The sequence below is a fragment of the Nocardia sp. NPDC058114 genome (assembly GCF_042884695.1).
GTDB lineage: Bacteria > Actinomycetota > Actinomycetes > Mycobacteriales > Mycobacteriaceae > Nocardia.
Genome location: NZ_JBHVTK010000007.1, coordinates 287,965 through 403,307, shown reverse-complemented (window position 1 = coordinate 403,307; position 115,343 = coordinate 287,965). Strand labels below are relative to the sequence as shown.

The 115,343-nt window shown below is 66.8% G+C and carries 95 protein-coding genes (2 of these 95 only partly in view); 31 read left to right on the top strand and 64 right to left on the bottom strand.

Features of this window, described 5'->3' with window-relative positions; translation table 11 throughout:
* From gatB to ACFVVI_RS26110, 7 genes are all read right to left on the bottom strand, one after another.
* Positions 1-1,233, bottom strand: the 5' portion of a protein-coding gene (gatB, locus tag ACFVVI_RS26140) for an Asp-tRNA(Asn)/Glu-tRNA(Gln) amidotransferase subunit GatB (RefSeq protein ID WP_378991617.1). 273 nt of this gene lie to the left of the window's left edge; the window shows 1,233 of its 1,506 coding nt (coding positions 1-1,233); its start codon is at positions 1,231-1,233; the stop codon falls past the left edge of the window.
* A gap of 45 nt (positions 1,234-1,278) precedes the next feature.
* A complete protein-coding gene (locus tag ACFVVI_RS26135) occupies positions 1,279-2,658 on the bottom strand; it encodes an alpha/beta hydrolase family protein (RefSeq protein WP_387447274.1) in 1,380 nt (459 codons plus the stop codon).
* A 52-nt stretch (positions 2,659-2,710) separates the two neighbouring features.
* Positions 2,711-3,745, bottom strand: a complete 1,035-nt coding sequence (locus tag ACFVVI_RS26130) for an ATP-dependent 6-phosphofructokinase (protein WP_378633402.1) — start codon at positions 3,743-3,745, stop codon at positions 2,711-2,713.
* A 28-nt stretch (positions 3,746-3,773) separates the two neighbouring features.
* Positions 3,774-4,658, bottom strand: coding sequence for a hypothetical protein (locus ACFVVI_RS26125; protein ID WP_387447272.1), 885 nt, complete (start codon positions 4,656-4,658; stop codon positions 3,774-3,776).
* 109 nt (positions 4,659-4,767) lie between these two features.
* Positions 4,768-5,577 (bottom strand): formate dehydrogenase accessory sulfurtransferase FdhD, encoded by an 810-nt coding sequence (fdhD, locus tag ACFVVI_RS26120; RefSeq protein ID WP_387447271.1) that lies wholly within the window; start codon positions 5,575-5,577, stop codon positions 4,768-4,770.
* Between the two features lie 180 nt (positions 5,578-5,757).
* Positions 5,758-6,669: a LysR family transcriptional regulator gene (locus ACFVVI_RS26115; RefSeq protein WP_378991611.1), complete on the bottom strand. Its 912-nt coding sequence runs from the start codon at positions 6,667-6,669 to the stop codon at positions 5,758-5,760.
* 12 nt (positions 6,670-6,681) lie between these two features.
* Entirely contained in the window at positions 6,682-7,923 is a 1,242-nt protein-coding gene (locus tag ACFVVI_RS26110) for an FUSC family protein (RefSeq protein ID WP_387447270.1), read from the bottom strand.
* A 296-nt stretch (positions 7,924-8,219) separates the two neighbouring features.
* Between ACFVVI_RS26110 and ACFVVI_RS26105 the strand changes: the two genes are divergently transcribed.
* Both ACFVVI_RS26105 and ACFVVI_RS26100 read left to right on the top strand, forming a co-directional pair.
* Positions 8,220-10,541 (top strand): FdhF/YdeP family oxidoreductase, encoded by a 2,322-nt coding sequence (locus ACFVVI_RS26105; RefSeq protein WP_387447268.1) that lies wholly within the window; start codon positions 8,220-8,222, stop codon positions 10,539-10,541.
* A 91-nt stretch (positions 10,542-10,632) separates the two neighbouring features.
* A complete protein-coding gene (locus ACFVVI_RS26100; protein WP_387447266.1) occupies positions 10,633-11,133 on the top strand; it encodes an NADPH-dependent FMN reductase in 501 nt (166 codons plus the stop codon).
* 53 nt (positions 11,134-11,186) lie between these two features.
* On the opposite strand, the gene ACFVVI_RS26095 is transcribed toward ACFVVI_RS26100, so the two are convergent.
* The 3 genes from ACFVVI_RS26095 to ACFVVI_RS26085 form a co-directional block, all read right to left on the bottom strand.
* Positions 11,187-14,120, bottom strand: a complete 2,934-nt coding sequence (locus ACFVVI_RS26095) for a protein kinase (protein ID WP_387447264.1) — start codon at positions 14,118-14,120, stop codon at positions 11,187-11,189.
* Between the two features lie 100 nt (positions 14,121-14,220).
* On the bottom strand, positions 14,221-14,910 hold the full coding sequence (locus ACFVVI_RS26090; protein ID WP_358063879.1) for a response regulator transcription factor: 690 nt from the start codon (positions 14,908-14,910) through the stop codon (positions 14,221-14,223).
* Entirely contained in the window at positions 14,907-16,220 is a 1,314-nt protein-coding gene (locus tag ACFVVI_RS26085; RefSeq protein ID WP_387447262.1) for a sensor histidine kinase, read from the bottom strand. Before ACFVVI_RS26085 ends, ACFVVI_RS26090 begins: the two co-directional genes overlap by 4 nt.
* Positions 16,221-16,376: 156 nt before the next feature.
* On the opposite strand from ACFVVI_RS26085, the gene ACFVVI_RS26080 reads away from it, so the two are divergent.
* Genes ACFVVI_RS26080 through ACFVVI_RS26070 form a run of 3 tightly spaced genes read left to right on the top strand, consistent with a single transcriptional unit; the run spans position 16,377 to position 19,939 of the window.
* Complete coding sequence (locus ACFVVI_RS26080; protein ID WP_387447261.1) at positions 16,377-16,700, top strand: hypothetical protein; 324 nt, start codon at positions 16,377-16,379, stop codon at positions 16,698-16,700.
* A gap of 27 nt (positions 16,701-16,727) precedes the next feature.
* A complete protein-coding gene (locus ACFVVI_RS26075) occupies positions 16,728-17,450 on the top strand; it encodes an ABC transporter ATP-binding protein (RefSeq protein ID WP_378633366.1) in 723 nt (240 codons plus the stop codon).
* Positions 17,447-19,939 carry an FtsX-like permease family protein gene (locus ACFVVI_RS26070; RefSeq protein ID WP_379317059.1) on the top strand — a complete coding sequence of 831 codons (2,493 nt, stop codon included), beginning with the start codon at positions 17,447-17,449 and terminating at the stop codon, positions 19,937-19,939. The genes ACFVVI_RS26075 and ACFVVI_RS26070 overlap by 4 nt, the downstream gene beginning before the upstream one ends.
* Positions 19,940-20,048: 109 nt before the next feature.
* On the opposite strand, the gene ACFVVI_RS26065 is transcribed toward ACFVVI_RS26070, so the two are convergent.
* Positions 20,049-22,760, bottom strand: coding sequence for a protein kinase (locus ACFVVI_RS26065; RefSeq protein ID WP_387447259.1), 2,712 nt, complete (start codon positions 22,758-22,760; stop codon positions 20,049-20,051).
* A 154-nt stretch (positions 22,761-22,914) separates the two neighbouring features.
* Here ACFVVI_RS26065 and ACFVVI_RS26060 point away from each other — a divergent pair, with 154 nt between their 5' ends.
* Positions 22,915-23,811 carry a hypothetical protein gene (locus ACFVVI_RS26060; protein ID WP_378991597.1) on the top strand — a complete coding sequence of 299 codons (897 nt, stop codon included), beginning with the start codon at positions 22,915-22,917 and terminating at the stop codon, positions 23,809-23,811.
* A 10-nt stretch (positions 23,812-23,821) separates the two neighbouring features.
* On the opposite strand, the gene ACFVVI_RS26055 is transcribed toward ACFVVI_RS26060, so the two are convergent.
* Together ACFVVI_RS26055 and ACFVVI_RS26050 are read right to left on the bottom strand one after the other, a co-directional pair.
* Entirely contained in the window at positions 23,822-24,487 is a 666-nt protein-coding gene (locus tag ACFVVI_RS26055) for a response regulator transcription factor (protein ID WP_358105204.1), read from the bottom strand.
* 9 nt (positions 24,488-24,496) lie between these two features.
* Positions 24,497-25,660 (bottom strand): sensor histidine kinase, encoded by a 1,164-nt coding sequence (locus ACFVVI_RS26050; protein ID WP_379317130.1) that lies wholly within the window; start codon positions 25,658-25,660, stop codon positions 24,497-24,499.
* Positions 25,661-25,827: 167 nt separating this feature from the next.
* Between ACFVVI_RS26050 and ACFVVI_RS26045 the strand changes: the two genes are divergently transcribed.
* Together ACFVVI_RS26045 and ACFVVI_RS26040 are read left to right on the top strand one after the other, a co-directional pair.
* Positions 25,828-26,589 carry a hypothetical protein gene (locus ACFVVI_RS26045; RefSeq protein ID WP_379317129.1) on the top strand — a complete coding sequence of 254 codons (762 nt, stop codon included), beginning with the start codon at positions 25,828-25,830 and terminating at the stop codon, positions 26,587-26,589.
* 40 nt (positions 26,590-26,629) lie between these two features.
* Positions 26,630-27,061, top strand: a complete 432-nt coding sequence (locus ACFVVI_RS26040; RefSeq protein ID WP_378991594.1) for an SRPBCC family protein — start codon at positions 26,630-26,632, stop codon at positions 27,059-27,061.
* Between the two features lie 84 nt (positions 27,062-27,145).
* Here the strand turns inward: ACFVVI_RS26040 and gatA are convergent, their stop codons facing one another.
* Together gatA and gatC are read right to left on the bottom strand one after the other, a co-directional pair.
* Positions 27,146-28,633, bottom strand: a complete 1,488-nt coding sequence (gene gatA, locus ACFVVI_RS26035; RefSeq protein ID WP_378991592.1) for an Asp-tRNA(Asn)/Glu-tRNA(Gln) amidotransferase subunit GatA — start codon at positions 28,631-28,633, stop codon at positions 27,146-27,148.
* Positions 28,630-28,926: an Asp-tRNA(Asn)/Glu-tRNA(Gln) amidotransferase subunit GatC gene (gene gatC / locus ACFVVI_RS26030; RefSeq protein WP_101466314.1), complete on the bottom strand. Its 297-nt coding sequence runs from the start codon at positions 28,924-28,926 to the stop codon at positions 28,630-28,632. Before gatC ends, gatA begins: the two co-directional genes overlap by 4 nt.
* 299 nt (positions 28,927-29,225) lie before the next feature.
* Between gatC and ACFVVI_RS26025 the strand changes: the two genes are divergently transcribed.
* A complete protein-coding gene (locus ACFVVI_RS26025) occupies positions 29,226-29,876 on the top strand; it encodes an amino acid-binding protein (protein WP_358105186.1) in 651 nt (216 codons plus the stop codon).
* A 5-nt stretch (positions 29,877-29,881) separates the two neighbouring features.
* Here ACFVVI_RS26025 and ACFVVI_RS26020 read toward each other — a convergent pair whose 3' ends face one another.
* The 3 genes from ACFVVI_RS26020 to ACFVVI_RS26010 form a co-directional block, all read right to left on the bottom strand.
* Positions 29,882-30,397 carry a GNAT family N-acetyltransferase gene (locus ACFVVI_RS26020; RefSeq protein ID WP_378991590.1) on the bottom strand — a complete coding sequence of 172 codons (516 nt, stop codon included), beginning with the start codon at positions 30,395-30,397 and terminating at the stop codon, positions 29,882-29,884.
* A 70-nt stretch (positions 30,398-30,467) separates the two neighbouring features.
* A complete protein-coding gene (locus ACFVVI_RS26015; RefSeq protein WP_378991589.1) occupies positions 30,468-30,812 on the bottom strand; it encodes a hypothetical protein in 345 nt (114 codons plus the stop codon).
* 20 nt (positions 30,813-30,832) lie between these two features.
* Positions 30,833-32,011: an ATP/GTP-binding protein gene (locus ACFVVI_RS26010; protein WP_378991587.1), complete on the bottom strand. Its 1,179-nt coding sequence runs from the start codon at positions 32,009-32,011 to the stop codon at positions 30,833-30,835.
* Between the two features lie 202 nt (positions 32,012-32,213).
* On the opposite strand from ACFVVI_RS26010, the gene ACFVVI_RS26005 reads away from it, so the two are divergent.
* The gene (locus ACFVVI_RS26005; RefSeq protein WP_358105177.1) at positions 32,214-32,567 is read left to right on the top strand and encodes a hypothetical protein; all 354 of its coding nucleotides are present in this window, start codon (positions 32,214-32,216) and stop codon (positions 32,565-32,567) included.
* Between the two features lie 15 nt (positions 32,568-32,582).
* Here the strand turns inward: ACFVVI_RS26005 and ligA are convergent, their stop codons facing one another.
* From ligA to ACFVVI_RS25985, 4 genes are all read right to left on the bottom strand, one after another.
* Positions 32,583-34,721, bottom strand: a complete 2,139-nt coding sequence (ligA, locus tag ACFVVI_RS26000) for an NAD-dependent DNA ligase LigA (RefSeq protein ID WP_387447258.1) — start codon at positions 34,719-34,721, stop codon at positions 32,583-32,585.
* A gap of 89 nt (positions 34,722-34,810) precedes the next feature.
* A complete protein-coding gene (locus tag ACFVVI_RS25995) occupies positions 34,811-35,869 on the bottom strand; it encodes a methionine synthase (protein ID WP_387447285.1) in 1,059 nt (352 codons plus the stop codon).
* Positions 35,870-36,070: 201 nt separating this feature from the next.
* Positions 36,071-37,189, bottom strand: a complete 1,119-nt coding sequence (gene mnmA / locus ACFVVI_RS25990) for a tRNA 2-thiouridine(34) synthase MnmA (RefSeq protein ID WP_378991583.1) — start codon at positions 37,187-37,189, stop codon at positions 36,071-36,073.
* Complete coding sequence (locus ACFVVI_RS25985) at positions 37,189-38,409, bottom strand: cysteine desulfurase family protein (protein ID WP_378991581.1); 1,221 nt, start codon at positions 38,407-38,409, stop codon at positions 37,189-37,191. The genes mnmA and ACFVVI_RS25985 overlap by 1 nt, the downstream gene beginning before the upstream one ends.
* A 961-nt stretch (positions 38,410-39,370) precedes the next feature.
* Between ACFVVI_RS25985 and ACFVVI_RS25980 the strand changes: the two genes are divergently transcribed.
* Positions 39,371-40,768 carry an ATP-grasp domain-containing protein gene (locus ACFVVI_RS25980; protein WP_387447257.1) on the top strand — a complete coding sequence of 466 codons (1,398 nt, stop codon included), beginning with the start codon at positions 39,371-39,373 and terminating at the stop codon, positions 40,766-40,768.
* 34 nt (positions 40,769-40,802) lie between these two features.
* A complete protein-coding gene (locus tag ACFVVI_RS25975) occupies positions 40,803-41,348 on the top strand; it encodes a GNAT family N-acetyltransferase (protein WP_387447255.1) in 546 nt (181 codons plus the stop codon).
* Positions 41,349-41,390: 42 nt separating this feature from the next.
* On the opposite strand, the gene ACFVVI_RS25970 is transcribed toward ACFVVI_RS25975, so the two are convergent.
* Together ACFVVI_RS25970 and ACFVVI_RS25965 are read right to left on the bottom strand one after the other, a co-directional pair.
* On the bottom strand, positions 41,391-42,686 hold the full coding sequence (locus tag ACFVVI_RS25970; RefSeq protein WP_387447253.1) for a hypothetical protein: 1,296 nt from the start codon (positions 42,684-42,686) through the stop codon (positions 41,391-41,393).
* On the bottom strand, positions 42,662-43,525 hold the full coding sequence (locus tag ACFVVI_RS25965; protein ID WP_387447251.1) for a hypothetical protein: 864 nt from the start codon (positions 43,523-43,525) through the stop codon (positions 42,662-42,664). The genes ACFVVI_RS25970 and ACFVVI_RS25965 overlap by 25 nt, the downstream gene beginning before the upstream one ends.
* Before the next feature lie 174 nt (positions 43,526-43,699).
* Here ACFVVI_RS25965 and cutA point away from each other — a divergent pair, with 174 nt between their 5' ends.
* Entirely contained in the window at positions 43,700-44,071 is a 372-nt protein-coding gene (gene cutA / locus ACFVVI_RS25960) for a divalent cation tolerance protein CutA (RefSeq protein WP_387447249.1), read from the top strand.
* 211 nt (positions 44,072-44,282) lie between these two features.
* On the opposite strand, the gene ACFVVI_RS25955 is transcribed toward cutA, so the two are convergent.
* A complete protein-coding gene (locus ACFVVI_RS25955) occupies positions 44,283-44,717 on the bottom strand; it encodes an ester cyclase (RefSeq protein ID WP_378991573.1) in 435 nt (144 codons plus the stop codon).
* Between the two features lie 390 nt (positions 44,718-45,107).
* Between ACFVVI_RS25955 and ACFVVI_RS25950 the strand changes: the two genes are divergently transcribed.
* The 4 genes from ACFVVI_RS25950 (at position 45,108) to ACFVVI_RS25935 (ending at position 52,097) form a co-directional block, all read left to right on the top strand.
* Complete coding sequence (locus ACFVVI_RS25950; protein WP_378633322.1) at positions 45,108-45,593, top strand: Lrp/AsnC family transcriptional regulator; 486 nt, start codon at positions 45,108-45,110, stop codon at positions 45,591-45,593.
* A 197-nt stretch (positions 45,594-45,790) separates the two neighbouring features.
* Complete coding sequence (locus ACFVVI_RS25945; protein WP_387447247.1) at positions 45,791-49,264, top strand: indolepyruvate ferredoxin oxidoreductase family protein; 3,474 nt, start codon at positions 45,791-45,793, stop codon at positions 49,262-49,264.
* Positions 49,265-49,524: 260 nt separating this feature from the next.
* The gene (locus ACFVVI_RS25940; RefSeq protein ID WP_378991570.1) at positions 49,525-50,607 is read left to right on the top strand and encodes a Glu/Leu/Phe/Val dehydrogenase dimerization domain-containing protein; all 1,083 of its coding nucleotides are present in this window, start codon (positions 49,525-49,527) and stop codon (positions 50,605-50,607) included.
* Positions 50,604-52,097, top strand: a complete 1,494-nt coding sequence (locus tag ACFVVI_RS25935) for an APC family permease (RefSeq protein ID WP_378991568.1) — start codon at positions 50,604-50,606, stop codon at positions 52,095-52,097. Before ACFVVI_RS25940 ends, ACFVVI_RS25935 begins: the two co-directional genes overlap by 4 nt.
* A 58-nt stretch (positions 52,098-52,155) precedes the next feature.
* Here the strand turns inward: ACFVVI_RS25935 and ACFVVI_RS25930 are convergent, their stop codons facing one another.
* Together ACFVVI_RS25930 and ACFVVI_RS25925 are read right to left on the bottom strand one after the other, a co-directional pair.
* Positions 52,156-52,896: an IclR family transcriptional regulator gene (locus ACFVVI_RS25930; RefSeq protein WP_378991566.1), complete on the bottom strand. Its 741-nt coding sequence runs from the start codon at positions 52,894-52,896 to the stop codon at positions 52,156-52,158.
* Positions 52,893-54,386: an APC family permease gene (locus ACFVVI_RS25925; protein WP_387447246.1), complete on the bottom strand. Its 1,494-nt coding sequence runs from the start codon at positions 54,384-54,386 to the stop codon at positions 52,893-52,895. Before ACFVVI_RS25925 ends, ACFVVI_RS25930 begins: the two co-directional genes overlap by 4 nt.
* Positions 54,387-54,626: 240 nt before the next feature.
* Here ACFVVI_RS25925 and ACFVVI_RS25920 point away from each other — a divergent pair, with 240 nt between their 5' ends.
* The 4 genes from ACFVVI_RS25920 (at position 54,627) to ACFVVI_RS25905 (ending at position 58,838) form a co-directional block, all read left to right on the top strand.
* Entirely contained in the window at positions 54,627-56,192 is a 1,566-nt protein-coding gene (locus tag ACFVVI_RS25920; RefSeq protein ID WP_387447283.1) for a flavin monoamine oxidase family protein, read from the top strand.
* Between the two features lie 29 nt (positions 56,193-56,221).
* The gene (locus ACFVVI_RS25915; protein WP_378991564.1) at positions 56,222-56,866 is read left to right on the top strand and encodes a Rid family hydrolase; all 645 of its coding nucleotides are present in this window, start codon (positions 56,222-56,224) and stop codon (positions 56,864-56,866) included.
* Between the two features lie 144 nt (positions 56,867-57,010).
* Positions 57,011-57,862, top strand: a complete 852-nt coding sequence (locus tag ACFVVI_RS25910) for a 3-hydroxybutyryl-CoA dehydrogenase (RefSeq protein ID WP_378991562.1) — start codon at positions 57,011-57,013, stop codon at positions 57,860-57,862.
* Between the two features lie 163 nt (positions 57,863-58,025).
* Positions 58,026-58,838, top strand: coding sequence for a BTAD domain-containing putative transcriptional regulator (locus ACFVVI_RS25905; RefSeq protein WP_387447244.1), 813 nt, complete (start codon positions 58,026-58,028; stop codon positions 58,836-58,838).
* A 164-nt stretch (positions 58,839-59,002) separates the two neighbouring features.
* Here the strand turns inward: ACFVVI_RS25905 and ACFVVI_RS25900 are convergent, their stop codons facing one another.
* From ACFVVI_RS25900 to ACFVVI_RS25825, 16 genes are all read right to left on the bottom strand, one after another.
* The gene (locus tag ACFVVI_RS25900) at positions 59,003-59,242 is read right to left on the bottom strand and encodes an acyl carrier protein (RefSeq protein ID WP_387447243.1); all 240 of its coding nucleotides are present in this window, start codon (positions 59,240-59,242) and stop codon (positions 59,003-59,005) included.
* Between the two features lie 31 nt (positions 59,243-59,273).
* Positions 59,274-60,488: a ketosynthase chain-length factor gene (locus ACFVVI_RS25895; protein ID WP_387447242.1), complete on the bottom strand. Its 1,215-nt coding sequence runs from the start codon at positions 60,486-60,488 to the stop codon at positions 59,274-59,276.
* A complete protein-coding gene (locus tag ACFVVI_RS25890) occupies positions 60,485-61,786 on the bottom strand; it encodes a beta-ketoacyl-[acyl-carrier-protein] synthase family protein (RefSeq protein WP_387447240.1) in 1,302 nt (433 codons plus the stop codon). The genes ACFVVI_RS25895 and ACFVVI_RS25890 overlap by 4 nt, the downstream gene beginning before the upstream one ends.
* Positions 61,783-62,736: a UbiA family prenyltransferase gene (locus ACFVVI_RS25885; RefSeq protein ID WP_387447238.1), complete on the bottom strand. Its 954-nt coding sequence runs from the start codon at positions 62,734-62,736 to the stop codon at positions 61,783-61,785. Before ACFVVI_RS25885 ends, ACFVVI_RS25890 begins: the two co-directional genes overlap by 4 nt.
* Positions 62,737-62,782: 46 nt before the next feature.
* Positions 62,783-63,373 (bottom strand): hypothetical protein, encoded by a 591-nt coding sequence (locus ACFVVI_RS25880; RefSeq protein ID WP_387447236.1) that lies wholly within the window; start codon positions 63,371-63,373, stop codon positions 62,783-62,785.
* On the bottom strand, positions 63,370-65,151 hold the full coding sequence (locus tag ACFVVI_RS25875; RefSeq protein ID WP_387447235.1) for a PEP/pyruvate-binding domain-containing protein: 1,782 nt from the start codon (positions 65,149-65,151) through the stop codon (positions 63,370-63,372). The genes ACFVVI_RS25880 and ACFVVI_RS25875 overlap by 4 nt, the downstream gene beginning before the upstream one ends.
* Positions 65,148-66,863: an AMP-binding protein gene (locus ACFVVI_RS25870; protein WP_387447234.1), complete on the bottom strand. Its 1,716-nt coding sequence runs from the start codon at positions 66,861-66,863 to the stop codon at positions 65,148-65,150. Before ACFVVI_RS25870 ends, ACFVVI_RS25875 begins: the two co-directional genes overlap by 4 nt.
* A 48-nt stretch (positions 66,864-66,911) precedes the next feature.
* Positions 66,912-67,193, bottom strand: coding sequence for an acyl carrier protein (locus tag ACFVVI_RS25865; protein WP_387447233.1), 282 nt, complete (start codon positions 67,191-67,193; stop codon positions 66,912-66,914).
* A complete protein-coding gene (locus ACFVVI_RS25860) occupies positions 67,183-68,661 on the bottom strand; it encodes a PEP-utilizing enzyme (protein ID WP_387447232.1) in 1,479 nt (492 codons plus the stop codon). Before ACFVVI_RS25860 ends, ACFVVI_RS25865 begins: the two co-directional genes overlap by 11 nt.
* Complete coding sequence (locus tag ACFVVI_RS25855; protein WP_387447231.1) at positions 68,658-69,650, bottom strand: NAD-dependent epimerase/dehydratase family protein; 993 nt, start codon at positions 69,648-69,650, stop codon at positions 68,658-68,660. The genes ACFVVI_RS25860 and ACFVVI_RS25855 overlap by 4 nt, the downstream gene beginning before the upstream one ends.
* Entirely contained in the window at positions 69,647-70,804 is a 1,158-nt protein-coding gene (locus ACFVVI_RS25850; RefSeq protein WP_387447230.1) for an SDR family oxidoreductase, read from the bottom strand. The genes ACFVVI_RS25855 and ACFVVI_RS25850 overlap by 4 nt, the downstream gene beginning before the upstream one ends.
* Before the next feature lie 11 nt (positions 70,805-70,815).
* Positions 70,816-72,174, bottom strand: a complete 1,359-nt coding sequence (locus ACFVVI_RS25845) for an acyl-CoA dehydrogenase family protein (protein WP_387447229.1) — start codon at positions 72,172-72,174, stop codon at positions 70,816-70,818.
* Between the two features lie 705 nt (positions 72,175-72,879).
* Positions 72,880-73,338, bottom strand: coding sequence for an SRPBCC family protein (locus tag ACFVVI_RS25840; protein ID WP_387447228.1), 459 nt, complete (start codon positions 73,336-73,338; stop codon positions 72,880-72,882).
* Positions 73,339-73,345: 7 nt separating this feature from the next.
* The gene (locus tag ACFVVI_RS25835) at positions 73,346-73,882 is read right to left on the bottom strand and encodes a hypothetical protein (protein ID WP_387447227.1); all 537 of its coding nucleotides are present in this window, start codon (positions 73,880-73,882) and stop codon (positions 73,346-73,348) included.
* Positions 73,879-75,147, bottom strand: a complete 1,269-nt coding sequence (locus ACFVVI_RS25830; RefSeq protein ID WP_387447226.1) for a cation:proton antiporter — start codon at positions 75,145-75,147, stop codon at positions 73,879-73,881. Before ACFVVI_RS25830 ends, ACFVVI_RS25835 begins: the two co-directional genes overlap by 4 nt.
* Positions 75,144-76,460 (bottom strand): NAD(P)/FAD-dependent oxidoreductase, encoded by a 1,317-nt coding sequence (locus ACFVVI_RS25825; protein ID WP_387447225.1) that lies wholly within the window; start codon positions 76,458-76,460, stop codon positions 75,144-75,146. The genes ACFVVI_RS25830 and ACFVVI_RS25825 overlap by 4 nt, the downstream gene beginning before the upstream one ends.
* 127 nt (positions 76,461-76,587) lie before the next feature.
* On the opposite strand from ACFVVI_RS25825, the gene ACFVVI_RS25820 reads away from it, so the two are divergent.
* The gene (locus tag ACFVVI_RS25820) at positions 76,588-77,484 is read left to right on the top strand and encodes an MBL fold metallo-hydrolase (RefSeq protein WP_387447223.1); all 897 of its coding nucleotides are present in this window, start codon (positions 76,588-76,590) and stop codon (positions 77,482-77,484) included.
* A gap of 94 nt (positions 77,485-77,578) precedes the next feature.
* Here the strand turns inward: ACFVVI_RS25820 and ACFVVI_RS25815 are convergent, their stop codons facing one another.
* From ACFVVI_RS25815 to ACFVVI_RS25800, 4 genes are all read right to left on the bottom strand, one after another.
* Entirely contained in the window at positions 77,579-83,671 is a 6,093-nt protein-coding gene (locus ACFVVI_RS25815; RefSeq protein WP_387447222.1) for an amino acid adenylation domain-containing protein, read from the bottom strand.
* A 438-nt stretch (positions 83,672-84,109) separates the two neighbouring features.
* A complete protein-coding gene (locus ACFVVI_RS25810; RefSeq protein ID WP_379315289.1) occupies positions 84,110-85,021 on the bottom strand; it encodes a lysophospholipid acyltransferase family protein in 912 nt (303 codons plus the stop codon).
* Positions 85,022-85,067: 46 nt separating this feature from the next.
* Positions 85,068-85,886 carry a GNAT family N-acetyltransferase gene (locus tag ACFVVI_RS25805; RefSeq protein ID WP_378991558.1) on the bottom strand — a complete coding sequence of 273 codons (819 nt, stop codon included), beginning with the start codon at positions 85,884-85,886 and terminating at the stop codon, positions 85,068-85,070.
* A 249-nt stretch (positions 85,887-86,135) separates the two neighbouring features.
* Positions 86,136-87,488: an NAD(P)/FAD-dependent oxidoreductase gene (locus tag ACFVVI_RS25800; protein ID WP_387447220.1), complete on the bottom strand. Its 1,353-nt coding sequence runs from the start codon at positions 87,486-87,488 to the stop codon at positions 86,136-86,138.
* 145 nt (positions 87,489-87,633) lie between these two features.
* On the opposite strand from ACFVVI_RS25800, the gene ACFVVI_RS25795 reads away from it, so the two are divergent.
* A complete protein-coding gene (locus ACFVVI_RS25795; RefSeq protein ID WP_378633279.1) occupies positions 87,634-88,488 on the top strand; it encodes a LysR family transcriptional regulator in 855 nt (284 codons plus the stop codon).
* 20 nt (positions 88,489-88,508) lie between these two features.
* On the opposite strand, the gene ACFVVI_RS25790 is transcribed toward ACFVVI_RS25795, so the two are convergent.
* The 4 genes from ACFVVI_RS25790 to ACFVVI_RS25775 all read right to left on the bottom strand — a co-directional run bounded on the left by ACFVVI_RS25790 (position 88,509) and on the right by ACFVVI_RS25775 (position 93,104).
* The gene (locus ACFVVI_RS25790) at positions 88,509-89,489 is read right to left on the bottom strand and encodes an aminoglycoside phosphotransferase family protein (RefSeq protein WP_387447219.1); all 981 of its coding nucleotides are present in this window, start codon (positions 89,487-89,489) and stop codon (positions 88,509-88,511) included.
* A 35-nt stretch (positions 89,490-89,524) separates the two neighbouring features.
* Positions 89,525-91,105, bottom strand: a complete 1,581-nt coding sequence (locus ACFVVI_RS25785) for a protein kinase (protein ID WP_387447218.1) — start codon at positions 91,103-91,105, stop codon at positions 89,525-89,527.
* 219 nt (positions 91,106-91,324) lie between these two features.
* Positions 91,325-92,281, bottom strand: a complete 957-nt coding sequence (locus tag ACFVVI_RS25780; RefSeq protein ID WP_378633270.1) for an electron transfer flavoprotein subunit alpha/FixB family protein — start codon at positions 92,279-92,281, stop codon at positions 91,325-91,327.
* Between the two features lie 37 nt (positions 92,282-92,318).
* A complete protein-coding gene (locus ACFVVI_RS25775; RefSeq protein ID WP_067449214.1) occupies positions 92,319-93,104 on the bottom strand; it encodes an electron transfer flavoprotein subunit beta/FixA family protein in 786 nt (261 codons plus the stop codon).
* Positions 93,105-93,291: 187 nt separating this feature from the next.
* Here ACFVVI_RS25775 and ACFVVI_RS25770 point away from each other — a divergent pair, with 187 nt between their 5' ends.
* The 5 genes from ACFVVI_RS25770 (at position 93,292) to ACFVVI_RS25750 (ending at position 99,472) form a co-directional block, all read left to right on the top strand.
* Positions 93,292-94,080 carry a class I SAM-dependent methyltransferase gene (locus ACFVVI_RS25770; protein ID WP_378991552.1) on the top strand — a complete coding sequence of 263 codons (789 nt, stop codon included), beginning with the start codon at positions 93,292-93,294 and terminating at the stop codon, positions 94,078-94,080.
* Positions 94,077-95,621: a 1,4-alpha-glucan branching protein domain-containing protein gene (locus ACFVVI_RS25765; RefSeq protein WP_378991551.1), complete on the top strand. Its 1,545-nt coding sequence runs from the start codon at positions 94,077-94,079 to the stop codon at positions 95,619-95,621. Before ACFVVI_RS25770 ends, ACFVVI_RS25765 begins: the two co-directional genes overlap by 4 nt.
* Positions 95,618-96,871: a glycosyltransferase family 4 protein gene (locus tag ACFVVI_RS25760; protein WP_387447217.1), complete on the top strand. Its 1,254-nt coding sequence runs from the start codon at positions 95,618-95,620 to the stop codon at positions 96,869-96,871. The genes ACFVVI_RS25765 and ACFVVI_RS25760 overlap by 4 nt, the downstream gene beginning before the upstream one ends.
* A 178-nt stretch (positions 96,872-97,049) precedes the next feature.
* Positions 97,050-98,990 carry a TerD family protein gene (locus ACFVVI_RS25755; RefSeq protein WP_387447216.1) on the top strand — a complete coding sequence of 647 codons (1,941 nt, stop codon included), beginning with the start codon at positions 97,050-97,052 and terminating at the stop codon, positions 98,988-98,990.
* A gap of 119 nt (positions 98,991-99,109) precedes the next feature.
* The gene (locus tag ACFVVI_RS25750; RefSeq protein ID WP_387447215.1) at positions 99,110-99,472 is read left to right on the top strand and encodes an STAS/SEC14 domain-containing protein; all 363 of its coding nucleotides are present in this window, start codon (positions 99,110-99,112) and stop codon (positions 99,470-99,472) included.
* A gap of 38 nt (positions 99,473-99,510) precedes the next feature.
* Here the strand turns inward: ACFVVI_RS25750 and ACFVVI_RS25745 are convergent, their stop codons facing one another.
* Complete coding sequence (locus tag ACFVVI_RS25745; protein WP_387447214.1) at positions 99,511-100,809, bottom strand: putative glycoside hydrolase; 1,299 nt, start codon at positions 100,807-100,809, stop codon at positions 99,511-99,513.
* A 232-nt stretch (positions 100,810-101,041) separates the two neighbouring features.
* Between ACFVVI_RS25745 and ACFVVI_RS25740 the strand changes: the two genes are divergently transcribed.
* On the top strand, positions 101,042-101,974 hold the full coding sequence (locus ACFVVI_RS25740; RefSeq protein ID WP_387447213.1) for a polysaccharide deacetylase family protein: 933 nt from the start codon (positions 101,042-101,044) through the stop codon (positions 101,972-101,974).
* A gap of 51 nt (positions 101,975-102,025) precedes the next feature.
* On the opposite strand, the gene ACFVVI_RS25735 is transcribed toward ACFVVI_RS25740, so the two are convergent.
* Together ACFVVI_RS25735 and ACFVVI_RS25730 are read right to left on the bottom strand one after the other, a co-directional pair.
* A complete protein-coding gene (locus ACFVVI_RS25735) occupies positions 102,026-103,318 on the bottom strand; it encodes a PQQ-binding-like beta-propeller repeat protein (RefSeq protein WP_387447212.1) in 1,293 nt (430 codons plus the stop codon).
* Between the two features lie 60 nt (positions 103,319-103,378).
* On the bottom strand, positions 103,379-104,749 hold the full coding sequence (locus tag ACFVVI_RS25730; RefSeq protein WP_387447211.1) for an RNA-guided endonuclease InsQ/TnpB family protein: 1,371 nt from the start codon (positions 104,747-104,749) through the stop codon (positions 103,379-103,381).
* A 16-nt stretch (positions 104,750-104,765) separates the two neighbouring features.
* On the opposite strand from ACFVVI_RS25730, the gene ACFVVI_RS25725 reads away from it, so the two are divergent.
* Both ACFVVI_RS25725 and ACFVVI_RS25720 read left to right on the top strand, forming a co-directional pair.
* On the top strand, positions 104,766-105,512 hold the full coding sequence (locus ACFVVI_RS25725) for an acyltransferase (RefSeq protein WP_378633250.1): 747 nt from the start codon (positions 104,766-104,768) through the stop codon (positions 105,510-105,512).
* 73 nt (positions 105,513-105,585) lie between these two features.
* Complete coding sequence (locus ACFVVI_RS25720; protein WP_378991542.1) at positions 105,586-106,125, top strand: DUF1697 domain-containing protein; 540 nt, start codon at positions 105,586-105,588, stop codon at positions 106,123-106,125.
* A gap of 35 nt (positions 106,126-106,160) precedes the next feature.
* Here ACFVVI_RS25720 and ACFVVI_RS25715 read toward each other — a convergent pair whose 3' ends face one another.
* The 10 genes from ACFVVI_RS25715 to ctaD form a co-directional block, all read right to left on the bottom strand.
* Positions 106,161-107,402 (bottom strand): class I SAM-dependent methyltransferase, encoded by a 1,242-nt coding sequence (locus tag ACFVVI_RS25715; protein ID WP_387447210.1) that lies wholly within the window; start codon positions 107,400-107,402, stop codon positions 106,161-106,163.
* On the bottom strand, positions 107,403-108,380 hold the full coding sequence (locus ACFVVI_RS25710) for a class I SAM-dependent methyltransferase (RefSeq protein ID WP_101466273.1): 978 nt from the start codon (positions 108,378-108,380) through the stop codon (positions 107,403-107,405).
* 216 nt (positions 108,381-108,596) lie between these two features.
* The gene (locus ACFVVI_RS25705) at positions 108,597-109,373 is read right to left on the bottom strand and encodes an enoyl-CoA hydratase-related protein (RefSeq protein ID WP_378991539.1); all 777 of its coding nucleotides are present in this window, start codon (positions 109,371-109,373) and stop codon (positions 108,597-108,599) included.
* A gap of 9 nt (positions 109,374-109,382) precedes the next feature.
* Positions 109,383-110,189 carry an NUDIX hydrolase gene (locus tag ACFVVI_RS25700; RefSeq protein ID WP_378991538.1) on the bottom strand — a complete coding sequence of 269 codons (807 nt, stop codon included), beginning with the start codon at positions 110,187-110,189 and terminating at the stop codon, positions 109,383-109,385.
* Positions 110,190-110,400: 211 nt separating this feature from the next.
* The gene (locus tag ACFVVI_RS25695; protein ID WP_379312003.1) at positions 110,401-111,237 is read right to left on the bottom strand and encodes an ABC transporter ATP-binding protein; all 837 of its coding nucleotides are present in this window, start codon (positions 111,235-111,237) and stop codon (positions 110,401-110,403) included.
* Between the two features lie 18 nt (positions 111,238-111,255).
* Positions 111,256-111,414: a hypothetical protein gene (locus ACFVVI_RS25690; protein WP_378991535.1), complete on the bottom strand. Its 159-nt coding sequence runs from the start codon at positions 111,412-111,414 to the stop codon at positions 111,256-111,258.
* Between the two features lie 140 nt (positions 111,415-111,554).
* Complete coding sequence (locus ACFVVI_RS25685) at positions 111,555-112,337, bottom strand: peptidyl-tRNA hydrolase (RefSeq protein WP_378991533.1); 783 nt, start codon at positions 112,335-112,337, stop codon at positions 111,555-111,557.
* Between the two features lie 110 nt (positions 112,338-112,447).
* Positions 112,448-112,873, bottom strand: a complete 426-nt coding sequence (locus ACFVVI_RS25680) for a hypothetical protein (RefSeq protein WP_387447208.1) — start codon at positions 112,871-112,873, stop codon at positions 112,448-112,450.
* A 79-nt stretch (positions 112,874-112,952) separates the two neighbouring features.
* Positions 112,953-114,182: a phosphoserine phosphatase SerB gene (serB, locus tag ACFVVI_RS25675; RefSeq protein ID WP_378991635.1), complete on the bottom strand. Its 1,230-nt coding sequence runs from the start codon at positions 114,180-114,182 to the stop codon at positions 112,953-112,955.
* Between the two features lie 81 nt (positions 114,183-114,263).
* Positions 114,264-115,343 carry the 3' portion of a cytochrome c oxidase subunit I gene (ctaD, locus tag ACFVVI_RS25670; protein WP_378991529.1) on the bottom strand. The gene runs 663 nt beyond the window's last position, so the window shows 1,080 of its 1,743 coding nt (coding positions 664-1,743); its start codon lies beyond the right edge, outside the window; the stop codon is at positions 114,264-114,266.

Genomic DNA, 115,343 nt, shown 5'->3' with positions numbered 1-115,343 from the left:
GTTGTTGACGGTCTTGGTCTCCACCAGCGCGATCACCGCGGCGACCTGGGCGGGAGTGATGGGCAGGTCGGCGAGGGCGATGTCGCGTTCCTTGGCCTTCTCCGTCAGGTAGGCGACCCACCAGGAGCGCGCCTCGTTGGCGGGGGCGCCCGCGTCGACGGTGGCGATGATGAGGTCGAGGGCGCCCGCGTTGACGAGGTCGCGCATGACCTCGTCGGACAGGCCCCAGTCGGCCTGGATCCGGGCGCGCACCAGCCACGGGTATTCGGGGATGGTGGCGCGCAGCTCCTCGACCCACTCGGCGGCCGGGGCGACAGGCTCGAGGTCGGGCTCGGGGAAGTAGCGGTAGTCCTCGGCGGTTTCCTTGCGGCGACCAGCGGCGGTGGAGCCGTCGGCTTCCTGGAAGTGGCGGGTCTCCTGGATGATCTCGCCGCCGGCGGTGAGCACCGCGGCCTGACGACGCATCTCGTAGCGCACCGCGACCTCGACGCTCTTGAGCGAGTTCACGTTCTTGGTCTCGGTGCGGGTGCCGAATTCCTTGGCGCCGACCGGCATCAGCGACACGTTGGCGTCGCAGCGCAGCGAACCCTGCTCCATCTTCACGTCGGACACGTTCAGCGAGCGCAGCACCTCGCGCAGCGCGGTGACGTAGGCGCGGGCCACCTCGGGCGCGCGCTCACCGGCACCGGTGATGGTCTTGGTGACGATCTCGATCAGCGGCACGCCCGCGCGGTTGAAGTCGAGCAGCGAGTGGCTGGCGCCGTGGATGCGTCCGGTCGCGCCGCCGACGTGCAGGGACTTGCCGGTGTCTTCCTCCATGTGCGCGCGCTCGATCTCGACGCGGAAGATGGACCCGTCGTCGAGGGTCACGTCGAGGTAGCCCTCGGTGGCGATCGGTTCGTCGTACTGGCTGATCTGGTAGTTCTTCGGCTGATCGGGGTAGAAGTAGTTCTTGCGCGCGAACCGGCCCCACGGGGTGATCGAACAGTTCAGCGCGAGGCCGATCCGGATGGCCGATTCGATGGCCTTCTCGTTCACCACGGGCAGCGAGCCGGGCAGGCCGAGGCACACCGGGCACACCTGGGTATTGGGTTCGGCGCCGAACTCGGTGGGGCAACCGCAGAACATCTTGGTCGCCGTGGACAACTCGACGTGGACCTCCATGCCGAGCACCGGCTCGTACCGGGAGATGACATCGGCGTAATCCATCAACTCGACCGTGGGTGCACTCATGACGCCCAGTCTAGGTAAGCCCGCTGACGCACTCGGCCGGTGGTCCTAGCGGGGCGGGACGCGCTGGGTGAGCCACCCGGTGACGTAGGTGAGCACCGCCGGGTCGATGGTCGTCTCGATGGTCGCGTACTCGCTCGGCTTGCCGGTCGCGGTGGGCTGCATCAGGTGGTTGAGGCCGGGAAAGGTGTGCACGGTCGCGTCGGGAGCGGCGGCGAGGTTCTCGCGCATCGGGCCTTCGTTCTGGGTGGCGATGACCTGCTGGTCCTTGTCGCCGAAGAACGCCAGCACCGGCACGCGCAGCGCCTGCAGCGTCGGTTTCGGGTCGTGGGTGATGAACGAGGTCATGTACGGGGTGTTGAACCCGTCGACCACCTCCTGGGGCGCGCGTTCGGCCACCGGCAGGGAGTCGTTGTGCCGCTGGGTGAAAGCCCGCGCGCCCTCGATATCGCCCGCGCGCAACAGCCTCGACCATTCACTGACGTAGGCGACCTGCTGGTCGATCTGGCCCTGCGGCGCCCCCGTCGAGGCCATGATCACTTTGTTCTGCTCGATCAGCACGTCGGCGCCGGGGACCGACGGGCCTGCCATCAGGACCGCGAAGGCGACATCGCTGCCGGGCAGCGCGGCGACCATCGGGGCGAGGTAGCCGCCTTCGCTGTGCCCGAACAGACCCACTCGGGCGGGATCGATCTCGGGGCGGGTACGCAGGAACGCGAGGCCCGCGGCCGCGTCGGCGGCGAGGTCGGGGTAGGTGGCGTCGTCGAGAGTGCCGCTGGTGCCGCCGACACCACGGTCGTCGGTGCGCAGCACGGCATAGCCTGCGCGAGTGAAGGTGTCGGCGAGCAGCTGGAACGGGCGGTGGCCCATCAGCTCTTCGTTGCGGTCCTGCGGGCCACTGCCCGTGATCAGCAGCATCGCCGGAAACGGGCCACTACCTTCGGGTTCGGTGAGCGTGCCCGCGATGGCGATGTCGCCGTTGCGATAGGTGACGTCCTCGCTGCGGTACGGGTACGGCGGTTTCGGGTCCTGCGGGCGGGGCAGGTTCTCGATCTTGCCGCGCTGCAGCGTGACCGGAGCCTTCTCCCCGGACTGCACCCAGTCACCGGTGAGCCGGTCGCCGTCGAGCTTGCCGCGGAAGCCGGGGTCACCCGGCGCGTCGGGGATGGTGAACTCCACCCGGTCCGGTTCGGTGCGTACATCTTTCAACGGCGCGTCGCGCACACCCTGCGCCGGGATGTCGATGGTGGCCGATCCGTCCTCGGCGAAGCTCACCCCGATCGCGATCGGCTGCCCCGGTACCTCGATGTCACCGTGCCAGCTGCCCCGCACAGTGGGGGCGGCCGCGTCGTCCGAGGCCCCCGAACACCCCGCCACCAGCGCGGCGACGACGACAAGAACCGAAACGATCACTCGACCGGTGCGCATGAACCCACGGTACCGACGCGCACCGATAATGTCGGAGGAACCGGCGCCGATATCAGCCGAAGAACGCCGATGCCTCGCTGAGCCGTTCCGGCGGAACGCGTTTGAGCTGCTTGGTCGCCTCCGACAGCGGAACCAGCCCGATATTGGTGCCGTGCAGTGCCACCATCTGACCGAAATGCCCCGCGTGCACCGCCTCGGCCGCGTGTACCCCGAACCGCGTCGCGAGAATGCGGTCGTAGGGTGTGGGGCTGCCACCGCGCTGGATATGGCCGAGCACCGTGGTGCGCACCTCTTTGCCGATGCGGCGCTCGATCTCCGACCCCAGCTGCTGGGCGACGCCGGTGAACCGCTCGTGGCCGAACTCGTCGATCCCGCCCTCGCGCAACGCGAATCCGGATTCCGGCGCGGGATGCGCGCCCTCGGCGACCACGCAGATGAAGCTCTTGTCACCGCGCTGGAAGCGGGCCTTGATCATCGCGCACACCTGCGACACGTCGAACGGCTCCTCCGGCACCAGGGTCAAGTGGGCGCCCGCGGCGATCCCGGAGTTCAGCGCGATCCAGCCGGCGTGGCGGCCCATCACCTCGACCAGCATCACCCGCTGATGGGATTCGGCGGTGGTGTGCAGACGGTCGATGGCCTCGGTGGCGATCGACAGCGCGGTGTCGTGGCCGAAGGTGACGTCGGTGCAGTCGATGTCGTTGTCGATGGTCTTGGGCACGCCGACCACCGGCACGCCCTCGTCGGCGAGCCAGCTCGCGGCGGTGAGGGTGCCTTCGCCGCCGATGGGGATCAACGCTTCGATGCCGTTGTCGTCGAGGGTCTGCTGGATCCTGGGCAGGCCTGCGCGCAGCACCTCGGGGTTGGTGCGTGCGGTGCCGAGCATCGTGCCGCCCTTGGTGAGCAGGCGGTCGGTGCGATCGTCGTTGTGAATGCGGATCTTTCGATCCTCGAGTAGGCCGCGCCACCCGTCCTCGAAACCGACGATGGCATCGCCGTAGCGTCCGTTCGCGGTGCGGACCACAGCCCGGATCACCGCGTTCAGACCTGGACAATCTCCGCCTCCGGTCAAGACTCCGATGCGCATGGCGTTCATCTTGCCGCACCGGCCTCGATCAGGGGCAGTGACCTCCGGCCAGCTCGCTCAGGTGCCCCGAGATGAGCGTCGCCATCTTGTCGAGCATGGCCATACCGTCGTTGAAGCTGCCCGAATCCGGTTGTGCGGCGAAGGCGATCGCGATCCGGCCGGTGGGCGAGTCGATCAGACCGAACTGACGGACCAGGTACTTCCCCGCCGGGTCGGGCCCCCACCCGCCCTTGAACTCGGCACTGCCGAACGCGCCCAGACCCCAGTGGTGGCTGGCGATGATCTGCTGCATCAGCCCGACCACCCGCTCGCTCTGCGGGATGCACGGCAGCTGCGAGGCGAAGCGCACCTGGTCGGCCAGTGTCCATTCGGCCTGACCGTAGACCGACGCGTCGGCACGGGTGCGCGTGGTCGGCACGGTGGTGCGGGTGTCGCTGCCTTCGCGCAGCACGCCCTCCACCGCCTTGGCCGCGTCGGCACCGCTGCCGAGCGAGGCCCACAGGGTGTCGGCGGCGCCGTTGTCCGACGCGGTGATCGCCGCGGAGGCATACGACGAGTAGGAAGCGCTGTTACGTAGGGCCGCGATGGCCAGCGGCACCTTGATCGTCGACCAGGCCGGACCGGAGGACCAGTTGCCGAAGGTGACCATCTTCTTGCCGCCCACCGGCATGATCGCCAGCCCCGCGCTCCCGCGGAAACCCTGCTGGAGCTCGCTGAAATCGGCGGCCAGGCTGCCGGGTACCGCGATCGAGATCGTGCCGTTGTCGGCGCCGGGATCGGCGACGGGAACCGTGGTGGTCACGCTCGGCCGGGCGGCCTTCGGCTCGGTACCGCAACCCGCGGTCGCGAGCACGACCACGCCCAGCAACGCGGACAGCACCACCCGGACGTGATGGCGTCGTTCATTATTCATTATGTGAAGCATTTTCGTTTGTAAACTCCCCCGGGGCGTTCGGTGCTGGCGACCCGTACCGTTACCGTACTGCGACATATGCCGATCGCCCACTTCGAGCACCGAACCCTCAGGTCAGACGGTGTTCGCCCGTATAGATATTCATCGTTTCGGCACGCAGGAAGCCGACGAGTGTGAGGTCGGACTCGGCGGCCAGGTCGACGGCGAGCACGCTCGGCGCCGACACCGCGGCCAGGATCGGGATCCCGGCCATCACCGCCTTCTGCGCCAGTTCGAACGACGCGCGACTGCTCACCACCAGCACCAGATCGTGCGCGGGCACCCGGTTCTCGCGCACGGCCCAGCCGATCACCTTGTCGACGGCGTTGTGCCTGCCGATGTCCTCACGCAGGGCCAGCAGCGTGCCGTCGGTGGTGAACAGACCCGCCGCGTGCAAGCCCCCGGTGGCCTCGAACAACTTCTGCCCGGCGCGTAGCTGTTTCGGCAGGTCGGTCAGGGTGTCGGTGCTGATCGACACGGATTCGCGCGGGATCGGGAAGCGGGTGCGGGTACGCACTTCGTCGAGCGCGGTCTTACCGCAGAGGCCGCAGGCGCCGGTGGTGAGGAAATTGCGGGTGTGGATCGGTACCGGATTGCGCAGGCGCAGATCGAGGACGTTGTAGGTGTTGCGGCCGTCGCTGTCGGTACCCGCGCAGTAGCGCGCGGTGACGATGTCGTCGGCCGAGCCGATGATGTCCTCACCGAACAGGAAGCCGTGGACGAGGTCGATGTCATTGCCGGGGGTGCGCATGGTGACGGTGAGCGATCGGCCGTCGACCCGGATCTCGAGCGGCTCCTCGACGGCGAGCGTGTCGGGTCGCTGAATCCGCCCGGCCGGGGACAGGCGGGTCGTCTTGCGCCGTGCGGTCACTCTGCTCATCCCATGACTCTGCTCACTGTGCGGGTTCTGATCAAACACGGGTTGCCGATCAGGTGATCGGCGCGATGGATCAACGCTCAACCGGTGGCGAGTCCGGCGACGAGATTGATCGTCGTCGTAACCGGGTGGTCATGGTCGTGCACAGTACCCACCGGGTTGCCCGGTCATAGCTGAATGGGATCAGCTCGCTGTCGGGCGCGGCGCGACGGCGAAGTCGGTGGCCCGCGCAGTGCCGATGAGGGCGGTGGTGAGCACCGATCCGGGTTCGACCGCCGCGGTGACGAGCACGATCTGCGCGGTGACCACCGGGTCGGTGAGTTCGAACACCCGGATGTCGGCGGTGGGTCCCAGCGCCGCGACCCACGGCTGCGGCACGATGCACGCCCACCGCCCGGTGCGGGCGTGCTCGAGCAGTGTCGCCACCGAGTCGCTCTCGAGTTGGGGCGCCGCGGTGAGGCCCAGTGTCGCGAGCGCGTCGTCGATCAGCTGACGACCGCGCATCCCCGGTGGCAGCAGGCACATCGGCAGTTCCAGCGCGTCTGCCCAGGAGATCTCGGTGCGGCCCGCGACGAGCGCGCTCCCCGCGACGAGAACGTGGCGTTCGGCGTAGAGCGGGGTGAGGGTGAGGCCCGAAGTGTCGATACCCTGCGCGTAGACGATGCCCGCGTCGAGCTCGAATCGGCGAATCCGTTCGACGATGTCGGGCGAGCGCAGACTCGTCTCGACCCGCACCCGCATCAGCGGATGTTCGGTACAGAAAGGGTCGGTGAGCAGCGCGACGGTGCTCGACGCCGCGGGCACCGCCCCGATCCGCAGTGCACCGGTGAGACCGGTCTGCAATGCGCGGACCTCGTGTTCGAGCGCCTCGCGGTCGGCGATGATCCGCCTGGCCCACAGCACCAGCCGCTCGCCCTCGGGGGTGAGACCCTCGAACGTGCGCGCGCGGCGGACCAGCGGCACGCCGAGTTCGTGTTCGAGTTTGCGGATCGCCTCCGACAGCGCGGGCTGCGACACGTAACAGGCCTTCGCCGCCCGGGCGAAATGCCGTTCCCGGGCGAGCGCGACGAAGTATTCGAGCTGACGGAACAGCATTCGGAGAGCGGGTCAGTCGTCCTGGTCGTCGGCTGCTTTGTTGCGCGCCTTCGCGATCTCGAGCGCCTTCTCGGCGGTGGCCTGGTCCGGGTAGGGGCCCATCCGGTCGCCGTACCAGCAGGCCTTGCCCTGTTCGGCCTTGTGGTGCTTGAGGCAGTAGTACCACTCGTTGTCGTCAGCCATGCCGACAGTATGCAACGTTTCGCATACCGGCGTCTCGAAGGTCGGTAACGCGGGGGTAGCGGGTTCGCGAATAAGCAGGGCGACAGCGATTCCCACCGCGACGCCGATCACCGTGTCGACTCCGCGTTCGGTGAGCAACGTGAGCGGATCGGACGGATCGGCCAGTTCGGTCATCGACATGATCAGCGGCGTGAAGAAGCCCATCGCCACCGCGTAGTGGCGGGCCATGAACAATTCGGTCGGGTAGAGCAGCGCGATGATCGCCAGGCCGAGCATCGCCGGGCTCGGACCCGGGATCAGCAGCGGCGCGGTGACCGCGAGTCCGATGAACGTGCCGACCACCCGGTGCATGCCGCGGGTGATCCGGTCACGGGAGCTGGCGGCGGCCAGCGGCACCGCGGCGCCCGCCATCGCCCAATTGGCATGGCCGACGCCGAGCAGCAGCCCGATCCCGCCGGCGATCGAGATCGCCAGCGCGTAGCGTCCCGCCTGCACGTACGACACCCCTCCGGTGCGATGCGGCGGGATCGGTATCCGCGTCGCACACATGCCGGCCCGGCGGACTCGCCGCGTCGACTCGAGATAGCCGACGATCACGCACAGCATCGCGGTGCCCGCGCACAGCACCAGCGCCAGGAGCGGATCGCGCTGCGCCCCGGCCACCATGGCGATGGCGCCGAACGCGAAGATCCCGAAGAACGGCCCCTCCGGCCGCAAGCCGAGGCGGTCGGTGATCGGCGAGGCGACCGCGGCGAACACCGCGACCGCCGACACCAGCACCGCGGGAGGGGCGTGCAGGCGCGCGAGCAGGATGCCGGCGCCGACGGCGCCGACCAGCATCACCGCCGCTTCGCTCTGGTGGATCAAGCGCCGGCGCGGCGATTCCGCGTAGCCGTACATCCCGGTGAAGGAACCGAAGACCGCGTAGATGAGCAGGTCGGTGCGGCCCACCGCGATCAGCACGAGGCCGGGGATCGCGAGACCGACGAAAACGCGGGCGGCGGGCAGATGATCGATCTCGGTGACGAACCGTTGGTAAATCTGGCGCGCCCGTGTTCGCGTGGTGCGCAAGGGTTCCTCCGAAGTCGGTCGCGGGACATGCCCGTAGGGCCGATGATCAAGCCTGCACGATCCGCGCGCACGCCGTCAACCTGCGGTGATCCCGGTCGCACCGGCGAAAACGGCGCTATGGCGGGGGTGATAGGCGCGACCGATCGACCGGTCGGAAATCGGACTTGGACGCCGCCGAGCGACACGACGAAAGTTACCTACGCCCTTCCGTGATCTCGACGGTAGAGAATCCAACCGAGGCACTGGACAGGGCACATCTTTCTCGACCCGCATTCACCGCGAAGGGAAGATCTGACATGGCTGACGGTCCGCACACCATCTGGGATCCCGATCGGGGCCCGAGCGAAGCAGCAGACCGGGCGGCCGTGCCGAAGGCCAAGCCCTACCACCATCCGGCGGCGGGCTGGGGCGCGGCGATCGCGGTCGGAAAGTTCATGGTCGGCAAGGAACACGAGCCGTTCATCGGCACCAAGGCCATCCTGAAGATGAACCATCAGGAACGCGGCTTCGACTGTCCGGGCTGCGCGTGGCCCGACGCCACCGACGGTTTGGTCCTCGACGTGTGCGAGAACGGCATCAAGCACGTGACCTGGGAGATGACGCACAAGCGGTGCACTCCCGAATTCTTCGCCCAGCACACCGTCACCGAGCTGGCCACCTGGAGTTCCTTCGACCTCGAGGACCAGGGCAGGCTCACCGAGCCGATGGTCTACGACCCCGAGACCGACCACTATGTGCCGATCAGCTGGGCCGACGCGTTCGAAATGGTGGGCAAGGCGCTGCGCGAGCTGCCCGACCCGAACGAGGCCGCGTTCTACACCTCGGGCCGACTCGCCAACGAGGCGACGTTCCTCTACCAGTTGATGGTGCGCGAGTACGGCACCAACAATCTGCCCGACTGCTCCAATATGTGCCACGAAGCCAGCGGCCGAGCTCTACAGGCCTCGCTCGGCACCGGCAAGGGCACCTGCGACCTCGAGGACTGGGACAAGGCCGACGCGCTGTTCGTGATGGGCCTCAATGTCGCCTCGAACGCGCCGCGCATGCTGACCTCGCTCGCCGAGGCCTACAAGCGCGGCGCCCAGGTGGTGCACGTCAATCCGCTGATCGAAGCGGGCTCGCGCAACACGATCATCCCGCACGACTTCCTCGCGATGGCCACCTTCCACCCGACCAAGACCGGCACGCTCAACCTGCAGGTGCGCATCGGCGGCGACTTCGCGCTGATCCGCGGCATGGCCAAGGCCGTCCTCGAAGAGTCCGCGACCGACGAGAAGGCTCTCGACCACGAGTTCATCGAGCGCTACACCGTCGGCTTCGACGAGTACGTGCGCGAAGTCGAGGCGACCACCTGGGCCGATATCCAGACCGAGTCGGGCCTGAGCGAGGCCGAGGTCCGCAAGGCCGCCCGCATCTACTGCGACTCCGACCGCAGCATCATCAGCTGGTGTCTCGGCGTCACCCAGCACGAGCACGGCGTGGAGACGATCCGCGAGATCGTCAACCTGCTGCTCCTGCGGGGCAACCTGGGTCGCGAAGGCGCGGGACCGTCGCCGGTGCGCGGGCACAGCAATGTGCAGGGCAACCGTACGTGCGGCATCGACAACAATCCGCCCGCCGCATTCCTCGACCGGCTGGCCAAGGTCTGTGAGATCGACGTGCCGCGCGCCAACGGCTACGACGTCGTCTCCGCCATCGAGGCGCTGCAGAAGGGCAAGCTGAAGTTCTTCATGAGCATGGGCGGCAACCTCGTCCAGGCCGCGCCCGACAGCGAATACACCTTCGAGGCGTTCCAGAAGGCCGACTTCACCGTCATGGTCTCCACCAAGCTCAACCGCAGCCACGTCGTGCACGGCAAACGCGCGCTGATTCTGCCCTGCCTCGCGCGCACCGAATACGACGAGCAGCGCAGCGGCCCGCAGGTGGTCTCGATGGAGAACGGCATGGCCGTGGTGCACCTGTCCAAGGGCATGAAGAAGCCCGCGTCGCCACATCTGCTGTCGGAGCCCGCGATTCTGGCGGGTATCGCCAAAGCCGCACTGCCCGAGACGAAGACGCCGTGGGAGTACTACGTCGAGGATTACGACCGCATCCGCGACACCATGTCGAAGGTCCTGGACGGTTTCGAGGACTACAACCGGCGGGTGCGACTGGGACTCGGATTCCGGATCCGGCAACCCGCGCGGGAGCTGATCTTCCTCACCCCGTCCAGCAAGGCGGAGTTCTCCGCCGCGACGCTGCCCGACACGACCAACCCGGCCGGGGTGCTCACCCTGGCGACGCAGCGCTCCCATGACCAGTGGAACACCACCATCTACACCAGCAACGATCGCTATCGCGGGGTGAAGAACCTGCGCACGCTGGTCTTCATGAACTCTCGCGATATGCGCGACCGCGGCCTGAAAGAGTTCGACGAGGTCGACATCACCAGTACCGCCCGTGACGGGTCGACGCGGTCGCTCTCCAAGTACAAGGTCGTCACCTACGACATTCCGCCGGGCTGCGCCGCCGGGTACATGCCGGAAATGAATGTGCTGTGCGCGATCGGCGACTACAGCACCGAGAGCGATCAGCCGATGATGAAGAGCGTGAAAGTGACTGTCACACCGTCGAGTTGAACTCTGTCGAGGAGATGGCAATGAACCAGCACCCGCGAAAGACACTGGCGTCGATCGGCGATATCGAGCACGCGAAGTAGGGGGACAACCGATGTCATATCTGCTCGCACTCATCGCCGAACCCGGCGAGACGTCCACGGCGCAACAGTTGGCGACCGAGGCCCAGCAGGTCGCGATCCGCAACAACATCGACGTGGTGAGCCTGGCCGAGCTCGACACCCTGCCCGCCTACAGTGCCGCGATCGACACCGAGGACGGGCGGCCACTGATCGCCGACCAGCTGCGCCGCTCCACGCTGGAAGCCGACGGTGTGCTGCTGTTCGCGGCCGAGGGCGAGACCGTGGCGCCGCTGGCGGCGAGTGTGATCGCGTGGCTGGCCAATCCGGACTCGGCGCCGGCCGTCGGGGGCAAGCCGGTCGCGGTGATCACGGTGGGGCCCGGTGAGGTGATCAATCAGGACTTGGCCGATCGATTGCGCAAGGCGGGCGCCGAGGTGGTGGCCGACGGTGTGTCGATCACCGGGTCGTGGAGCGACCCGGACACCGTGGCCCGGCTCGGTGACACAGTGATCGCGGTTGCTTCGGCTAGCTGAGGCTCCTCCGCGACCGCGGCCCCCGAGATATCGGGGGCCGCGGTCGTTTCGGGTCAGTAGACGTAGACCACGGCGTTCTCACCGCCGGTGCAGGTGACGAGTTTGCCCTCGGGTGCGCACGTCATCGTGTAGGTGCGGCCGGTCACCGGGCTGGTCGCCACCACTGAGCGGGCTCCCGTACCGCCGCCGGCGTAGGCCTCCCGGACCGCTTCGGCGAAACCGCAGCTGGTGACCGCGCTGCCGACGGCGACCTTGCTGTAAGAGCCTGTGGCGGTGCCGGTTTCACAGGGCTGCGCACCCGCGGGCAAGGTGGCCGGTCCCGCCGAGGTGGTGGGAGCGGCCGTGGTCGCGCGCGGGGTCGTGCCCGCGGGTTGGCCGGAACCGCCCGGCGCCTGCGAAATCGGTGCGGCCGTGGAGGTCTCGGCGGGGTCGGCGGCCGACATCATGCGCCAACCGACCGCGCCACCGACCGCGAGTACCAGGACGGCGAAGACACCGGCCAGCACCGGCAGCAGAACCGATCGCCTACGCTCCGAATCCTGGTGCGCCCAGGCCGGATCGGGACCGTACGCGGGGTCGGGTCCATAGGCCGGGTCAGGCCCGTAGCCGGGGTCGTATGCCGGATCGCGATAGGCGTGATCGCCGTAGGCACTGGGCGGTTCGTCGTAGTCGGAGTACGCGTTCTCCTGACCCACGTACTGCCGGGTCGCGGCCGCCCTGGCCGGATCCTCGAACTCCGGCGGGGCCTGATGGGCAGCGAAAGGTGCGGCGCCGCCACGGTATTGATGTGTCGGCTGCGAGCGCTGCGGATCGAGTTCGTCAGCCCCGTAATGCTGGGTCGGCGCCGACCGTTGCATGTCGGCGGGGTCGTACTGCTCGGTCGCCGGTGCGTACTGCGCGGGCGGACCACCGAACCGGTCGTCGGCGTCCTCGTCGAAACGCTCCGGGGGACCACCGAATCGGTCTCGCGGATCGTCGAGATCGCCGCCGAACTTCTGCGTCGGCGGCGCGAAGGCGGCGGGGTTGTACTGCTCGGTCGGCGGGCCGAACGCATCGCCTCGGGCATGGCCGGGAGCGCCGTCGAATCCGTCGTCCGGCGGGCCGCCGAAAGGTCCTGCAGGACTGGCGAACCGGTCGTCGGGAGCGTTCTGTTCCGCACCGAACCGCTGGGTCGGAGCCGCGAAGGGGGCAGCCGAGTTCGGGCGGGGGGCGTCGAATTCCGGTGTGGGAGAGGGGAACCGGGGATTGGGGTTCGATGCCGGCGGGAGGTACTGCTCCGTGGGCGGGCTGTAGGCCGCCGGGAGGGGATGCTCGCCGGAGTAGCGCTGGGTAGGGGCGCCTCGGTGGGGATCCTGCTGCGGCGGGAGACGGTGCGGTCCGGTTGGCGCCGGGTAAGGGGTGGCCGACGCGGGACGCGGTGGCTGCAGGAGGGGAGCAGACGTTTCGCCCGGCTGCGCACCGTCGTAGAGGTGCGCGTCCGGGAAGGGACGCATCCGCGGGAGGCCCTGGTCTGGGGTGTAAGCCGGGGGCGGCTCGGGGGCCTCCGGCTCATCGGCCGACGGCAGGGGCGCGAAGTAGGTGTCGGCGGGCCGGATTTCGGCGGGGCCGGTCGGCTGGATCACCGCGGGTATCGAGATCTCGCCGGTGCCCTCGGCGGGAACACGACGGAAACCGGTGGTGTCCGAGGCCCCGGGGCGCGCCTCGGGCGGGCGGATGATCAAGGTGGGCTGGGCGCCGGTCGCGGTCGACTGACTGCGCGAGGTCTCCACACCGCCGGTCGCGGTCACCGCGCCGATCACGCGGAACTCCCCGGTCGGCGTCGGCACCTGCTCGACGTCGGCAGGCTCCTCCGAGACGGGGGCGTCCTTGCGGGCACCACTCGCGGCACCGATGGGCACCGCACGCGCTGGACCGGCCGCGGACCCCGCGTGGCCACCACGCTCGGCACCGGCCGGTCCGCCGGGAGCACCGGTCGGCGCCCCGGCGGCACCGCGTCCCACACCGGCGGCGAATCCGGCGGCGGCGGCGAAACCGCGCCCGGGAGCCGAGCCCGGGCCACCTTGCGGGGCACCCGCCGGCGCGCCTGCGGAACTACGGAGCGTGGGACCGGACGAAGAACCTGGAGTCACATCGTGGCCACCGGGGACGCGGCGGGCCCCGTCGTACGACGCGAAAGCACCCGATGGCGCGGGCGCACCGGCTTCCCGCACGGCCGAAGCCAGCGCTCGGCGAGCGGCGACAGCCAACGCACCGGCCGACGCGTAGCGATCGGCCGGGTCCTTGGCCATGCCGGTCCCGATGACATCGTCGAGTGCGCCGGGTATCCCGTGCAACAGCTCGCTCGGCCGCGGCGGGGCCTCGGACAAGTGCGCGCGGACCAGCACGCTCATGCTCGCCGCAGGGAAGGGCGAAGCACCGGTGAGGCATTCGTGCAGGACGCAGGCCAGTGAGTAGACGTCGGCGCGGTGGGAGATCGGGCCGACATCGAAGCGCTCCGGCGCCATGTAGATGTAGGAGCCGACCGCCATCCCGGCCTGGGTCACCGCGCTGTCGCCCTCGGTGTGCGCGATGCCGAAGTCGGCGAGGTAGGCGAAATCGGCGGGCGTGACCAGGATGTTGGCGGGCTTCACATCGCGATGCACCAGCCCGCCCGCGTGCGCGGCGTCGAGCGCGGCGGCGATCTGCTCGACGACGGCGACCGCGCGTTCCGGGCTCATCGGCCCGCCTCCGCGCAACACGGTCCGTAGATCGGAGCCGGGAACCAGGCGCATATCGATGAAGAGGACCCCGTCGATCACGCCCCAGTCATGGATCGGGATCACGTGCGGTTCGGCCAGCTTGGCCGCGGCCTGGGATTCGCGCCGGAATCGGACCTGATAGGCCGGGTCTTGCGCGAGCTCCTCGGCCAGCAACTTCAGAGCGACCACTCGGTCCTTGCCGGTGTCGTAGGCCTCGTAGACCTCGCCCATCCCGCCTTTGCCCAGCATCGACCGCAACTCGTACGGGCCGAATCTGCTCCCCGTCCGTGACCCAGGTGCCTGCACCAGCGTCCGCCTCCCACTTCTGGCAGGCCCGTGGACCTGCTTCTCAGTAGGAAGATTCTCCCGGTGTCACTACGCCGTGGTCAAACGCGAACACGATCGCGGCAGCGCGATCGCGCAGGTCGAGCTTGCCGAATATGTGTCCGACGTGGCTTTTCACGGTTACTTCCGAGATACCGAGTTCAGCGGCGATCTCGCTGTTGACCCGGCCCGAGCCGATCAGTTCGAGCACTTCGTACTCGCGGGCGGTGAGTTCGCCGAGCCGGCGATCGGTTCGGGTACCGACCGGTTTCACTGTTCTGTACGCCGTGAGCACCCGTCCCGTCACCGAGGGATCGAGCCACGCGCCACCGCCGGCCACGGTGCGGACCGCGCGGATCAGATCCTCCGCGGGCGAATCCTTGAGCAGAAAGCCCGCGGCGCCCGCGCGCAGCGCGCCGGAGAGAAGCTGGTCGTCGTCGAAGGTGGTGAGCACCAGCACCGGTGGGGCGTCGGGGCGGGCGCGCAGCAACCGGGTCGCATCTATGCCGCCGACCCGCTTCATCCGCAGATCCATCAGCACCACATCGGGTCGTTGCGCGGCGACGGCGGCCGCGACCTCGTCGCCGTCGGCGCACTCGTTGATGGTGAAACCGTCGCGACGCCGCAGGATGCGACGCAATCCGCCGCGTACGAGTTCCTGGTCGTCGACCACGAGCACTGTCACCAGCTGCTCGATCGGCGAAGCGGTCGTCACGTGTCCTCCTGAGGTCTGTGCCAGAGCTTGCCCGGCAGCACGGCCGCGAGGGCGGCGCACGAGCCTGCTCGTAGTGGGAAGCCGACCCGCACCGTCCAGCCGTCGTCGCCGGTGCCCACGATGATCTTCCCACCGAGCAGTTCGGTGCGTTTGCGCATGCCGCGCAGTCCCATCCCGGTATCGCGGCGCAGCGCGGGCCCGAACGGCAGCGGATTCGACACGACCAGCGTCGCCGCCTCGGCCGAGACGTCGAAGCGCACCGTGGCGGGGGCGCCCGGCGCGTGCTTGATGACGTTGGCCAGCGATTCCTGACCGATCCGGTAGAGCGCGTGGCCGATGGCACCGGAGACGGTGGTCAGGTCGCCGGTGCGCGCGTAGTCGACGGTGAGCCCGGCGCGGCGGAAGTCGCCGACGAGTTCGTCGATATCGGCGGCGCCCGGCTCGGGAGCCAGTTGCGCCGGGCCCGCGTCGAGCATGCCGACGGTGCGCCGGATGTCGGCCATCGCCTGGCGGCCGAGGCGTTCGGCCTCGACGAGCGCTTCCACCGCCTCGGTGACGTCGTCGTCGGTCTGGAGCGCGCGGCGGGCGGCGGTCAGATGCAGCAGGGTGATCGAGAGCGAATGGGCGATCACATCATGGACTTCGCGGGCGATCCGGCGTCGTTCCTCGTCGGCGGCCTGACCGGAGCGGATCGCTTGATTCTCGCGCTCTTGATACAGGAAACGCCGCTGATACTGCAGCATCACCCCGACGAACATGCCGAGCAGGATGCCGATCACATACATCGGTAGTCCTTGCAGTGGCTGCTCACCCCAGTGCACGTGCCCGGCCACGTCGAACGCGACCAGTTCGAGGATCGCGAGCAGGGTGAATCCGATGGTCCACCCGCGCGAGGCGACCGCGGCCACCTCACCGGCGACGATCACCAGCACGAACGGCGCGAAGTCGGCGTTGACCGGCTGCAACAGGAACAGGGCGCAGGAAGCCAGCGCGCTGCCCTTCAGCAGCACGGGGTGCGGATTCACCCGGAAGATCGCGAACAGCGGAATCGGCAGGAACGCGGTGGCCATCGCCAGCAGCGGCAGCACACTCGGGAAGTACGCGTGCCGCTGGATCACCGCCGCACCGGTGACCACCAGCAGCGCGAGGTCGGCGGCCAGGATCACCACGGGCGGATAGTCGTAGGGCAACGATTCGATGCGTTCGCGGACGGTGGTGAGCAATCGTGGCACCGCGGCCCTGGCCGCGAACCGCTGCCGCAGGCTCACTCGGCCCGGCGCCTTCGCGGGGATGGCGTGGCTCACATCCATGATGTAAGGCTAGTCGCCACCTACGGGGCGGGCATCGTCCCGCGAACGGTACCGATCTCCTACCTGGGTAGGAGAAGAAGTCGGGTCCCCGGGACGACGATTCGGCCGTTCGCCGCCCGTAACGTTCGATTCACCCGCTCACGGAAGGTGAAGCCCATGACCTGGACCGATCTACACCACCGCACCGAGATCGTGCACACCGTGCTCGCCAGGGCAGCGGTCGACCCGAACGACCCGGCCCTGTTCGCCGGCCTCGCCGGGCTCGACACGCTCTTCGGCGGAGTCGACGGCCTGCTACAGGCGCTGGCCAACCGCTGGGACAATCATCTGCGCGTCAAACTCGAACTGGCCGAGATCGACGGCCGCACCCCGATGGAGGCCTATCTCGAGCTGGCCGCCGAACAACCGGCCCTGCGTGGGCTTCTCGACGCACGCCCGGCGATCGGGCAGACTACCCGCGACCGCGCACTCGCACGCTGAAACCCGAAACTCCCTGGGGGACAAGATATGCCCGACATCGAATCGCCACAGCAGCCGATGCTGGAGTTGACCCGGGTGGTCAAGCAGTATCGCGTCGGTGATCAGGAAGTCCGCGCGCTCGACGAGGTGAGCATGCGCATCGAAGCAGGCCAGTTCACCTCGATCATCGGGCCGTCGGGTTCCGGCAAGAGCACCCTGCTGCACCTGCTCGGGGCGCTCGATCGTCCCGATGAGGGCTCGATTCGTTTCCGCGGCACCGAGATCGGCGATCTCGACGAAGACCAGCAGGCCGCGTTCCGGCTCGAGCAGGTCGGCTTCATCTTCCAGTTCTTCAACCTGCTCCCCACCCTCTCGGCCTGGGAGAACGTCGCCGTGCCGAAGCTGTTGGACGGCACCGGCTTACGCAAGGCCAAGCCGCGCGCGCTGGAACTGCTCGATCTCGTCGGCCTCGGCGATCGCGCGCAGCACCGGCCCGCGGAGCTCTCCGGTGGGCAGATGCAGCGCGTGGCGGTGGCCAGAGCGCTGATCATGGATCCGCCGCTGATCCTGGCCGACGAACCGACCGGCAACCTCGACTCCAAGACCGGCGCCGCGATCCTCGCGCTGCTGGGCGACATCACCGCGCAGGGCAACTCGGTGGTGATGGTGACACACGACATGAGCTCCGTCGACTACTGCGACCGGGTGATCACCTTGCGCGACGGTCAGATCGGCGCGGACGAGCGCGTCGCTTCGCGAGTCGACGCATGATCGCCGCCGCCATCGATCGATTGCGGCTGTTCAACTTCGGTGAACTGCTCCGCCATCCCGGTCGCACCCTGATGTCGGGAGCCGTGATGGGAGTCTCGGCCGCGCTGATCGTCGCGGTGCTGAGCATCTCCGGGTCGGTCACCGGGTCGGTCGACAAGCTCACCAAGGGTCTGGCGGGCACCGCCGAACTCGAGATCACCGGTATCACCGACGCGGGCTTCGAACAGTCACTGCTACCCCGGATCGCCGCGACACCCGGGGTGGCGACGGCGGTGCCGATGCTGCGCGGCACGCTCGGCGCCGGCCCTGACCGGGCACTGCTGATCGGCGCGGATCAGAATATCGGCGCGCTCGGCAGCGATCTGGCCGGGCCGATGTCGCAGTACACCACCAAGCTGCTCAGCACCGAGCGCGGCGTGCTGGTCGGCGCGGCCATGGGTCTGCGCGAGGGCGACCCCGTACCGATCGGGGCAGGGACGGCGAAGGTGGCTGCCGTCCTCGACTCCGAGGCGACCGACCGGCTCAACAGCGGACATGTGGTGGCGGGTCCGCTGCCGCTGATCCAATTCCTCACCGACCGGGTGGGCAAGCTCGATTCGGTGCAGATCGTGGTGCGGCCCGGCACCGATGTGGCCGCGCTGCGCACCGCCCTCACCGATGCGGTGGACGGCCGGGCCGTGGTGGCCGAGCCGAGTCTGCGCACCGCGCAGGCCGGTGGCGCGATCCAGATCATGCGGTATTCCACGCTGATGTCGTCGGCGGCGGCGCTGATCGTGTCGGCCTTCTTGATCTACAACGCGATGAGTATGGCGGTGGCGCAACGCAGGCCGACGCTGTCGTTGTTGCGGGCGATCGGCGGCAAGCGGGCCCCGATGGTGCGTGATCTGCTCGTCGAGGCCGCGATGCTCGGGCTGATCGGCGGGGCGATCGGCGCGGGAATCGGTGCGCTGATGGGGCGGTTCGCGATCGACAGGCTGCCCGCCGCGATCGTGCAATCGGTCGAGGCGCGCACCGAGTTCCAGGTGCCGAACTACGCGATCCCCGTCGCGATCGCCGCGTGTGTGGTGGCGACGGTGCTGGCGGCGTCGATCGCGGCCAGACAGGTGTACAAGGTCGCACCGGTCGAGGCGTTGGCGCCGGTGGAGGCCAGCGATGCCGCGGCGACCAACTCGGTGTTGCGCTGGGTCGCCCTGGCCGCGGGTGTGCTGCTCGGTGCGGCGGCCGTGGCCATCGCGTTCGTCGACCTCGGGCGACTGTCGCTGGCCGCGATCACCACGTCGTTCACCGCGACGGTGTTCCTGTGTTTCGCCGCCACCGGTCCGATCGTGCGCGGATCCGCGGCGATCGCCCGCTGGTTCGGCGCGCCGGGCGCGCTCGGGGCGACGACGCTGGAACGCGCGCCGCGCCGCGTCTGGGCCACCGCGATGACGGTGATGATCGGCGTCGCGGCGGTGGTCGCGCTCGGTGGGGCGTCGGGCAACATGGTGAAGTCGGCGACCGATTCGTTCCAAAGTCTCGGCGACACCGATCTTTACGTGAGTCCGAGCCCCGTCGAGCAGTTCCCGACCGGGCCGGTCCTGCCCGACGGCCTGGCCGCACGGGTCGCGAACGTCCCCGGCGTGGAACGGGTGAGCCCCGCCCAGATGGCCTTCGCGACCATCGGCAGTGGTCGGGTGATGTTGCAGGGCTATCCGCCGAGTACCTCCGATACTCGTCTCGGCGCGGTCGATCGGGCGGTGATCGACCGGATGGAGCGGCGCGAAGGTGTGGTCATCACCCGTGACGTGGCACGGTCGCTCTCGCTTGCCGTCGGCGACGAGATCACCATGCCCACCCCCTCCGGTGAGCGCAAAACAGCTGTGCTGCAAGTGATTCCGTACTTCACCGCCGTCTCCGGCGTGGTGATGATGAACCTCGACCAGATGCGGGAGTGGTATCAGCGACCCGGCGAGACGATCCTGTCGATCCAGTATTCGCCCGGCGCCGACCCCGACACGGTGCAAGCCGCGGTCCGCGCGATGGTTCCCCGCGAAATCCATGTCGACACCGGCGCCGACATGGTCGACGCGATCTCCTCGAGCGTCCAGCAGGGTGCGGCGATGAGCAACATGATCCTGTGGATCGTCGTCCTGGTGGCGACGGTGGCGTTGCTGAACACCCTGATGCTGTCGGTCCTGGAGCGACGCAGGGAGCTGGGGGTGCTGCGCGCCATGGGCACCAACCGCAAGTTCCTCCTGCGCTCGGTGCTCGCCGAAGCCGCGGGCATCGGATTCATCGGCGCGGCCATCGGTCTGCTCGTCGGCGTCGCGGTGCAGTATCTGGCCACGGTGGCGATCGGGCATGCGATGACCATCGACATCGTCTACCGGCCGAGCCCGCTGATCGCGGTCTACGGTGCGGTCGCGCTCGGCCTGGCACTGCTGGGCTCGATCCCGCCCGCCCTGCGCGCGGCGCGGATGCCGATCGTGGCCGCGCTGGCGGTGGACTGACCTGGGTCGCCGCGGTGCCCGGCATCTCAGCCCGGCGCCGCGGCGACGCCTTCCCTCGCACCGTCACCTCGGTATCGCGGGCCCACCCCGGGGTCGGCCCCGTCATCGATCAGAGCGGAACTTCGTCCCACCACGCGATGACCTCGTCCTGCGCCGAGGGGCGGGTGGCCCCGCCGGTGCCGCTGCTGCCCCGGCGACTCACCACGACAAGGTAATTCGCGCGGGCGGAGTCGCCGGGGAAGCTCAACACCTGGTGCGCGGTCTGGACGCGGATGTTCGCCGGATCCGGAACCACCCACCGCTGCAGTGAGAACGGCACTTCGTCCTTGCTCCCCGCGTAGCGAACGGTCGCGGGCACCGCCTCCAGCACCGACCGCGCCTGGCTCGCGTTCGCGTACTCGAGCACCAGGTAGCTCAGCGCACCCACTTGATTGTCGGACCGCTCGCACTGCCACCCGGTCGTGATCGGAGTCCACTGCAACGCAGCCTCTTTCCACGCCAACTCGCTGACATTGCGCACCCCCACACACCGCGCCCCCCGATACCCCACACCATCACTCATCTGCCCCTGCGGAACCAAGGTCGGGAAAACCCGCCGACTCTCCGCGAACGAATCCGCCACCTCGGCCACCGAATTCGACGGCCCGCTCGCGCCGTCTTCCACGTCGAGACCGTCGTCGTCTCCGGGCAACACCACCACGACCAACGCGACAACCAACGCGACCAGCACCAGAACCAGTGCCACCAACACAACCCACCCGAACCGCTGCATCCCCGACACCCGTCGAGGCACCGGCCAATACCCCCGATGCGGCACCATCCAGGGCCCCCGCGGCCCGGACCGCACCACCCCGTGCTGCTGACCCGCACCACCCGGCACGACCGGACCACCCGACTGCCCCGCCGCCGCCGACTGCCCCGCGTCTACCTGAGGCCCCGCGCCGCCCGGCTGCCCCGCACCACCCGGCTGACCTGGGCTGCCCGGCCGACCCGCGCCGCCCGGCTGACCCGCGCCGCCCGGCTGACCCGCACCACCCGGCTGACCTGGGCTGCCCGGCTGACCCGCACCGCTCGGCTGTCCGGCAATGCTCGGCTGAGGTGCATTGCTCGGCTGACCGGCATTGCCCGGCTGACCCGGATTGCTCGGCTGACCGGCAATGCTCGACTGTCCGGCAATGCTCGGCTGAGGCGCATTGCTCGGCTGACCGGCATTACCCGGCTGACCCGGATTGCTCGGCTGACCCGCATCGCTCTGTGCTGCGCTACCAGGCTGTCCCGGCTGGCTGGACTGCCCTGCGGCTCCCTCCGGCGCCACAGGCCCGGCTGGGGCCGCGTTCGAGGCCCCAGCGATCGAGGTCACCTCGGTCAAGGCCGCCGCGTTCGCCGCGTCCAGCTCGCCCGCGTCGCGCATCGACACGACATCGGTTGCCGCAGTGGCCGATACCTCGCCGGACTCCGCACCGCCGGTCGCTGCGGCGCTGTCCGATCGAGGCGCCGTGGATGACGGCTTGTCGAGAGACACTGGGCTGGAAGATATTCCGGCATCGACCGCGGGCACCGCCACAGCTTCGGCGACCCCCGGCGCGGGGCGCTGCACGCCCGCGGATGGCGGCACGGCGGCCGAGGCCGCGACCGCAGGCGCAGCGGCAGCCAGGGCCGCCGCACCAGGCGCAGCGGACCCGGATCGGCGCGCATTCGGCTGTCCGGCAGCGGGACTCGCGGCCGGACGCTGGGCCACCGGAGGTACTTCGCCGGGCGGCACCGCACCGCTGGGCGCAGCCGGGCGCGGAGCGACCGGCGGGACAGCTCCGAAAGGCCGTGAAGGTGGTTGCCAATGAGGTTGTGGTGCAGGCTGTCCGGGTGCGCCTTGATACCCGGGCGGCGCCATGCCGGGCGGCGCGAAAGGCGCGGCGGGCCCTTGCTGCGGGGCGGGCGGGTAGTAACCCGGCACCGGGTTCGCGGGCGGGCGCGGCAGGACCGGTGGGGTCGTGGAGGTCAGCGCCTGGCGGGCCGCCTTGGCGAACGCGGCGCAGGAATCGAACCGTGCCGCAGGATGTTTTGCCATCGCGGCGGCGAGGACGGCGTCCATGATCGGCGGCAGACCCGCGCGACGCAGCGCCAGGGGCGGCGGCGGGGCGTAGAGGGTGCCGCGGATGATCTCGTTCGGGTCGGCGGAGTCGAAGGGCGCCAGTCCGGTGAACAACCAGTACAGCGAACACGCCAACGAGTACTGGTCGGAGCGATGGTCGAGCTCGGCGCCGGTCATCTGCTCCGGTGACGCGTAAGCCAGTGTCGCGGTGAACATTCCCTGCTGGGTGAGGTGGGTGGAGTCGGCGCGCAGCCGGGCGATGCCGAAGTCGGTGAGGAAGACCCGCTCGCCCTGGCCGCCGGTGGAGCGGGCCAGCAAGATGTTGGCGGGCTTCACATCTCGGTGCAGCACTCCCCTGCCGTGCGCGTAGTCCAGCGCGTCGGCGACCCCTTCGATGATCTGCACGGCCCGCTCGGGTGGCAGCGCCATCGGGTCGACCGTCGCGGCGTCGATCCCGTCGACGTACTGCATGCTGATCCAGAGTTGTTCGCCCTCGGTCCCCCGGTCGAAGACGGTGACGATGCCGGGATGGTCGAGCCCGGCGGCGAGATCGGCCTCCCGTTCGAACCGCGCGCGAACGCGCTCGTCGGCGAACAGATCCCGGTTGAGCAGCTTGAGCGCGGTGAGCCGGTCCAGGCGCGGATGCCGGGCCAGATACACCGTGCCCATGCCGCCCTGGCCCAGCATCGCCTCGATGGTGAACCCCGCGAACACCTCACCGATGTCGTGCACTACGACCCCCTTCCGACCGTGTGACCACGTTCATTCGAATTCTCGCCGAAAATCGGTGAAACTTGCTAACAGTCGTCCGGGTGTGACCGGACGCGTTCGACGAGAAGTTTGCACCGCCGGAGCACGCGCAATGGGTGGTGGGGAGGATTCGGTGGTGAAGTCGACCGGAACGACGGCTGCCTGTCGCAGGCTGCTGCTCTGTGGGGTGCTGGCAACTGCCGCACTGTCCACCTCGTGTGCCACGCCGGGCACCCCGACGGCGGTGAGCGCGCCCACGGTCACCGTCAACAGCGAAGACGCGTGGCATCCCGGTCTGTCGATCGGGCTGCCCGATTCGCTGGCCGCGGAGTTCACCCTCTTGCAGTCGAAGCTGCCGGGCCAGGTCGGCATGGCCTTGATGCCGGTCGGCGGCGGCCGGATGACGATCTACGGCGACTGGACCACCGGCATCGCCTGGTCCACGATCAAGATCCCGCTCGCGGTCGCCGCGTTGCGCCACGACTCCGACCAGTCGATCTTCGAGATGGTGGAGGCCGCGATCACGGTGTCGGACAACGACGCCGCCGAAGGCCTGTGGGAATCCCTCGGTGACGCACCGGAAGCCGCCGACGCGGTGCAGCAGATCCTCGACGAGGCGGGCGACGCGGCCACCGGCAAGTCGGGCACCCGCACCGAACTCGACGGCACCTCCTTCGGCGGTACCGAATGGTCGCTGGCCAACCAGGTGCGGTTCGCGTCGCGGCTGCCGTGTCTGCCGCAGGCCGAGGTCGTCACCTCGCTGATGGGTGAGATCACCGAGGATCAGGGGTGGGGCCTCGGCCTGCTCGACGACACCGAGTTCAAGGGCGGCTGGGGTCCCGACGACGTCACCGGGGTCTACACCGTGCGCCAGTTCGGACTGGTACCCGTGGGCAGCGGTCAGCTCGCGGTAGCCCTTGCGGCACAAGCCGATTCGGGCTCGTTCGACGACACCACCGCACTGCTCGACCGGATGGCGCTGCTGCTGGCCCGGCACCTGCCGAACCTGCGCGGCGGCGTCTGCCCGCGCTGAGCGCACCGGCTCAGCCGGGAACGACCAGGCCGGATTCATACGCCAGGACCACCGCCTGGGCGCGATCGCGCAGCCCGAGCTTCGAGAAGACCTTGGAGACATGGGTTTTCACGGTCTGCTCGGCCACGAACAGTGCCGCGGCGATCTCGGTGTTCGACAACCCCTTGGCCACCAGTTCCAGCACCTCGCGTTCACGGGGGGTCAGGGTGCCGAGCGCGGGCGCCGGGGCTGCCCGCACGGTATTGCGCCTGCGGGTGACGTCGGCGATGAGCCTGCGGGTGATCGTCGGCGCGAGCAGCGCCTCACCGTCGGCGACCACCCGCACCGCACGCACCAATTCCTCGGCGGGCGCGTCCTTGAGCAGGAACCCGCTCGCCCCGATGCTCAGTGCCTCGTAGACGTAGTCGTCGATGTCGAAGGTGGTGAGCATGAGCACCCGCACCGGCGGATCGAGATTCGCGGTGAGGATCGCGCGGGCGGCGTCGAGACCGTTCATCTCCGGCATCCGCACATCCATCAGCACCACGTCGGGACGCAGTCGCTTGGCCTCGGCCACCGCCACCTTGCCGTCGGGTGCGTCGCCGACGACGCTGATATCGGTCTGCGCACCCAGCAGGGCGCCGAAACCCTGGCGCACCATCGCCTGGTCGTCGGCGATCAAAACGGTAATAGCCACCCAGTCACCCTAGTGGGTGGGCAATCTCACCGAGACCTCGAATCCGCCGCTGAGCGTGGGCGCCGCGTGCAGCTCACCGCCGACCGCGACCACGCGGGTGCGCATGCCGTCGATGCCGTGACCACCGCCCGCACCGGGCTGGGGCACCGTGGCGGTCGCCGCGTTGTGCACGGTCACGCTCACCTCCCCGGGGTCGACCGCCACCGCGACGTGCACCGCGGCACCCGGTGCGTGCCGGGCGCAGTTGGCCATCGACTCCTGCACGACCCGATAGACGACCAGCCCGGTCGTCTCCGGCACCGATTCCAGATCCCCGGTCACCGTCCAGTCGACGGGCAGACCCGCACGCAGAGCCGACGCGCACAGGGCGGGCACGTCCGAGGCGCGCGGTTGCGGCGCGTGTTCGGGCAGCTGGCCGTCACTGCGCAACACCCCGAGCAGGCCCCGGATCTCGTTGAGCGCGGTGCGGGCGGTGGCGCCGATCGACTCGAACTCGGCGCGCGAGGCCGGGTCGAGGTCGTCGATCCGGTACGGCGCGGTCTGCGCCTGCACCACGACCATCGACATGTGGTGGGCGACCACATCGTGCAGGTCACGGGCGATGCGGGCCTTCTCCTCGAGGATCGCCCGGCGCGCGCGCTCGAGCTCGGTCACCTCTTCCTGCCGCTCGAGCTTGCGCCGCGAGGCCAGCAGGATCCGCACGAGATAGCCGAACAGGGCCAGCGCGCCGAACCCCATCGCCCAGCCCCACAGCGGACCGGTGTCCGAGCCGGGCATCGTCGTGGCGAACAGCATCGAGGTGGCCGCCCAGGCGACGACCACGATCGGCACCGCGGCCCGCAGCGCCACCGCGAACAACAGCACGAACAGCACGATGATGTGCACGACCTGGAAGGGCAGATCGTTGTCGGCACCCGGCTGCATGCCGATCGAGAACAGCAGCGCGGCGCCGGCGGAGATCGCCCACCCCATCGCCGGGTTGACCCGCACGAACAGGATGGGGAAGGCCGCCAGGGCCGACAGCAGGGGCGCGGTGACCGGCGAGACCTCGTGGGTGACGAACAACGTCGGCCACGCGATGCTGTACAAAATCAGCGCGACCAGCACCGTTGCGAAGTCGAACCAGGTGCGCGCGGGTATTCCTCGCGCGGCGGGGCGCAGTGGTGCGGTCATGACAGTGAGCCTACGAACCGTCCGGTCAGCGGACCTCATACCCACGAACCGAATACGACCCCCTACCCTGGTGTGACCCCGGCGCCGGGCCTGCCACTCGCGCGCCCCGATAAACAAGTCCGTAGCGGGATGCCCGCCGCGTGACCCGCTCCTTACCGTCGGAGGCCATGAACACCCCGCTTCGCCCGGTACCCGCCGCTGCTCGGGCCCGTACCGCAGATTCCGCCGCCTCCGCGCCGTCCCCCGATTCCGCGCAGCACCGCCGTCGTAGCGGTGTCGCGCTGTGCACGGCCGGGCTGGCCATGGCCGCCGCCGTGGTCATGTCGGCACCGGGCGCCATGGGCGGCACCACCCCGGCCGGCAGCGAGAACGTCGCGGCCGCCGCCGCGGTCCGCGCGCTCATCGACGACAGCCCGGACGCCACCTCGCTCATCCCCCGCGATTTCGGCTACAAGTTCGGTTACGACCCCGTCCAGCTGGACGGCTTACTGGTGAACCCGAACGGCGGCTGCTCCTCACCGGTGACGCTGCCCGCCGAGTTCGAGTCGGCGTGTAAGGCGCACGACCTGGGCTATGACGTACTGCGCTACGCCGAGCGGGTCGACGAACCCCTCGGCGGGTGGGCGCGCCGCTCGGTGGACGCAGCGCTGAACCGGCGCATCCACGCCTCGTGTCAGCTGCGCGACGACGAGTTCTCCCGGGCTCGCTGCGGCGTGATGGCCGATATCGCGTTCACCGCCGTGGACGTGAACTCGCGGCGTCAGGAGTACGGCGCACCGGTGGTCGAGAACGTCTTCGCCCAGACCGACCCGGCCGACCGGCCCAACCTCTGGCCGCTCGCGCGCACCGTCCTCGGGTTGTTCGCGGTGACAGCGGCCTCGGCCGTGATCATCGACGCGCTGCGCAAGTTCCGCCGGCGCTTCGTCTGATGCGGTTGCCGAAAACTAGAACATGTCCTAGTTTTCACACATGTCTCTAGTCATCGACGAAACGATCGAGATCGACGCCCCCGCCGCGAAGGTGTGGGAGGTGCTCACAGATTTCGAGCGCTACGGCGAGTGGAACACCTTCTGCTACGAGGCGTCGAGCACGCTGGAACCGGGCTCGCCCATCGACATGCGGGTCCAGCTGGGCAGCAACCGTCGTCCGCAGCGGGAATGGATCCGTACCCACACCCCGGGCGTCGAGTTCAGCTACACCATGAAGCCGGTGCCGCTGGGCGCACTGCACAGCCTGCGCTCACACACCGTCGTCCCCCTCGGTCCCGACCGGTGCCGCTACGAGTCCCGGTTCACCCTCGCCGGTTGGTTCAGCCCCGTGGTGACAGTGGCGCTCGGCAAGCATCTGCGGGCCGGCTTCACCGCGATGACGGCGGGCGTCGGCCGCCGCGCGGTGGCGTAAACACCCACCACCGGCGGGCACACCGCCACAAGCGGGGCGTACCAGGTTCTTTCGAACCGGCACGCCCCGCTCGGGGAGAATTTCTCAGACCGCGCTCGGGGTCGGCAGCGCGCCGCGTGCCACCTCGTAGGCCGCGCCCACCCGGTACAGGCGGTCGTCGGCCAGCGCGGGCGCCATGATCTGCAGACCCACCGGCAGGTTGTCGTCGGCCGACAGACCCGACGGCACCGACATGCCGGGATGACCCGCCAGGTTGGTCGGCAGAGTGCACAGGTCCGACAGGTACATGGCCAGCGGGTCGTCGACCTTCTCGCCCAGCTTCCACGGGGTGAACGGGCTGGTCGGCGAGACGAGCACGTCGACCTGCTCGTAGGCGGCGTCGAAGTCGCGCGCGATCATCGTGCGAACCTTCAGCGCCTGGCCGTAGTAGGCGTCGTAGTAGCCCGCCGACAGCGCGTAGGTGCCGATCATGATGCGGCGCTTGACCTCCGGACCGAAACCGGCCTCGCGGGTCAGCGACATCACCTGGTCGGCGCTGTGGCTGCCGTCGTCACCGACGCGCAGGCCGTAGCGCATGGCGTCGAAGCGCGCCAGGTTCGACGACACCTCCGACGGCATCACCAGGTAGTACGAGGACAGCGCGTACTCGAAGCTGGGGCACGACACCTCGACCACCTCGGCGCCCAGTTCCTTCAGCACCGCGACGGCGGCGTCGAAGGAGGCGATGACGCCGGATTGGTAACTGTCGGAGTGCAATTCACGCACCACACCGACGCGCACGCCCGTCAGGTCACCGTTGGCGCCCTGCTTGGCGGCGGCCACCACCGGCGCCACCGGAACATTGCGCGAGGTGGAGTCGCGCGGGTCGTGCCCGGCGATCACCTCGTGCAGCAGCGCGGTGTCGAGCACGGTGCGACCACACGGACCACCCTGATCCAGCGACGACGCGCACGCGATCAGGCCGTAGCGCGAGACGGTGCCGTAGGTGGGCTTCACCCCGACCGTCGCGGTGACCGCGGCGGGCTGACGAATCGAGCCACCGGTGTCGGTACCGATCGCCAGCGGCGCCTGGAACGAAGCCAGCGCCGCCGCCGAACCGCCACCGGAACCACCGGGGATGCGGGTGGTGTCCCACGGATTGCGGGTGGGACCGTAGGCGGAGTTCTCGGTGGAGGAGCCCATCGCGAACTCGTCCATGTTGGTCTTGCCGAGAATCGGGATGCCCGCGGCCCGCAGCCGTGCGGTGACCGTCGCGTCGTACGGCGACATCCAGCCCTCGAGGATCTTCGAGGCACAGGTGGTCGGCATGTCGGTGGTGGTGAAAACGTCCTTGAGCGCCAACGGAACTCCCGCCAGCGACGAGGCGGGCGTTTCGCCCGCGGCGAGCGCGGCGTCGACCACGGCGGCCGCGGCGAGGGCTTCGTCGCCCGCCACGTGCAGGAAGGCGTTGAGCTCACCGTCGACCTTGCCGATGCGATCCAGGTGCGCCTGGGTGACCTCGGTGGAGGTCACCTCGCCGCCGTGGATCTTGCTCGCCAGCTCGGCAGCCGACAGCTGCGTCAACTCGCTCATTCGCCCTCTCCCAGGATCTGCGGGACCAGGAAACGCTGTTCTTCCACGGCGGGCGCCTGGTCCAGCGCCTGCTCGGGGGTGAGGCCGGGCGTGACCACATCGGGCCTGGTCACATTGGTCGTCGGATTCGGCGACGCGGTGGCGGGGACGTCGGCGGCGACCTCGGTGATGGTCTGCACGTGGCTGAGGATCGAATCCAGCTGACCGGCGAACTGGTCCAGTTCGGCGTCGGTCAACGCCAGCCGGGACAGCCGGGCGAGGTGAGCGACCTCGTCACGGGAGATTGCGGGCACCGCGGGACCCCTTTCGGCTTCGGTGGGCAGTATCGGTACAGCCTAATTCACACGGTCGCGAAGCAATCCACAGCCTGCGCATGGCCGGAGCGCAGGCGGAGGTACGCCTGATCGGCGCGTCATATCGGTTTCGACGCGCCCGCCCCCGCGGCTCGGACGCACCCGCCGCACACGAAAGTTCGCGCATGTCGCGCCGATGGGGTCATACTTCGGGTCGAGAACCCGCGTTCAGGGGTGTAAGTATTGCTTCACCGGGTATTCGTCTCGAACAACCCCGGCCGTTATGGAAAGGAACGCACGTGTCATACCTGCTCCGCGTGCAACTTCCGGATCGACCGGGAAGCCTCGGCTCCCTCGCACTCGCCCTCGGCGGGGTCGGCGCGGACATTCTCTCGCTCGATGTCGTGGAACGCGGCGCCGGGTTCGCGATCGACGATCTCGTCGTCGAAGTGCCTACCGGCGCACTGCCCGACACCCTCATCACCGCCGCGGAGTCGGTGCGCGATGTGAGCGTCGACTCCATTCGCCCGTACTCCGGCGTGCTCGACACCCACCGCGAGCTCGAGCTGATCGACCAGGTCGCCAGTGCTCGCGACGACCGGCTCCAGGTACTCGTCGACGGCTGCCCGCGGGTGCTGCGCGTCGGCTGGTCCACGATCATCGGCCTCGGCCCGGCGGGCGCCTACCGCATCGTCGGTAGCCCGAGTGCCCCTGAGACACAAGCGGGTTCGGCCCCGTGGATGCCCATCGAGAAGCCGATGTGGCTCGACGGTGAGGCCGAATGGGTGCCCGAGATCTGGCGCGACATGGACACCAAGCTGGCCGCCGCGCCGCTGGGCAACACCGGCAGGGCACTGCTCCTCGGTCGCCCCGGTGGGCCCGACTTCCGGCCGTCGGAGGTGGCGCGGCTCGGCTACCTCGCCGGCATCGTCGCCACCGTCCTGAACTGATCGGGTCAGCGCAGCGCGAGCCGCATCACGAACAGTTGCAGTCCGTCGTGGGTGGCCCAATCACGTTCGGGCACACCGACGAAGCCGAGGCGCTCGTAGATTCGGTGGGCGTCGACCATCGAGAACATCGTGGTGAGCGCGACTGCGTCGAAACCGCCTGATCTCGCCTCGTCGACGACGGCGCGAACCAGCGCGGTGCCGACACCGAGTCCGCGTGCCCGCTTGGATACCGCGAGCATCCGGAACTCGAGTTCGCCGGGCTGAGCGATCTCCGCATAGGGCGTGCCGGGCTTCGCGACGGTGAGCGAGCCGACGACCGCACCGTCGTGCACGGCCACGAGGACCTCGGCCTCGGCGGCCCGGTGCGCCACGTCGGCGAGTTCCCGCACATAGTCGTCCCCGTCGGGGACATAGCCGTCGCCCACGTACACCTCCACGGTCAGCGCGGCGACCGCGTCGTATTCGTCGGGGTGGGCGGGGCGGATCAGGAGTCCGGTGGTCTGCTCATCGGTACCGTGCATCCCCGAATGCTCCCATCTGGACGCTTGTGAGCTCCGACTCACCCATGCCCGGCGAGATCGGTGAGGTCGCTCAAGAGCCGAGGTAGGGGCGCAAGCCGGGGTGCTCGGCGTGCCAGTCGTCGGGGTTGTGCGGTGGGTAGGCCACGGCGAGGTGGTCGCCGGGTGCGGGCCAGTGTGCGGCGTCCCAGGCGAAGCGGCGGTAGACGACCTTGCCGGTGATCGACGGACCGGTGACGGTGCCGGTGATCGTCACGTAGTGCTCGCCGGTCATCGCGGGCAGCGGGCTGACACCGGTCACGTAGAGCGACCCGTGTTCGAGGTTCGCCCTTCCCCGGCCGGTCCGTCCGGAGACGACGGCCGCGATCGTCACCACCAGCATCGTCACCAGCGCTACCGCCATCACCACTTCGAGCATGCGCCCATGCTATGCCCCGCTCACAGCGGCGTGAGTTCGCTGACCCCCAGTGCACGGCGCACCTGCCACACCGCCGTGCGGGTGCGCTGGGAGCGGCCGTTGCCGCGGTCGATCAGCGCTCGATCGGCGGTGGTGTAGATCAGTTGTGCGCCACGGGAATTGGTCTCCGGGTTCTGGAACAACTGGACGAGGCGGTCGGTCTCCTCGACCGGCAGGCCGACGCCGAGATCGTCGACCGCGAGCACCTGGCCGGTGTCGAGAGCCTCCAGCATGGCGGGCAGGACGCGCAGCAGCGAACGGGTGGCCGTGGATTCGTCGGCCAGTTCGAACGGGACGTCGATGCCCTCGTGCACCAGGCTCAGCCCCGCGCCGCGGCGGTCGACCATGCGCCGGTACAGCGCGTCCCGCGCCGCGCGCAGGGTGCTCAGCTCGCGATCCACGAGAATCTGCTCGGGGTGGTCGAGATGGCCTGCCAGCGCGCCGATCTCGGCGTCCAGATCACGCAGGTAGTCCGCGTACATCGGATCGTGTTCGGCGACGAGCAGATCCTCGATCCCGAGATCGGCGGTGCGCAGCAGCATCAGCAGACGCGCCGCGTTGTCGGGCGAGCGGGAGATATGGCTGCCGAGATCGTGCGCGAGCGCGTCGGTGTCGACATCGCCCTGCTGCACAGTCAGATTCGCCGCGAACCACCGGTACGCGGGCACGAGTGCCTCGGCGTACATCTGCCCCGCCAAACTCAGCAGCAGCGCGTTCGGCCGCAGCAACGGCACCAGCGCCGCCACCCCGTACCGGGCCGCTTCGAACATCGGCCCGATCTTCACCTCGTCACCCCGGCGTTCGAACACGATCCGCTTGCGCGACCGTGGATGGGTGTAGAGCCACTCCGCGACCACATCGGCGTTGTCGAGCCGGAACCCGTAGGTGTAGGGCACGCCCTCGGCGACGAATCCGGCGACGAATTCCGTCGGCCGCTCGGCGAACCCGAGATGCGGTCGCCGCACCGGGCCCGCGTAGGGGTCCCATCCGCTCACGGAATTCAGGACCGCGTCCCGCATCTGCCCGATCGCGTCGATCACGCTCGTCTTCCCGGCCGCCGCCACCCCGTGCACCGCGGTCACCGGCACCGCCAACGGCCCGCCTGCCCCCTTGGTCAGCCGCAACTGCTGAGCCTCCGCCAGCGATCCATGATTGGTCACCTGAAAACTGCGCAGCAAGGGTCCGCCTCTCCGAGATTCTTGGCAAGACTAAGGGACACGGGGGCTCGCCCACGCGGCAGCCTGATCCGGTGAACGGCAGCACCGATCCCGCGCGTGTTCGGTTCGGACGCACTAAGGTGCTGGACACTGCGGCTGGTTCGTCGCAGGTTCGGCGGTCGGCGATGAGGGATGGGTGCGCGTAATGGCGGTTCGGGTAATTGTTCGCGGAGTTGTCGTTGCCGCGGTGACCGCGGGAGCGCTCGTGCCCGCGGCGCTGGTGAGTGCGCCCAGTGCGCTGGCCGATCCGTGCCCGACGGGAACCGCGCGGGTGTTCCTGGGGAACTCGACCAACTCGTGTCAGGGCGCGGGGTCGGTGTCCTATACCGACGCACCGGTGTCGAAGGTGTGCTCGATGGCGAGCACCGATGTGACGGTGGAGATCCAGACCAACATCAAGAAGCGGCCGTTGCGTACCCAGGAGCTCAGCAACGGGCAGTGCGCATCGTTCGACATGAAGACCCAGATCGGCAACACGGTCACCGTCACCCCGAACTGACGCGAACCCGGCTGTTCACGTCGCCGGGCTCGGCTGGTCCGCCACGAGCGGATCGTCCGGTGCGACCCTGACCGCGTCGGGGCCGCCCTCCAGCAGTAGCCGGAAGCCGTCTTCGTCGAGGATCTGAACGCCCAGCTCTTCGGCCTTGGCCGCTTTCGAACCGGGCGCCTCGCCGATCACCACGAACGCGGTCTTCTTCGACACCGAGCCCGCCGCCTTGCCGCCGCGAACGAGGATCGCCTCCTTCGCGCCGTCGCGGCTGAAGGTCTGCAGGGAGCCGGTGACGACGATCGACAGGCCGTCGAGGTTGCGTTCGATGGATTCGTCACGCTCGTCTTCCATCCGCACCCCGGCCGCTCGCCACTTGTCGACGATCGCGCGATGCCAGTCGACGGTGAACCATTCCACGACCGCGGCGGCGATAGTGGGGCCGACACCATCGGTGGCTGACAGTTCTTCTCCTGTCGCGGATTCGATGCGCTCGAGGTCCGCGAACTCGGCGGCCAACGCACGGGCCGCGGTCGGGCCGACATGGCGGATGGACAGCGCGACGAGCACCCGCCACAGCGGAGTGTCCTTGGCCGCTTCGAGGTTCGCGAGCAGGCGGGCACCGTTGGCCGAGAGGGTGCCGTCCTGTTTGGTGAACAACGGCACGCCGAGCAGATCCTGCGCGTCGAGGGCGAACAGGTCGCCCTCGTCGGTGATCGCGCCCGAGGTGAGCAGGTCGTTGGCGGCTTCGTAGCCGAGGGCCTCGATGTCGAAGGCGCCGCGTCCGGCCAGGTGGAAGACGCGTTCGCGCAGCTGGGCCGGGCAATGCCGCTGGTTGGGGCAGCGGATGTCGGCGTCGCCCTCCTTGGCGGGGGCGAGTTCGGTGGCGCACTCGGGGCAGTGCGTCGGCATGACGAATTCGCGTTCGGCACCGGTACGCGCGTCGACGACGGGCCCGAGGACCTCGGGAATCACATCACCGGCCTTGCGGATCGTGACGGTATCACCGATCAGCACACCCTTGCGCCGCACTTCGGCGGCATTGTGCAGGGTCGCCATCGACACGGTCGAGCCGGCGATCGAGACCGGCGCCATCACCGCGAACGGGGTGACCCGACCGGTGCGGCCGACGTTGACCTCGATGTTGAGCAGCGTGGTGGTGGCCTCTTCGGGCGGGTACTTGTAGGCGATGGCCCAACGTGGGGCACGGGAGGTGGAGCCGAGACGGCGTTGCAGGGCCGTCTCGTCGACCTTGATCACCTGACCGTCGATCTCGTGCTCGATGTCGTGGCGATGTTCGCCCCAGTAGGCGACCCGCTCGATGACCGCGTCGATGCCCTCGACCAGGCGGGTGTGGGCCGAGACCGGCAGGCCCCAGGCAGCCAGTGCCTGGTATGCCTCGTGCTGGGAGGCCGGGCGGTAACCCTCGATGCGGCCGAACCCGTGGCAGATCATCCGCAGCCGACGCTGGGCGGTGATCGCGGGATTCTTCTGGCGCAGCGATCCGGCGGCGGTATTGCGCGGATTCGCGTACGGCGGTTTGCCCTCGGCGACGATCTGAGCGTTCAACGTCTCGAAGTCCTCGAGCCGGAAATACACCTCGCCGCGTACTTCCAGGAGCTCCGGGATCGGGAATTCCTCGGTCGGGGTGAGCTCGGCGGGGATGTCTTCGATGGTGCGCGCGTTGAGGGTGACGTCCTCCCCTGTGCGCCCGTCACCGCGAGTCGCACCGCGCACCAGCTTGCCGTTCTCGTACACGAGGTTCAACGCGACGCCGTCGATCTTGACTTCGCACAGATAGTGCAGCCCGGACCCGGTTTCGGCTTCGACCCTGCTCGCCCAGGTGCGCAGTTCGTCGTAGTCGAACACGTTGTCCAGCGACAGCATCCGCTCGAGATGATCGACCGCGGTGAACTCGGTCGCGAATCCGCCGCCGACCAGCTGCGTGGGCGAGTCGGGAGTCCGCAGATCCGGATGCGCGTCCTCGAGAGCCTGCAATGCGCGCAGCAACGCGTCGAACTCACCGTCGGTGATGATCGGTGCGTCCCGCAGGTAGTAGCGGAACTGATGCCCACGCACCTCGTCGGCCAACTGTTGCCACTGCACCCGCTGCTCGGGCGTAGCCGCTTCGGCACTCACAGATACCGCGCTGTCGCTGTCACTCACCCACCAGAGGTTAGTCGAGCCCACCGACACATCCATGCACGTCGCAGCCGTGCGAAGACGAGATTTCGTGGAGATCGGCGGGAACTACGTCACCGACGACCGCGGCCCGAGCGCGACTGTTCCGGCCGCTCGACGGTGAGCGACTCCGGGTCCTCGGCGAAAGCGCGGGCAACGTCGGCGGCCAGCGCAAGGGCCTTGCGAGACCACGCGAGCGGAGCGCCCGCCAGACCGCAGGTCGGGGTGACCAGGACTCGAGTGAGGGCCGCACGAGGGAAGCCGAGATCGTCCACGAGCCGGACCGCGGGCTCGGCGGCGGTGCGCCAGGTGAGCGGGCTCGTGGGCGGTTCGGTGGGGACGAGTCCGAGGGCCAGCTTCTTGCCGGAGTCCACGGCTTCGCCGATGTCGTCGAAGTCGGCGGTGCTGATGGCCGACGCGTCGAAGGACAGAGCGGCGGCCGCCGTGCGGCGCAGGGTGGGCAGGGCCGGGCGGGCCGCGCAGGTGTGCAGGATGACCGGTCCCGGTTGGGCGTTGATCACGACGTCGAGAAAGTGGATCGCCTCCGGACCGGGCAGCGCGCGGACGGTGTTGAGCACGCTCGGGCCGGTCAGCGATCCGTCGAGAACCGTCGTCAACTGCGGTTCATCCAGTTGCACGACCACGTTCGCCCCGAGTCGCTTTCCGATCTCGGCGGCGTGCAGGGCCAGGCCCTCGGCCAGCGAGTCCGTGAGGTCGCGCAGCGCACCGCGATCGGTGAGAATGCGATGGCCGCCGGGCAGTTCGACCTCGGCGGCGAGGGTGAGCGGTCCGACCGACTGGATCTTGATCGCCCGGCCGGAACCGACGAGACCCGCTGTCTCCCAGGCTTCCTCGATCGCGTCGAGATCGACGCGCACGAAGTCGCGGGCCTTCCGCGAGACCGAACCCGGGCGGTCGGCGAGCCGGTAACCGCGGGTGGTCGCGTCGAACCGCAGATCCACCAGGAGCGCGGAGGCGCGTCCGATCATGTCGGTGCCGATCCCGCGTTCGGGGAGTTCGACGAGGTGGGGCAGTTCCGGCAGTTCACCGACGATGGTGGTCGCCGCCTCGAGTGGATCAGTGCCCGGCCAGGAACCGAGACCGGTGGCGAACGCCCCGGCGAGCAAGTCCACCGGCTCCGCCGCGGCCGGGTCGCCGGACTGCTCACTACCACGCCACAACGTCACGCGCTCAACACCTTTCGTGTCGTCTGGGTCAGTGGTCCACACCGGATCGGCATCGACCACCACGAACCGTGCGCCGCACCACGGCGCGGGCCGTCACCCGTCATCCTGCCGTGCGCGCCGACCGCCGGCGCACCCGCCACGACACGATCAGGCTGACGCCGCCGACGAATCGGACTCGATGCCCGCGGCACGGTCGGTGCCGTTGATGGTGCCGCTGCCGATCACGGTGTCGCCGCCGTCGGCATCGGGCAGGTACAGCACGATGGCCTGGCCCTTCGCGACGCCGGTGAGCGGCTCACGCAACCTGGCGACGAAACCGTCGCCCTCGGGCTCGACCACGGCCGGCGCGGTCCCGCCGTGCGCGCGCACCTGCACGACGCATTCGACCGACGAGGCCGGGCGCACGCCGGAAGTCCAGATCGCGCGGTCGGCGGTGACGATGTCGACCTGTAGATCCTCGACCGAACCGACCTTGACGGTCCCCGAATCGGGATCGATCCCGGTCACATACCGCGGCTTGCCGTCGGCGGCGGTGTGGCTCAGGCCGAGGCCCTTGCGCTGACCGACGGTGAACCCGTGCACACCCTCGTGACTACCGAGCACCGTGCCGTCGGAATCGACCAGCGCACCGGGCCGGATGCCGATCTTGGCACCGAGGAAGGCGCGGGTATCCCCGGACGGGATGAAACAGATGTCGTGGCTGTCGGGCTTGTTCGCCACCGCCAGCCCCCGCTCGGCGGCTTCCTCGCGGATCCGCGGCTTGGGGGTGTCGCCGACCGGGAACATCGCCCGCGCGAGCTGTTCGGCGGTGAGCACGGCCAACACGTAGGACTGGTCCTTGTCCGCGTCGACAGCACGACGCAGCACGCCCTCGTCGAGCCGCGCGTAATGCCCGGTCACCACCGCGTCGAAGCCCAGCGCCTGCGCGCGATCGGCCAGCGCGGAGAACTTGATCTTCTCGTTGCAGCGCAGACACGGGTTCGGGGTCTCCCCCGCGGCGTAGGCGGCGACGAAGTCGTCGATCACGTCTTCCTTGAACCGATCGGCGAAATCCCAGACGTAGAACGGGATCCCGAGCACATCGGCGGCGCGACGCGCGTCACCGGCGTCTTCCTTGGAGCAGCAACCCCGCGACCCGGTGCGCAGCGTGCCCGGGTTGGCCGACAGCGCCAGATGCACCCCCACCACCTCGTGCCCGGCGTCCACGGCCCGCGCCGCGGCCACCGCGGAATCGACACCACCACTCATCGCGGCGAGAACTCTCATCAGGCACCTCCTCTAGCGCCGGCCAGGCCTGCGGCCCTGGCCCGATCGATGACCTGCGGCAGCACGGTCAACAGTGTTTCGACATCGGCTCCGGTCGACGTGTGACCGAGCGTGAAGCGCAGCGAACTGCGCGCCTGCCACGGTTGCACACCCATCGCGATCAGCACATGGCTGGGCGAGGCGACGCCCGCGTTGCAGGCCGAACCGGTGGAGCATTCGACACCGGCGGCGTCGAGCAGCATGAGCAGCGAGTCACCCTCGCACCCGGGGAACGTGAAGTGAGCGTTGCCGGGCAGTCGTTGCGCGGGCCCGTTGAGCACGGCATCCGGCACCGCGGCCCGCACGCCGTCGATCAACTCGTCGCGCAACGCCCGCAATCGCTGAGCGCGCCCGGGCAGGTCGGTGACGGCATCGCGCAGCGCGGCGGCCATCCCGATCGCCGCGGCCACATCGGAGGTACCGGAGCGCAGGTCGCGTTCGTGCCCGCCGCCGTGCACCAGCGGCACACACGGCACGCTTCGACCCAGCAGCAGTACGCCGATCCCGTGCGGACCGCCGACCTTGTGTCCGGCCACGCTCAGCGCGGCCAGCCCGCTCGCGGCGAAGTCGACCGGAATCTGGGTCACCGCCTGAATGGCGTCGCTGTGCATCGGGATGTCGAATTCCTGTGCGACAGCGGCCAATTCGGCGATCGGCTCGATGGTCCCGACCTCGTTGTTGGCCCACATCACACTGACCAGCGCCACCTCATCGGCATGCGCGGCGAGTACCTCACGCAACACCTGCGGCGACACGACACCCTCGGCGTCGACCGGCAGCCAGCTGACCTGTGCACCCTCGTGCTTCTCGAGCCACTCGACCGCGTCGAGCACCGCGTGATGCTCGACCGAGCTGGTGACGATCCTGGTACGCCGCGGATCCGCCGCCCTGCGCCCCCAGAAGATCCCCTTGACGGCCAGATTGTCGCTCTCGGTGCCCCCGGAGGTGAAGATCACCTCGGACGGCCGAGCACCCAGATCAGCCGCGATCGACTCGCGCGCCTCCTCCAGCGACCGCCGCGCCGCCCGCCCCGAACCGTGCAGCGAGGACGCGTTGCCGACCGCCCCGAGGGCAGCCGTCATCGCCTCGACGGCGGCGGGCAACATCGGAGTGGTCGCCGCGTGATCGAGGTAGACCGTCTTGGGCGCACCGCTGACCGGACCCGAATAAGCCGACTTCATGACCGACAAAGCCTATACCACCGCTGACCTGGTCATCTTCGGGGTCCACCCCTGCTTCCTACGATTTTTCGACGATTTACCCAGGATCTTCAACCCGAGCGCAGCTGCCGAATATTCCCCAATGCGCCCCACACCAGGTCTTCAACCACGCCAGAGCAGGCACGGAACGCGCGTCAGCATCGTTACTCCACCCGGTGCGACTCGTCCGAGGCATCGCATCCGGGGCCATCCGCTCCCTTCGAATTCACGACAACGACTGCTGGACTCCTGTCGCTCACGGTCCCCGCACGATCGTTCGGCTGCCCTGCTCCACTGCATCGAGGGCTCGCATCGCCCAGAGTCGAGGACCAACGAGCTGCCACGAACGCCGACTCCACTCGCCACCTTGCGGGATATCCGACCGGATCCGACCGGGGTGCCACGTGGGCCACCCAAATCACATACAGCGGCCTAGATGCTCTGCGACCGCACTTCATGACTAACGGTTACCGACGATCTGCAGTGATCGGAGGTCGGGCCGACTACTGATCTCGTACGCGGGCTGTCGTTGCGCCGACGGAAGTTCCGAAATCGCCTTCGGCCGCAGGTCACGCAGGTGAACGCGGAGATTCGTACAAGCTTGTCGCGGTCTTGGGGTCGCCTCTCCAGAACTACGGGACGAGCTCGGCGGCATCTTCAGGGCCTGGTTCGCGGTATGTGAGGAGGCCGAGGCGTGTTCAAGCCAGCCTCCCGGGATGGCCGCGGCGTGCCGCCGGTTGCACGAGGCGCAGCTGGTCACGCCGGACATGGGCGTCCTCGGCGACGGAGTTGTTGCCGGCCGGTCGATCCGGCCTGGACCTCTGGGTCGCGCTGGGACGTGGGCCCGGTATGCCCGCATCACCTTGTCCATGCCGGGGCCGACCCCGTTCGCGATATCGAAATACCTTGCCGCAAAAGAGGATCCACCGATCTCAATGACGGTATGATCTTCCTGACACCAATGGTGAAGGTGACTCAGGCGGAAGCCGCGGACGCGGTGCCACACCGCGGCCAACCTGTTGCCGCCGCGGGTATGCGAGGGGTCGGTGACTCGATGAAGCGGATCGCATTTCTCTATACTGACGAATTCCATTGGTCTGCCCCCTATCTCGATGTGGCGCTATCTCGGCTTGGTGCAGAGATCACGGCAAAGCTGTTCTTCATCGAAAATGAGCGTGGAGTACAAGATTTTCCTGTCGAAGCGGAGCAACTGAAGCCAGGAATGGACTGCGACCAACTCGTCGACAAACTTCTCGAGTGGGGTGCGGATGGCGTAATTTCGCTCCCCATGTACGATCAGGAAACGATGCGTGACGCGGTGGTGAAAGATCATCTCGCCGACCGCGGAATACCCATGATTATGCACCGTCCGGAAGTGATCCGGATGTTCAGCAGCAAATGGGACACCAAGGAAGTCGTCCGCAGGTTCGGGATCGAGGCATCCGACGGAATCCTCATCGACGGGGACCTCCTGAACGGTCGGGGCCCTGCTGTTTACGGCTACCCAGCGTACGTGCGGCGTCGGGCATTGGAACTCGGGTTCCCGTTGCTGGTCAAGCCCCTGTGGGATTGCGGCGCCAACGGGATATGTTTCATCGAGAACGAACTCGCATTGATAAATTACCTTCAAGAGCCGTATGACGGCAACGCGGTTCTGGAGCAGTGCCTCGAAGGTGAACTGTGCTCGGTCGAGATCGTCGGGCATGACGGGTCCTACATTATCCAGCCGCTTATCTGGAAAGGGAAAACCGGATCAGCACCGCCCTTCATGGCGTCCGATCGTTTTCGTTACTGCATACCACGTCGAGAAGCGGACGATACTTTCGCTCCAATCGCCGCTCGGCTGCGAACAATGTGCACCACACTCGGCGTCGAGGGCGTAATAGAGGTAGAGATGATCTACGTCGAGAATACATATCGGGTAATCGAGATCAATCCACGGCTGTCCGGAACGACGACACTGTCCATCGCAGCCTCCGACTGTGACACATATGGATGCTTGGTCGCAATGCTCTTAGGCAATTGGACAGAGGAGTACGCGCGTTCCGGGGAGCGAAGGATGCGCAGCGCATTTCAGTTCCCGGTACTACGGCTGACCGATGAGCTGGTCTATGCTTTGGAGCTAGATTTCGGTCTGGTCAGGACGCGGAGCTTCACATTTCGGGGCCGGGAGTTTCATGACGTCGTTGTTACGTGTGAGTTCACCGAGACCGCACTGCTGAAGAGCAAGCTGGCGTCGCTTCAGTCCAGGTTCAACCTGCTCACGCGCGCCTTGGCAGCAGAAGCCGACGGAGTGATAACTTCCTCGCTGACTGAACTCCCGTTATTCGATGTGCGATAACTCCCCGATGGGAGAGCGATTTGAGGAGCTGCAAATGATAATCGATCGCGCCGTATCGTCGGATGTGGAACAGGTGCTAGCAATGCGATCCGAGGCGGCCGCGTGGCTTCGCCGACTCGGAACCGACCAGTGGTCAGTGGAACCTGATGGCTTCCGGACACATGTGCTTGCGGGAATCGAGGCCGGCGAGACATGGATGCTGCGGGAAGGATCGGAGACTGTCGCAACTATCACGATCGATTCCCGCCCAGACCCCCTGCTGTGGACAGCGGATGAGCAGGCAGAGTCGGCGTCCTACCTGAAGAGGCTGATAGTCCGCCGGTCTCATGCCGGATGCGGCTTGGGGGCTCAGCTCTTGAAGTGGGGTCTTGATCGCTCCGCCAACATAGGAGTCTCATGGTATCGATGCGATGTTTGGACGACCAACATCGCACTCCAGGACTATTATCGACGGCTTGGCTTCACACTTGTCCGGGCGATCGCCCGTGACGACCTCCCGTCCAGCGCGCTCTTCCAGCGTCGGCCGCTGGAAGCCGCGCATCCGATCTTTGCCAACCGCGATGATGACCACCGTGTGTAATAGCGCGAACGCTACCGATTTCCAGTGACCTGTGAACCGATTTCAGTCCTGGACAAGCGTTCGGTCCCAGTCCTGGTCGGCGCCGACGAGGTGAATGCCGAACTCCCTCACCAGAAGGTCCGCGAGATCGAACTCGGCGTCCATCGACGCCGCCAGCCACAGGCGGAGCGGCTCATCGAGTGTCGCATCGAGCATGCGCTCCATCTCCGGCAGACTTGCGTGCTCGGCCTGGACAATCGACGCGAGGAAAAGCTGGACCGCGTCGGAGTCGAGAGTCGGCAACCGGCCGAGGTTCTTGCTGGCGAACCGGATCCAGTCCGGGTCGATGTCGATCATTGCCTCATCGAGCAGCGTGGTGCAATCGTTCGTACGCAGCCGGTGTCCGCCGCGCTCGCAGGCGAGACGGACAACAACACGATCCCTCGCCTGAACGCCTATCCGATACGCAGTCGCGGCATATGCCCGCCGCAATTCCGGGTCGGTGTCGAATTGAAGAAGAAAGCGAAAAATGTCTGCGTCTTCCGCGGCGACCAGCCTGGCCCGAAGCTCCGGAGAAATCACTGTGGGCGCATCCACGCAGAGAGCGAACAGCGCGGGAACTTCCGCGACACGACCTGCACGGAGAAGCTCGTTGGCGTGTGCGGCGAAATCGGTGACGGGACCTGATCGGCCCGAGGACTTGACCATTGCGGCCAACTCTCTCAGCTGCCGTTCCGCGAATGCCCGGTCGAATGCCCGCGCCAACTCGTCCTGCCGCAGCTCGCCGATCGGCTCGTTCGGAAAAGACCGAAGCAATTCGGTCACGGTGGCGTACCGTCCTGCGCGGAGCAGCGTTCGCAATCCTGCTCGACCAGCCTCAACGCTGAATCTTACCGGCACGCCGGAGAGCTGCCGGACGTAGTCTGCGGCACCGAGACGACCCGTCGAAACCAGGACGTCGTAACTACATCGGGCGGCTTCCTCGCTGATCCGTGGCAGCACGCCGGTCATCTTGGAAATATCCTCGATCCCCGTGACGTTGCCGCGCTTGGCCAATGCCTGATACGCCTCGGCCAGCGACTCGGGAGCCATGTCACCGCTGTGGGGCAGTACGCCGTACAGGAAACAGAAATCGTCGGCTCGGCAGTCTCTCAGGGCACGATCTCTAGCGGCGGCGAGCTCGAGTGGATCGAGCGAGGTCAATACATCGGTGCGCGCGGCGAGCTGTTGGAGAATGTAGTTGTCGTCGTGGCGGAGGAGCCATGATGCTTCGCGTAGGACAAGCGTTCGGGGAAGCGACGCCAGTCTGCCGGGCTCGTGCTCGCAGAGATGTCTCAAGAGTTCCCGATACGGGCGCACGCCGCCTCCCCGTCTTCGTCCGTGTGCTCCAGCAAATGTGAGTAGGGCTCCAAATAGGACGGGTCGGCGGTGCGGTCGAAGTTGACCATAGCCAGGCGCAAGCTGGGATCATAATCGGTGTGCCCCCGGAAATCGTTCTCTTCGTCAGCGAGCCCCTCGCTCCACAGCCCGGTGTAAACCGGAAGGCCCATACGGTGCCCGGCGACCGCAATCCGGTAGATGCTTTGAATTTTCGGCGGTACCCAGTCTCCCGGCCGGCTTACACGTTGAAGGTGTGAACCCTGGGCGATGTAGGTCGGGGTCAAATAGATGACCAAATCGACACCGTGCCGATCACATATCTCACCGAGATACTCCATAGTCGCGATCGCTTCCGCTACCCCCTGTTCCTCGCTCATACGTGGCGCAGGCTTGATCAGGACGTAAGAGGTGAGCCGCATACCGAGCTCGCCCAGCAGGGCGATGCGGTCCTCGAACATTCGTCGGCTGATCTTCTTCCGAAGTGTCACCTGCCGTACTTCGTCGTCCTGGGTTTCGAAACCGACGGTCAGATCAATTACCGATGCGGTCGTGCGGGCACGCACATCGATCAGACGACCCCGGCTTATGTACTCCGGGCGTGTTTCGAGCGATAACACCTCTAGGCTTTCCATGCTGGCCGCATGGTCGAGCAGGTGATGGAGAGAGTACGAATGGAAGCGTGTCGGGTCGAGTACCGATCCCTCGTTTCCGAATGAGAATTGCTGGAACGTGCCGATATGGTGCTGGTGGTCGTCGAACACCCCGGTGATCTGCTCATTGAGATCAGCAACCGAGACCGTACTGGTTGACGACCTCATCGGCAACGCACAATAGCTGCACTCGAACTGACATTTCCGAGTGTAGAAAGAGACCACCAAGTCGGTGCGGCCCAAGAACAGTCGCTTCCCGACATAGATAGGAACTCGCGAATTCGGTATCGATTGCATATGCCCGCCCCGAGTTGAGAGTCCGCCTGGGTATCCCTCAATAGTATGACCCAATTGCGCTGCGGGAGTGCATGTTTCGAGATATCGACACACGAATCGTGTGAACAGCCTGGATTCCACAAGTGCGACCGCCAGCCCGACTGCGCGCGGACGCGAGAGCGCGGGGCCCGGACAGCGGGTGCGCGCGACGTACGGAACAGGTTTCACACAAACTGCAGAGCGAACACGAACGCTGTCGGCACCGGTCCGGAGTGGCGGTTGATCTTCCGCGTCGCTGCGGCTGGTCGGGACCGTCTGGCCGAGCGCATCGCGGAGTCGCATCCGTGGAGCGGACCCGAGATCAGCGCGACACCGATGCCTTGGACGACCGAAACATACGCCCAGTGGGTCGAAAGCCCAACAGTGCCACAGGAATAGGCGCACGCGCCGCTGTGGCGCGGGCTAGAAGTCCGGGTCGGCCGGTGTCGCCCCTACCGGCGCAGAGCTGCGCGACCTCTTTCTGGGTCCGTTTCGGGTACAGACCCAGACCCACCATCGGCCCCGGAGATCCGTTCCCTCATCACGAATCCCAGGGGCGAGGTAGCCGGGGGCCCGGAAGTTGCGTGGGTGCGGTCTCCCACGTCACGAATCAGGTTGTCGCGGAGTGCGCCGACGGGACTACGCCGAGTTGCTGCATCATCCCGAGCGTGTCCCAGGACGCCCAACTCTCGATGATCTTGCCGTCCGCGAAGCGATTGATCGTAATTCCCTGAACAACCGCCGATTTGCCGGTGGCGGGCATACCCATCATCTCGCCGTCATTGGTTCCGGTTCCCGTCCATCGGGTGGTGACGAAGTCGCCTTCGGCGATCTGTTCGTTGATCAGGAACCGTTGATCCGAGAAAGCGGCGAGATACATCTGCACGAGCCGCCTGAGGCCTTCGGGGCCGTGGACCTCGGCGAACGGGTTCTGCGGATCGTGGTTGATGCAGTCGTCGGCCATGATTTCGTCGAAGACATCGAGGTCTCGCGAGTTCCACGCGTCGAAGATGCGCTTGGCTGAAGCCTTGTTCTGCTCTGACATGGCGTTTCCTAACTGGTAGTGACGCCGAACCGGCGAAGGGGCTCGTCACTACAGGCAGCCTTCGCCACGCCCGGCGTTCAGCACGGTGTGACGCTCGGGCCGACGGAAACCAGCCGTCACAGCCCGATACGAGGACGTTGCCATCACGGAGGATGCCCGCCCCGGATGTTGCCCGGCAAGCACTCAACTCCCCACCGGGCGCAAACCTTGAAGCCGGTGTACGGAATAATTGTGCGCCTTTTTCGCAAGCAAGGTAAGAGGCGACCACGTACACGTTCGATGTCTTTTCCAGCCTCGACGGCGATATCCAGGAACTCGTCTACCGGCCGACCCGGCACGGCTGAGATCAGGTGTGCGGTTCCCGGGTTCGGTGCGTGTCAGAATGCGCCCATGACCATCAAGTTCGACGCGCTCGATGCCGCGTTGCTGGCCGAACTGGCCCGTGACCCGCGGGCGCCGATTCTCGAGCTGGCGCAGCGACTCGGGGTCGCCCGCAATACCGTGCAGGCGCGGATGAAGCGGCTCGAGGCATCGGGTGCCGTACGGGGTTATCCGCCCGATATCGATGTGCAGGCCATCGGGTTCGCGGTGCACGCCTTCCTTGGCATCGAACTCGATCAGAACAAGATGGATCCGATCATCGAGACGCTGCGCGGGTTCCCGCACGTCCTCGAGGTGCACGCCACCACCGGCCGCGCCGATCTGCTGGTGCGCATCGCCGCGCAATCGCAGCAGGATCTCCTGGAGATCATCCAGCGGGTGCACGCCATCGACGGCGTGAACCACACCGAGACCATGCTCGCCCTGGCCACGCCGATCGGGTATCGGAGCCTGCCACTGGTCGAGCATCTGACGAACCGGACGAATCAGCCGTGATGTGACCCAGGTCTCTCGCGCTCGAGCAGATTGATACATCCAGCTCAGTGGTACAGATCACTTTTGAGCAGACTGATCAACTATTCGACTGACTGTTGACACCGATTGCCCTCCACGGCACATTTCGCAGCACCGATAGCAAGTTCCTTCGTTGCGCAGCTCACGATCTGGGTTGTGGAAAGTGTGGTGAGGCGTTCATGACCACCGTCGTCTGTGCGACTGCTCGACCGTCGGCCGAGCCGGCCGCGCCCTACGACCTCGCCGATCGCTACCGCTCCGGCGCGGGCCCGGTGCTGCTGACCGGGGTCCAGGCCATCGCCCGGCTGCTGGTGGAACAGCATGTGCGCGATATTCGCGCCGGTCGCCGCGTCGCGACGTTCGTCTCCGGCTACCAGGGCAGCCCGCTGGGCGGGGTGGACAAGATGCTGCTCGGCATGCCGGAGGTACTCACCGAGCACGACATCACCTTCGTCCCCGGGTTCAACGAGGAACTGGCCGCCACCGCGGTCTGGGGCAGCCAGGCCGAGTTGCCCGCCGGGCGGCCGACCCACGACGGCGTGGTCGGTGTCTGGTACGGCAAGGGTCCTGGCGTCGACCGCGCGACCGACGCCATCCGGCACGCCAACATGTACGGCGTGAATCCGCGCGGCGGCGTGCTGCTGCTGGTGGGCGATGATCCGGCCTCGAAATCGTCGACCGTGCCCGCGGTGAGCGAACGCTCGCTGGCCGCGATGGGGGTGCCCGTTCTGTTCCCGCGCAATGCCGAGGAGATCATCACCCTCGGTATGCAGGGCATCGCGATGTCGCGGGCCTCGGGGTGCGTGGTGGCGTTGAAGATCGTGGCCGATGTCGCCGACGGGGCGTGGACGGTCGACGAGGGCGTGGCCGACCTCGCCCTGACGGTGCCCGAAGTGCAGTGGGAGGGAACGCCTTTCGTCTATCGACAGCGACCGATGGCGGCGCCGACCGACAGCGTGCTCGCCGAAGCGGACCTCTACGGGCCACGCTGGGCGACGGTGCACGCCTACGGTGCGGCCAACGCTCTCGACGTCGTCGAGGTGGACCCGGCCGAGGCGAAGGTGGGGATCGCGGCCACCGGCACCACCTTCGACGCGGTCCGCCAGGCTCTGCTGGATCTGGGTGTCGACGAGGCGAGCATGCACCGCGCCGGAATCCGGTTGCTGCGCATCGGCATGCCCTATCCGCTGGGCACGGCCGCGCTCACCGAGTTCGCCCGCGGGCTCGAGCAGTTGATCGTCGTCGAGGACAAGACCGCGTTCATCGAAACGCAGGTCCGCGAGATCCTCTACGGCACCCCGGACGCGCCGCGCGTGCTCGGCAAGCGCGACGAGCGCGGCGCGCGCCTGATGCCGGTCGACGGCGAGCTCACCGCCGGACGGCTGCTGGCGCCGCTGCGCCGGGTGCTGCGCGGACAGGTGGAGCTGAAACGGGCAGCGCCCCCGGCACTTCCACTGGAGGTTCTCTCCGCCAAGCGGACGCCCTATTTCTGCAGCGGCTGCCCGCACAACCGCTCCACCGCCCTGCCCGACGGCTCGATCGGCGGCGGTGGCATCGGCTGTCACACGCTGGTCACCATGTCCGGGCGCACCGACAGCGCGGTCACCGGGCTCACCCAGATGGGCGGTGAGGGCAGCCAGTGGATCGGGCAGGCGCCGTTCACCGATGTGCCGCATCTGTTCCAGAACATCGGCGACGGCACCTTCTTCCATTCCGGGCAGCTGGCGATCCAGGCCTGCGTCGCGGCCGGGGTGAACATCACCTACAAGCTGCTCTGGAACGAGGTCGTCGCGATGACCGGCGCCCAGGACGTGGAGGGTGGGATCACCGTCGCGCAGCTCACCCACAAACTCACCACCGAGGGTGTCCGCAAGATCGTCATCTGCGCCGATGAGCCGAAGCGGCACAGCAAGCGAGCGCTGGCGAAGGGCACGCTGCTCCTGCATCGCGACCGGCTCGACGAGGCGCAGAAACTGCTGCGCGAGATCGAGGGCGTCACGGTGCTGATCTATGACCAGCACTGCGCCGCCGACGCCCGCAGGCAGCGCAAGCGCGGAACACTGCCGACCCGCAACACCCGGGTGGTGATCAACGAGGCCGTGTGTGAGGGCTGCGGTGATTGCGGCGCCAAGTCGAACTGCCTGTCGGTGCAGCCGGTCGAGACCGAGTTCGGGCGCAAGACCCGCATCGATCAGACCTCGTGCAACACCGATTACAGCTGCTTGGACGGCGATTGCCCGTCCTTCGTGACGGTGGAGGTGGATCCGGCCAAGGGCAAGTCCCAGCGGCGCGAACCCGTCGAGCCGCCCGCCGTGGCCGATCCGGGCGTGGGCGCGCCGACCCGCACGCAGAACGTGCTGATCGCCGGAATCGGGGGCACCGGCATCGTGACGGTGAACCAGGTCCTGGCCACCGCCGCCCTGCGCGCAGGCTACGAGGTGGAGAGCCTGGACCAGATCGGCCTGAGCCAGAAGGCCGGCCCGGTGCTGTCCCACCTGCGGTTCTCCACAACGGAATTGGAGCCGGCCAACCGGCTCACCCCCGGCAGCGCCGACTGCCTGCTCGCCGTCGACCTGCTCACCGCCACCGACCCCCGCTACCTCCAGTACGGCGACGCGGCGAGCACCGTGGCAGTGGCGTCGACGAGCCAGACCCCGACCGGCGACATGGTCTTCGACAAGTCGGTGGCCTACCCCGCGACGGACACTCTGCTGGATCGGCTTGCCACGGCGACGAATTCGATCAGTCACTTCGACGCGCTCGCGGCGGCACTGACGCTGTTCGGGAACACGGCAGCGGCCAATTTCCTGATCGTGGGCGCGGCCGTCCAGAACGGCGGGCTGCGCCTGCCGGTCGCGGCGATCGAGGAGGCCATCGGGATCAACGGTGTCGCGGTGAACGCCACCATCGCGGCGTTCCGGTGGGGGCGGGTCGCCGTCGCCGATCCGGCGGCGTTCGCGGCGGCGGTCGACACAGGCCGACCGCGGCGCACCCAGCCGGTGGCGCCCGCGGAGTTGCTGGCGAACACCAGCTTCGAGGGCGAGGTGCGCCGGGTCGTGGAACTGCGAGCGGCTCAGCTGATCGGCTACCAGAACGCGAAGGTGGCACACCGTTACCTCGAGACGGTCGAATCCGTTTGGGCGGCAGAACGTTCGGTCACCGAGCGCACCGAGTTCAGTGAGGCGGTCGCGCGGGGGCTGTTCAAATTCACGGCCTACAAGGACGAGTACGAGGTGGCTCGGCTGCTCGTGGACCCGGACTTCCTCGCCGATGTGCAAGCCCAGGTACCCGGCGGCGAGAAGCTCACCTACAAGCTGCACCCGCCGATGCTGCGTGCGTTGGGCCGCGACAAGAAGATCGGTCTGCGGCCGAAGTCGCATGTGGCGCTGAAGGTTCTGGCCAAGGGCAAGTTCCTGCGCGGCACCAGGCTCGACCCCTTCGGCTACGCCCATGTCCGCAAGGTCGAACGCGAACTGCTGGCCCACTACACCGACATGGTGCGTCGGCTGGCACACGATCTGACCACCGAGAACTACGAAACAGCCACTGCGGCAGCCGCACTGACCGACGTCGTGCGCGGCTACGAGGACATCAAGCTCGGCAATGTCGAGCTCTACCGCGCACAGCTGCGCGAGCTCGGCATCGACTCCTGACGGGAGACGTTGCCACCGAGCCCACGGCACCATCCACCTCCGCGTTCGCTCGACCACGTCCTCACCGCCACACGAACCCAGCCACTGCGACGTGCACCGCCGCGGCAAGCGGCTGAGCACATCGCCGCGCCGCAGCGCACCCGCGCCACCACTACGTCGCCGCACCAGCGGCACAACTGAAACTGCCGCGGACCCGCGGCACCACAACCCCGCAGCCCAGGGCACAACCCTGGTGCGCGGAACCGGAAAGGAAATCGACAGTGACCGTTGCGCACACCGAAGCAGGAGTCTTCGGCCGATCGCACGAGCTCAGCGCCCGCGCCCACGAGCAGGTCGTGTTCTGCGAGGACGACAGATCCGGGCTGAAGGCGATCATCGCGATCCACTCGACCGCACTCGGCCCCGCCCTCGGCGGTACCCGCTTCTACCCGTACGCCGATGAATCCGCGGCTCTGCAAGACGTGCTGCGACTGTCCTGGGGAATGACGTACAAGGCCGCGGCGGCGGGGGTGGATCTCGGTGGCGGCAAAGCGGTGATCATCGGCGATCCGGCCACCCACAAGAGCGAGGACCTGCTCGCCGCCTACGGGCGGTTCGTCGAAACCCTCGGTGGGCGCTACATCACCGCCGGTGACGTGGGCACGAACACCGACGATCTGGATGTCATCGGTCGGCACACGAGCCACGTCACCGGCCGCAGTGTCGGCGCGGGCGGCAGCGGCGACAGTGCCCGGCTGACCGCGCTCGGCGTCTTCCACTCGATGCGCGCCGGAGCCGAGTTCGTGTGGGGCGCACCGACACTGGCCGGGCGCACGGTCGGCGTCGAGGGTGTCGGCAAGGTGGGGCGCGAACTCACCGCCCTGCTGCTCGCCGACGGCGCCGAGGTCTGCGTGACCGATGTGAACGAGGCGGCGCTGCGGCGCATCACCGACGAACTGCCCGCCGTCCGGCTGCTGTCGACAGTGTCCACCGCGCCGGTCGACGTGTACGCCCCCTGCGCGATGGGCGCCACCCTCACCGCGGCGAGCGCCGCGACGATCGAGGCGAAGCTCATCTGCGGTGCGGCGAACAACCAACTCGCGACACCCGAGGTCGAGCAGGCGCTCACCGACCGCGGCATCACCTGGGTGCCCGATTTCGTGGCCAATGCCGGTGGCCTCATCCAGGTGGCCGGTGAACTGCGCGCCGCCACCCCGGCCGAGGTCGAAGCCGAGGTCGCCGACATCTACCCGCGCTGCCGCGAGATCATCGCCGCCGCCATCACCGAGGGGATCGGGACCGGCGCCGCCGCCAACCGATTCGCCGAGCGCCGTCTCGATGCCATTCCGAGGTCGCTGCGATGATGAACAAGAGCAGCCTGTTCCGGACCAAGTCGGTCGAACAGTCGATCCGGGACACCGACGATCCGGATGCCAAGCTCCGCAAGGATCTGACGGCGAAGGACCTGACGATCTTCGGTGTGGCGGTCGTGATCGGCGCGGGCATCTTCACCCTCACCGCGCGCACCGCGGGCACGGTGGCGGGACCGGCGGTGTCGCTGGCCTTCGTCTTCGCCGCGATCGCGTGCGGGCTCACCGCGCTGTGCTACGCGGAGTTCGCCTCGACCGTGCCGGTGGCAGGTAGCGCGTACACCTTCGCCTACGCCACCTTCGGCGAGGTGATCGCCTGGATCATCGGCTGGGATCTGATCCTGGAGTTCGCGCTCGCGGTGTCGGTGGTCGCCAAGGGCTGGTCACAGTACCTCGGCGAAGTGCTCGGATCATCGGCGCCGGTGCTCCACCTCGGCACGGTGAAGTTCGACTGGGGCGCGGTGGTGATCATCGCGGTGGTCGGCGTGCTGCTGGCCACCGGGACCAAGCTGTCGTCGCGGGTGTCGGCCATCGCCGTCGCGATCAAGCTGGGTGTGATCGCGCTGGTGCTGGTCGTCGGCGCGACGTATTTCAAGCCGTCGAACCTGACCCCCTACATCCCGCCGGCGCAGCCGTCGGAGAAGGCCGAGGGGATGCACCAGTCGCTGTTCGCCTTCCTCACCGGCTCCGGTGGCACCAGCTACGGCTGGTACGGGCTGCTCGCCGCGGCCAGCCTGGTGTTCTTCGCCTTCATCGGCTTCGACGTGGTCGCCACCACCGCCGAGGAGACGCGCAACCCACAGCGCGACGTCCCGCGCGGCATTCTGGCGTCGCTGGCGATCGTGACGGTGCTCTACATCGCGGTCTCGCTGGTCCTCACCGGCATGGTGTCCTACACCGAACTGGCCGACGGCAACGCCACATTGGCCACCGCCTTCGCCATCCACGGCGCCACCTGGGTGAAGAACATCATCGCCATCGGCGCGCTGGCCGGGCTGTCGACCGTGGTGATGGTGATGTTCCTCGGCCAGACCCGGGTGCTGTTCGCCATGGCCCGCGACGGTCTGCTGCCTCGCGGTCTCGCGCAGACCGGCAAGAAGGGCACACCCGTGCGGCTGACCGTGCTCGTCGGTGTGGTGTGCGCACTGCTGGCCGGTTTCGTCGAGTTCGGCACGCTGGAGGAAATGGTCAATATCGGCACACTGGTCGCGTTCGTCCTGGTGTCGATCGGGGTGCTGGTGCTGCGTCGCACCCGTCCGGATCTGCCGCGCGGGTTCCGCGTTCCGTTCGTCCCGGTGGTTCCCGTTCTCGGCGCTCTGGCCTGCGTGTGGCTGATGGTCAACCTCTCGATCGAGACCTGGCTGCGCTTCGTGATCTGGATGGCACTCGGTGTCATCGTGTACTTCGCCTACGGGCGCAGGCACTCGGTGCTCGGTCGCAGGCGACCCGATTCCGCGGAACCGGAACTGACACCGGTTCGATAGACCCGCTGCACACCCGGGGCCCGGCGATTCGGTGGATCGCCGGGCCTCGGGTGTGCGGTCACAGTGTCAGCTGATCGGCCGCCGACGTGAGCAAGTCGATGAGGTCGCGATCGTGCACGGGCAGGCGGCCGGTCTTGCCGATCGCGGCCAGGGCACCGGTGACAGTGCCGTCGGCGGTGCGGATCGGGACGGCGACGGCGCTGCGGCCGAGGCGGCATTCGTTCACCTCGACGGCGACCGCGTCCGCGGCGACTCGGCGTAGCTCGGCGGCGAGATCGGCGGCGTCGGTGATGGTGAAGGTGGTGACCTTGCGCGGGGTGGCCTCGGCCGCGAAGTCCGGGTACCGCGCCAACAGGATCTTGCCGATGGCCGAGGCGTGCGGGCAGGCGAGCAGCACCTTCTCCCCACTCAGCTCATGGTCGGGGTCCTTGTCGACCATCCTGACCCGGCCGCCGGCGAAGGAGGCGAGATGGATGCCGAAACGCAGCTGGGCGCGCAGTTCACCGAGGATCCGGTGATTGCCGGAGACGGGCTCGGGAGCGGCAGCCCCGGCGAGCTCACGGGTACGGCGGCCGAGGGCGAAACCGGACAGGTCCTCGATCCGCACCAGGTAGCCGTCGGCGACGAGGAGATTCAGGAGGCGGTACGCGGTGGCGGGGGCGATGCCGGTCTGCGCGGCGATGTCCTTCGCGGTGGCGCCCGAACCCAGCTGCGCTACCGCCTCGAGCAGAGCGAGGGCCTTCTGGACAGCCCTCGGCTCGTGCCCGGTCGGGCCGTCGCGGCGGGTCGTCGTTGTCACTGTTCGCCGCGGTCCGCCCCTACCAGGGCCATCGCGCCGCGGGCGTTGACGGCGAACACCCCGGCGCCGGGCAGCACGTCAGTGGATTCGGGACTGTCGAAAACACCGATGGCCGTGAGACTTTCGGGACAGCTGTCCCGCAGCCAGCGATACCAGGCAGCACCGGCCAGCAGCACCGCGAGCACCGTCGCGGGCGCGACCACCACACCGTCGCTCGCGTCCGACACCGTCAGACAGACCAGCACCGCGGCGAGCACCCCACTGCCGACCCAGCCAGCGACGAGGTCGACGCGGCTGCGCTCGCGGATACGGCCGAGCAACAGCACCGCACCCACCGCGACCAGGATGTAGGACACCGCGAGCGCCGTGCGCATGACGGTCTTGGCCGCGGCGGGCACACCGTCGAGCGCGACGAAACCCGAACCGGCCGTCGCGACGATGCCGATGATCAGCACCAACGCCACGTGCGGGGTCCGCAACCGCGGACCGACCCGGCTCAGCAGGCGCGGCAGCACACCCTCCACACTCATCGAATACATCAGTCGCGACGCGGCGTTCGACGAAGCCATCGACGACCCGAGCCACGAGCAGGTCAGCCCCGCGTCGAGCAGGATCACCACGAGCAGACTCGACCCACTCGCCGTCCCGTGCAGATACGCGTTCACCACCGTTCCCGCATGCCCGGACCAGGCCGCCCACGACGCGAAGATGAACAGCGCCCCGCACAGCACCGGGGTGAGCAGCACCGTACGGGTCACGGTGACCAGCGGACGCCGCGTCTCCGGTGCGAAGAACGTGGCGCTCTCGAAGCCCGCGAGCGCGAACAGCGCCGACATCGCGATGGCCAGCACCGCGGGAACGTTCGGCGCGGCCGGGGTGATCGCGACAGCAGGCCCCGACACCAGCATGAGGCCGATGATGAAGGCCAGCGAGCACGCCTCGACCGCCAGAATCGCGATCGCGGCGAACCGCACACCACGCACCAGCACCGCGCCGATCAGCACCGCGATGACGAGATAGACGGCCCCGATCTGCCAGCCGCGCAACGTGATTCCCAGCTGTGCTGCCAAGGCGAGAGCGGTCTGCGACCCGTGATACATCGTCAGCGACGCACTGCCCAGGTACTTCACGAGCAGTCCGACGCCACAGGTCAGCGCCGCACGCGGTCCGGCGCCGTGGCTGACGAAGGTGTAGAGCCCACCCGCCGCGGACAGGCGCCAGGTGAACTGTGCGACGCAGTACGCGATCAGCGTGATGACCAGCGTCGCGATGACGATCGTCACCAGGCCGGGCAGCAGGGCGTTGTGGGTGAGCATCGTGACCGGCAACAGCACCATCGACGCGGCGGGCGCGGTGGTCGCGATCGACTGGCCGAGCAACGCCACACCCGGCAGTTGTCTGCGCCCCAGCGCACGCAACGGCGACACCGCGGGGCGCTCGGGTTCCCCGGCCGCGAACGAGCGCGCGACCGCGTCGGCCAGTGCCGTCACCACACACCTCCCAGCGTTGTCGGTGCGGGCGAGGATATCCAGACCTGGTTTCGGCGGTATTGCGGGCGCGAGTCGGGGCGATGGTCACCGAGCGAGAAAGCGACCGCGGGGGATCTCACTCGCCGATCGGTGAACGTTTTCCGCGGCGTAGCGGCACCGACCCACCGTCGACGGACGCTGTCGCAGAACGGATATCGCGGCGGACGGAGCTACCCCATGGCAGTCACCAGAAGATCATTCATGCAGAGTCTCGGCATCACCGGTGGTGCCGGCCTCGCCTACGGCGCGATGTCGACCCTCGGCCTCGCGCCCGCCACGGCGCAGGTGTCGTTCCGCTCGCCCGCCATGGGCGACCTCATCGGCAAGGGCGACGGGGGCGCGAAGGTGGCGATCCTCGGCGGCGGCCCCGCGGGGTTGTGCGCGGCCTACGAACTGGGCAAGGCCGGATACGACGTGACCGTGCTCGAAGCCAGGAAGCGAGCGGGCGGACGGGTGTGGTCGGTGCGCAACGGCACCACCGAAACCGATCTCAACGGCGAAACCCAGAGCTGCATCTTCGCCGAAGGGCACTACTTCAATCTGGGCGCCACGCGAATCCCGCAGGGCCACATCACCCTCGACTACTGTCGCGAACTCGGTGTCGAGATCCAGCCGTTCGGCAACCAGAACGCGTCCACCTTGGTCAACTATCAGAGCGGCACCTCGATCTCCGGGCAGTCGGTGCAGTACCGCGCCGCCAAGGCCGACATGTACGGCTACATGTCCGAGCTGCTGCAGAAGGCCGCGACGCGGGGCGCACTCGACGACGTGCTCTCCAGCGCCGACAAGGAAGCGCTGTCGTCGTTCCTGCGCGATTTCGGCGACCTCTCCAGTGACGGCCGCTATCTCGGCTCGACGCGGCGCGGCTACACCTCCGAACCCGGGGCGGGTCTGAACTTCGGCGAACAGCCGAAACCGTTCCCGATGTCCGACACGATCCGCAGCGGTCTCGGCCGCAATTTCAGCTTCGAATTCGGCTACGACCAGGCCATGATGATGATGACCCCGGTCGGTGGCATGGACCGCATCTACGCCGCCTTCCAGCGCGAGATCGGCACGCAGCGCATCCATTTCGGTGCCGAGGTGTCGGCGATGAAGAACACCCCCGAGGGTGTGCGGATCGAGTACACCCAGGACGGCGCGCGCAAGTCCCTCGATGCCGACTACTGCATCTGCACGCTGCCGCCCCATCTCGTCGGTCGCCTGGCCAACAACCTGCCCGCCGACGTGCTCACCGCGCTGAAAGCCGCGATCCCGGTGTCCTCCGGCAAGCTCGGCATCGAATACTCGCGCCGCTGGTGGGAGCTCGACGACCGGATCTACGGCGGCGCGAGCAATACCGACAAGGACATCGCGCAGATCATGTTCCCCTACGACCACTACAACGGCGACCGCGGCGTGGTGGTCGGCTACTACAACACCGGCAAACGTCATCAGGCCTTCGAATCACTCACCCACCGGCAACGTCTGGCGAAGGCCGTCGACGAGGGCGCAGCGATCCACGGCGACAAGTACCGCGCCGACATCGCCTCGTCGTTCTCCGGCAGCTGGCGGCGAACCAAGTATTCCGAGGGCGCGTGGGTCGGGTGGTCGGGCAGCAATTCCCACGGCGGTGAGGCCACCCCCGAGTACACCAAACTCCTTGCCCCCGTCGAGCACATCTACTTCGCCGGCGACCACCTGTCCAACGCGATCGCCTGGCAGCACGGCGCCTTCACCTCCGCCCGCGACGTGGTGACCGCCCTGCACGCCCGCGTTGCCGCCTGAATCTCGCACCCCGACAAGGAGTATCGACCATGAAGACGACGATCACCCTGGCCGCGACGGCCCTCGCGGCGCTGACCCTCACCTCCTGCTCGGCCGACCCGGCCGAGTCGCAGCCGTCCACTGCGCCGAGTACTTCGGTTCTCGAAGCGGGACAGGCGAATCCGATGATCGCCCAAGGCGTGACGATCGCCGCCGACGCTACCGTCTACAAGACCAGCGGGCTGGGCCCCACCGCCACCAACAAGGCCGCCCCCACGGGCAGCCCCGAATCCTTCATCGACACCCAGCAGTTCGCGGACGCGAAGCTGCCCGCCGGTGTCACCGTCACCGAAGCGCAGGGCATGTCGGTGCTGGCCAGAATCCGGGAGAACCTCGAAGCCCAGGGCCTGACCCTGGACGACGTGATCACCATGCGAGTGTTCCTCGACAACGCGCCCGGCACCGACCGTGCCGACTACGCCGGCTGGAACCGCGCCTACCGGCAGTTCTTCGCCAATACGAACCTCACCACCGGCGACACCGAGCTGGTCCCCCTCGGCACCGCTGCCCCGGCCGCACCGCTGGTCCGCAACGCGGCACGACCGAGCCGCTTCGCCCTGGAAGTAGCGAGCCTGCCGGTGGCGGGATGGTTGGTCGAGGTCGAAGTCGACGCCGTGTACCCGGCGGGTAAGTGAGTCGGCTCGCTGACGAATGCCCTGGTCAGCGTCGCGTCCAGCTGGTGCGATAGCTCACGTTCCGGCAGCCTGTGGCACTGAGTGCCAGCCCGGGTGAAATAATCTCCGGGACAGCCAGGGCAATGCGATGTTGGGAGTTCTCCAGTGGAGTTGATCGGTGTAATCGGTGGCGGCACGATGGGCGCGGGGATCGCGGAGGTGTGCGCCAAGGCGGGCAGCTCGGTGCTCGTGCTCGAGACGAAGCCGGAGTTCGCCGAGGCGGCCAAGAACCGGATCGCCACCTCGATCGCCCGTGGCGTGACCAAGGGCAAGATCACCCAGGACGAGGCCGACGCGGTGCTCGCGCGGGTGCGCGTCACCCTGGACATGGACGAGTTCGCCGATCGTGACCTGGTGATCGAGGCCGCGCCGGAGATCGAGGCGCTCAAGTACGAGATCTTCGGCAAGCTGGACAAGATCGTCAAGCCCGAGGGCATCCTCGCCACCAACACCTCCTCGATCCCCGTGATCAAGGTGGCCGGGGCGACCGAGCGGCCCGAACGGGTCGTGGGCGTGCACTTCTTCAACCCGGTGCCGGTGATGCCGCTGGTCGAGATCATCTCGACCCTGGTGACCGCGCCGGAAGCGGCCGTGGCCGTCACCGACTACGTGAAGAACACCCTCGGCAAGATGGCCGTGCAGGCCGGTGACCGCTCCGGGTTCATCGTCAACGCGCTGCTCATCCCCTACCTGTGTTCGGCGATCCGGATGCTCGAGTCGGGCTACGCCACCGCCGAGGACATCGACGCGGCGATGAAGGGCGGCTGCGGCTACCCGATGGGCCCGCTGACGCTGCTCGACACCGTCGGCCTCGACATCGCCCTCGCGGCGTCGGAGTCGCTCTACGCGGAGTTCGCCGAGCCGCACCTCGCCCCGCCCGCGCTGCTGCGCCGGATGGTGGACGCGGGCCGACTGGGCCGCAAGACCGGTCGCGGGTTCTACGACTACGCGAAGTAATGCTGATTCCCGCAGGAGCCAGGTGCTCCTGCGGGAACCTCGGCAGCGGCACGACCTCGACAGACCCTCTGCCCGATCGATGCTCCCCTAGCATACGCAGAAACTGCGCCCCGACTCGCAGTCGTGTTAGATTGTGGTCGATCCACTTGGAGGGGGAGTACTAATGGGCATACAGTTGTTGGGGCCGCTCGAAATTTCTATTGACGGACATTCAATCGTGCCAAGCGCCAATAAACCACGTCAGGTACTGGCTTTGCTGGCCATTCGATGCGGTCAAGTCGTTCCTGTTTCAACACTGATAACCGAACTATGGAATGAAAGACCGCCGCGTAGCGCTGCAACCACATTGCAGACATATATTCTCCATCTGCGCTCTCACATAACGGCGGCGAGCTCGGATTCATCAGAGATCTCCGCCAAACACTACTTGGTTACTGATGTCGGCGGCTACAAGCTGTCCCCAAATGTGGGGGCTTCCGATCATGACAGCTTCCACACCCTCACGGCGCGCGCCTTCGCGATGCGCGAGGAAAAGAACTATGAAGGCGCGTCCGCACTTTTCTCCAGAGCACTGCACCTATGGCGCGGACCTGCTTTTGTTGATATCCGAACGGGCCCGGTTCTCGATGTAGAAATAGTCGGACTGGAAGAGAAGCGACGCTACGTCCTCGAATGTCGGATCGACTCCGAACTCAGGCTGGGACGACACAGCAGCCTTCTGCACGAATTGAGCCAAATCGTCGCAGACCAGCCAGGAGACGAGAAGTTCTGTGGACAATTCATGCTTGCATTGTATCGATCCGGTTCTGCCCGACGCGCTCTGGAAGCCTTTCAACGCCTCCGACAGATGCTGGTTCTCGAGATGGGGATCGAGCCGTCGATTTTCCTTCGGCGACTTCATCAGGCAATCCTGGTCGACGATCCATGCCTCGGCCATACAGCTGACTATGACGTTCCCATATGGCTGGCCAGCTGATACAAGACTGACGTAGTTCTCGTTCAAACATGAGGTGACGTCCGTCGAATCGAAATAATCGATCCGACGGGCGCTCCCTTCATAGCCTCTCGATTCTGGAAGCAGATCGAATAAGGTTCCATCAATCTCCTGGGCAAGACTTTCGACTGGCCGGCCATTCAGCTTTATCCAAGTTGGGAATTCACTATGTCGATCAATTCCTGGGGCGTCCTGACATCCAGCAAATACTCCTCGGCGATCACGATACCGAACTCGCGCTGAATTCGCGAAGCGGTCTCGATGACGGCGAGCGAATCATAACCCAAATGCTCAAACTCAACGTTGCCGATATCGCCGCTCAGCTCCATCAGGTCACCCTCACCCGCGCATTCAACGAGGATCTTGCGCAATTCTTCAATGTTCATATTAATATCAACTTCCCTAAGCTCGATGTTTCTAATCGGGAATAGCTCGCACTACGACCGCTGAATTGAAACCCCAGCGACCCCGGGCGAGGACGAGCGCAGCACCGACGGGCGCAGATCGCGCTGTTCCGAGGACGAGGTCGATCTGATGTTCTCCGGACGGCTCGGTGATATTTGCGATCGGCGGGATCACCGCGTCCCGCATGGACAGCAGGGCGGTCACGATGTCGAGTGGCCCTGCCCCCGAAAGCAGGCGCCCGGTCAGTGGTTTCGTCGAAGTGACGGGCACGCCGTTCTCACCGAACAGCGCTACGATCGCTGCTGCCTCGTCACCGTCACGCTGGGGAACGCCCGCAGCGTCGGCGAGGACGACATCGATGTCGCCCGGCCGCAGGCCCGCGGCGGCAAGAGCAAGATCTGCCGCACGAAGCAGACCGGAAGGGCGTTCAGAACCCGGTGGCGGATCGAAAGTGCTGGCGTAGCCGGCAATTTCGCCGTAGGCCTTCAAAATTCCGCGGGCGCGGGCGCTCTCTGCGGACTCGACGACCAGCATGGCGCCGCCTTCGCCGGGCACGTAGCCAGCGGCGCGAACGTCGAAGGGGAGGTAGGCCCGCAATGGATCGGTTGCGGTACTGACTTCCCCGCTGGAAACGTGCGCGGCCCAGCCCCACGGGTCGAAAGCTGAGTCGACCCCGCCGGTGACGACCAACGAGGTCCCGCCTCGCACCGTGCGGCAGGCGTGCCCGATCGCGTCCAGTCCACCCGCCTGCTCGGCAACTAGCGCACTGCTCGGTCCGCGCATGCCGTATCGGATGGATATTTGACCGGTATTCACCGCGTAGAACCAGGCGAATGATTCGTACACGCTGACGTGCTCGGGGCCGCGCGACCACAGCTTCTCGAACTCACGGTGAGTAAATTCGAAACCACCGCAGGCGTTTCCGGTGACCACCGCCATCTGGTAATCATCTGCCGCGGAGGTGTCGACCTTGGCGTCGTCGATCGCCCACTCCGCGGCCACCAACGCCATCCGCGTCGATACATCGGTCTGCGGCAACAGTCTGCTCGGTAAATGTTCAGCCGCGTCGAAGTCGGCTACCTCGCCTGCCAACTGCGCCGCAGAGCCACTCACGTCGAACCGGGTGAGCGGTGCGATCGCTCCCCTGCCTTCGACGGCGGCTTCCCAAAAGCGCTCCGCCCCAGTTCCGTTCGGTGCGATCACACCGAATCCAGTGACCAGTGTCATGCCACCCCGCCGATCGGACTTCGCAGCACCATGGCGCTCTGGAATCCGCCGAACCCACTGCCCACGGTGAGTACGGTGGCTATCCGACGATCGCGCGCGACCAGCGGTACATAGTCCAGATCGCACTCAGGATCGGGCGCATGGAGGTTCGCGGTCGGCGGCACCACCTGATGTCGGAGAGCCAGTAGCGATGCTGCGATTTCAACGGATCCGATCGCGCCGAGTGAGTGTCCAACCATCGACTTGATCGAACTCATCGGTGTCTCGTAGGCATGCTGCCCAAGACTGCGTTTAACGGCGGCGGTTTCGTGCCTATCGTTCTGCCGGGTGCCCGAGCCGTGCGCATTGACGTAATCCACTGCTGTCGGGTCGATTCTTGACTCGTCCAGCGCCGTTCGGATCGCCTCGGCCATCTCGCGTCCATCGGCTTTGAGCCCCGTCATGTGATACGCGTTGCATCTATTCGCGTAGCCGGAGATTTCGGCATAGATCGATGCACCTCTGGCAAGGGCGGAATCGTAGGACTCGAGCACGAACATCGCCGCGCCCTCGGCGAGGACAAACCCGTTGCGTGAGTTGTCGAACGGCCGGGAGGCCCGCCCGGGATCGTCGTTGAACGAGGTAGTCGCTTTAATCGCGTCGAAGCAGGCCACTACGATGGGGGTAATGGGGCTATCCGACGCACCCGCGAGCATGACATCAGCGGACCCCTCCCGGATCAGCTGCACAGCGTGCCCGACGGAATCCAGGCCGGAGGTACACCCGTTGGAAATCATCGCAACAGGCCCCTCGGCACCGACGGTCCAGGCAACTTCCGCGGCCATCACGCTGGGAACCATGTAGTCGAACATGTGCGGTGACAGACAGGCTTCGTCGACGATCCAGTGACGACCCGAGTCCGAGAGCACCAGGTACTCCTGCTCCAGGCTGGTGGCAGCAGCTACCGCGCTTCCTAGACTTACTCCCACTCGGTGTGGGTCGAGCGCCCCGAAGTCCAGACCGCTGTCTGCGACAGCTTCTCGTGCGCAAACGACAGCGAACTGCGCAGCGCGGTCCATTCGTCGTATCTCTTTCGGCGACAGACCTTCTGCAGCCGCGTCGAAGTCCACCTCGCCGGCTACCTGAGACCTGTACGGCGCGGGATCGAAGAAGGAAATTCGGCGGGTCGCTGTACGCCCGGCGGACAGCAGGCTCCAGAACTCCGTCTGGCCGCTTCCGCCAGGTGCGCGGACACCGAGCCCGGTGACGACAACACGTCGGCTCACCGAGTACTGCCGGAGAGTTGAATTGAGCTTCACGCGGCCCAACCCCAACCGAACGAGTATCCAAGAACGAAGACCAGCAGTGTCACCGTCCCCACCCCGTAGGATGCGAACCCGGCCTTCCTCGCCACAGCCCAATTCTGTTGCACCACGCCGGACCACAACAGCAACCCTTGCACCGCCAGAAGGGGCAGAAATACGAGTACCATCGACCAGCGAAAACCGGCCTCGCGGCACAGCATGACAAGTAATCCGGCGCTGACAACCCACACGCTCAGCAGTTCGGCCCGTACCCCTTCGGGGCCGGCAACCACCGCCGTGGTGTTTCGGCCGGCGGCACGATCGCCGTCGACGTCACCCGCGTTGGAAACGGCAGGAATCGTCATCAACCAGATACCCTGCAGCAGCGTCAGATACACCACGAGCGCGGTTACACGACCGGTGATAGCCCAGTACGGCAGCAGCGTTGCGGACACCTGCCCCACGAACATCACAGCCTCACAGCCCAACGGCCTGGCACTGATCCGGACGCCCCAGTTGTACTGGACCAGAATCATCTGGACCGCCACGAACAGGATGATGCCTGCCACCGGCACACGCCAGCCAAGTGTGCCGATGCCGACGAATCCGGTCATCAGGCCTAGAAACCAGGCCGTGGTGGCGAAAGTGACCGCCTGAGATTCGGTGAGCATCCCCAACAGCAAGGGTTTGGTTCTGACATCGCGCGAAAGGTATTCACCTGAGTAATTCGCGGCATCACTGCCGTCCCGGAAGCCGACAACATCGTCAGCGGCGGCGGAGCTGGCGACACTGAAGATCGACGCGACAATGAAACAAGCCAACGCGATCCGGTTCTCAGAGGAATCGAGGTGCCCCTCGCACCACAACACCATGGATACCAGAATCCACAGATAGAAATGTTGATAAGCGGAGACCTTGGACAACCGTACGTACGCGACTAGTTTCTCCGTCGTCTTAGCACTCATGGGACTCGTTTTCATCTGCCGATAATCCTTGTCATCCGGTCCATGTTCATGAACCAATTCCTTGCAGCTCTGCCGAGACCGTACGTAGCTCGAAATGAATCGCATGCCAGAGTGTGTGGTAGCTGCGACACCGAGGCGACGCCACGTAGTCGTGGTTGCCCTCGGTGATCATCCGAACTGCGTAATCAAACATCCTTTGGTAGTGCTGCCACAGTGGCCAGATTTCTACTATTCCGCGCAAAAGACCCGCGACGGCGAGATGAAAATCGAGAACGGCCTGCGCGCTCACTGCCGATCGCGCGCGCTGGAACTCGCTGACAGCGATTTTACAAGCAGGGTCGACAATTTCGAATTCTGTCAGCAACTCAGGGATTCGGTCGCGAACTACCCCGGTCGCCCCGGCAAGGAAGTCGGTCAGTGCTGTTGTCGCAGCCGCACGGCCGGTCGGCGTCAGTACCAACACGTCCTGCCCCAGTAATGACTGCACGGCGAAGCACTCGCCACCAGCGTCGAACAGCGCCGCCGGATCGAAATCCTCGATATCGACGAACTCCGCGACATCTGCCAACGGGATCATGCCGAGAACGCTCACGAAGCGCAGCAATCGCAGGTCGGTGATGGAGTGTGGCGCGGTCACAGGTAATCCTCTCGATGGGCGGCTTCGACGAGGAGGCGAACCCGGATATACGGGACCTGTACCTCATCTGCCGGCACGACGTACTCGGTCGGGTGGGCGGGTAGAACCGCACGCCATCGCTGCATAGGCGGGCCTTCGGAACAGAGGAATGCCACCCGGCCGCCAACGGCCGTCCGCTGCTCGGCGAGCTCGGTGTCGGTCGTCGCCACAACGATTTCTGGACCGGCCGAGATTCCCAGGGCAAGGTCGTTCGTTCGCAGGATCTCCGCGCCCCGTGCTTCGATCTCCCTCAACGATCCGACGATCGCTGTACGGGTATGCGCGCCGTCGAGGATGGCATGCGGGAAGTCGTCGGTCCCGGCGACCTCGGTCTCGATATCGCCGAGCCACACCTCGCCGGTGGTTCCGAACACTGTCACGCGAGCTCCGGTCGCAGATTCCAACCACTGCAGGTCGTTGAAAGTGACGCCGACCACGGCTGGGATACCCAGTTCGCGCGCCACCACCGCCGCATGCGACGACGCTCCACCTGTCAGGGTGACGAGTGCGACCGAGGAAACCATGGCCGGGAAATCACGCGGCTCCGTGGTTTCGCGAAGTAGGACGATGTCCTCACCCACGCATACCGCCGCCTCGGCCATATCCACTACGACGATGCCGCTCGCGACACCATTGGACGCGGGAATCCCGGTCCCGAGTAGCCGCCCCCCGCCCCTATACGTCCGTGCCGAGGTACTACTGAAAAGTGCGTCAGCCGACAGCCGACGAAACATCTCATCCGTTTCGATCATTCCGGACCGCCAGCTGTCGATCGCGATGGCGTTGGTGACCTGAGCATCCCCTACCGCCGGTCGAACTTGAACGAGCCACAAAACGTTCCGTTCCACCACGAACTCGATCTCGACCATGCGGGTCAGGTTCTGATGCAGCCTCTCGACCAGATGCTCCAACTCGGCGAACACCGCCACATCCGCGGCCTGGAGGGTCGACACATCGAGCGGCGTCACGGTGCCTGACACGATTCCCTCGCCTGTCGATCGCTCAACGTACTCGCCGGTCATTCGCCGCTCACCGGTCAGCGGGTCATGACTGAAGACAACACCGCTGCCCGACGTCAACTCCGCCGTGCCATGGATCATGGCCTGAATGACCACGCACGGGCCCGCAGCATCCGGGATCGCGTGACGATCTCGATAAGAGCGCGCTCGCACGCTGCCCCAGGAAGCCACCACAGCCTCTACTGCCATCGCCAACTGCTCGGCTGGATCGAGCGGAAACACGATGCCCGTCGATGTCTCGAATAGTGCCCGCATGCTCGCGACCTGGCTGGGCCCGTCTTCTGACGAAGCCGAAGCCGCGTGCACCAGCAATGGGTCGACTCCTCCGACCAGGACGCAAAAGTCTCTGGTTGCATTGATGAGCGCGTCGAAGGCCGCCTGAGTACTGCCAAGACGCGCTTCGAGCGCCGAAAGATTCGTCTCCGTCAGGCCGACGCACAAAACCGTATCCATCATCCCGGGCATACTCCGCTGACCGCTCGAACGGACCGCGAAAGACACAGAATCAGCCGGAATACCCTGTTGCCCAGCAGCTTCGGTGGCAATGGCGGTCGCGAACTCGGTAACTCGTGTACGGAGGTCCTCGACTGCAGCGACTCCGTCTCGATCGAGGACACGAAAGGCCGGAACCGGATATCCGGCGGCCCGAAGGAACTCCAGGAAATATCCCTTCGAGCCATGTGTGCGATCAGGCTCCGGCCAGAACCGATGTACTGTCACGCCTGCAGCACCTCCTGCTCGGCATGGAAGACCGACCGTTCGCCGATGAACAGGAATCTGCCCTTCGTCCTGCCGCTCGCCAACCCGCTCCAGATCTCGGCGCGTTTCGGTTTCCCGCTGGTGGTCCTCGCGATCGCCCGGGGTGCGACAACGACTACTGCCGCGTGGTCGGCTGACAGGCCGTTCTTGATCAGCGCCTCGCAGATGGCCGGGACTGCGGACTCGTGAACCTTCTGTTGGATCACCAGCAGCGTCATCGGCCTGCCGAAGCCGCTGAGATCTCGGAGCACTACGGTGACCTTCGCCTGGGTGAGACCGACCCTGGTGGCTACCAACACCTCGATATCTTCAGCAGTGACGAATCCACCGTTCACCTTCACCGAGTTGCCGACCCGGCCCAGAACATAGAGCTCACCCTTCCACTTCAGACCGAGGTCGCCGGTGGCATACGACATCGACTTGGTAGCGGGCTTTCCCAGGTAGCCGGCGAACAGGGCGGGACTCTGCACCACGATCTCGCCCACACAACGATCAGGGAGCACGGAACCTGCGGCATCCACGATCCGAGAACGCATTTCGGGTAGGTCGGCGCCACAGGAGACTACGTACAGGGAGTCACCCGAAATGTCCGAATCAGGTAGCGGGTCAGTCAGTGAATACTCGCCGCGAATCCGCACCGGCTGTCCAGACCCCGACGGCTCATCATCGATGGCAATCGCATTCAAGACACTGTCCAGACGAGCGGTAGTCACCCCGAGCGTCGTCTCGGCCATCCCGTATCCCGGCTTGAGCACGTTGCACCCGAATCCGTACGGTGCCAACATCTCGTAGAACTGGCGCATAGCGTGGAAATTGATCCGGTCCGACCCGATAATCAGGGTGCGCCAATTCGAGAAGTCGTATCCTGCAAGCATTTCCGGCTTCAGAACCTGAATAACACGTTCGACCGCAAAGTTGGGGATGGCCGAGTGATTAACTCCCTTCTCGGAAAAGAGGCTCAGCCATTCGAGCGGGCGGCGCACGAACACTTCCGGCGGCATGAACCATCCATCGGTCCGGAAACATGCCGCGAACATGAACATGCCGATCAGCCCCATGTCGTGATGCATCGGCAACCAGGAACCGAAGCTGTAGCCCACGCGCCCGCCACGATGGAATATCGACTTCACGATGGTCATGTAGCGCTGCACGGCATCGGCGGTCAACACGACTCCACGAGGCGCCGACGTCGACCCGGACGTAAATTGGATAACAGCGGTTTCCGAGCCTGTGTTCGGCGCGAACGCACGCGTGAATCCGCTGTCGGGTATGGGTGTTTCGGAGGCCAGTGGGATCAGACCGAGCGAGCGGATCGATTCGTCGAGCAGGTCCAGGGTCCCCGCCGTCGCGACCACCAACCGTGGGGCGAGAGTGCGCAGCATCGGCACCACATGACTACCGCAGAATTGCCTGCCACCGATCCCGGGGGACGGAAGGGCCGTCGGGACGGCACCAATGGCAATTGCACCGAAGAAGTAGTTGAAGAAGTCGAACCCGGTCGGAAGTACCAGCGCTACCCGATCGCCCCGCGTGACACCTGCGTCAGTTAGTAGCTCTGCCGCACCGCTGACGGAGCGTGCCAACTCGTCGAAGCTCGCGTCACCCCACTTACCTTGGGAATAAAAGTGCATTGTCCCGTCATCGTCATCGCCCATCCAGTCGATCAAACTCATCCTTCGTCCTCCGACGACAATCGGACTGCATGTGAAGGACCTACACTGTCAAGCATTCTTCCCTCGACATTCCAACTGGATCAGTTCGACAAGATCAGCAATGGTGACAACATCTTGTATCCGCGGATTGTCGATCAGTTGTATCTCCAAGCTGTCCTCGACTCGCGACATTGCTTCCATCAGGGTCAACGAATCGACATTGAGATCGTCGCGTATCGAATCTGCCAACTTCAGATCAATACGCGGACGATGCTCGGCGATCCAGTCCTCCAGTAATCGCACGACTGCTGCCGGGTCATCGACGACGCCGGCATTGATATCACTCGACAATTTTTACCTCCGCAGTACTACCATTCACCTGCACCTTTTGCCCCACGAATATTTCCCGCGCAATCGGGTGTGAAACAACCGCTGGTATACCCATCTCACGACAGATAATCGCGACATGGGAATACTGGCTGCCGCGTGCGGTCACCACAGCACCCAGAAAAGGCAACAGTGGCATGATGTTCGCGTCCGCGCTCTCACACACCAAAACGGACCCTGCCGCTACCGAAATGTCTTCGAGACCAATTACTGTCCCGGTGTGCATACCGCCGGAAACGCCGCGAGCGGTACGTTTCGGCTGTATCTGCGCGTCCAGATCCGACGAAAAGTCTAGATAATCCGGAGCTTCGAAATTGATACTATTGAAACACGAGACACGACGCGCGTCGATCTCTGCGGCATCCGGCAGATCACCCCGCAGTTCCTCGATGGACACATACGGAAGCCCCAGAGGATCAAGGTCACGCATCCTCGCAATATGCGGGACAAATAGCCGGTAGGCGTGTAGCAATCGCATCGCCAGCGACTTGCTGCGCTCTCGCAACGACATGACGTCGCCGAGGAAAAGCACGCTGCTGTCGATGATCTTGCCGCGTATACCCGTATTCATGTCGACCAACGCCTGCCGTGGGGTGATGTGGGAACCTCGTCCGGAGCGGGAGTCGCTGCGACCGACAGGTTGAATAACGAAGTCAGACCACGGCTCGACAGAGTCCATTATTTCGTAGAATCCGTAATCGAGGAATTCCGCCGGCCCATCCCCGATCGAAGTCAGCCCGATCAATCCGGTCCAGGGAAGCTCCGCCGGCTCCTTGAACCAGTTAACCAAGCTCAGGCTTTTCGGATCGAGCCGTTCGATCACCCGGTTCTGGGCGACTTCCGCAACGATGGATCCCGACGTGCCAACGATGTGTAGATACCATGCGCGCTCCAGGAGCCGACTACCTTCCGACGCCAGCTCTCCGAGACGCCAGTCCTGGCCGAGCCGGATTACCGAACGGACGAGTCTCTCGAACTGAAAAACCTGTTGTTCCAACTCGACGACGCGCGGCCGGAGTGTGACCAGTTCGTTGGCCATCTTCACCGTCGAAAGATTCCGAGCAATCGAACTCCGACGCGCACCGATCGGAGACGGGGGCGGCGGTATACCCTCGAAATACGCATCGGTTACGTCCTGCGGTCCGATGATGTTCACGCCGTCTGCGATAAGACAGTACGCAGTCAGGTTGTGGTATGGCCGACAGTAGAAGTAGCCGGTGAAGACATAGTCTGCCCCCTTCGACCACACTGGATTGTTCAATATCCGATCCACGAATCGTCGAGTGCCGCGCTCCATCGGCGATCCGATGAGCGACCAGGACAGCGGCGAGAGCCGCTCCGGGGCAATTTCTCCGAAATTTCCGGCCGAATATATCTGCAGCTTTTGATGCGGAAAGGTATCCACCCTGCAGTACGGACGATAAACGGTCATCGCGCCAATCCCCCCGTCTCGAAAGAAACCCCACCATCACGCAGCACTCGTCCGGTCTCAAAAATATAGTCGGGCCGACTCTCCAATGCCAGATCGCCGAGGTGGGTGAGGATATCACGCCCGAAAGTCATCAACGGCCGCGAATACTCAGAGAGTTCTTCATAAACGCCAAGTCGCCGCGCTGCGATGCGCTGCAGCCACGTCGGAACCCTAGCGTCCACCAGACGCGGAAATATCCCCCACGGACGACTGAGCTGTTCCAGAACGTAACACAGATCCGGCAATTCCGGATCGAAATAGGTTGCCGTGATACCGTACTCTCCGCGTTTCATCATCATATTTATTGCCCGGGCCGCAATCGCTACATCCGACGCATAGATCGGAAAGCGTCCCCGGTCGACCAATGCTAGCGGGAGCCCTCGCAACACATGTGCGAGCAAGGCCGTCGGCCCACCGCTCAGCGGGATGATATCTGGCCGGGACGGCCCGAGAAGTGTCCCGAGCCGAAGAATATTGACCGGCACTCTTCGCTCGTTCCTCGCGATGAGTTCGCTGCGGTACTTCGCGTACTCATACCAGTTACGAAAACTTTGGTCTCGTGACAACTCACGATTCCCGAGTTCCCCTTCCGCTCGCCCGAGCGCCAACACCGACGACACATGAACGACGCGTTCGACCGTCCCCAGTCGGGCTGCGAGATCAAAGACATGTTCTGTCCCATGAACGTGAAGCCCAACGGTCGACTCGGGATTCGTCTCCATCGACACAGATCCAAAGCACGAGATGATTGCGTCTGTGCCCCGCAGAGCATCCATCGACGATGGACCGAGGCCGAGATTCGGCATGGTCACATCTGCCTCGAGCGCCCCATAAGCTCCGTCGGCCTCGGGATGCCTGCTCAGCGAGATCACCTCGCAGCCATCGCTCCGTAGATTCTCGACAACGGATCGCCCCAGATACCCAGTGGCTCCAACGACCGCGACCTTCACAACAATCTCCCAAACGGGTAGTCAGTACCGGGAACGGTCGTCTTCCTTGCTCTACCAAGACCGAATATGATCCGTACGATGTCGTCCAGGCTCATCTCCGGGTACCACCCGTCGGTCAATTCGGTCAGATTTGTCGTCTCGAAGATGCGGTCGATCGATACGTAGCGAAGACCGAAGAGTCGGTTCCCCTTCTCCCTGTCCCAGCGCATGTATTTCAGTACGATGTTCTCCGCAAGCCGCAGCGTGCCGTCGTTCACCGCAATTAGCTTGGGCACCGAATAGACCTGGTCGCAATCCATCGCCTTCAGCACAGAGAACAGCGCCTCCAGCGTGGGCGCCCGATCGCCTGCGCAGAGGTGGACCAGTCGGCCGCCTCGCCAGGGCTCGAAGTTCCGTTCCGCTCCAACTGAGATCAGTCGTAGTAGACCTTCACCGATAATATTCCTCGGCAGAATATCCACGCGCCCCCCGGAGCGCACAGGTAGATAACGCCACTCTGCCTGCCGCAATGAAGCGACCAATTGGTAGAGGGATGATTTTCGAACTGTTTCATCGGTTATAGAGCTTCCGATGACGCCGCCGATTCGTGCGACGAGAACGGGATGGCCCGTGCTCCTCGCTTCACTGATTAGTGTCTGCTCAGCATACCACTTGCTTAACTCATACACCGAGCGATCAGGATCCGCCGGATGTAGCGACTCCGCGATCAGCCCGCTCGATGTGCCCGCTACATATGTCGTGCTGGCGTACACATAAGGGACGGTTCGCCCGTGTTTCTCGCTCAGAGCCTCAGCAAGGCGCAGACCGTTGACCGCGCCGAGGTAATTGACCCGGTTCATCTCCGCCTGCGATGCCGTCCAATCGACGATACCGGCCAGATTGACCACGACATCCACGTCATTACTTTGCTCGGCGTCGACATCCAAGCCCCAGAACGGAAGTGTGACGTCCCCTATGTGCTGATCTACCACAACGTTCGGGGAATCGAGGTTGGACCGGCGTCGTCGCCGGACGATTGCTGACACGACCGCACTCTGCTCGCCGAATCCCGCGACCGCCTCCAGCAGTCCCTGGCCGACCTGACCACTGAGCCCCGCGACGATGCAGTGTCGACGAGTATTCATCACGCGACGCGACCCGTTCGGAACTGCCATTGCCGCGCCGTTCACGAGATCCGCACCAGTCGGTCGTACAGTTCCGTCTCACCTGCGAGCATTTCCGAGACAATGCTCAGCATCATCTCATCGGTTCCAGCGCCGATCCGAGCCACTCGCACGTCATTCCAGAACTGGCCGAGTGGCGTCTCCGACAGCAGATAGCCCGCACCTCCGAAAACCTGCATCGACTCACTGATCAGGCGCTCCCCGGCCCGTGCAGCCACTAGTTTGACCCCGGCTATTCTGGACATCAGCCCGCGGTTCATCGGGCTGTGGGCGACCTCTCGTGCCAAATCGGACACCGCGGATTTCAGTGTATAAATCTCTGCCAATTGCTCTGCCATACGAAACCTCAAGTACTGATGATCTCTGAGCGCTTTGCCGAATTGCCGTCGTCGTTCTGCGTGCTCTACTGCCATGCTTAGCGCAAGTTCACATCCACGGGTCACCTGCGATGCGATCGCGAGTCGCTCAAATGTCAGTCCATAGTTCAGGCTGAGCACGCCCAAACCTTTCCTGCCGAGGAAGGCATCGTCAGGTACGAGGACATGATCGAATTCGATTGCCACCGTATCCAGGCAGTGCGTTCCCAACTTGTCGTGTTCGGCGACCACGACCGTCTCGTCCAGCGGAACAACGATGAGCGCTGTCCGGCCGGTCGGTTCACCCAACGGTTCGGCGATCTGGCACAAAGTGATTGCGAAATCTGCCACGGCTCCCAACGATACGAACTTCTTTCGTCCGCTGATCACCCACCCGTCATCGACCTGCGTCGCGAGAGTCTTGATGGCTGACAAGTCACTGCCCCCGGTATACTCGCTGGCGGCTATACAACCGATCTTCCGGCCGGCCATTGCCTCCGCGCGTAGCTGTGTAAGGAATTCGTTGTCGCCAAACCGATGCAGGAGTGACAGAACGGTTTCAGTGTGCAACGAGTATCCGATGCACGCGCCGGCTGGAACCTGTCTCGCGAGCTCATCACTGAGCAATATCCCGAACTCCACATCGCCCGCGATACCGGCGGACCGTTGCCGCCAACGACGTTCGATAAGGCCGGCCTCAGCCAGATTCTGTATCAGATCCCGTGGAAACCTTGTAATTCCCTCGAAGTCGGGCAAGGAACTCACGGCCGAGGATACGAGTGCTGACAAATCTTCTCCCGTCAGCACCGAGTCAGGAAGATCCCATGGGTCGTGCCCCTCCAGGATTCGACGAAGCTCCCCCAGCTCCGACCGCTGACGGCTACGCTGCTTTTCGACCTGGTCAGGGCTCACTCCGTCCGGAAGCGTCACGACGAACCTGACCAACTGCCCCGCCGGATCGGGAACGAAGGTAAGTTCGGCATATTCGACACGTCCGTGGATCATCGAGCAAATCCGCAAGCAAGTCGCAGTTCCCTCCTGCGTGGACTCGATCCAGGTAGAGATGGACCCCACCGCTGACTCAGCCGAGTATCTGCCGTTGCCATCAGCCGGCCCGACTGAGCGAAAGAAATGCGTCCACGCCGGAAGATTCCTGACATCCCCGAGGTAGGATCTCAGCGCAGCTGGGCTACAACATATTCGCACCTCTCCAATGCACTCGGTCATAAGGTGACCCCGTTCTCATCGAGGCAAAAGTGATATAGGAATGATTCCAAGATTGCGTTCAGCCTCAGCGTGAATTCGTCTCTGTACACGGCCCGACGCAACGTGTAATTCGACGCACTCTCGCTTTCCGATCTGGTCAGGACATAATCGCGTCGAGCGGTCACCATACAGCCATGGTCCGCGTCATTGAATCTCCAGGACCCGCGGTGACAGTCCATCTTCGAGGGAGGCACCGGACTGAAAAATTCGATGTCACCATCCGCGGTCCGGTAACGGGCGGTCCGCACATTTTCGACACATCCGTCACGCTCTACCGACATCGTGAACTCCTGATGTTCCGGGTCTGCATAACTCACATCCACCCGACTAATACGATCCCACACGTACTGCCACGCCTTGATATCCCAGAACAGGGTAGCGACTTCCGGTCGAGCCGCCGGGATCATAATTGCGGCAACGACATGGTCTGCGACCCCCGTCCGCTCAGTCGGCGACATATTGCTCGATCGCATCGCGGAACAGCGCGAGATTTGTGCGCAAAGTATCCGCCAGCTTTACCGCGAACTGCTCCGCATCGAGGAATACGCCATCCGGCCCCTTCGCGTCATCGCGGATTTCGAACTCGCGGTCCGCCGACACGGTGGTAAAACCCCCCGTGTCGCTGAACGTCCACCGTCCGCTCATACGTTTCACGACGGGTGGCGGCGTTATGTGAAAGATTTCGAGTTCGAACGGCCGCCTGCAGTACCGGACGCCGCGGACAGTCTCGGGGCCACTCGGTCGCGCCACTGTCATGGTGAACTCCTGGTTGTACCTGTCGTCGTACAGCACCTCCACCCGCAACGTGTCGGGTAGCACGGTCGGCCACCGTTCGAGATCCTCGAAAGCTGAATACGTGATTTCGATCGGCGCCATGATTCGAATAGATTCAGAGATACGCATGCACAACTCACCGGCCTTGTTCCGCGAACACGCGCTGCCAGCCCTGTAGAGCAACCCGAGAGTGACCGGCCAACACGGCCGTTACTTGGTCTTCAGTAGATCCGGCGGCACCGGGTGGATAGATCTCCGCTGCCACTTCCGGCGCCAAATTCCATACATGGGTGACTTCGACCCTGGTGCCATCCGAATCTCCATCGCTCAAACGCCAAACTCCTGCGTGATGGGCGAGGAAGGCAGGGGGCTGAGGCTGGAAGAACTCGATGATGTCGGGCCGGCAATTGCGAATCGACCGCACACACAACGGGGCGTGGCCCGCGTCCGACTCAACGGTCATCATAAATTCTTGGTATTGACCATCATTGTACTGGAGGTCGATCTGTGCGACGTGCGGCAATCGTTTCGGCCAGTCCCACACGTCGAACAGTGCCTGGTAGACCGCGGCCCTCGGTGCGGCAATCACCGCTACTTCCGTACACTGGTGGTCAAATACCGAAGACGTGTCTGCGGTTATTCTCAGGTTCATATCAGTGCTTTCGATTTTCATACCGACTTCCAATCATGCAGATAATTGGGTGCCACCGAACCCTCGACGAGACTTCGATGGTAACGCTCGCGCACCCAGGCGATTGCGGCGAGTTGTGGACATGTCAGCAGCGTCGTTAATAACGTGACGAGAACAAGAATGGTATAAATCGGTGGGCTGATACCTCCAGCTTTCAATGCAATGTTCAGCGCGACCAGTTCGGTCAGCCCCCGCGTATTGAGTAGCACGCCCACCGACCAGGAATCAGCCGCGCCCAGCCCAACAGCTCTGGCTGCGCCGGCCGCGGGCAAAATCTTGGCGCCGAAGGCGACCACGCACAGGGTGAGCAACAAGACCGGACCAATCTCGCCTATCGAATTCCACTCCAGGTCGAGGCCTGTGGTCAGGAAATAGACCGGAAGCAGTAGCACCGCCACCGACCGAAACGGCATCGATAGGTGCGAATAGGGGACCCCACGTTCACGAGTGGGCGTGACCACCCCACAGAGCAGCGCACCGAAGACTGCATGCAGCCCGATCGACGATGTCGCCCAGGCACAACCGAACAGCATGCACGCGATAACGGCGAACTCCCACGATCGGGAATGGGGTGCTCCGTTGATTACGCGGCGTAGCGCGACCCGTCCGACTGTCGTGATCACTCCGACGAATACGAGGAGCAACAAAGGCGCCGCACCGAGGCCGCCACCAGAATTGCCCGCGAACATGACTGCAAGGGCTGCCCAAGCAATCGCGTCGGTGACGGCTGCTGCCCGAAGACTCAGAATTCCAGGAGCCGACTCGGCAAGTCCGCGTTCGTCGAGAATTCGGGATAGCACCGGCACAGCGGTGATGGACAGCAATACACCGAGCATGAGTGGAAGTTGACTCGTTCCCCCGATACCGGGCCAATCTACGATAAGCAGTCCGAGCACGATGCCGCACACCATCGGGACAGCCGTCGAAGCCAGCGCGACGACAGCAGTTCGACCAATACCCGTGCCCAACCGATGTCCACGCATTTCCTGACCGACCGTGAACATATAGCAGACCAGACCGACCTGTGCGATCGCGCCGAGCAACGCACGTGTATCCGTGGCGAATATCGCGGCGATCGGGCTGTTCGGTAGGAGCCCGAGCAACACCGGGCCGAGCAGAAGTCCCGCGACGATCTCGCCGATCACCGGTGGCTGTCCGATACGACGTACCAATACGCCGCTGACCAAGGCGAGCAGGGTCACCATGGCGAGTGCCGCGAACAGGCGCGCAGCCGGATCCGCGATCATGTGGGCCGACGCTCAGCCGAGCTGACGGTGTGCGGGACGTCGTCTCCCGACATAGCGGAGTCGCCCTGCAGGGTCATGACCGCGCGCTCGACGTTCAACCCCGAGATCAACTTGACGAAGTCGGCGCGCTCGCCGAGTTCCCGGACTGGATCGATCAATTCCTGTGCGCGTTCCCAATACTCGCCGCGCCGACGACGGTCGTCGTAGAAGTATCGAACAAAAGACGCCACCGTCTCGAAGAACTCGCGGTATCCGTGCTCGTAGGCGGCCTGCCGCATGGTCTCGGACCCAGGTTCGTGCAGAATCGCATCCACAGTGCGGGCGGCATTCACGGCACTTCGCATGGCGAGCATGACTCCAGTCGAGAACAGCGGATCGACGAAAGCCGCCGCGTCACCGACTTGGAGGTGCCCCGGGCCGCAGAAGGCCGCCGACATGTAGGACCAATCCTTAGCCGTTCGATATCCCGCGATCCGGATCGCGCCGTCGAGAAGTTCGCGCACCACGTTTGCCGTCGCCAACCTGGCTTGAAAGAACTCTTCGGGAGGCAGACCCGATTGTGCAAAGGTGTCGTTCGGCCCGACGAACCCGACGCTGCGCGATCCGTCACTGAAAGGGATAACCCAGAACCAGCCGTCGGTGTGCGATTCGGTCAGGATATTGCCTTGATCAATATCATCCGGCAGCGGCTTGCCACCTTGGTAGTAGGTCCAGACTGCAAGATTCTTGAGGTCCTCCAGCCACTCGATACGACCGGTCTTTCTGGCCAGGAGTTTTGACTGGCCCGAAGCATCGACCACATAGCGGGCGCGGAGCTCACGCTGGTGACCTTTGCGGCCTACCGAGTATTTGACACCGACAGCACGGCCGTCCTCGAACAGTACGTCCGATACGGTCGCTTCTTCCACTACGATTGCACCCAACTCACGAGTGTGATCGAGTAGCATCGCGTCGAATTCGGCACGCTTTACCTGATAGGCATAGTCATATGGTCCGCCCTCGCCGAAGGCAACGCTCCACAATTCCCGTTCGGCGCCCCATAGCAAGCTGATACCGTACTTCTTCCGGAAGCCGGCCGCCTCGATCTTGTGCCGAATTCCTAGCTCGTCGAGCGCCGGCATAACGCCGGTCACCAGGGACTCACCGATATGATATCTGGGAAATTTCTCTCTCTCCAGGACAAGAACTCGACGTCCAACTCTAGCCAGCAGACTTGCAACCGTACTCCCTGCAGGGCCTCCACCGATGACTATCACATCAGGCTCATCGGGAAGTTGATCGTTGCGAGAAGAGTCGCTGACGTGAAGGTTCATCTTCGGTTCCTTTCGGGTCCCTGGAAGATTCGGACAGCACGCTAGAGCAACGCTGGTCTTTGACTCGAGTCCATGGATTCGAGCGATTCTTGATCGAATATCGAGCGAGGCGGAAGATGATCGCACCGTGGAGCCCGAGACACAAGAAGTCGCGCCAGATGTGTTCGCATATGTTCAGCCGGACGGCAGTTGGTGCCTGAACAATGCGGGCATAGTGCGCGGCGGTGACGAGCTGATGCTCATCGACACGGTGGCCACTACGCGGCGGGCGCTGCGACTGCGTGCAGCAGCGGCCGAACTGTCGGCGCAACCGCCCAATATCATTGTCAATACGCATTTCCATGGTGACCATTGCTTCGGAAACCATGTCTTTCCCGAAGCTACTATCGTCGGGCACGAACGAACTCGGTCGGAAGCCAGAACAGCGGGATTACATCTCACTACGCTCTGGCCGGAAGTCGACTGGGGCGAGATTGCACTGAGACCGCCATCGGTAACGTACAACCAGCAAATGCGGGTATACGTCGGCGAATTGGAGGTCGAACTCAGGTATGCCGGACCCGCGCATTCGGCTGACGACACTGTGGTGTGGTTGCCACACCAGAAGGTCCTCTTCACCGGCGATATAGCCATGGCCGGCGTCACACCTTTTGTGCAAATGGGATCTGTGGCAGGTTCGCTCGCAGCCCTCGACAGCCTACGCGCGCTGCAGCCGGACGTAGTCGTTCCTGGCCATGGACCAGTAGGCGGGCCCGAAATACTCGATGCCACTACTGACTACCTATGTTGGCTGGAAGAACAGGCCGACATAGGGATTTCAGCGGGATTGACCGTGCTGGAACTTGCTGCACAGATCAGTCTCGGCGAGTATGCGGAACTTCGCGACTCCGAGCGGCTCGTTCCGAACTTGCACCGTGCGTACGCCGAAGCCGATGGCGCTGATCCGGGTGATCCGCTTGACCTGGGACTGATGTTCGCCGAGATGGTTCGGTACCACGGCCGCCTGCCGACCTGTCGCGCATGATATACCCCCGTTCGACGACATTTCCCCCAGCCCGTGACACTCAGTGCTAGCACCGGTGAAGCACTCCCCGGGACGCCAGGGCAATAGCGTCACCTCACGCGGGCGTGAGATTCTCCGCTCCGGGCGCCGGGAAGAAGCCGATGTCGATGTAGTGGTCGAAGTAGCGGGCGATGACCGCGGCGTCGACCGCGGGGAACTCGATCGGCAGGCCGCGGAAGGGTTCGGCGGGGGCCGATTCCACGCGGGTGAGCACCGCCGCCGGATTCGCCTTGGCGAGGGCGGCCGCGTAGTTGCCGCTCAGTGCCGAAGCCCGCGCCAGGATGGGGTCCGCGTCCTGGCGTTCCGCTGCGGTGGAGAGCTGGAGGCCGAATTCCATCGGGTCGATGAAGTCGAAACGGTAACCGCGACTGCGGATCTCCTCGTAGACGACTTGCAGCGGCACCTGCGCGCCGGAGGCCCGGAAGATGTTGCCGATGGCCGCCGCCTGGCGAGATCGGCTGACGATCCCCGCCGCGACATGGTCGACCGGGGCCATCTCGATGGCGATCGCCCGCACATCGACAGCCACCCCGAGCACCAGCATGGACCGCAACATCGTCCACCAGGCGTCCTCGGCCGGGGCGACGCCCGTGCGGGAGTCGCCGGTGATCAAGCCGGGGCGGTAGACGGCGATGGGAACGCCACGCTCGATCGCGGCGTGCACGAGCTGCTCGGCGACCCACTTGGTCATCGCGTAGCCGGGCAGACCGGCGGGCACCCCGTTGTCCTGCGGGACCCCCGCCAGCACCGACAGGGTCGACACATAGTGGATCGGCTTGACCCTGGTGGTGGTGGCCAGGCGCAACACCTCGGTGGTGCCGCAGACATTGGCCGCTCGCATCCGTGCGTACGGTTCGAGGTGGTTCACCAGCGCGCCGTTGTGATAGATCGCGTCGGCCCTGGCGGCGAGTTCGGCGAAGCGCAGTGGGTCCATGCCGAGGTTCGGCTGCGCGAGATCGCCGGGGACGCCGACGATTCGGTCGCGATAGGGCCGCAGATCGATGCGGTACTTCGCGGCGGTGGAGACCACGCGATCCACCGCGCCCGCGTCATCGGTGGCGCGGACCAGGCAGTGAACGGTCGCCGATGTCTGTTCGAGGAGTTCGCGCAGCAGGAAGCTGCCGAGGAACCCGGTGGCGCCGGTGAGCAGCAGCGTGGCCGGTGCGCCGGTGCGCTGGGGCGCGCAGCCGGTGAGGTCGATCGACGGGTCGAGGATCGCGTCCACGGCCGGATCGGGACCGGCGGCCGAGGCCGACGACTCGTCGCGCAACGCCAGCGCCAGGTCGCTGACCAGCGGATAGCTGAACAGCAGGCGCAGCGGCACCTCGATGCCCAGTTGCTCGGCGAGGGTGGCGCGCACCCGGATCGCCGCGAGCGAGGTGCCGCCGAGGACGAAGAAGTCGTCGTCACGGCCGACCCGTTCGAGGTCGAGTACTCCGGCGATCGCCGAGGCGACGATCTGCTCGTCGGCGGTGGCCGGTGCCTGGTATTCGCGGATCTCCACGGCGGGCGCGGGCAGCGCCTTGCGGTCGAGCTTGCCGGTGGCACCGAGCGGGAACTCGTCGAGCACCACCAGACGGTGCGGAATCATGTACGGGGGCAACAGGGTTCGAATGGTCGCCAGCACCTCGACGGTGTCGACCGACGCGTCGAGGGGCGTCACGTAGCCGACCAACTGCTCGTGGTGCACCGCGACCGCCGCGCCCGCGACCGCCGGATGCGTGCGCAGCGCCGCCTCGATCTCGCCGGGTTCGATGCGCAGGCCGTGCAGTTTGAGCTGAACGTCGGTGCGGCCCAGGTAGGTCAGGTCACCGGACGGGAGTCTGCGCACCAGATCGCCGGTGCGGTACATGCGCTCGCCGACGGGACCGTACGGGTCGGCGACGAATCGCTCCATCGTCTTGTCGGGGCTGCCGAGGTAGCCGCGAGCCAGTTGCGCACCGGCCAGGTACAGCTCACCGGGCGTGCCGACCGGCACCGGCCGCAGCCGCGCGTCGAGCACGTAGGCACGAGAATTCCAGTGCGGCAAGCCGATCGGAACGATGCCGTCGCCCACCTCGGTCACATCGGCGCCGGTGATCGACACAGTGGCCTCGGTGGGGCCGTACAGATTGTGCAGACGACCCGCGGTGACGGTGGTGAAGCGTTCGATGGTGGCGTTCGGCAGCGCCTCACCGCCGACCCACACCGCGCGCAGCGAACGCAGGGCGCCGGTGGGCGCGGAATCCAGCAGCATCTGCAGGACCGAGGGCACGATGGTGGTACCGGTAACACGATGGCGGGCAACGAGTTCGGCGAGGTAAGCGGGATCGGTGAGCCCCTGCGTGGCGGCCACGATCATGTGCGCACCGGCGCGCAACGGGGAAGCGAAACCGATCATCGAGGCATCGAAGGTGAACGGAATCGACTGCAGGACAGTGTCGGACTCCCCCACCCCGTACTCGCCGACCATGAACGCGGCCTGGTTGACGATCGCCGCGTGCGGCACGCCGACGCCCTTCGGCTTGCCCGTCGAACCGGACGTGAAGATCACATATGCCAGGTCGAGGGTGTGCAGGGGACGCAGCCGGTCGGCGTCGGTCAGCCAGGCGTCCGAGAAGTGCGACAGCGCGACCCGGTCCACCTCCACGACCGGCAGTCCGTCGGCCGTGATCGCGTCGCCGGTGGTGGACAGCAGGCAGACCGGCTGTGCGGCGGCGAGGATGTCGGCGCGGCGTTCGGCGGGCGAATCGGGATCGAGCGGCACGTAGGCGCCACCGGCCGCGAACACGGCGTACATGGCGACGACGAGATCGATCGACGGCCGAATCGCCACGCCCACCGTGCTTCCGGGGCCGACGCCGTCGGCGACCAGCAGCCGGGCCAGCCGGTTGACACGGCCGGCCAGCTCGCCGTAGGTCACCGTGACCTCGTCGAAAGTGACCGCGGGTGCGTCCGGACGATGCTGGGCGCGGGCCTGGAACTCGTCGAGCAACGTCGCGTCGGAGACGAGCCGGAGCTCGCCGGAGGGCTCGGTCAGCTCGGCTTCCGTCAGCACCGGCAGGTCGCCGACGGGCCGGTGCGGCGCGGCGACGGCCGCGGCCAGGAGCCCGGCCAGCCGGGCACCGAGCGTCGCCATGGTCGAGGCGTCGAACAGGTCGGTGGCGTAGCGCCAGGAGCAGCGCAGACCGGCGGGTCCGTCATTGTCCTCGAGCGGAACAACGGTGAGCTGGAGATCCACCGGTGCCGCTTCCTCGCCCAGATCCACCGCCGACACCGTCAGCTCGGGCAGTTCGAGGCGCGTGGCGCCGAAGTTCTGGAACGACAGCGCCACCTGGTACAGCGGGTGGTGTGCCTGGGTGCGCGGCGGATCCAGTTCGGCGACAAGGCGTTCGAAGGGCACATCGGCGTGGGCGAAGGCGGCCAGATCGATATCGCGAACCCGATCGAGCAGGGCCGCGAAGGATTCGGCGGCGTCGACGCGGGTGCGCAACACGATGGTGTTGACGAACATGCCGACGAGATCGTCGAGCTCGGGTTCGCCACGGCCCGCGACCGGCGCGCCGACGGTGACATCCTCGGTACCGGCGACCCGCGCCAGCAGCACCGACAGCGCGGCGCGCACGACCATGAACAGCGAGGCATTGTGTTCGCGCGCCAGGGTTTCCAGCGCGGCGTGCACCTCGGCGGGCACCGCGAAGTCCTGTGCGGCACCGCGAGTTCCCGCCACCGGCGGACGCGGCCGGTCGGTGGGCAGCTCGAGCAGGGCCGGGGCACCGGCGAGCGCGGTGCGCCAGAACCCGAGCTGTTCGGCCAGCAGCGAGTTGGCATCGTCTGCCGCACCGAGCATTTCCTGCTGCCAGAGCGTGTAGTCCGCGTACTGCACGGGCAACGGTGCCCAGCCGGGCGCCGTACCGGCGGCACGAGCGGCATAGGCGGTCATCAGGTCGCGCGTCAGCGGGCCGAGCGAGAAGCCGTCGGTGGCGATGTGGTGCACGACCACCGCCAGCACATGGTCGGTCGCGGAGAGCCGGAACACGGCCGCGCGCACGGGAACTCGACGGCACACGTCGAATCCGCCGAATGTCAGCCTGGCCAGTGCGCCCGGCAGATCGGCTTCCGCGATCGGGTCGACCAGCACGTCGAGGCCGGCCTGCGCCACGGGCAGCACCTGCTGGAAACCCGCGCCCTCGTGCTCGGGGTACACCGTGCGCAGCACCTCGTGGCGTTCGAGCACGTCGTCGAGTGCGGTGGTGAGCGCGACGGTGTCGAGCGGGCCGGACAGCCGCAGCGCGACCGGGATGTTGTAGGCGCTGGAGTCGGGATCCAGCCGCGCCATGAACCACATGCGCTGCTGGGCGAGCGACAGCGGGACGTGCGCACCACGTTCGCGCCGGGTCAGCGGTACCCGCGCCGACGCGGCACCGACCAGCGCGTCGAGGGCACCGGCCAGCTCGGCCACCGTGCCGTGCTCGAACACGGTGCGGGCCGGTACCCGCACCCCGACCGCGGCACCGAGCCGACCGGCCAGCTGGGTAGCGAGCAGCGAATTGCCGCCGAGAGCGAAGAAGCCGTCGCCGCGCCCGATCGGGTCGGCGCCGAGCAGTTCGGCGAAGACCGCGGCCACGGTGCGTTCGGTGTCACCGCGCGGCTCCTCGAACTCGCGGGCGGCGAGTTCCGGCGCGGGCAGTGCCCGGTGATCGAGCTTGCCGACCGGCGTCAACGGCACCTCGTCGAGCACCACGATCGCGGCGGGCACCGCGTGCTGGGGCAGGCGCCGCTCGGCCAGCCGGATGAGTGCCGTCGTGTCGATCGTGGCACCCGCGGCCGCGACGAGGTAGGAGACGAGCGCGCTCTCCCCGCTGGGCAGCGTCCGGATCAGCGTGGCAGCGAAGCGCACCGTGTCGTCGGCGGCGAACAGCGCGTCGATCTCGCCGAGTTCGATGCGGAAGCCACGCAGCTTCACCTGCGCGTCGGTGCGCCCGAGGAATTTCAGGCCGACCCCGCCGGGCACGGGAACCCACTGCACCAGATCACCGGTGCGGTAGAGCCTGCCGCGACCGAGCGGGTCGGCGACGAATCTGCTCGCGGTGAGCCCGGCGCGATCGTGGTAACCGCGGGCCAGACCTTCCCCCGTGAGGTAGAGCTCGCCGGGCACCCGATCCGGAACCGGGCGCAGGCGGGCGTCGAGGACCAGTGCCGTCATCCCAGGGATCGTGTCGCCCATGGTGATCACGTCGTCGGCGGTCAGCCGATCGCTCATCGCGCAGACGATGGTGGTCTCGGTCGGGCCGTACACATTGAAGAACGCGCGGCCGGGCGCCCACCGCGCGATCAGCTCGGGCGGATAGGCCTCACCGCCGACGGCGAGCGCGGCCAGTTCCGGCAGCGCCGCCGGGTCGAGCCCGGCCAGGGCGGCGGGTGTGATGAAGGCGTGGGTCACCCGTTCGGCGCGCAGCAGTTCGGTCAGTTCGTCGCCACCGTAGACATCGGGCGGCGCGATGACCATTGTCGCGCTCGCGCCGATCGCCAGCAGCATCTCCAGCATGCTGGCGTCGAAGCTGGGCGAGGCGAAGTGCAGCGTGCGCGAGGCGGGGGTGATGCCGAAGCGGCGGACCTGTTCGGCGCACAGCCCGGCCAGACCGGTGTGGGTGACCGCGACCCCCTTGGGGACGCCGGTCGAGCCGGAGGTGTAGATGATGTAGGCGAGGTCGTCCGGGGAAAGCCTGCGGACGCGTTCGCCCGCGCTCACGGGTTCGTCCGACATCGCGGCGCATTCGACGCCGAACTCGTCGGAATCGAGGGCGAGCCACTGGATCCCGGCGTCGAGCCGGGCCGCGTCCGCCGCCGTGGCCAGCCCGAACGCGGCGCCGGAGTCGGCGAGCATATGGGCCACCCGTTCGGCCGGGTAGCGGGGATCGACGGGCACGAAGGTGGCGCCGGACTTGGCGGCCGCCCAGACCGCGACCACGGACTCGATCGAGCGGGTCAGCGCGAGGACGAACCGGTCACCGGGGCCGAGGCCGCGGGCGATCAGCACCCTGGCCAGACGCGACGACCACTGGTCCAGTTCGGTGTAGGTGAGGGTCTGCCCGGCAAATCGCAACGCGGGCGCCTCGGGGGCACGCTCGACGGCGGCCAGCAGGAGGCGCGGCAACGTGGACGTCACGGGCGCGCGGCGGATTCGACGCGCGGCGCGACGGCGTACGCCAGAAGCTTGCTCAGTCACCGGAAAGGCTTCCCTTCACCATGGATCACCCTTGCGATCGCACATCTCGACCATCGCCTGGACTCTCGGCTACACGGGGTATCGGAAAAATCCTGCGTGACGGTACCGCAAATATCTCATCAATTTCGGCGCAGTGGCAATTTGATCGTTTCAACGTACACACCAATGGGTATAGCCGACTGGCCAGTTTGTTACACAGCTCATACGCAGGTCATACGCAGGACGAAACATCTCCGAGCGGACATGAGCTTTTCACATTCCCACTATTTGTCGGCCCGTCACCGACCTGCACGTCCGTGACGATTCCTCCGACACAGACGACAAAACCGGAGACCGCGAACGCGGTCTCCGGCAGTCGATGATTCCGGCCGAGAATGGTTACCAGGCAGTAGCCCTCGCCGGTCGGCGAACCTCCCCCTGCTCCCCCATCGAGGGGTCCTGCACGCGGGTATTGCCCGCTTCGATCCACTGGGTGTCGGCCACCCCGTGGCGGGAACGGTCGGTGCCCCGCACCGCCGCCTCGCAGCGCCGGGCCAGATCCCGGCGATCCAATCCGGGGTGTTCGAGCGGCTCGAGCACGATCTCGGCGATCATGCCCTTGCTGCGCAGCACTCGCTTCGCGGAATCGGCGAAGGTGTCGGTCCCGACGAAACCGGGTACGGTGCACGGCATTCCGTCACTGTCCAGATACCGCAGCCGCACCGGCTGGACCGGGGTGGTGGTGTCGACGGCGGCCTGGAACATGGCGGGCCGCATCGAACCGTAGGCCCGGCCGCACCAGGTGGTGCCCTCGGGGAAGACAACGATCCGGTTACCGGCGGACAGCCGGTCGGCCACCTGCCCGACCACGCCGGGCAGTTCACGCAGTCGCGCCCGCTCGATCGGGATGACGCGAGTGAGCTTGGCGAGTTTGCCCAGCAGCGGCCACTCGACCATGTCGGCACGGGCCACGAAGCTGACCGGCTGCACCGCGGCCAGCGCCACCACATCCGCCCAGCCGATGTGCCCGGCCACGATCATCACCGCGGTGCCGGTGTCGGCGAAACCCTCCGCCGAGGACTGCTCGGGAATCCGATTGTCGATGATGCGTAATCGCATCCCGAGGCAACTCAGTGCCGCCCTGGCGTAACGGCGCTGCAACTGCTCGCGCCGCGACTTCGGGGTGGCCACGGTCAGTACCGGGAAGCTGAGCACCAGCCCGGCCATTCCGGCCAGCCGGGCGAACATCCTGGCGGTGCCGACCTCGTCGATCGGCTCGATGCAGCCGGACCCACAGGGGCTCGACGGCATCCACGAATGAGAGTGCGTTGCAAGCGGCGCGTCGAACACCATGGGTTTACTTCCCGTCGAAATTGGCGGCCGCGCTCTGCAGCCGCTCCAGGTACCGGGTGTTGATGGTTTCCATGCCGAGCAGCGCGACGAAGTCGGCGACGGCGAAATCTGGATCGTGGGCCGGTTCGCCGCAGATCTCGGCGCCGAGGCGCAGGTAACCGCGCAGCAGCGGCGGCATCTTGGGGCGGCTCGGCGGGGTCATCTGATCGAGGGAGAGTCCGTCGACGACGACCGGGTTGTACGGGTGCACCCGGCGCTCGGGGTCGCACGCGTGGCGGCCGAGCAGCTGGTCGCGCACGCCGCGCACGTTCACCCCGGCCGGATCGGTCGGGGAATCGCGCATCGGCACCGACACACAGCCCATCACCCAGTCGTATCCGGTGAGCTGGATGTAGTGCAGGATGCCCGCCCACATGAGGGTGAGCACCGAGCCGTTGCGGTGATCGGGCACCACGCAGGCCCGGCCCATCTCGACGATCCGGTGACCGGTGGGATCGAGCTGGGTCAGATCGAACTCGGTGGCGGTGTAGTAGCCGCCCGCCGCGTCGACCTTGTCCGGCGGCAGCATGCGGTAGCAGCCGACGAACTGTTCGGAGAACTCGTCCCGAACCAGCAGGTGGTCGCAGTGCTCGTCGAACTTGTCGGCGTCGAGACCGGTGGCGTTCTCGGGCATCTGGAAACCGGGTTCGGAGGCGAACACCTGATAGCGCAGTCGCTGTGCGGCTTCCCGGTGCTCGGCATCAGACGCGACGACCAAGGAGTACCGAGATTTCCCCACCCCGGAGTCCGGCGCCGGGGCGGTCAACACGGACGAAATTGTCATACTGCTGATGAAGCCAGTCCGAGCTGGCATCGGAGCGACGCTCCAGTGTCGTGCCGATGCCCGTTCGGTGAACGAGATGGGCGTCACACCGGGCGTTTACCGACCCGCTGCCCATCGTTCGCCCACCTGCGGGTTTCTAGCCGAACACGACCGATTTCGGCGCTGGACCCGCTTCGCGATCGGGTATTTCGAGCATTGCGAAAACGACAACAGCCCGCCGATTCCTCGGCAGGCCGTCGCAGGGGTGGGTCAGGCGTTCACCCGCTCCTTGGTGGTCGCCGCAACGGTGTCGTCGGCGCGATCGGCGTCCGCCGACTCGGCCTTCGCCGGTTCAGCCTTCACCGGCTCGACCTTCGCCCGCTCGGCCTCAGCGCGCTCGGCCTCGTCGAAGCCGGGGCGCGCCGTCCCGATGAACGCGACCAGCCACCCCGCCACCGCGGCGAACCGGTTGCGGAAGCCGACCAGGTACATCAGGTGCACGGCCAACCACATCGCCCAGGCGATGGTGCCCTTGAACGTCACGCGCTCGTTGAGCTTCACCACCGCGCTGAAGCGGCTGATCACGGCCATGCTGCCCTTGTCCCAGTAGACGAACGGCGTGCCCGCGGCCTTCTTGCGCCGGATGATGTCGGCGGCGTGGCGACCCTCCTGCATGGCGACCGGCGACTGGCCGGGGTAGCCGTTGAGCGAGGTCATGTCGCCGATGGCGTAGATGTCGGCGTGGCCGCCGACGGTCAGGTCGGGGTTGATCAGGATGCGGCCCGCACGGTCGGTCTCGGCGCCGGTGGCCTCGGCGAGCAAGGTCGCGAAGCCGCCGACCTGCACGCCCGCCGACCACACCACCGTCTCGGCGGCGATCCGGCGCTCCATGCCCTCTTTGTCCTTGACCGTCACCTTGCCCTCGTCGATGTCGGTGACGAAGGTGCCCAGCAGCACCTCGACGCCGCTGTCGGTGAGCGAGCGTTTCGCGTATTCCGAGAGCCCGCCGCCGAAGGGCGGCAGCACCTCGCCGGCGCCCTCGACCAGGGTCACCGAAACCTGCTGGTGGAAGTGCCGTTTCGCGAGTTCCTTGATCTGGCCGGCCACCTCGACACCGGTCGCGCCCGCGCCGACCACCACGAAGCTGAGCAGGCGGTGCCTGGTCACCTCGTCGGCGCCCTCGGCCAGGGCGAACACGTGGGCGATCTGCCGGCGCAGACGCTGGGCGTCGTCGATGGTCTTGAGCGAATAGGTCTTCTCGGCGAAGTCGTCGCGGCCGAAGTAGCTCTGGCTGGCGCCGGTGGCGGCGATCAGCGAGGCGTAGGCGATCTGGCGGGGACCGTCGGCGGTCTCGTAGGTGAGGACCGCGTTCTCGGCGTCGATACCGGTGACCTTGCCGAGGCGGACGTCGATCTCGGGGTGGCGGCGCAGTACGTTCTTGATCGGCGGCGCGATCTCCTCGGGCGCGAGCACGCCGGTCGCCACCTGATAGAGCAGCGGCTGGAACAGGTGTTCGGGCGTGCTCGAGATCAGCACGACACCGACTCGTGACTTGGCCAGTTGCTTGGCTGCGGCCAGGCCTCCGAAGCCCGAGCCGACGATGACGACATCTGTGTGTTCCATGATCACTCGCTCCAAGATCGCGTTCCAGATCGGTAATAAATCCTTTCCTATGAGTAAACGCGATGCGGAACGAAGATGTTTCCACTGCCTGGGCGCATAATAGAGATGACTCTTATCTGCATAACTAATCAATAGGAGGTACCTGGTGGAACTTCGACAGTTGGCCTACTTCGTGGCCGTCTGCGAGGAGCTCAGTTTCAGCCGCGCGGCCAACCGCTGCTTCATCTCCCAATCCGCGATCAGCCACCAGATCGCGAGACTGGAACGTGACCTCGGCGCGCAACTGTTCGAGCGCACCACCCGCGCCGTCGTCCCGACCGACGCGACCTCGCGCCTGCTGCCACTGGCCAAGCAGATGCTGAGCCTGGAATCGGCGATCCGTGCCGCCGTGCGCACCACCGGACCGCGCATTCGCCTGGCCGCGAACATGTCTTTCGCCGCGCCGTCGCTGTCGGCGATCGCCACCGCGCGGGCCGCCCACCCCGACGCCGAGATCGAATACGTGATCAAGCCCTTCCGTCAGCGGATCACCGCGGTGGCCGACGGCGACTGCGATCTGGCGCTGATCCGCGGCAGCGTCGAACAGCCGGGCCTCGCGGTGGAACAGCTGTGGGTCGAGGACCTGGTGATCGCCATCTCGAGCAACCATCCGCTGGCCGAACGCGGCGCGGTCACCCTCGCCGATCTGAGCCCCTACCCCCTGCTGCTCCCGCCCGAGCAGGAGCAGGTGTTGTTGCACACACTGATCCGCTCCGCCTTCGCCGACCTCCCGACCGGACCCACCTTCGGCCCGCCGATTCCGCCCGATCACACCGCCACGATGGAGCTGCTCAACCGCCCCGAGTCCTGGACGATCCTCTACGAGGGCCCCACCAAGGGCCTGCTCACCCTCGACCTCACCGACCACCGCCTGCGCATCCCGGTGTCAGCGGTCCTGCGCGAGGACGCCCGCGAGAACCCGATCGTGCAGACCCTGCTGGATGCGCTGCACCGGCCGTGAATCGTGGTGGCCCCGGCCGTTCAGGTCGGGTCGCCGGATCGCCACGGGTCGCCCGCGAGCGCCGTCGCGACCGCCACGTGCAGTGGCAGAGTGTCGTCGTCGCCGTCCTCGACCGACCAGACGATCTCCTCGATCGCGCGCAGGAAAGCCCAGGCGCCCGCGCGGTCGATCGGAACATCGAGGTGACGCGCGGTCGTGACGACGACGGCGCGCGCGTGTTCGGGGGTCGGCGTCGTCTGGACCTGGATCATGATCAGGAAGCCCGCGTCGAAGGCGGCTTCGCCGAGGCAGGGTTTCGGATCGATCAGCAGCCACGGTTCACGTTCGGCGGCCACGATATTGCCGAGATGGGTGTCGCGGTTGACGATCAGCAGTTCACCGGCCGGCTCGCTCAACTCGGCACACCTGCACGCTGCCCGTTCTCGCAGCAGTGGTGAGAGGTGTTCGGCCAGTGCGGGTTCCGGATCGGCCAGCCGCGCACGGAGACCTGTCACGATATCGGTGGCCATGGGCAGTTCCGGGAAACCGGCGGGAACCGCGGTCCGGGGACGCCGCAGTCGGCGATACAACCCGCAGGCGAACGCCACCTTGTCGGCGTTCTCCGGTCGCCCCTCCAGGCTCGGGAACCCCGGCTGGGTGAGCAATTCCGTGCCCGGACGGGCCCATTCGAGCAGCATCGCACCGCTGGCCGGGTCGAAATCGAGCAGCCGGACCGCACCGTCGCCGGCATAGCTGTGCAGCGCGGTGGCCTCGGCGACGTTCTCCTCGTCGACCATCGGCACCTTCAACACCACCCATGCCCCGCCCACGCGCCGCGCGGCGGCCACGTAGGCGTGCGTTCCGCCACCGAACGGCGCGGAGAACTCGGTCAGCCCCCACCGAGCGGCCAACCCCGCCACCACCTCGGGCAACGCGTCGATCCACCGCGCCCCGGCCGCACCGAACACCGCGCGAACCGTCTCCTCGACCGAAGATGGCAGCACCACACGCCCAGACGACATCAGCCCACCCTACTGATGGCCGCCTACACCGCGGGTCATCGCCAACGACTCGCGCGCACCGCCTTGCGATAGCGGATCCAGCGCCCGGTCGACGATGATGCCGCGAAACCGACCAGCGCCGCCGCGAGGACGAACACCGCGGCACTGGCGGCGGTGGCGGCGTAGACCTCGCCCACCGCGGACCCGATGACCCCGAACAGCGCGAAGAGCCCGACGAGCACCGCGGTGATGATCGACATGACACGACCGGCGGTGCGCGCGCAGAGCAGCAACACCGCGCCACTGCCGGTGAACGCGACGACGACGGTGAGAATCGCGATCGCGATGAACGACCCGCTCGGATCCTTGCCCCGGTCGATCTCGTCGACGGTTTCGGTGATGCCGTAGATCAGGAAGGCCGCGATCGACAGACTGAACAGCAGCGTCACGATGCCGACGAAGAACGCGGCGGCCTTCGACGGCTCCGGGCCGCCGACCGGGGCCTGGTACCACTGATTGCCCGCCACCATCGGGTACATCCGCGGATCACCCACCGGCGCACCGTATTCCGCGCGCCCCCAGCCGGGTTGTGGGTGCCCACCGACGCTCTGCACCTGCGGGCTGTGCTGCTGCACCTGTTCACTGTGACCATACGACGGGAGGACGGGCTGCTGCGGATGTCCGCCGGAGCCGTGCCACTGTCGGGCGGGATCGGTCCACGGTCGCTGCGCGTGTTCACCGGATCCCGGAACCTGGTGCGCGGAGTCGGTCCACGGCCGGCGCACGGTCGGCGCGGCGACATGCCTGCCCTCGAGCGCATCCCGGATCGCCTCGGTGAATTCCGTTGCGCTGCCGAACCGCTCGTCACGCCGCTTGGCCATCGCGCGGGCGATGACGTCGTCGACCGCGGGCGGCAGATCCGTTCGCACCGTGGTGAGTCGCGGCACCGGGTGCGACAGGTGTCCCGCTACCACCTGGCCGGGGTTGGTCGCGGTATAGGGCGGATGCCCGGCGTACATCGCGAACAGGGTGCAGGCCAGCGAGTACTGGTCGCTGCGGTGGTCGACGATCTCACCGGAGAGCTGCTCGGGCGAGGCGTAGGCGAGGGTGGCGGTGAAGGTACCCGTCGCCGTGAGCTGAGTGTTGGCGGTGGCCACCCGGGCGATCCCGAAATCGGTGAGTACCGCCCGGATTTCACGACCGTGTTCGGCGTCGGCGATCAGGATGTTGCCCGGCTTCACGTCACGGTGCAGCACTCCGTGCTGGTTGGCGTAGTCCAGTGCCGACGCCGTTTCCCCGATCAGGCGCGCGGTGACCCCCGGCTCGTGCGCACGCGAATCCCACGTGGCGGCATCGGTTCCGCGAATGAACTGCATCGCGATCCACAGATACCCGTCATCGCTGCCACGGTCGTACACCCCGACGATGCTCGGATGATCCAGCTGCGCGACAACATCGGCCTCCCGCTCGAACCGCCGCTGCAATTCCTGATCGGCCGAGAACTCCCGATTCAGCAATTTCAGCGCGACACTGCGCGGCAAGCGAGGATGCTCGGCCAGATAGACCGTCCCCATCCCCCCTTGCCCGAGCACCCGCTCCAAGCGATATCCAGCGAAGCCCGCCCCCGATTCCAACACGACTCGCACGCTACCCGCCGTCGGCGAGGTCCACCGAAGTACCTGCGCCACACGCCTTCGCGACGGTGGCCGACTCCGCGACCGGCCCCGCTCGATACTGCGAGGTCGACCGCTCAGCGCCCCGTGCCAAGTCGGGGAAACGGCAACGGCCCGCGAAACCGGGCTGCGCTGGCGCAGGAACGGGTTTCGCGGGCCGAGGTCGAACCGACCGGGTGGTGATCAGCCCTTGTGGGACTTCACGGCTTCGGTCAGCTGCGGGGAGACGTTGAACAGGTCGCCCACGATGCCGTAGTCGGCGATCTCGAAGATGGGTGCTTCCTCGTCCTTGTTGACAGCGACGATGGTCTTCGAGGTCTGCATGCCGGCGCGGTGCTGGATGGCGCCGGAGATGCCCAGTGCGATGTAGAGCTGCGGGGAGACCGTCTTACCGGTCTGACCCACCTGGAACTGGCCCGGGTAGTAGCCCGAGTCGACGGCGGCACGCGAGGCGCCGACAGCGGCACCCAGCGAGTCGGCCAGCGCCTCGACGACCGAGAAGTTCTCGGCGGAACCGACACCGCGGCCACCGGAGACCACGATGCTCGCCTCGGCGAGATCGGGGCGGTCGCCACCGACGATCGGGTCACGCGAGATGACCTTCACGACGCCGTCTTCCTGCGCCGGAACCTCGACGACGACCTGCTCGCCCGCGCCGGCCTGCGGAGCGGCCTCGATGGCGCCGGGGCGCACCGAGATCACCGGCACGTCGCCGGTGGCCTTGGCCTCGACGGTGAACGCGCCACCGAAGATGGAGTGCACAGCGGAGCCGTCGGCGTTGACGCCGATGACGTCGACGAGCAGACCGGAGCCGATGCGCGCGGCAAGGCGGCCCGACACCTCCTTGCCCTCGGCGGAGGCGGCGACCAGCACGGCGGCGGGCGCGGCGGAATCGACCAGGCCGGCCAGGACGTCGACCTTCGGGGTGACCAGGAAGCCCTCGATGTCGTCGGACTCGGCGACATAGATCTTCTCGGCGCCACCGGCGGCCAGCGCGGCGGCCAGCTTGTCGGCGGTACCGGCGGGACCGGTCACGACGGCGGCGGGCTCGCCCAGCGCACGGGCGGCGGTGAGCAGTTCGGTGCTGACCTTCTTCACGGCACCGTCGGCGTGCTCGATGAGCACAAGTACTTCAGCCATTAGTTCTTTCTCCTTGGAAGTCTCGGACGGCGCCGGATCAGATGATCTTCTGACCGATGAGGTAGGACGCGATCTGGTTGCCGCCCTCGCCCTCGTCCGCGATCTTCTCGCCCGCGGTGCGAGCCGGCTTCGGGGTGGCACCGGTGACCTGGGTGCCCGCGTTGGCGACACCGACGGTCTCCGGGTCGACGCCCAGATCGGCCAGGGTGAAGACCAGAACTTCCTTCTTCTTCGCGGCCATGATGCCCTTGAAGGAGGGGAAGCGAGGCTCGTTGATCTTCTCGGTGACCGAGACGATCGCAGGCAGGGACGCCTCGAGCTTGAAGACACCTTCGTCGGTCTCCCGCTCGCCGGTGATCTTGTCGCCGTCGACGGTGAGCTTGCGCAGGTGCGTCAGCTGCGGGATGCCGATGTACTCCGCGATGATCGCGGGCACGGCACCGGCGCGGCCGTCGGTGGCCTCGTTACCGGCGATGACCAGCTCGACACCCTCGACCTGGCCGAGCGCGGCGGCCAGCACGTAGGCGGTCTGCACGGCGTCGGAGCCGTGGATCGCCGGGTCGTTGATGTGGATGGCCTTGTCGGCGCCCATGGACAGCGCCTTGCGGATGGCCTCGTTGGCGCGGTCGGGACCGGCGGCCAGCACGGTGACCTCACCGCCCTGGGCCTCCTTGATCAGCAGCGCTTCCTCGACGGCGCGCTCGTTGATCTCGTCGAGCACCGCGTCGGCGGCCTCGCGGTCGAGGGTGTAGTCACCATCGGTCAGCTTGCGCTCGGACCAGGTGTCGGGGACCTGCTTGATGAGTACGACGATGTTCGGCATCGGTCTTCGTCGACCTCCTTCTGGGGACACGTGTGTGGTGGGGCCGCACGAGCTGAGCCGTACGTCCGTGTGAGATATCTAGCTCAGATCGGAACACTACCCTACGCTAAGTTACTCGTGGGTAACCTACCTGCGCAAGAGGTCCCTGACTCCTGCGTGAACCGGCGGTACCAGTAACCTCGGACCAATGAGCGAGGCTGTGATCCCTGCCGCACCCGTGGCCGCCACACATGAACCACTGCCGTTGACCGGCGAGCGGACGGTGCCCGGCATCGCCGAGGAGAACTACTGGTTCCGTCGGCACGAGATCGCCTACGCCCGCCTGCTCGATCGGTGCACCGGCAAGATCGTGCTCGAGGCGGGCTCGGGCGAGGGCTACGGCGCCGACATGATCGCGGGCGTCGCCCAGCGCGTCACCGGTCTGGACTACGACGAGAGCGCCGTCGCGCACGTCCGCGCGCGCTACCCGCGCGTGCAGATGATCCAGGGCAACCTCGCCGCGCTGCCTCTCGACGACGAGTCCGTCGACGTCGTGGTGAATTTCCAAGTCATCGAACATCTCTGGGACCAGGGACAGTTCCTGCGCGAGTGCCTGCGCGTGCTGCGCCCCGGCGGCGTGCTGCTGATCAGCACCCCGAATCGGATCACCTTCTCCCCCGGTCGCGACACCCCCCTCAACCCGTTCCACACCCGCGAACTCAACGCCGCCGAGCTGACCGAACTGCTCGTCGAGGCCGGGTTCACCGTCTCCGAGATGCTGGGCGTGCACCACGGCGCGAGCCTGAAAGCGCTGGACGCCAAGCACGGTGGGTCGTTCATCGACGCCCAGATCGAGCGCGCGCTGGCCGGTGAGCCGTGGCCCGCCGACCTCACCGCCGACGTCGCCGCCGTCACCATCGATGATTTCGACCTGCGCGCGGGCGATATCGACGCGAGCCTGGATCTGGTCGCGATCGCCGAAAAGGCACCACGTTGACCGATTCCCGCTCCGCCGTGCCGGGCCAGTTCACGCTGGTCCTGCACTCCCACTTGCCGTGGCTCGCCCATCACGGGCGCTGGCCGGTCGGCGAGGAATGGCTCTACCAGTCCTGGGCCGCGTCCTATCTGCCGCTGGTCAAGGTGCTGAAAAATCTTGCCGCCGAAGGCCGTTCGCATCTACTGAGCCTCGGCATCACACCGGTGCTCGCCGCGCAGCTCGACGATCCACACTGCCTCGCGGGCATGCACCATTGGCTGGGCAACTGGCAGTTGCGCGCCGACGAGGCGTCGATGTCGGGGAATGTGGCGCTGGGCCGTCACGAACATCGGCTCGCCGCGACCGCGCTGGCCGATTTCGAACAGAACTGGCAGCACGGCGGTTCGCCGGTCTGGCGTTCGCTGATCGACGCCGACGCGATCGAACTGCTCGGCGGACCGCTGGCGCACCCGTTCCAGCCGCTGCTCGATCCGCGCCTGCGCCAGTTCCAGCTCACCGAGGGCCTGGCCGACGCGCGCCTGCGCTGGGGCACCACACCGACCGGCATCTGGGCACCCGAATGCGGCTACACGCCCGGCATGGAACGGGGCTACGACGCCGCGGGCATCACCCACTTCATGGTCGACGGCCCTTCGCTGCGCGGCGACACCTCGCTCGGCAGGCCGGTCCGCGATTCCGAGGTCGTGGCCTTCGGGCGCGACCTGGCCGTAAGTTACCGGGTCTGGTCGCCGAAACAGGGCTACCCGGGCCAGAGCGCCTACCGCGATTTCCACCACTACGACCACGCGACCGGGCTCAAACCCTCGCGCGTCACGGGCAAGACCGTCGACGGTCCTGACAAGGCCCCTTACGATCCCGAACTCGCGGCCGAAGCGGTCACCCGCGACGTCGCCGACTTCGTCGAGACCGTCCGTGCCCGGCTGATCGAGGAGTCCGCGCGGATCGGCAGGCCCGCCCTCGTGGTGGCCGCGTTCGACACCGAGCTGTTCGGGCACTGGTGGCACGAAGGGCCGCAGTGGCTCGAACAAGTGCTGCGCGCGCTACCCGAAGCGGGGGTGAACGTCGGCACCCTCGCCGATGCCCGCGAGAAGGGCTTCGTCGGCGAACCTGTGCAGCTCAACGACTCCTCGTGGGGTTCGGGCAAGGACTGGCGGGTCTGGGCGGGCGACCAGGTTGCCGACCTCGTCGCGCTCAACGCCGACATCGTTCGCCTGGCTTTGGACACCCTCGACAAAGTGCGCCGCGACGGATCCCTGCGCGACCCGGTCGCCGATCAGTTGCTGCGTGAGGCGATTCTCACGGTGTCCAGCGACTGGGCGTTCATGGTCAGCAAGGACTCCGCCGCCGGGTACGCGCGCGATCGGGCGCACGAACACGCGCACGCCGTCCGGGAGCTCGCCGAGGCGATCGGCGCCGGTCAGTTCGCCAAAGCGACCCGTCTCGCGGCAGGATGGGCGATGGCCGACGGATTCTTCCCTGGTCTGGACGCGCGGCGGTTGCCGACCGTCGTCCCGTCGGCCGCCGCTGAAGGATCCGCATGAAGATTTTGATGGTGTCGTGGGAGTACCCGCCGGTCGTGGTCGGTGGGCTCGGTCGGCATGTGCATCACCTGGCCGTCGAGCTGGCCGCGGCCGGTCACGAGGTCGTGGTGCTGGCCCGCCGCCCGACGGGGACCGACTCGGTCACTCACCCCACCCACTCCTACATCGCCGACGGCGTGCTCGTCGTCGCGGTGGCCGAAGACCCGCCGTGCTTCGACTTCGGCGAGGACATGCTCGCCTGGACACTGGCCATGGGGCACGCGATGGTGCGTGCCGGGGTAGCGCTCGGCAAGCCCGGCGTCGGCGAGGGCTGGACGCCCGATGTGGTGCACGCGCACGACTGGCTCGTCGCGCACCCGTCCATCGCGCTCGCCGAGTACTACGACGTGCCGCTCGTCTCGACGATCCACGCCACCGAGGCCGGGCGCCACAGCGGCTGGGTGTCGGGCCGGGTCAACAAGCAGGTCCACTCGGTGGAGTGGTGGCTGACCAACGAGTCCGATCAGCTCATCACCTGCTCGACCTCCATGCAGGACGAAGTCGACCGGCTCTACGGGCCCGAGCTCGCGCCGATCACGGTGATCCGCAACGGCATCGACGTCGGCTCGTGGACCTTCCGTTCCCGCGCGCCGCGCTCCGGCCCGCCGCGCCTGCTCTACGTCGGCCGCCTCGAGTACGAGAAGGGTGTGCAGGACGCGATCGCCGCTCTCCCCCGCATCCGCCGCGCCCACCCCGGCACCACGCTCATCGTCGCCGGTGTCGGCACCCAGTTCGAGTGGCTGCGCGAACGCGCCCGCGTGCACCGCGTCGCCCGCGCGGTCCACTTCGTCGGCAGCCTCGGCCACGACGAACTCCTCGGCTGGCTGCACGGCGCCGACGCCATCGTCCTGCCGAGCCGCTACGAACCCTTCGGCATCGTCGCCCTCGAGGCCGCCGCCGCGGGTGTCCCCCTGATCGCCTCCACCGCAGGCGGTTTGGGCGAAGCGGTGATCGACGGCGTCACCGGCGCGTCCTTCGCCCCCGCCGACATCGACGGCCTGGTCGACGCCACCCGCGCCGTCCTCGACGACCCGTCCACCGCCCAGGCCCGCGCCCACACCGCCCGCGAACGCCTCACCGCCGACTTCGCCTGGGACGTGGTGGCCGCCGAAACCGCCCAGGTCTACACCGCCGCCAAACGCCGAGTCCGCACCTCCCTCGGCCGCCCGGACATCGTGGAAAGACCCCTACCGGAACGCGATCCGAAGTAACCCACCCCTTTCCATTCGGGCGATCATTCAAACGTGATCCGTGTAACAGAGTAGGTTTCGCCGCCGACAACCCTCGGCACCGTCATGCCATCGCGGTGTGCGCCAAGGGGGTCAGCGAGCGGGTCGGCTGCATCAGCCTTGCGACTGAACGCCGACCTTCGAAGGGTGAACCGCCACTGTGTCGTCTCCGCTGCTGTCCAAGGGCCAGAACATTCCGCTTCCCGAGGATGTCGACCGCGTCGACATCGTGATCGGCTGGCCGGAACCCGAGATCGAAGTCGACGCCTCCGCGCTGCTACTCGGCGCCGACCGGCGCGTCGGGTCCGATGCCGACTTCGTCTTCTACAACCAGACCGAATCACCCGACGGCTCAGTATGTTTCCTCGGAACGAGTGCCACCGAGGAAGGAAAGCAAGCCAGGATCTCGATCGACCTGTCGGCGGTTCCCGTGCACGTCCACACCATCGCCTTGGCGGGCAGCGTCGGTGAGGGGACATTCGGTGCGCTGGGCAAACTCGCGTTCCACGTCATCGATCCGGCCGGGCATTCGCTGGCCGAATATCTCACCGCCGACGCGGACACGGAGTCGGCATTCGTCTTCGGCGAGGTGTATCGGCGCGACGGCAACTGGAAGGTGCGGGCTGTCGGGCAGGGCTGGGAGTCGGGCCTGACCGGGCTGGCAACCGATTTCGGGGTCACTGTCGAGGACCCTGCGCCAGCGCCCGCTGAGCCGGAAGTCGTTGTCCCCGAGACCCCCGCCGTGCAGACACCGTCGCGCGGAGTAGCGACCGCCAAGCGCGTGGTGCGCAAAACCAAGCCGATCGAATTCAGGCAGGCCGAATCGGATACGTGGCAACCCGCTCGGTTGTTCTCGGTCATCGGGGTCGGCGCGGGCGAGGAACAGGAACGGCGCACCACCTCCGCACTCATCGCCACCATGCAGGCCGTACGTCCGTTCGCCCGGGCCATCTGTGCCCGAATGGGCGCGCCCGCAGGGGCTTTCGAGGGCTATCTCGAGGTGCAGTACGAATCGGGCGATACCAAAGTCATCCCGGACGCGGTGTTGAAGGTGAGTCGCGGTGCCAAGCAGTGGACCGGGCTGCTGGAAGTGAAGACGGGCAATGGCAAGCTCCGGCGAGATCAGCTGGAGAGCTACCTCGACGTCGCGCGGCGAAAGAAGTACGACGCCGTCGTCAGCCTGTCCAACGACATCCCCGCCGGACCGGGCGAACTACCCGTCCAAGTCGACCGCCGCAAGCTGACGAAAGTGGCACTGCGCCACCTGTCGTGGGCCGAAGTGGCCCACGAGGCGCGCATGCTCACCACACACGGTGGCATCGACGACGCACTGCAAGCCTGGATTCTCGCCGAGTTCCTGCGCTTTCTCGATCATCCCCGTTCGGGTGCGGCCGAGTTCGTCGACATGGGCAGACACTGGGTCACCGTCCGTGACGCCGTGACCCAGGGAACACTGCGGGCGGGTGACGCGAAAGCACTGACGGTCGCCGACACGTGGGTGTCGCTGTGCAGGCATCTCGCGCTGCGACTCACCGCCGAACTCGGTGTCGAGGTCAAGCATGTCCTCGCCCGCAAGTTCCACGCCGATCCGGCGGTGCGGGCCGCCGCCGTCGCCGAACGGCTGGCCACCGACGGTTCGTTCGAGGCCGTCCTGCGCATACCCGAAACCGCCGGCGACCTCACCGTCATCGCCGATGTGCGGACGAACAAGGTCCGCTGCCGCACCACCATCGCCGCACCCGACGAGGGCACCCAGGCCCGCCGGGTGTCGTGGCTGACCAAACAGCTCACCGATGCGCCCGGCCGCGTCCAGGTCGAGGCCGTCTTCGCCGAACGCGGCAACGAAACCTGCGAATTCCTCGACACCGTTCGCACAACCCCCAAGTCGCTCATCGACGGCCGCACCAGCCCGATCGTCTCGTTCACCCTCGAACAGACCTTCCCGATGGGCAACAAACGCTCGGGCACCGCGGCCAGCTTCATCGCCAGCGTCACCACGGCCACCGACGCCTTCTACGGCGCGGTGATGCAACCGCTGCGTGAGTGGGTCCCCGCGGCCCCGAAACAGGCCGGCCTGGACCCGACGGAAACAGCCGAGTAGTTCGATGGCCGCTCGGAGGAGGTTCTGGGCGGTTCATCCGCGATGGGTGAGGTGGAGGGCGGTGGGGCGGGTCTAGGGTCGCGGAGTCTGGATCTATGTCTTCGAGTCGAGGAGAGCCGATGCCTTTGCAGCCGATTTCTGATCTGCCCGCGGCGACCATCGGGTTCCGGGCCAGTGGGACGGTGACTGCCGACGACTACGCGACGGTGCTCGATCCGGCGATCAGGGAAGCCGTCGAGCGGGAAGAGCCGGTCAATCTGGTGTATGTGCTCGGCGAGGACTTCGACAGGTATTCGCTGGGGGCGATGGCGAAGGATCTGGAGTTGGTGAAGGTGCCGCGGGATGCGTGGGGGCGGATCGCGCTGGTCACCGATCATCGGATGTTGGGCGAGGCTGTGCATCTGTTCGGGTTTCTGATCCCGGCGCAGGTGCGGGTGTTCGCGCTGGCCGACGAGAGCGATGCACTCGCCTGGGTGCAGTGAGCGGCGCGGCGTCGGCTCGGCAGACACCCTGCTCCGGCTCAGGCCGGTTGGAGGCCGCCGCCGTGGTAGCGGGTGGCGGCGTTCCAGAGGAAGAAGCTGTCGATGCCCGCGTCTCGGGTGGCGTCGATCTGGGCGCGGAGTTCGGCGTCGCCGTAGGTGACGCCGAGGCTGAAGTCCTGGAGCCACGGGGCCACTTTCGCGCCGGTGCCCGCCGTGGCCGCCGTGAAGTCTTGCAGTGAGCGGAAGATGATGTCGTAGGGCTGGGCGTTGGGGTTCGCGACGCCGTATTCGCCGGGGCCCCAATGCGACGGGTAGATCATGGGCGCGACGAAGTCGACGCTGCGGGCGATGAGCGGGATGTCCTGGGCGATCTCGTCCGGGCGGGTGGAGGCGATTCCGTAGACCGCGGCGCTCAGGTGCGCGCCCGCGAGGTGCACGGGGTAGCGGCTCTCGGCGAGGAAGCCCGCGACCGCGGCGGCGGGGGTGTCGGTGAGGCCGGTGAAACGCATGCTGTTCAGGCTGCCGTCGGGGCGGCGGACGTAGTCGTACATGATGCCGTCGAAGCCGAGTCGCGCTGCTTCAACCGCGAGATCGATGTTGTATCCACGCACGTCGGGGTTGGCGAAATTGGTGAAGGCGATCGGGCCGTAGTGGCTGGAATAGGGTTGCCCGGAAGGATTCTGGACAACCCAGTCGGGTCGGCCGTTGTGCCAGGCCCAGCCCGCGAGAGTCGGATCGCGGAATGCGACGATGCGCCCGACCACCCGCAGGCCCATATCGTGCAACTGCCGCAGAGCTGCCGGGGCATCGTAGATCGCCGCGGCGGCACCGGATTCGAGGGCGAGCGGCACCTGGGAGGCGTAGCCGATCACGCCGTCCTCGTCCTTGATATCGAGCTGCACGGTATCGATACGGCCCTCACGGGCAAGATCGAGAACAGCTTCGCGCAGTCCCTCGTGCGACCAGGCGTGCGCGGTGACGTGCACCGCGCGCATCCTCGGTAGCGTGCTCGACGTGACCGCGGTGCTGCTGGTCTGATTGCCGTCGGCGTCCGTCGCGACGACCTCGAAAGCGGGGGCCCATCGCACCGAGAGTTCGAATGTCCCGTCCGCGGCGGGGACCACCGAATCGGGGCCGATGGACACGCGAGCCGCGTCGATCGCGGTGCCGCGCACCACGACCGGCGCGCGATAGGAGCTCACCGGATCGGTCGGTGTCATCCGCAGCGTGGGCGGCACGGTGTCGGCGACGGTCGATTCCGCGGATCTACTCAGCGCGAATCCGGCTACCAGGGAGACGACCAGCGACGCGAGGGCGACACCGATAACGGGAGCCATCCATCGCCGTCGATCGGCCGATCGGAGCTGCCATTCCACCGTCAACACCGCCTTTCAAAACCATTGACACGCCAACTATTTCGCAGTTCCGACGCGGCGTACTCGGTATCGATAGATCGACTGTAATCCGTCGCCGCGGCGTAATATCGCATTGATGATGGGCGGTTCGAACACAATGTTTCGGCTCGTGTCGGCGGCAGCGCTGGCGGCCGCACTCACAGCCTGTACCGCAGTGAACAATGCCGCGGTTCCGGCGCACACGACGGTGCCGGGGACGACAGCGAAACCGGCACCGCCGAATCCCGCCGAGATCGCCGCCAACGAACTGGGATTCGTCCCGGTCCTGATGTATCACCAGATCACCCCGAATCCGGCGGGCGAATACGACCAGACCCCGGCGGAATTCCGGGACGAACTCGAACGGCTGTACCGCGAGAACTACCGCCCGGTCACCGCCGCGCGATACATCTCCGGCGACCTCGACCTGCCCGCCGGTACCCACCCGGTGGTACTCACCTTCGACGATTCCACCGGCAGCCAACTCGGCTTCACCGACACCGGCGCGGTGGCACCGGACAGTGCCGCGGGCATTCTCACCGAGTTCGGGGCCCGCTACCCCGACTTCCGCCCGGTGGCCACCTTCTACGTGAACAATGAGCCGTTCGGGGCAGACCCGCGCGCGCTGCCGTGGCTGGTCGCGAACGGCCACGAAATAGGCGCGCACACAGCCGATCACGCCAACCTCGCGAGCCTGGACGCCGACGGCGTGCAACGCGAACTGGTGCAGAACGTGCGCGCGGTGACCACGGCGGCGCCCGGAGCGGCCGTGCGCACCATGGCGCTACCGCTCGGCATCCATCCCCGCGACCACGCACTGGCCACGGCAGGCCACTGGGACGGCACCTCCTACCGCTTCGACGCCGTGATGCTGGTGGGCTCCAACCCCGCCCCCGCCCCCTACGGCGCGGTCGACCCCGGCGGGGTGCCGCGCATCCGATCGGGCCGGGGTGCGGTCCCGTTCGATTCGGCCTATTGGCTGGACTGGCTCGCCGCGAACCCGGACCAGCGCTATACCGCCGACGGCGATCCGGCGCGCATCTCCTTCACCCGACAGCGCGCGACGGAACTCGACGCGCGCTGGCTGGACCGAGCCAACCCGTACTGAGGCGATTCAGGCGTACCTCGTCCGTGCGCGGCGGAAGAAACCCGCGGGTACTCAGGCGTCCGGGGTGAAGGCGAAGATCTCACCGAGGCGGGTGGCGACGACGACTTCACCTTCCGGACCGATGGAGGTGCCCGTGGTGGTGCCGGTGGCGGCCGGCAGGGGGTCGGAGTCGATGGTGTTGCCGGTGGTGGTGTCGAAGGTGATGAGACTCAGGCCCGCGCCGATGGCGGCGACGGTGTAGCCGATATCGCCCGCGGTGTGTGCCGGGGTGCCACGCAGGGCGAGATCCTTGCGTTCCCAGACGATCTCGGCCTTGTCGTCCTTGTCGCGCAGCGCGGTCAGGTAACCGTCGTCGCCCGCCGGGATGATCAGGTCGCCCGCCACGGAAATGCCGCCCTGCGGCGCCCACGGCAACGGCTGGGTCCAGCGGGTGGCGCCGTCGGTGGTGTTCAGGGCGATCAGGCGCTTGCTGTTGTCGCCGATGTAGACGGTGTCGCCGTCGGCGGAGAGGGAGGGGCTGGTCGCGCTGCCGCCGGTGAGTACCTCGGCGCTCCACTCCTGGGTCACGGCGCCGTCGGCGTAGCGCATCGCGCGCAGAGCGGCGGCCTGCTTGCCCGGCTCCCAGACGGTGACGAAGAAGCGGCCGGTCGACGGGTCGACGGCGGTGGTGTTGGCGACGGCGCAGCGGGGACCACCCGTCTGGCAGTCGTCGAGCCCGTCGCCGGACGCGGGACGGGTGAGACCGGGGTACTTCAGGAAGTCGGGTTCACCGAGCAGCTGCAGGGTCGGGACCACCCGACCGCCGGTCTGCCGGCTCAGCACGTCGACCTGACCGGACTGCGTCACCGTCAGCACGTTGCCGTCGCCGGTGAACTGGATCGCCACCGGCACGCCCGCCACCGGGGTGCGCCACCGCGGCTGCCCGAGGTAGTTGAACGAATTCACCGCGCCGTCGTCACCGACGTACACATTGCTGACTCCGTCGAGCACGGTCGGCGCTTCGATCGTCGACGGGCCGAGCGGGTTGCAGAAGCGTTTGCGGCCGGTGAGCATCTGAAAGGAGAAGATCGCACAGTTGCCGGTGCTCGTGGTGACGAACATCTGGCCCTCGGCGCCGATCGTCAACGGCTGGGCGATCGGGCCGCCCACCGGACGTGACCAGCTCAGCGACATCGAGTCCGCACCCCGCACCGGGCTGCCGCTCGCGTTGCTGCCATCGTGATGCGTTGCCGGCCAGCCTTTTCCGGCGCCGACCGTGATGTCGTCCACATCCGTGCCGCACCCGGCCAGCGCCACCACACCGGCGGCAGCGAGCGAGGCAACGACGCGAGTCCGAGTTCGCACTGCTGATCTCCCTGTGTATTGACGTCCTCCCGCGGATGGCACCGGGGATTCCAACCGCTTTCAAGCGGCAGTTGGAGCGGTAGTCCCTCGCGGGATGTCCGCCTTGGATTCCTGCTTCATAGACCGACTAGCGCTGAGGTCTCCACAAGCTGTGACCGCACGCCCTGCGGCCAGAATATTTCGTGCGGCATTCACATCCGCGTTCAGGGTGTGACCGCAATGGGCACACCGGAACAGCGCTTGGCTCTTGCGCGATTCCGGATCCACTACTCCACATGCCGAACACATTTGCGACGTGAAAGCTGCAGGTACCACCACGATCCGTGTACCCGTGTATCGAGCTTGGCCGGCCAGCGCAAGCTGCAACCGACGCCACCCTTTCGCAAGGATCGCCCTGTTCAGACCAGCCTTCTGCCGCACATTCACACCCGGAACCACCGCCGTGCCTCGCGCACTGCGGGTCATGTTCGTGATCTTCAAGTTTTCCACTGCCACCAGCGAATTCGCTGTCGTGAGTCGATGCGCAGTCTGTTCACAGAAGTCGGTACGGCGATCCCGCTCCCGCGCACGGATACTACGCATCCGTGACAGGGTCTTGCTCCGGTTGGCGGAACCCTTCTTTTGCCGCGCCAACTGCTGCTGTAACCGCCGGTAGCGTTTCGTTTCCCCAGCTGTGGCGGATACCCGGTCGACCATGACGCCGTCGGAACACGCCACGGCGACCTTCACGCCACGATCCACGCCCACTGCGGAATCAGGTGCAGAATGCTGCTGTGGGGTCACCAGTCCATCCTCAACGATGAACGACACCATCCATCTGCCACCATCCCGCGACACCGTCGCGTTACGGACCTTTCCACCTACTGCCCGTGACATCCGGAACCGCACCCACCCGAGTTTGGGCAGCTTCACCCGACCCCACCGCTTGTTCAGCCGTTCGACGACCATCTTGCCGCCCTCCGGGAACCGGAACGATGGAACCCACCGTCGCGCCGAACGAAACCGCACTTTCCATGTCCCGTGCTCGCGACACGCCTTATCCAGATCCATCAGGGTCTGCTGCAAGCAATGCCCCGGCGCGGCTTTCAACCACGTGTGGTCGACCTTCGCCGACGCGAGCTCGCCCGCTTGCCGGTGGTAGTCGATCCAACCATCGCGGCGCCGGTAATCGCGCCGCTGCTCCAAACCGGTATTCCACACAGCCCGGCACACCGCAGCGAACCGCTCAGCGCAAACTTGCTGCTCAGCAGTGAGTTCGAGGCGGTACCGTCGACCGGTCAACATGCCGTCGATACACCGTTGCTGCAGCTCGACATCCGAACGCCCTATCTGCTCGCGCCGTTGATCGGGGTATGGCACGGTAAGTGTGCCCTGCGAAAGTACTCTGTGTACCCGAGGACCGAATCCCCGGGGCAGGCCCGGTGCGATCATGACGGGAGAGTAGTTCGTGACGAGCATGTGGGGCGCGCCGCTGAGCGCGCGCTGGCGTGGATCACGCCGCCGCGATCCGCAGCAGGCCCGATTTCTGACCAGGGATTCGCTGCGCTGGGTGCTCGCCAACCGCGCCTACACCCCCTGGTACCTGGTGCGTTACTACCGGCTGGCCAAGTTCCGCCTGGCCAACCCGCATATCGTGCTGCGCGGAATGGTGTTCCTCGGCCGCAATGTGGAAATCCATGCGACCCCGGAACTCGCGCGCATGGAGATCGGCCGCTGGGTGCACATCGGCGACGGCAACGCCCTGCGCTGCCACGAAGGCTCGCTGCGGATCGGCGACAAGGTGGTGTTCGGCAAGGACAACGTCGTCAACACCTACCTCGACATCGAGATCGGTGAGTCGACCCTGGTCGCCGACTGGTGCTACATCTGCGACTTCGACCACCGCATGGACGACATCAACATGCCCATCAAGGATCAGGGCATCGTGAAGAGCCCCGTGCGGATCGGCCCCGACACCTGGATCGCGGCGAAGGTGACCGTCCTGCGTGACACCCGGGTCGGCCGCGGTTGCGTGCTGGGCGCGCACGCGGTGGTGCGTGGCGATGTCCCCGACTACAGCATCGCGGTCGGCGCTCCCGCCAAAGTCGTGAAGAACCGCAAGGTCGCCTGGGATGCCAGTGCCGAGGAGCGCGAGGCCTACATGGCGGCGCTGGCCGACATCGAACGCAAGAAGAACGCCGCCGCTCAGTCCTGACTCCCGGGTGCTTCGCTGACACGGCCGCCGGATGCGATGGTTTCTGTCGGTGAGGGTCGGTACGGTCAGCGACGTGGAGAGCTATGCGGCGCTGCTGCGGGGGATCATGCCGACCAACCCGAACATGCGCAACGAGAAGTTGCGCGGGGTGTTCGAGGGGCTGGGCTTCGAGAAGGTCGCGTCGGTACTCACGAGCGGCAATGTCGTCTTCCGCACCGCGGACGACCCCGCCGACCTGGAAGATCGCATCCAGCAGGCACTCAACGCCGAACTCGGCATCCCGGGCGGCACGATCATCCGCAGCCGTCCCGAACTGCGCGCGCTCCTCGACCGCGACCCCTTCGAAGGTCTCCCCCACGAACGCGGCTCCTATCTCACCGTCACCTTCTTCAAGACGACGATGCGCGAGGCCGACACCAAGACCTTCGACGACGACCCCCTCACCCGCGTCATCGGCTACGACCGCAAGGCCCGCGCCTTCCTCACCGTCATCGACAACAGCACCGGCGCGACCCCTGACTTCATGGCCCGCCTGGAGAAGATCTACGGCAAGGACATCACCACCCGCACCTGGCTCACGGTGCAGCGCGTGGTGAAGAAGATGGAAGCCTGACCTGTGACCACGTGCGGCCGGCCATAGGTGCGTTGTCAGCGGGTGGGAGCGACCGCTCGGCAGAGGAAGACGACGCCGGCGCGGCCGATGCGGGTGATCACCAGGGTGTACGGCGTCGAGCCGCGCTGCTTGAGCTTCTTGCGAAGTCCATCGGGGTCGACGTCGACGCCGCGGATGAGGATTTCCAGGGAGCCGCAGTCACGGCGGTTCAATTCCTGGCGCAGGGTCTTCTCGCGGAATTCGAAACGGTCCTCGATGCGGAAGCCCCGCATACCCGCAGGGACCGTGTCGCCGGTGAGATAGGCGATCTGTGGGTCCAGTTGCCAGAGGCCGTGTTTCGCGGCGTAGTGACGGACCAGGCCCGCGCGGACGACGGCGCCGTCGGGGTCGATGATCCAGTCGCCGGGGGCGCGGTCGGGGATGTCGTCGGAGGCGGCGTCGGTGAGCGTGGTCGCACCGCCGTGGGAATTCAGGACGGTGGCGCGGCGGGTGACGCCGGGTTCGGTGAGGCCGGGCGACCAGAGGCAGGCTTCGCGGACGGCGCCGTCGAGGGAGACGATCTCCACCTCGCCGTCCCAGCCTAGGCGATCGAAATCCAGGCCGGGTGCGGACTTCACGGCGATATCGCGGCCCGCGTAGGCGGTGAGCAGATCCGGAAGTGGGGGTTGGAGTTTCGCGGGATCGTAGGTGCGACGGCCGTCGGCCCGGCGAGCCGGATCGGCGATGATCACGGTATCGCGCGTGGTCGGCACGAGAGCATCGGCCTTGGCCAACACGATGTTTCGGCTACCAGTCGCTGCCGGGGCGGCATCCGCACTGATCGCCGGGCCGCGATCCACCGCCGATACCGGCCCCACCCCGAGATTGTGGGCGGCCATGGCCAGGCGGACATCGTCGAGATCGCTACCGACCACCGCCGGACAAGCCGCGGCCAGCTCGGACAGTTCCGCGCCGATCGAGCAGGTCACGTCGTGCACCGCGCGGCCGGCCAGGCGGGTCGCCCGATGCCGGGCGACGAGCGCGGGCGTTGCCTGTTGCAGCGCGTCGTCGGTGAACAGCCACTCCCCTGCCGTGGGCAGCTTCACCACGGCCCTACGGCGCAACCGCACCGTCTCGATCAAGGCGGGCGCGAGTGCACCGTGCGAACGACGCACCTGCTCGATATCGCGCAGGTGCGTCGCGGTCGTCAGCTCCAGCCGGTCGACCTCGGCGAGTGCGGCACGGCCTGCCGCGCTGCCGAGATAGGCGACATCGTCGCGGCCGAAGCGATAGCCCACCTACTTCTGCGCCGCGCCCGGCTTCACGCCGGTGATCATCGCGTTGTAGAAGAACTCGCGCGGCACGACCTTGCGCAGCACGTTCTCGTCGAGCCAGCTCAGACCCAGCCACGCGCGGTACTGCGCCAGGCGGTAGGGCATGGTCAGCTTCTCGTCGGGGACTGCGGCCTCGAAGGTGCGCACCGGCCAGCCCCACAGGGCGGCGGCGAGTTCCTCGGTGGTGGCCTTCACATCGACGGCACCGGCCGACTTCGCCATCTTCTCGAGATCGCTCGGGTCGAAGGTGTGCAGGTCGACGACGGCCTCGAGCGCGGCGGCGCGAGACGACTCGTCCAGTTCGGTCTGCGGACGACGCCAGCCCGACAGGAACGGCAGCTTGGTGATCTCGGTGGTCACCTTCCAGGTGGCCTGGCCGAGGCGACGGGCGTAGATGTTGCCGATGGTGGTGGGCTCACCGGCGAACACGAAGCGCCCGCCCGGCTTGAGCACGCGCAGGCACTCCTTGAGCGCCAGTTCCACGTCGGGGATGTGGTGCAGCACGGCGTGGCCACACACCAGGTCGAAGGTGTCGTCGTCGTACGGGATGGTCTCGGCGTCGGCGACGCGCCCGTCGACATCGAGGCCGAGGTGCTCGGCGTTGCGCAGCGCGACCTTCACCATGCCGGGCGAGAGGTCGGTGACCGAACCCGACTTGGCGACGCCACCCTGCATCAGGTTGAGCAGGAAGAATCCGGTGCCACAGCCCAGCTCGAGCGCACGCTCGTACGGCAGCGGAGCCGGGCCGACGGCGAGGTCGAACCGGCCGCGCGCATACGCGATACAGCGTTCGTCATAGGAGATCGACCACTTGTCGTCATAGGTCTCCGCTTCCCAGTCGTGGTACAGGACCTGGGCGAGTTTGGTGTCTTTGCGCGCTGCTTCGACCTGGGCCGCGGTGGCGTGGGGGTTCGGCGCCGGGTCGTCGGGATGGACCGTCATGCAGGCCAGCCTAATATGTGCGCCCGGGCACGCCGCTGCTGGGACAAGAGACTGCTCTTTCCTGCACCCACGACCGGCCGCCGGGCTCCCGCGAGCGCGAGCCGCCATCGGACCGGACAGCCGGTTCGCACCGCCCCAGCGCCGGATGGCTGGGAGGTTACCCGGGTTCTCACAACACCGGCCCGCACGAAGTTAACCCAGGTTCCGGCGGTGTTGCTAGCGACCCGTGAAGGTCGCGGCGTTCGGTCCTTCCGCGGCGAAGGTACGGGTGCCGGTGCGGGCGTCGTCGGTGTCGAACAGGGCCGACCATTCGGTGACAGCGGTGGCGTGACCGTGCGGCCCGGACTCGAAAACCGCCTTGGCCGCGGCGAGGGCGCGGGGTGCGGCGGTGACGAACTGAGCGGCCCACGCGCGCGCCGCGGTGAGGACATCGTCGGGCGCGACGACCTCATCGACCAAGCCGAGCTTCTCGGCTTCTTCGGCGCCGACGAAACGACCGGTGTAGACGAGATCCTTGGCCCGGCTCGCGCCGATGAGCAGCGAGAGCCTTCGGATGCCGGACAGGGGAATCAGGCCCGCTTTGATCTGCGGCAGACCGAGTTTCACGTTGTCGCCGACGATCCGGTGGTCGGCGCCCAGCGCGAGTTCGAGGCCGGCGCCGAGACAGTAGCCGGTAATCGCGGCAACCGTCGGCTGCGGAACCCGCGAGAGGCAGCCGAGTGCGGCCTGGAGATCGGCGGCCATGGCGGCGGCCTGCCCGGCATCGAGCTCGGCCAGCTCCGCCATCTCGTCGCCCGCGCTGAACACCCGCTCGTCGCCGTAGACGATCAGGGCCGAGACCCCGGGATGCTCGGCCACCGCGGCCGCCGCAGCCGCCACCTCACGGGCCAGCTGGGCGTCGACAAGGTTCAGCGGCGGACGATCGATGCGCAACAGCGCGACGCCACGGGTGGTCGGCTCGGCGGGCAGCTCGAGGGTCACGAATTCGGCCATGGGAGCAACCTACCGGCCGCCGAGTGCACCCAATTGCGGCAGCTCATCGAAATACCGTTCGTTGTCGGGGAAGTCCGACAGCGGACGCCCGCCCGCCCCCGGCGAGTACTTCGGCATGATCGGCTCGACGACGCGGTCGGCGGCCAGCGCGGCCGCGGTGTCGGCGAACCCGCACAGGGCGTCGAGCTGCGACCACGTCGGTGGCATCAGCACGTGTTCGCCTGCCCGCCAGCTCGCCAGGGCGTCCTGCGGTGTCCGCCAGGCCACCTGAGCGGCCTCGGAGGTGGCACCGTCGGCGATCTGGCCCTGCGGGAGCACCGCGACGAAGAAGCGGGTGTCGTAGCGGCGGGGTTCGGCCTCCGGCGTGATCCAGTTCGACCACGGGCGGAGCAGGTCGGCGCGTAACACCAGGCCCTCGGCCGCGAGGAAATCGGCGAGCGACAATTCGCGGCGCTCGAGCTTGCCGCGGGCCGCGCGATAGCGCGCCGAGTCGTCGACGACCGAATCCGCGGTCGGTCCGGCCAGCAGCACGCCGCATTCCTCGAACGTTTCCCGCACGGCCGCGGCGACGAGCGCCTGCGCGGTCTGTTCGTCGGTGGCGAAACGCTCGGCCCACCAAGCGGGTTCGGGGCCCGTCCAGGCGATGTCGGCCGTGCCGTCGGCGGCGTCGACGCCACCGCCGGGGAACACTGTCACCCCGGCCGCGAACGCCATCGCCTTGACCCGACGCTGCAGGAACACCTCGATACCCGCCTCGCCGTCGCGCACCAGCATCACGGTCGACGCGTCCCGCACGGAGACCCCGGACTCACTCATATCGTTCCTCTCCACCACCGAGCCACACGCCCGGCGACCACCGATCTACCGACCGGACCGGCTGTCTCCTTCGAGCGCAGCCCTCTCAGCACCCTAACGCCCGCTTGGTCGACCGTGAGCCGGGATTCCCGGCGACCGGACGCCCAGCCAGGTCAGCCCGGGCGCCGGTGCGCGTAATCGGCGCCCGCGAGTCAGCGCGGCGAGCCGGCGCTCAGTTGCGGCGCCGGTGCCCGCCCGAACGACGAGCCCGCCGCGCGAACCACCGCCCGTCGACCCGATCGAGCGCGATCGACTGGCTGAAGGCGTTGCTCAGATTCTCGGCGGTGAGGACATCGCCCAGGAGACCTTGGCCGACCACCTCCCCCTCCTTGAGCAGCAGCGCGTGAGTGAAGCCGGGCGGGATCTCCTCGACGTGATGGGTCACCAGCACCATCGCGGGCGCGTCGGGGTCGGCGGCGAGATCGCCGAGACGTTCGACGAGTTCCTCCCGCCCGCCCAGGTCGAGGCCCGCGGCCGGTTCGTCGAGCAGCAGCAGTTCCGGATCGGTCATCAGGGCGCGCGCGATGAGCACCCGCTTGCGTTCGCCTTCGGACAGGGTGCCGTAGGTGCGGTCGGAAAGGTGTTCGGCGCCGAGGGTTTCCAGCATGTCGACCGCGCGTTCGGTGTCGATGTCCTCGTAGCGCTCGCGCCAGCGGCCGAGCACCGCGTAGCCGGCCGAGACCACCAGGTCACTGACCTTCTCGTCCACCGGGATGCGGCTGGCCACCGCCGCCGAGGACAGTCCGATACGTGGCCGCAATTCGCTGACGTCGACGCGACCGAGCGTCTCCCCCAACAGATTCGCGTGACCGGAGGTCGGATGGAGTTCGGCGGCGGCCATTCTCAGCAGCGAGGTCTTGCCCGCGCCGTTCGGGCCGAGCACCACCCAGCGTTCGTCGAGCTCTACTTGCCAGGAGACCGGGCCGACGAGGGTTCGGCCCGAGCGACGGATGGTCACATCGGAGAAGTCGATGAGCAGATCGGGATCGGGTTGCGACACGCGCTCCATCTTGGCCCACGCGGGCTCTCAGCGCAGCGACCGGCCCGTGCGAGATTCGTCGATCCTGGTCGTCGACGGGTCACCCGTGCTGCGAACCTCGCTGCGCAACATCCGCGCGGCGACGAAGGAGACCGGCACCGACAGCACAACCCAGACGATCAGGATCACCACAATCGTCGTCATCATCGCGGAACCTCCCTGTACCTCGACGTGCACGGCTGTCGGTTACGTATACCCGCGAGGCGCTGCCGCCACACCGCGTTATCGCGGCGAGTCGCGAAAACCGCAACCCAACCGCCGGATTCGCGTCGCGCGTGTCGCGGCGATCACTCCCGTGGCGGCACCGCGATCACCGTCATCGAACCGGGCGCCACCTCGGTGAAACCGGCGTCGCGCACAGCCACCGCACGACCCGCCGCCACCTCGTCCACCAACCCCACCCACTGCTGTTCGCCGGCGTCGCGCACCGCGCAGCGGAATCCGCGGGCCGCCCACGCGGCCGCCGCGTCCACGGGCAACGCACCCGCCAGCAGCATGCTCGCGTGCCCGACCTGCGCCGCTGCCTTGCCCACCGACATCTCCAGCGCCGCGTTCACCCACAGCACCGGCGATGCCGGATCCGCCGGGCCCGGCTCGTCGTGGTCGAGATCGGTACCGCCGATCTGGAGTTTGCGGATGCGCTGATCGATCTCCCCGACCGGGCCGGGAACGAACGCACGGGCCTGCGCGCCGTCGACCTCGACCGTCACCCCGTCGACGTCTCCCGCGGCCACCCACTGCGCACCACGCGCCCGCCGGGCGACCTTCCTGATCCGCGACCGCTTCCACGCGAGGTACCGCGGCTCCCACTCCCCGCCGGGTCCCGAACGCGGGTCGAGGCACACCGCGACCGCCGCGGCGGCGGCCGCTTCCAGCAGTGCGCTGCGGGCGGGCGGGTCAGCCTTGGGGATGTGCAGCACCATCTGCATCGCCTGCACCATCGCCGGGTCGTCGGGGTCGCCGCCGCCGCCGTAGCCCTGCGCCAATTCCGCGTGCCGAGCGGCGAATTCGGCCGCCTCGTCGCGGACCGGGGCCTCGGCCTGCTCCTCGGTTTCCAACCCACTACCCATGCCACAACACCCGTTCGATCGACACCAGTCCGCCCGCCAGCCTAATAGCGCGGGCGCGTGGCCTTCCCGGGCCTTTCCCGGAGGCGAGCGTGGCCGCGCGCCGACCCGGCTCAGCTCACCCGGACATCCACCATGAAGGTCGGCTCGGGGCCGATCGATGGTTCGCTGGCCGGCCCGTACGTGAACTGCAGCGAGGTCACCCCCCGCTCGATCGCCCGGAACGGCCACACCGTGGCGTTGCCCTCGCTGGTCGGCCCACCGTCGGCGATCAGGATGCCCTTCTCGGCGTTGACCATCCCCCACTCGCCGGTCGACGCGGGATCCCGCGGCAGACGTACCAGCAGGCGCTGGCCCACCGTGGCCACCACCGTGCTGCCGTTGGCGAACAGCTCGATCGTCAGCGGATCGGCCGCGGACTGCGCAACGGCGGTCGGCTGGAGGGTGACGTCATACGGTTCGGTCTTGTCGCCACCGCATCCGGCGGTCGATCCGCCGAGCCCCGCCAGGGCGACCAGGACGAGAAATGACCTGCGCACAACAACCTCCCGGTGACGAGCGGTGACGACGTGCCTGTGCGGTCACTCTACGTCGGTGAGGTCGCGATTCCGCGTGACGCTACCGGCCGAGCAACGGAACCCGTCGTACGCCACCGTCACGCGCGTCGGCCGCTTCCACCTCGTCGCGGGTGACGCCGAGGATGAACAGCACCGCGTCCAGGTAGGGGTGCGACAGCGCCGTGTCGGCCACCTCGCGCAACGCGGGCTTGGCGTTGAAGGCCACGCCGAGCCCGGCCGCGTTGAGCATGTCGATGTCGTTGGCGCCGTCACCGACCGCGACGGTCTGCTCCATCGGCACCCCCGCCTCGGCGGCGAACTTGCGCAGCGCGGTCGCCTTGAACGCCCGGTCGACGATCTCGCCGACGACCCGCCCGGTGAGCTTGCCGTCGATGATCTCCAGGGTGTTGGCCTGCACGAAATCGAGCTCCAGCTCGTGTGCGAGCGGCTCGATCACCTGCCGGAACCCACCGGAGACCACACCGCAGCGGAAGCCGAGCCTGCGCAGGGTGCGAATCGTGGTGCGCGCGCCCGGGGTGAGCTCGATCCGGTCGGCGACCTCCTCGATCACCGACTCGTCGAGGCCCTCGAGGGTGGCCACGCGCTGACGCAGCGATTCGGCGAAGTCGAGCTCGCCGCGCATCGCGGCCTCGGTGACCTCGCGGACCTGGTCTTCGACGCCGGCGTGCGCGGCCAGCATCTCGATCACTTCGCCCGTGATCAGGGTGGAGTCGACGTCGAACACGATCAGGCGCTTGGCCCGGCGGGCCAGCCCGGCCCGTTCCACCGCGATGTCGACCTGTTCGGCGACCGCCACCTCGGCCAGTGCGGTGCGCAGCCGCGCGTCGCCTTCGTCGCTGGTGTCGGTCGCGGTGACCATCAGTTCCATCCCGGTCACCGGGTAGTCGGCGATGCCACGGATGGAGTCGATATTGGCGCCACCGGTGGCGAGTTCACGCGAGATGGCGCTGAACGCCTTCGCGGTGACCGGGGCGCCGAGCACCACGACCGCGTGCGTGGACATCGGCGGCTTACCGATCTGCGCGTCGACCGACACGTCGACCTGCATGCCGACGGTGTTCATCGCCTCTTCGAGCTCGTCCTGCAACGCCTCGGGGTCGTTGGGGCACGACACCAGCACCCCGAGGGTGAGTCGACCCCTGATGACCACCTGCTCCACGTCCAGCAAGCTCACCTGATGCCGGGACAACGTCGCCAGCAGCACCGAGGTGACGCCTGGTCGGTCGGGGCCGGTGACGGTCACGAGAACTGTGGTGTCGGCCAAGTCGATCTGCTCCGTTCGATTACCCACAAAAAGAGTGTGCACCCGCTGGTCACCCAGCAGGTGCACACCCTGTCGTTCGGTGGTGTCCTACTTCTTCGCGAGCGCGCCTTCGGACACGTGCGTGCTGTGCTTACCCGAGCCCCAGCCGACGTGCGCCTCGGCCTTCATGCGCTCGACCATGTGCGGGTAGTGCAGCTCGAACGCCGGGCGCTCGGACCGGATCCGCGGCAGCTCGTAGAAGTTGTGGCGCGGCGGCGGGCAGGTGGTGGCCCACTCGAGGGAGTTGCCGTAGCCCCACGGGTCGTCGACCGTGACGACCTCGCCGTAGCGGTAGCTCTTGAAGACGTTCCAGATGAACGGCAGCATCGACGAGCCCAGGATGAACGCACCGATCGTGGAGATCGTGTTCAGCGTGGTGAAACCGTCGGACGGCAGGTAGTCGGCGTAGCGACGCGGCATGCCCTCGGCGCCCAGCCAGTGCTGAACGAGGAAGGTGGTGTGGAAGCCGACGAAGGTGGTCCAGAAGTGCCACTTGCCCAGACGCTCGTCCATCATGCGGCCGGTGATCTTCGGGAACCAGAAGTAGATACCCGCGAAGGTCGCGAACACGATGGTGCCGAAGAGCACGTAGTGGAAGTGCGCGACGACGAAGTACGAGTCGGTGACGTGGAAGTCCAGCGGCGGCGAGGCCAGGATGACGCCCGACAGACCACCGAAGAGGAAGGTCACCAGGAAGCCGATCGACCACAGCATCGGTGTCTCGAACGTCAGCTGACCGCGCCACATGGTGCCGATCCAGTTGAAGAACTTCACACCGGTCGGGACCGCGATGAGGAAGGTCATGAAGGAGAAGTACGGCAGCAGCACGGCGCCGGTGGCGTACATGTGGTGCGCCCACACCGCGATCGACAGCGCCGCGATGCCCAGCGTCGCGTAGACCAGCGTGGTGTAACCGAAGATCGGCTTACGGCTGAACACCGGGAAGATCTCCGACACGATGCCGAAGAACGGCAGCGCGATGATGTAGACCTCGGGGTGACCGAAGAACCAGAACAGGTGCTGGTAGAGCAGGATGCCGCCGGTGGCCGGGTCGTAGATGTGGCCGCCCAGGTGGCGGTCGTAGGCCAGACCGAACAGCGCCGCGGTGAGCAGCGGGAAGGCCAGCAG

Coding starts and splice junctions, on each gene's coding strand:
- ACFVVI_RS26135 (WP_387447274.1), bottom strand. CDS start 2,658: ATGCGCACCGGTCGAGTGATCGTTTCGGTTCTTGTCGTCGTCGCCGCG.
- ACFVVI_RS26130 (WP_378633402.1), bottom strand. CDS start 3,745: ATGCGCATCGGAGTCTTGACCGGAGGCGGAGATTGTCCAGGTCTGAAC.
- ACFVVI_RS26125 (WP_387447272.1), bottom strand. CDS start 4,658: ATGAATAATGAACGACGCCATCACGTCCGGGTGGTGCTGTCCGCGTTG.
- fdhD (WP_387447271.1), bottom strand. CDS start 5,577: ATGAGCAGAGTGACCGCACGGCGCAAGACGACCCGCCTGTCCCCGGCC.
- ACFVVI_RS26115 (WP_378991611.1), bottom strand. CDS start 6,669: ATGCTGTTCCGTCAGCTCGAATACTTCGTCGCGCTCGCCCGGGAACGG.
- ACFVVI_RS26105 (WP_387447268.1), top strand. CDS start 8,220: ATGGCTGACGGTCCGCACACCATCTGGGATCCCGATCGGGGCCCGAGC.
- ACFVVI_RS26100 (WP_387447266.1), top strand. CDS start 10,633: ATGTCATATCTGCTCGCACTCATCGCCGAACCCGGCGAGACGTCCACG.
- ACFVVI_RS26095 (WP_387447264.1), bottom strand. CDS start 14,120: ATGCTGGGCAAAGGCGGGATGGGCGAGGTCTACGAGGCCTACGACACC.
- ACFVVI_RS26085 (WP_387447262.1), bottom strand. CDS start 16,220: ATGGATGTGAGCCACGCCATCCCCGCGAAGGCGCCGGGCCGAGTGAGC.
- ACFVVI_RS26080 (WP_387447261.1), top strand. CDS start 16,377: ATGACCTGGACCGATCTACACCACCGCACCGAGATCGTGCACACCGTG.
- ACFVVI_RS26075 (WP_378633366.1), top strand. CDS start 16,728: ATGCCCGACATCGAATCGCCACAGCAGCCGATGCTGGAGTTGACCCGG.
- ACFVVI_RS26070 (WP_379317059.1), top strand. CDS start 17,447: ATGATCGCCGCCGCCATCGATCGATTGCGGCTGTTCAACTTCGGTGAA.
- ACFVVI_RS26050 (WP_379317130.1), bottom strand. CDS start 25,660: ATGACCGCACCACTGCGCCCCGCCGCGCGAGGAATACCCGCGCGCACC.
- ACFVVI_RS26045 (WP_379317129.1), top strand. CDS start 25,828: ATGAACACCCCGCTTCGCCCGGTACCCGCCGCTGCTCGGGCCCGTACC.
- ACFVVI_RS26040 (WP_378991594.1), top strand. CDS start 26,630: ATGTCTCTAGTCATCGACGAAACGATCGAGATCGACGCCCCCGCCGCG.
- gatA (WP_378991592.1), bottom strand. CDS start 28,633: ATGAGCGAGTTGACGCAGCTGTCGGCTGCCGAGCTGGCGAGCAAGATC.
- ACFVVI_RS26020 (WP_378991590.1), bottom strand. CDS start 30,397: ATGCACGGTACCGATGAGCAGACCACCGGACTCCTGATCCGCCCCGCC.
- ACFVVI_RS26015 (WP_378991589.1), bottom strand. CDS start 30,812: ATGCTCGAAGTGGTGATGGCGGTAGCGCTGGTGACGATGCTGGTGGTG.
- ACFVVI_RS26005 (WP_358105177.1), top strand. CDS start 32,214: ATGGCGGTTCGGGTAATTGTTCGCGGAGTTGTCGTTGCCGCGGTGACC.
- mnmA (WP_378991583.1), bottom strand. CDS start 37,189: ATGAGAGTTCTCGCCGCGATGAGTGGTGGTGTCGATTCCGCGGTGGCC.
- ACFVVI_RS25985 (WP_378991581.1), bottom strand. CDS start 38,409: ATGAAGTCGGCTTATTCGGGTCCGGTCAGCGGTGCGCCCAAGACGGTC.
- ACFVVI_RS25980 (WP_387447257.1), top strand. CDS start 39,371: ATGATCTTCCTGACACCAATGGTGAAGGTGACTCAGGCGGAAGCCGCG.
- ACFVVI_RS25975 (WP_387447255.1), top strand. CDS start 40,803: ATGATAATCGATCGCGCCGTATCGTCGGATGTGGAACAGGTGCTAGCA.
- ACFVVI_RS25965 (WP_387447251.1), bottom strand. CDS start 43,525: ATGAGGTCGTCAACCAGTACGGTCTCGGTTGCTGATCTCAATGAGCAG.
- cutA (WP_387447249.1), top strand. CDS start 43,700: ATGACCCAATTGCGCTGCGGGAGTGCATGTTTCGAGATATCGACACAC.
- ACFVVI_RS25955 (WP_378991573.1), bottom strand. CDS start 44,717: ATGTCAGAGCAGAACAAGGCTTCAGCCAAGCGCATCTTCGACGCGTGG.
- ACFVVI_RS25950 (WP_378633322.1), top strand. CDS start 45,108: ATGACCATCAAGTTCGACGCGCTCGATGCCGCGTTGCTGGCCGAACTG.
- ACFVVI_RS25945 (WP_387447247.1), top strand. CDS start 45,791: ATGACCACCGTCGTCTGTGCGACTGCTCGACCGTCGGCCGAGCCGGCC.
- ACFVVI_RS25935 (WP_378991568.1), top strand. CDS start 50,604: ATGATGAACAAGAGCAGCCTGTTCCGGACCAAGTCGGTCGAACAGTCG.
- ACFVVI_RS25920 (WP_387447283.1), top strand. CDS start 54,627: ATGCAGAGTCTCGGCATCACCGGTGGTGCCGGCCTCGCCTACGGCGCG.
- ACFVVI_RS25915 (WP_378991564.1), top strand. CDS start 56,222: ATGAAGACGACGATCACCCTGGCCGCGACGGCCCTCGCGGCGCTGACC.
- ACFVVI_RS25905 (WP_387447244.1), top strand. CDS start 58,026: ATGGGCATACAGTTGTTGGGGCCGCTCGAAATTTCTATTGACGGACAT.
- ACFVVI_RS25900 (WP_387447243.1), bottom strand. CDS start 59,242: ATGAACATTGAAGAATTGCGCAAGATCCTCGTTGAATGCGCGGGTGAG.
- ACFVVI_RS25895 (WP_387447242.1), bottom strand. CDS start 60,488: ATGACACTGGTCACTGGATTCGGTGTGATCGCACCGAACGGAACTGGG.
- ACFVVI_RS25885 (WP_387447238.1), bottom strand. CDS start 62,736: ATGAGTGCTAAGACGACGGAGAAACTAGTCGCGTACGTACGGTTGTCC.
- ACFVVI_RS25870 (WP_387447234.1), bottom strand. CDS start 66,863: ATGAGTTTGATCGACTGGATGGGCGATGACGATGACGGGACAATGCAC.
- ACFVVI_RS25860 (WP_387447232.1), bottom strand. CDS start 68,661: ATGACCGTTTATCGTCCGTACTGCAGGGTGGATACCTTTCCGCATCAA.
- ACFVVI_RS25850 (WP_387447230.1), bottom strand. CDS start 70,804: ATGGCAGTTCCGAACGGGTCGCGTCGCGTGATGAATACTCGTCGACAC.
- ACFVVI_RS25845 (WP_387447229.1), bottom strand. CDS start 72,174: ATGATCCACGGACGTGTCGAATATGCCGAACTTACCTTCGTTCCCGAT.
- ACFVVI_RS25840 (WP_387447228.1), bottom strand. CDS start 73,338: ATGCGTATCTCTGAATCTATTCGAATCATGGCGCCGATCGAAATCACG.
- ACFVVI_RS25835 (WP_387447227.1), bottom strand. CDS start 73,882: ATGAAAATCGAAAGCACTGATATGAACCTGAGAATAACCGCAGACACG.
- ACFVVI_RS25830 (WP_387447226.1), bottom strand. CDS start 75,147: ATGATCGCGGATCCGGCTGCGCGCCTGTTCGCGGCACTCGCCATGGTG.
- ACFVVI_RS25825 (WP_387447225.1), bottom strand. CDS start 76,460: ATGAACCTTCACGTCAGCGACTCTTCTCGCAACGATCAACTTCCCGAT.
- ACFVVI_RS25810 (WP_379315289.1), bottom strand. CDS start 85,021: ATGCCGTCGAGCCCCTGTGGGTCCGGCTGCATCGAGCCGATCGACGAG.
- ACFVVI_RS25805 (WP_378991558.1), bottom strand. CDS start 85,886: ATGACAATTTCGTCCGTGTTGACCGCCCCGGCGCCGGACTCCGGGGTG.
- ACFVVI_RS25800 (WP_387447220.1), bottom strand. CDS start 87,488: ATGGAACACACAGATGTCGTCATCGTCGGCTCGGGCTTCGGAGGCCTG.
- ACFVVI_RS25790 (WP_387447219.1), bottom strand. CDS start 89,489: ATGTCGTCTGGGCGTGTGGTGCTGCCATCTTCGGTCGAGGAGACGGTT.
- ACFVVI_RS25780 (WP_378633270.1), bottom strand. CDS start 92,281: ATGGCTGAAGTACTTGTGCTCATCGAGCACGCCGACGGTGCCGTGAAG.
- ACFVVI_RS25775 (WP_067449214.1), bottom strand. CDS start 93,104: ATGCCGAACATCGTCGTACTCATCAAGCAGGTCCCCGACACCTGGTCC.
- ACFVVI_RS25770 (WP_378991552.1), top strand. CDS start 93,292: ATGAGCGAGGCTGTGATCCCTGCCGCACCCGTGGCCGCCACACATGAA.
- ACFVVI_RS25760 (WP_387447217.1), top strand. CDS start 95,618: ATGAAGATTTTGATGGTGTCGTGGGAGTACCCGCCGGTCGTGGTCGGT.
- ACFVVI_RS25750 (WP_387447215.1), top strand. CDS start 99,110: ATGCCTTTGCAGCCGATTTCTGATCTGCCCGCGGCGACCATCGGGTTC.
- ACFVVI_RS25745 (WP_387447214.1), bottom strand. CDS start 100,809: ATGGCTCCCGTTATCGGTGTCGCCCTCGCGTCGCTGGTCGTCTCCCTG.
- ACFVVI_RS25730 (WP_387447211.1), bottom strand. CDS start 104,749: ATGATCGCACCGGGCCTGCCCCGGGGATTCGGTCCTCGGGTACACAGA.
- ACFVVI_RS25710 (WP_101466273.1), bottom strand. CDS start 108,380: ATGACGGTCCATCCCGACGACCCGGCGCCGAACCCCCACGCCACCGCG.
- ACFVVI_RS25705 (WP_378991539.1), bottom strand. CDS start 109,373: ATGGCCGAATTCGTGACCCTCGAGCTGCCCGCCGAGCCGACCACCCGT.
- ACFVVI_RS25700 (WP_378991538.1), bottom strand. CDS start 110,189: ATGAGTGAGTCCGGGGTCTCCGTGCGGGACGCGTCGACCGTGATGCTG.
- ACFVVI_RS25695 (WP_379312003.1), bottom strand. CDS start 111,237: ATGGAGCGCGTGTCGCAACCCGATCCCGATCTGCTCATCGACTTCTCC.
- ACFVVI_RS25690 (WP_378991535.1), bottom strand. CDS start 111,414: ATGATGACGACGATTGTGGTGATCCTGATCGTCTGGGTTGTGCTGTCG.
- ACFVVI_RS25685 (WP_378991533.1), bottom strand. CDS start 112,337: ATGGGTAGTGGGTTGGAAACCGAGGAGCAGGCCGAGGCCCCGGTCCGC.